Origin of the sequence: Pusillimonas sp. NJUB218 (genome assembly GCF_003788685.1) — a bacterium.
In the GTDB taxonomy this organism is placed as follows: domain Bacteria; phylum Pseudomonadota; class Gammaproteobacteria; order Burkholderiales; family Burkholderiaceae_B; genus Neopusillimonas.
Map to the genome: position 1 here is coordinate 115,344 of NZ_NQMK01000008.1, position 109,577 is coordinate 224,920.

Annotated in this window: 96 protein-coding genes and 2 tRNA genes (1 of these 98 only partly in view); 61 read left to right on the plus strand and 37 right to left on the minus strand. The window is 56.4% G+C overall.

Annotation, left to right across the window (positions count from 1 at the left end; translation table 11 throughout):
- On the plus strand, positions 1–651 hold the 3' portion of the coding sequence (gene trpA / locus CHR62_RS11390) for a tryptophan synthase subunit alpha (protein WP_093969081.1). 177 nt of this gene lie to the left of the window's left edge; only the last 651 of its 828 coding nucleotides appear in the window; its start codon lies beyond the left edge, outside the window; it ends in the stop codon at positions 649–651.
- 27 nt (positions 652–678) lie between these two features.
- Complete coding sequence (gene accD / locus CHR62_RS11395) at positions 679–1,560, plus strand: acetyl-CoA carboxylase, carboxyltransferase subunit beta (protein ID WP_093969080.1); 882 nt, start codon at positions 679–681, stop codon at positions 1,558–1,560.
- Positions 1,561–1,757: 197 nt separating this feature from the next.
- Here accD and CHR62_RS11400 read toward each other — a convergent pair whose 3' ends face one another.
- Positions 1,758–4,841, minus strand: coding sequence for an Rne/Rng family ribonuclease (locus tag CHR62_RS11400; RefSeq protein ID WP_123661017.1), 3,084 nt, complete (start codon positions 4,839–4,841; stop codon positions 1,758–1,760).
- A 498-nt stretch (positions 4,842–5,339) separates the two neighbouring features.
- Here CHR62_RS11400 and CHR62_RS11405 point away from each other — a divergent pair, with 498 nt between their 5' ends.
- From CHR62_RS11405 to CHR62_RS11420, 4 genes are all read left to right on the plus strand, one after another.
- Positions 5,340–6,308 (plus strand): RluA family pseudouridine synthase, encoded by a 969-nt coding sequence (locus tag CHR62_RS11405; RefSeq protein WP_199722932.1) that lies wholly within the window; start codon positions 5,340–5,342, stop codon positions 6,306–6,308.
- The gene (locus CHR62_RS11410; protein ID WP_093969078.1) at positions 6,305–6,979 is read left to right on the plus strand and encodes an HAD-IA family hydrolase; all 675 of its coding nucleotides are present in this window, start codon (positions 6,305–6,307) and stop codon (positions 6,977–6,979) included. Before CHR62_RS11405 ends, CHR62_RS11410 begins: the two co-directional genes overlap by 4 nt.
- Positions 6,980–7,015: 36 nt before the next feature.
- Entirely contained in the window at positions 7,016–7,966 is a 951-nt protein-coding gene (msrP, locus tag CHR62_RS11415) for a protein-methionine-sulfoxide reductase catalytic subunit MsrP (protein WP_123661018.1), read from the plus strand.
- 84 nt (positions 7,967–8,050) lie between these two features.
- Entirely contained in the window at positions 8,051–8,647 is a 597-nt protein-coding gene (locus tag CHR62_RS11420) for a sulfite oxidase heme-binding subunit YedZ (RefSeq protein ID WP_123661019.1), read from the plus strand.
- Between the two features lie 23 nt (positions 8,648–8,670).
- Here the strand turns inward: CHR62_RS11420 and CHR62_RS11425 are convergent, their stop codons facing one another.
- A complete protein-coding gene (locus CHR62_RS11425) occupies positions 8,671–9,384 on the minus strand; it encodes an SAM-dependent methyltransferase (protein WP_123661020.1) in 714 nt (237 codons plus the stop codon).
- Entirely contained in the window at positions 9,381–9,965 is a 585-nt protein-coding gene (locus CHR62_RS11430) for a Maf-like protein (RefSeq protein WP_093969074.1), read from the minus strand. Before CHR62_RS11430 ends, CHR62_RS11425 begins: the two co-directional genes overlap by 4 nt.
- A gap of 215 nt (positions 9,966–10,180) precedes the next feature.
- Between CHR62_RS11430 and CHR62_RS11435 the strand changes: the two genes are divergently transcribed.
- The 19 genes from CHR62_RS11435 (at position 10,181) to CHR62_RS11525 (ending at position 26,366) form a co-directional block, all read left to right on the plus strand.
- Positions 10,181–10,717: a DUF177 domain-containing protein gene (locus CHR62_RS11435; protein WP_123661021.1), complete on the plus strand. Its 537-nt coding sequence runs from the start codon at positions 10,181–10,183 to the stop codon at positions 10,715–10,717.
- A gap of 57 nt (positions 10,718–10,774) precedes the next feature.
- On the plus strand, positions 10,775–10,957 hold the full coding sequence (gene rpmF, locus CHR62_RS11440; RefSeq protein ID WP_093969072.1) for a 50S ribosomal protein L32: 183 nt from the start codon (positions 10,775–10,777) through the stop codon (positions 10,955–10,957).
- A gap of 41 nt (positions 10,958–10,998) precedes the next feature.
- Positions 10,999–12,081: a phosphate acyltransferase PlsX gene (gene plsX, locus CHR62_RS11445; RefSeq protein WP_093969071.1), complete on the plus strand. Its 1,083-nt coding sequence runs from the start codon at positions 10,999–11,001 to the stop codon at positions 12,079–12,081.
- Between the two features lie 9 nt (positions 12,082–12,090).
- Positions 12,091–13,077: a beta-ketoacyl-ACP synthase III gene (locus tag CHR62_RS11450; protein ID WP_093969070.1), complete on the plus strand. Its 987-nt coding sequence runs from the start codon at positions 12,091–12,093 to the stop codon at positions 13,075–13,077.
- Between the two features lie 40 nt (positions 13,078–13,117).
- A complete protein-coding gene (gene fabD / locus CHR62_RS11455) occupies positions 13,118–14,050 on the plus strand; it encodes an ACP S-malonyltransferase (RefSeq protein WP_123661022.1) in 933 nt (310 codons plus the stop codon).
- Positions 14,051–14,055: 5 nt separating this feature from the next.
- On the plus strand, positions 14,056–14,793 hold the full coding sequence (gene fabG / locus CHR62_RS11460) for a 3-oxoacyl-ACP reductase FabG (protein ID WP_370318059.1): 738 nt from the start codon (positions 14,056–14,058) through the stop codon (positions 14,791–14,793).
- 179 nt (positions 14,794–14,972) lie between these two features.
- A complete protein-coding gene (acpP, locus tag CHR62_RS11465; RefSeq protein ID WP_093969067.1) occupies positions 14,973–15,212 on the plus strand; it encodes an acyl carrier protein in 240 nt (79 codons plus the stop codon).
- A 146-nt stretch (positions 15,213–15,358) separates the two neighbouring features.
- Positions 15,359–16,588 (plus strand): beta-ketoacyl-ACP synthase II, encoded by a 1,230-nt coding sequence (gene fabF, locus CHR62_RS11470; RefSeq protein ID WP_093969066.1) that lies wholly within the window; start codon positions 15,359–15,361, stop codon positions 16,586–16,588.
- Positions 16,572–17,033 (plus strand): protein YgfX, encoded by a 462-nt coding sequence (locus tag CHR62_RS11475; protein ID WP_123661023.1) that lies wholly within the window; start codon positions 16,572–16,574, stop codon positions 17,031–17,033. The genes fabF and CHR62_RS11475 overlap by 17 nt, the downstream gene beginning before the upstream one ends.
- A complete protein-coding gene (gene rpoE / locus CHR62_RS11480) occupies positions 17,030–17,632 on the plus strand; it encodes an RNA polymerase sigma factor RpoE (RefSeq protein ID WP_123661024.1) in 603 nt (200 codons plus the stop codon). Before CHR62_RS11475 ends, rpoE begins: the two co-directional genes overlap by 4 nt.
- Before the next feature lie 10 nt (positions 17,633–17,642).
- On the plus strand, positions 17,643–18,134 hold the full coding sequence (locus CHR62_RS11485) for a sigma-E factor negative regulatory protein (protein WP_123661025.1): 492 nt from the start codon (positions 17,643–17,645) through the stop codon (positions 18,132–18,134).
- Positions 18,135–18,142: 8 nt separating this feature from the next.
- A complete protein-coding gene (locus CHR62_RS11490; RefSeq protein WP_158213989.1) occupies positions 18,143–19,153 on the plus strand; it encodes a MucB/RseB C-terminal domain-containing protein in 1,011 nt (336 codons plus the stop codon).
- A 25-nt stretch (positions 19,154–19,178) separates the two neighbouring features.
- Entirely contained in the window at positions 19,179–20,663 is a 1,485-nt protein-coding gene (locus CHR62_RS11495) for a Do family serine endopeptidase (RefSeq protein WP_370318061.1), read from the plus strand.
- A 118-nt stretch (positions 20,664–20,781) separates the two neighbouring features.
- Entirely contained in the window at positions 20,782–22,575 is a 1,794-nt protein-coding gene (lepA, locus tag CHR62_RS11500; protein ID WP_093969552.1) for a translation elongation factor 4, read from the plus strand.
- A 22-nt stretch (positions 22,576–22,597) separates the two neighbouring features.
- A complete protein-coding gene (lepB, locus tag CHR62_RS11505; protein ID WP_093969060.1) occupies positions 22,598–23,485 on the plus strand; it encodes a signal peptidase I in 888 nt (295 codons plus the stop codon).
- Positions 23,485–24,240, plus strand: coding sequence for a ribonuclease III (gene rnc / locus CHR62_RS11510; RefSeq protein ID WP_093969059.1), 756 nt, complete (start codon positions 23,485–23,487; stop codon positions 24,238–24,240). The genes lepB and rnc overlap by 1 nt, the downstream gene beginning before the upstream one ends.
- Entirely contained in the window at positions 24,237–25,124 is an 888-nt protein-coding gene (era, locus tag CHR62_RS11515; RefSeq protein WP_123661026.1) for a GTPase Era, read from the plus strand. Before rnc ends, era begins: the two co-directional genes overlap by 4 nt.
- A complete protein-coding gene (recO, locus tag CHR62_RS11520; RefSeq protein ID WP_093969057.1) occupies positions 25,117–25,704 on the plus strand; it encodes a DNA repair protein RecO in 588 nt (195 codons plus the stop codon). The genes era and recO overlap by 8 nt, the downstream gene beginning before the upstream one ends.
- The gene (locus CHR62_RS11525) at positions 25,701–26,366 is read left to right on the plus strand and encodes a PIN domain-containing protein (protein ID WP_233574974.1); all 666 of its coding nucleotides are present in this window, start codon (positions 25,701–25,703) and stop codon (positions 26,364–26,366) included. Before recO ends, CHR62_RS11525 begins: the two co-directional genes overlap by 4 nt.
- Here the strand turns inward: CHR62_RS11525 and CHR62_RS11530 are convergent.
- From CHR62_RS11530 to CHR62_RS11540, 3 genes are all read right to left on the minus strand, one after another.
- The gene (locus CHR62_RS11530; RefSeq protein ID WP_093969055.1) at positions 26,298–27,002 is read right to left on the minus strand and encodes a Bax inhibitor-1/YccA family protein; all 705 of its coding nucleotides are present in this window, start codon (positions 27,000–27,002) and stop codon (positions 26,298–26,300) included. The genes CHR62_RS11525 and CHR62_RS11530 overlap by 69 nt on opposite strands.
- A gap of 138 nt (positions 27,003–27,140) precedes the next feature.
- Entirely contained in the window at positions 27,141–27,596 is a 456-nt protein-coding gene (locus CHR62_RS11535; protein ID WP_093969551.1) for a DNA polymerase III subunit chi, read from the minus strand.
- An 8-nt stretch (positions 27,597–27,604) separates the two neighbouring features.
- Positions 27,605–29,113 carry a leucyl aminopeptidase gene (locus CHR62_RS11540; RefSeq protein WP_093969054.1) on the minus strand — a complete coding sequence of 503 codons (1,509 nt, stop codon included), beginning with the start codon at positions 29,111–29,113 and terminating at the stop codon, positions 27,605–27,607.
- 54 nt (positions 29,114–29,167) lie between these two features.
- On the opposite strand from CHR62_RS11540, the gene lptF reads away from it, so the two are divergent.
- The 3 genes from lptF to CHR62_RS11555 all read left to right on the plus strand — a co-directional run bounded on the left by lptF (position 29,168) and on the right by CHR62_RS11555 (position 31,719).
- On the plus strand, positions 29,168–30,268 hold the full coding sequence (lptF, locus tag CHR62_RS11545; protein WP_093969053.1) for an LPS export ABC transporter permease LptF: 1,101 nt from the start codon (positions 29,168–29,170) through the stop codon (positions 30,266–30,268).
- Between the two features lie 84 nt (positions 30,269–30,352).
- Positions 30,353–31,306, plus strand: coding sequence for a CysB family HTH-type transcriptional regulator (locus tag CHR62_RS11550; RefSeq protein WP_093969052.1), 954 nt, complete (start codon positions 30,353–30,355; stop codon positions 31,304–31,306).
- Between the two features lie 86 nt (positions 31,307–31,392).
- Positions 31,393–31,719: a DUF2325 domain-containing protein gene (locus CHR62_RS11555; protein WP_093969051.1), complete on the plus strand. Its 327-nt coding sequence runs from the start codon at positions 31,393–31,395 to the stop codon at positions 31,717–31,719.
- A 10-nt stretch (positions 31,720–31,729) separates the two neighbouring features.
- Here CHR62_RS11555 and CHR62_RS11560 read toward each other — a convergent pair whose 3' ends face one another.
- A complete protein-coding gene (locus CHR62_RS11560; RefSeq protein WP_093969050.1) occupies positions 31,730–32,404 on the minus strand; it encodes a C40 family peptidase in 675 nt (224 codons plus the stop codon).
- A 115-nt stretch (positions 32,405–32,519) separates the two neighbouring features.
- Here CHR62_RS11560 and CHR62_RS11565 point away from each other — a divergent pair, with 115 nt between their 5' ends.
- The 3 genes from CHR62_RS11565 to acs are packed head-to-tail and all read left to right on the plus strand — an operon-like array spanning position 32,520 to position 36,293.
- A complete protein-coding gene (locus CHR62_RS11565; protein ID WP_093969049.1) occupies positions 32,520–32,927 on the plus strand; it encodes a heme-binding protein in 408 nt (135 codons plus the stop codon).
- 14 nt (positions 32,928–32,941) lie between these two features.
- Positions 32,942–34,330, plus strand: coding sequence for an MFS transporter (locus CHR62_RS11570; RefSeq protein ID WP_123661027.1), 1,389 nt, complete (start codon positions 32,942–32,944; stop codon positions 34,328–34,330).
- The gene (gene acs, locus CHR62_RS11575; RefSeq protein WP_123661028.1) at positions 34,314–36,293 is read left to right on the plus strand and encodes an acetate--CoA ligase; all 1,980 of its coding nucleotides are present in this window, start codon (positions 34,314–34,316) and stop codon (positions 36,291–36,293) included. The genes CHR62_RS11570 and acs overlap by 17 nt, the downstream gene beginning before the upstream one ends.
- Before the next feature lie 200 nt (positions 36,294–36,493).
- Here the strand turns inward: acs and CHR62_RS11580 are convergent, their stop codons facing one another.
- Complete coding sequence (locus tag CHR62_RS11580) at positions 36,494–38,140, minus strand: electron transfer flavoprotein-ubiquinone oxidoreductase (RefSeq protein WP_173862491.1); 1,647 nt, start codon at positions 38,138–38,140, stop codon at positions 36,494–36,496.
- Between the two features lie 165 nt (positions 38,141–38,305).
- Here CHR62_RS11580 and CHR62_RS11585 point away from each other — a divergent pair, with 165 nt between their 5' ends.
- The 9 genes from CHR62_RS11585 to ftsB all read left to right on the plus strand — a co-directional run bounded on the left by CHR62_RS11585 (position 38,306) and on the right by ftsB (position 47,695).
- Positions 38,306–38,743 (plus strand): thioesterase family protein, encoded by a 438-nt coding sequence (locus tag CHR62_RS11585; protein WP_123661029.1) that lies wholly within the window; start codon positions 38,306–38,308, stop codon positions 38,741–38,743.
- A gap of 90 nt (positions 38,744–38,833) precedes the next feature.
- Positions 38,834–39,538, plus strand: coding sequence for a CoA transferase subunit A (locus CHR62_RS11590; protein WP_093969045.1), 705 nt, complete (start codon positions 38,834–38,836; stop codon positions 39,536–39,538).
- Between the two features lie 2 nt (positions 39,539–39,540).
- The gene (locus tag CHR62_RS11595; RefSeq protein ID WP_123661030.1) at positions 39,541–40,194 is read left to right on the plus strand and encodes a 3-oxoacid CoA-transferase subunit B; all 654 of its coding nucleotides are present in this window, start codon (positions 39,541–39,543) and stop codon (positions 40,192–40,194) included.
- Positions 40,195–40,272: 78 nt separating this feature from the next.
- Positions 40,273–42,078 carry an aminopeptidase P family protein gene (locus tag CHR62_RS11600; RefSeq protein WP_255416203.1) on the plus strand — a complete coding sequence of 602 codons (1,806 nt, stop codon included), beginning with the start codon at positions 40,273–40,275 and terminating at the stop codon, positions 42,076–42,078.
- A 64-nt stretch (positions 42,079–42,142) separates the two neighbouring features.
- Positions 42,143–43,801 (plus strand): CTP synthase, encoded by a 1,659-nt coding sequence (locus tag CHR62_RS11605; RefSeq protein ID WP_123661031.1) that lies wholly within the window; start codon positions 42,143–42,145, stop codon positions 43,799–43,801.
- Entirely contained in the window at positions 43,798–44,646 is an 849-nt protein-coding gene (gene kdsA / locus CHR62_RS11610; RefSeq protein WP_093969042.1) for a 3-deoxy-8-phosphooctulonate synthase, read from the plus strand. Before CHR62_RS11605 ends, kdsA begins: the two co-directional genes overlap by 4 nt.
- 21 nt (positions 44,647–44,667) lie before the next feature.
- Positions 44,668–46,029, plus strand: coding sequence for an MBL fold metallo-hydrolase RNA specificity domain-containing protein (locus CHR62_RS11615; protein WP_123661032.1), 1,362 nt, complete (start codon positions 44,668–44,670; stop codon positions 46,027–46,029).
- 73 nt (positions 46,030–46,102) lie between these two features.
- On the plus strand, positions 46,103–47,389 hold the full coding sequence (gene eno, locus CHR62_RS11620; RefSeq protein WP_093969040.1) for a phosphopyruvate hydratase: 1,287 nt from the start codon (positions 46,103–46,105) through the stop codon (positions 47,387–47,389).
- Positions 47,390–47,407: 18 nt separating this feature from the next.
- Positions 47,408–47,695 (plus strand): cell division protein FtsB, encoded by a 288-nt coding sequence (gene ftsB, locus CHR62_RS11625; RefSeq protein ID WP_093969039.1) that lies wholly within the window; start codon positions 47,408–47,410, stop codon positions 47,693–47,695.
- On the opposite strand, the gene CHR62_RS11630 is transcribed toward ftsB, so the two are convergent.
- The 15 genes from CHR62_RS11630 to CHR62_RS11700 form a co-directional block, all read right to left on the minus strand.
- Positions 47,578–48,771 (minus strand): TadE/TadG family type IV pilus assembly protein, encoded by a 1,194-nt coding sequence (locus tag CHR62_RS11630; protein WP_123661033.1) that lies wholly within the window; start codon positions 48,769–48,771, stop codon positions 47,578–47,580. The genes ftsB and CHR62_RS11630 overlap by 118 nt on opposite strands.
- An 85-nt stretch (positions 48,772–48,856) precedes the next feature.
- Positions 48,857–49,780 carry an Hsp33 family molecular chaperone HslO gene (locus CHR62_RS11635; RefSeq protein ID WP_123661034.1) on the minus strand — a complete coding sequence of 308 codons (924 nt, stop codon included), beginning with the start codon at positions 49,778–49,780 and terminating at the stop codon, positions 48,857–48,859.
- Between the two features lie 34 nt (positions 49,781–49,814).
- Complete coding sequence (locus CHR62_RS11640; RefSeq protein ID WP_123661035.1) at positions 49,815–50,336, minus strand: gamma carbonic anhydrase family protein; 522 nt, start codon at positions 50,334–50,336, stop codon at positions 49,815–49,817.
- Between the two features lie 21 nt (positions 50,337–50,357).
- Positions 50,358–51,743, minus strand: coding sequence for an AMP-binding protein (locus CHR62_RS11645; protein WP_093969037.1), 1,386 nt, complete (start codon positions 51,741–51,743; stop codon positions 50,358–50,360).
- A 120-nt stretch (positions 51,744–51,863) separates the two neighbouring features.
- Positions 51,864–52,388: an RDD family protein gene (locus tag CHR62_RS11650; RefSeq protein WP_123661036.1), complete on the minus strand. Its 525-nt coding sequence runs from the start codon at positions 52,386–52,388 to the stop codon at positions 51,864–51,866.
- Positions 52,389–52,562: 174 nt separating this feature from the next.
- Complete coding sequence (locus CHR62_RS11655; protein ID WP_093969036.1) at positions 52,563–52,757, minus strand: hypothetical protein; 195 nt, start codon at positions 52,755–52,757, stop codon at positions 52,563–52,565.
- Positions 52,758–52,903: 146 nt separating this feature from the next.
- The gene (locus CHR62_RS11660; protein ID WP_370318062.1) at positions 52,904–54,421 is read right to left on the minus strand and encodes a class I SAM-dependent RNA methyltransferase; all 1,518 of its coding nucleotides are present in this window, start codon (positions 54,419–54,421) and stop codon (positions 52,904–52,906) included.
- Between the two features lie 4 nt (positions 54,422–54,425).
- Positions 54,426–54,842: a CopD family protein gene (locus CHR62_RS11665; protein WP_123661038.1), complete on the minus strand. Its 417-nt coding sequence runs from the start codon at positions 54,840–54,842 to the stop codon at positions 54,426–54,428.
- 43 nt (positions 54,843–54,885) lie between these two features.
- Entirely contained in the window at positions 54,886–56,148 is a 1,263-nt protein-coding gene (locus tag CHR62_RS11670; RefSeq protein ID WP_123661039.1) for a glutamate-5-semialdehyde dehydrogenase, read from the minus strand.
- Positions 56,149–56,162: 14 nt separating this feature from the next.
- A complete protein-coding gene (gene holA / locus CHR62_RS11675; RefSeq protein ID WP_123661040.1) occupies positions 56,163–57,215 on the minus strand; it encodes a DNA polymerase III subunit delta in 1,053 nt (350 codons plus the stop codon).
- Positions 57,216–57,225: 10 nt separating this feature from the next.
- Complete coding sequence (lptE, locus tag CHR62_RS11680) at positions 57,226–57,900, minus strand: LPS assembly lipoprotein LptE (protein WP_093969546.1); 675 nt, start codon at positions 57,898–57,900, stop codon at positions 57,226–57,228.
- An 8-nt stretch (positions 57,901–57,908) separates the two neighbouring features.
- On the minus strand, positions 57,909–60,566 hold the full coding sequence (gene leuS / locus CHR62_RS11685; RefSeq protein WP_123661041.1) for a leucine--tRNA ligase: 2,658 nt from the start codon (positions 60,564–60,566) through the stop codon (positions 57,909–57,911).
- A 140-nt stretch (positions 60,567–60,706) separates the two neighbouring features.
- On the minus strand, positions 60,707–60,874 hold the full coding sequence (gene rpmG / locus CHR62_RS11690; protein ID WP_003810296.1) for a 50S ribosomal protein L33: 168 nt from the start codon (positions 60,872–60,874) through the stop codon (positions 60,707–60,709).
- 31 nt (positions 60,875–60,905) lie between these two features.
- The gene (gene rpmB, locus CHR62_RS11695) at positions 60,906–61,142 is read right to left on the minus strand and encodes a 50S ribosomal protein L28 (protein WP_093969031.1); all 237 of its coding nucleotides are present in this window, start codon (positions 61,140–61,142) and stop codon (positions 60,906–60,908) included.
- Positions 61,143–61,244: 102 nt separating this feature from the next.
- A complete protein-coding gene (locus CHR62_RS11700) occupies positions 61,245–62,435 on the minus strand; it encodes a multidrug effflux MFS transporter (RefSeq protein ID WP_233574976.1) in 1,191 nt (396 codons plus the stop codon).
- Between the two features lie 221 nt (positions 62,436–62,656).
- Between CHR62_RS11700 and CHR62_RS11705 the strand changes: the two genes are divergently transcribed.
- A complete protein-coding gene (locus tag CHR62_RS11705) occupies positions 62,657–63,913 on the plus strand; it encodes a class I SAM-dependent methyltransferase (protein WP_093969029.1) in 1,257 nt (418 codons plus the stop codon).
- Here the strand turns inward: CHR62_RS11705 and CHR62_RS11710 are convergent.
- From CHR62_RS11710 to radC, 4 genes are all read right to left on the minus strand, one after another.
- A complete protein-coding gene (locus tag CHR62_RS11710; RefSeq protein WP_123661042.1) occupies positions 63,904–65,322 on the minus strand; it encodes an MATE family efflux transporter in 1,419 nt (472 codons plus the stop codon). The two genes, CHR62_RS11705 and CHR62_RS11710, sit on opposite strands and share 10 nt — an antisense overlap.
- Positions 65,319–67,076, minus strand: coding sequence for a glycosyltransferase family 39 protein (locus tag CHR62_RS11715; RefSeq protein WP_123661043.1), 1,758 nt, complete (start codon positions 67,074–67,076; stop codon positions 65,319–65,321). The genes CHR62_RS11710 and CHR62_RS11715 overlap by 4 nt, the downstream gene beginning before the upstream one ends.
- A gap of 111 nt (positions 67,077–67,187) precedes the next feature.
- Entirely contained in the window at positions 67,188–67,454 is a 267-nt protein-coding gene (locus CHR62_RS11720) for a type B 50S ribosomal protein L31 (RefSeq protein WP_093969026.1), read from the minus strand.
- A 163-nt stretch (positions 67,455–67,617) separates the two neighbouring features.
- The gene (gene radC / locus CHR62_RS11725; RefSeq protein ID WP_093969025.1) at positions 67,618–68,295 is read right to left on the minus strand and encodes a DNA repair protein RadC; all 678 of its coding nucleotides are present in this window, start codon (positions 68,293–68,295) and stop codon (positions 67,618–67,620) included.
- A 48-nt stretch (positions 68,296–68,343) separates the two neighbouring features.
- Between radC and CHR62_RS11730 the strand changes: the two genes are divergently transcribed.
- The 8 genes from CHR62_RS11730 to CHR62_RS11760 all read left to right on the plus strand — a co-directional run bounded on the left by CHR62_RS11730 (position 68,344) and on the right by CHR62_RS11760 (position 80,639).
- Positions 68,344–68,820, plus strand: a complete 477-nt coding sequence (locus CHR62_RS11730) for a peptidylprolyl isomerase (protein WP_093969024.1) — start codon at positions 68,344–68,346, stop codon at positions 68,818–68,820.
- Positions 68,820–69,788, plus strand: a complete 969-nt coding sequence (ispH, locus tag CHR62_RS11735) for a 4-hydroxy-3-methylbut-2-enyl diphosphate reductase (RefSeq protein WP_093969023.1) — start codon at positions 68,820–68,822, stop codon at positions 69,786–69,788. Before CHR62_RS11730 ends, ispH begins: the two co-directional genes overlap by 1 nt.
- 2 nt (positions 69,789–69,790) lie before the next feature.
- Complete coding sequence (locus tag CHR62_RS11740; protein ID WP_123661044.1) at positions 69,791–71,242, plus strand: YdgA family protein; 1,452 nt, start codon at positions 69,791–69,793, stop codon at positions 71,240–71,242.
- Positions 71,243–71,366: 124 nt separating this feature from the next.
- Positions 71,367–71,537: a hypothetical protein gene (locus CHR62_RS15700; protein ID WP_093969021.1), complete on the plus strand. Its 171-nt coding sequence runs from the start codon at positions 71,367–71,369 to the stop codon at positions 71,535–71,537.
- Positions 71,538–71,575: 38 nt separating this feature from the next.
- On the plus strand, positions 71,576–74,287 hold the full coding sequence (locus CHR62_RS11745) for a cation-transporting P-type ATPase (RefSeq protein WP_123661045.1): 2,712 nt from the start codon (positions 71,576–71,578) through the stop codon (positions 74,285–74,287).
- 78 nt (positions 74,288–74,365) lie between these two features.
- Entirely contained in the window at positions 74,366–77,425 is a 3,060-nt protein-coding gene (locus CHR62_RS11750; protein WP_123661046.1) for a PAS domain-containing sensor histidine kinase, read from the plus strand.
- The gene (locus CHR62_RS11755) at positions 77,422–78,633 is read left to right on the plus strand and encodes an EAL domain-containing protein (protein ID WP_123661047.1); all 1,212 of its coding nucleotides are present in this window, start codon (positions 77,422–77,424) and stop codon (positions 78,631–78,633) included. The genes CHR62_RS11750 and CHR62_RS11755 overlap by 4 nt, the downstream gene beginning before the upstream one ends.
- A 146-nt stretch (positions 78,634–78,779) precedes the next feature.
- Positions 78,780–80,639, plus strand: a complete 1,860-nt coding sequence (locus CHR62_RS11760) for a diguanylate cyclase domain-containing protein (RefSeq protein WP_123661048.1) — start codon at positions 78,780–78,782, stop codon at positions 80,637–80,639.
- Between the two features lie 16 nt (positions 80,640–80,655).
- On the opposite strand, the gene CHR62_RS11765 is transcribed toward CHR62_RS11760, so the two are convergent.
- The 4 genes from CHR62_RS11765 to CHR62_RS11780 all read right to left on the minus strand — a co-directional run bounded on the left by CHR62_RS11765 (position 80,656) and on the right by CHR62_RS11780 (position 87,488).
- Entirely contained in the window at positions 80,656–83,661 is a 3,006-nt protein-coding gene (locus CHR62_RS11765; protein WP_123661049.1) for an autotransporter domain-containing protein, read from the minus strand.
- A 121-nt stretch (positions 83,662–83,782) separates the two neighbouring features.
- Positions 83,783–86,071, minus strand: coding sequence for a xanthine dehydrogenase family protein molybdopterin-binding subunit (locus CHR62_RS11770; protein WP_123661050.1), 2,289 nt, complete (start codon positions 86,069–86,071; stop codon positions 83,783–83,785).
- Positions 86,068–86,538, minus strand: a complete 471-nt coding sequence (locus tag CHR62_RS11775) for a (2Fe-2S)-binding protein (RefSeq protein ID WP_123661051.1) — start codon at positions 86,536–86,538, stop codon at positions 86,068–86,070. The genes CHR62_RS11770 and CHR62_RS11775 overlap by 4 nt, the downstream gene beginning before the upstream one ends.
- Before the next feature lie 41 nt (positions 86,539–86,579).
- The gene (locus tag CHR62_RS11780; RefSeq protein WP_093969013.1) at positions 86,580–87,488 is read right to left on the minus strand and encodes a LysR family transcriptional regulator; all 909 of its coding nucleotides are present in this window, start codon (positions 87,486–87,488) and stop codon (positions 86,580–86,582) included.
- A gap of 94 nt (positions 87,489–87,582) precedes the next feature.
- Here CHR62_RS11780 and CHR62_RS11785 point away from each other — a divergent pair, with 94 nt between their 5' ends.
- The 4 genes from CHR62_RS11785 (at position 87,583) to CHR62_RS11800 (ending at position 93,403) form a co-directional block, all read left to right on the plus strand.
- On the plus strand, positions 87,583–88,947 hold the full coding sequence (locus tag CHR62_RS11785; RefSeq protein ID WP_123661052.1) for an NADH-quinone oxidoreductase subunit L: 1,365 nt from the start codon (positions 87,583–87,585) through the stop codon (positions 88,945–88,947).
- Positions 88,944–91,328 (plus strand): YbcC family protein, encoded by a 2,385-nt coding sequence (locus CHR62_RS11790; RefSeq protein ID WP_123661053.1) that lies wholly within the window; start codon positions 88,944–88,946, stop codon positions 91,326–91,328. Before CHR62_RS11785 ends, CHR62_RS11790 begins: the two co-directional genes overlap by 4 nt.
- A gap of 66 nt (positions 91,329–91,394) precedes the next feature.
- Positions 91,395–91,724, plus strand: a complete 330-nt coding sequence (locus CHR62_RS11795) for a hypothetical protein (protein WP_123661054.1) — start codon at positions 91,395–91,397, stop codon at positions 91,722–91,724.
- Between the two features lie 101 nt (positions 91,725–91,825).
- On the plus strand, positions 91,826–93,403 hold the full coding sequence (locus tag CHR62_RS11800; protein WP_123661055.1) for a TerC family protein: 1,578 nt from the start codon (positions 91,826–91,828) through the stop codon (positions 93,401–93,403).
- Between the two features lie 136 nt (positions 93,404–93,539).
- Here the strand turns inward: CHR62_RS11800 and CHR62_RS11805 are convergent.
- The 3 genes from CHR62_RS11805 to CHR62_RS11815 form a co-directional block, all read right to left on the minus strand.
- A tRNA-Thr gene (locus CHR62_RS11805) sits at positions 93,540–93,615 on the minus strand.
- 76 nt (positions 93,616–93,691) lie between these two features.
- Positions 93,692–94,462, minus strand: a complete 771-nt coding sequence (locus tag CHR62_RS11810; RefSeq protein ID WP_093969008.1) for a flagellar brake protein — start codon at positions 94,460–94,462, stop codon at positions 93,692–93,694.
- 174 nt (positions 94,463–94,636) lie between these two features.
- Positions 94,637–95,695, minus strand: a complete 1,059-nt coding sequence (locus CHR62_RS11815) for an AI-2E family transporter (protein ID WP_123661056.1) — start codon at positions 95,693–95,695, stop codon at positions 94,637–94,639.
- A gap of 97 nt (positions 95,696–95,792) precedes the next feature.
- On the opposite strand from CHR62_RS11815, the gene CHR62_RS11820 reads away from it, so the two are divergent.
- The 3 genes from CHR62_RS11820 to CHR62_RS11830 all read left to right on the plus strand — a co-directional run bounded on the left by CHR62_RS11820 (position 95,793) and on the right by CHR62_RS11830 (position 98,738).
- A complete protein-coding gene (locus CHR62_RS11820; protein WP_123661057.1) occupies positions 95,793–97,358 on the plus strand; it encodes a glycosyltransferase family 39 protein in 1,566 nt (521 codons plus the stop codon).
- A gap of 136 nt (positions 97,359–97,494) precedes the next feature.
- A tRNA-Asn gene (locus CHR62_RS11825) sits at positions 97,495–97,570 on the plus strand.
- 145 nt (positions 97,571–97,715) lie between these two features.
- A complete protein-coding gene (locus CHR62_RS11830; protein ID WP_123661058.1) occupies positions 97,716–98,738 on the plus strand; it encodes a site-specific integrase in 1,023 nt (340 codons plus the stop codon).
- A 225-nt stretch (positions 98,739–98,963) separates the two neighbouring features.
- On the opposite strand, the gene CHR62_RS11835 is transcribed toward CHR62_RS11830, so the two are convergent.
- On the minus strand, positions 98,964–99,680 hold the full coding sequence (locus CHR62_RS11835; RefSeq protein WP_123661059.1) for a hypothetical protein: 717 nt from the start codon (positions 99,678–99,680) through the stop codon (positions 98,964–98,966).
- Positions 99,681–100,048: 368 nt separating this feature from the next.
- Between CHR62_RS11835 and CHR62_RS11840 the strand changes: the two genes are divergently transcribed.
- Positions 100,049–101,077: a TIR domain-containing protein gene (locus CHR62_RS11840; protein ID WP_123661060.1), complete on the plus strand. Its 1,029-nt coding sequence runs from the start codon at positions 100,049–100,051 to the stop codon at positions 101,075–101,077.
- Positions 101,078–101,839: 762 nt separating this feature from the next.
- A complete protein-coding gene (locus CHR62_RS11845) occupies positions 101,840–103,144 on the plus strand; it encodes a GTP pyrophosphokinase family protein (RefSeq protein ID WP_199722933.1) in 1,305 nt (434 codons plus the stop codon).
- A 210-nt stretch (positions 103,145–103,354) separates the two neighbouring features.
- Here the strand turns inward: CHR62_RS11845 and CHR62_RS11850 are convergent, their stop codons facing one another.
- On the minus strand, positions 103,355–104,386 hold the full coding sequence (locus CHR62_RS11850) for a DUF4238 domain-containing protein (RefSeq protein WP_123661062.1): 1,032 nt from the start codon (positions 104,384–104,386) through the stop codon (positions 103,355–103,357).
- Between the two features lie 577 nt (positions 104,387–104,963).
- On the opposite strand from CHR62_RS11850, the gene CHR62_RS11855 reads away from it, so the two are divergent.
- The 3 genes from CHR62_RS11855 to CHR62_RS11865 all read left to right on the plus strand — a co-directional run bounded on the left by CHR62_RS11855 (position 104,964) and on the right by CHR62_RS11865 (position 109,155).
- Complete coding sequence (locus CHR62_RS11855) at positions 104,964–105,608, plus strand: hypothetical protein (RefSeq protein ID WP_123661063.1); 645 nt, start codon at positions 104,964–104,966, stop codon at positions 105,606–105,608.
- Positions 105,609–107,100: 1,492 nt separating this feature from the next.
- Positions 107,101–108,117 carry a hypothetical protein gene (locus CHR62_RS11860; protein ID WP_093970513.1) on the plus strand — a complete coding sequence of 339 codons (1,017 nt, stop codon included), beginning with the start codon at positions 107,101–107,103 and terminating at the stop codon, positions 108,115–108,117.
- 156 nt (positions 108,118–108,273) lie between these two features.
- Complete coding sequence (locus CHR62_RS11865) at positions 108,274–109,155, plus strand: DNA/RNA non-specific endonuclease (protein WP_123661064.1); 882 nt, start codon at positions 108,274–108,276, stop codon at positions 109,153–109,155.
- A gap of 42 nt (positions 109,156–109,197) precedes the next feature.
- Here the strand turns inward: CHR62_RS11865 and CHR62_RS11870 are convergent, their stop codons facing one another.
- The gene (locus CHR62_RS11870; protein ID WP_233574983.1) at positions 109,198–109,500 is read right to left on the minus strand and encodes a DUF6693 family protein; all 303 of its coding nucleotides are present in this window, start codon (positions 109,498–109,500) and stop codon (positions 109,198–109,200) included.
- Between the last annotated feature and the right edge of the window lie 77 nt (positions 109,501–109,577).

Sequence of the window (109,577 nt, forward strand, 5' to 3'; positions counted from 1 at the left end):
GCCGACGGCCCGGTCGTGCAACGGGCGACCCAGCGTGCCATCGAAAAGGGGGTTGGGCTGGTGCATGTTCTGCATATGGTCCAAGAGTTCCGTCGCACCAATGCGGTTACGCCCGTAGTACTTATGGGTTACGCCAACCCCATCGAGCGTTTTGGCCAGGAAGTGTTCGCCCAGAAGGCCGCCGAAGCAGGTGTTGACGGTGTTTTGGTGGTTGACTACCCCCCCGAAGAAATGATCGATTTTGCGCGCTACCTCGAAGCCGCCGCTGTTGCCCCGATTTTTCTGCTGGCGCCTACGTCAACCGAAGATCGCGTCAAGAAGGTTGCCAAAATTGCACGCGGCTATGTGTACTATGTCTCGCTAAAGGGTGTTACCGGTTCCGGCAACCTGGACATTACCGACGTCGAGCAACGTCTGGCCGCTATTCGACAGCATCTCGATATCCCGCTGGGCGTTGGGTTTGGCATTCGCGATGCCGAAAGCGCTCGTCGGCTCGGGCAGGTCAGCGATGCGGTCATCATTGGCAGCAAACTCATCGAAACCATGGAAGAGGCTGTTGCTGGCGCATCAGCCAGTGGTCAGGATGCCGACATGGCTGCGGTACAAGCTGCAAAAGCGTGGCTCGGCGGTATTCGCCAGGCGCTTAACTAAAAACAAATATCACCAGGAAATACAACCATGAGCTGGATTGAGAAAATTCTGCCGCCGCGTATCAACAAAAACTCCGACGCCAACTCGCGGCGGGTACCCGAGGGGCTCTGGATCAAATGTCCGGGCTGCGAGTCAGTTTTGTATAAAGACGATTTGGCCGCCAGTCTTAACGTGTGTCCCAACTGCAGCCATCACATGCGGATCGGGGCTCGCGCCCGTATCAACGCATTGCTCGACACCGAGGGTCGTGTCGAAATCGGTGAAAATACCCGTCCGGTCGATCCCTTAAAGTTCAAAGACTCCCGCAAATACCCCGAGCGCGTCTCCGAGGCCACCAAATCAACGGGCGAGTCCGAGGCCATGGTGATCATGAGCGGTCGTATGCTTAACATGCCGGTGGTTTTGGCGTGTTTCGAGTTCGAGTTCATGGGCGGTTCGATGGGTTCGGTTGTTGGCGAGCGTTTTGTGCGCGGCGTTCAGGAAGCCATCAAAAATCGTTGCCCGTTTATTTGCGTTGCAGCTTCGGGCGGCGCACGTATGCAAGAAAGCTTGTTTTCGCTGATGCAGATGGCTAAAACCAACGCCATGCTTACGCGTCTTGCTGCCGAAGGTTTGCCGTTTATCAGCGTGCTTACCGACCCGACCATGGGTGGTGTTTCGGCTAGTTTTGCTTTCATGGGTGACGTCGTCGTCGCCGAGCCTAAGGCGCTTATTGGCTTTGCCGGGCCCCGGGTTATCGAGCAGACCGTTCGCGAAAAACTGCCCGAAGGTTTTCAGCGCGCCGAGTTTTTACTTGAAAAAGGCGCCATCGATTGCGTTATTGACCGCCGTGAAATGCGTAGTGAACTGGCACACATGCTGGCCTTGCTTACGCGTCAGCCTATCGACGTGGTGGGCGCCGCAGCCTAGACATAAACGCCAAGGTGTCGTGGCCTTCTTTTAAGGCCCGGCACTTTGGCCTTGTCACGCCCGTTTGCGTTCTTCGCGATGCGGTCGGCAACAGGCAGTACAGGTTTATTGTCGGCGCTTTGTCATCAATGCAAAAAAAACCCCGAAACAACGTTTCGGGGTTTTTTTACGGCTGTCGATCAGCGCTGGTGAGCAGATCAGCTGTTTTGCGTTTCCACCTGCTCGAGGGGCGCTTGTTCGACTTTAGGCGCGGGCTTGCGTGCACGACCTAGGCGTGGCGCGCTGGCGGGCACTTGAGTCGTTGGCACATCGGCGCGGGTTTCGACCAGCTGCAAGCCGGATGACGCAATGGCAGCTTGAACGCTGTCGCTGGACGAAGCTTGAGGGGCTTGCTGAGCTACTTGCGTTGCGGGTGCTGTCGCTGCCTGCTGGGTGGTAGCTACAGGCGCTGGTTCGACCGGGGTCGGCTCAGTGGATGAAGCTGGCGCAGGTACTGCATCATCGGCCTGGGTCGCTGTGGACGCTGCCGAGGCCGTTTCTGCGGCTTCGGTAGCTGCCATCGGCGCTGTTTCAATAGCATTGGAAAGCGATGGTGCAGCAACGGCGACGGCCGCTTCTGATGCAACCGCTTCTGTGGCGACAGGCGCTATGGTTGCCGGCGCTTCGGCAACCTGCGTGGTTTGAGCCGGTGTTGCCGAAGAAACGGCCTGTGCTGTGACAGCTTCGGCCGCCGCTTTGGCAGCTTCTGCCTGTTCGGCTTCGCGGGCGCTCAGGTCGACCAGTTCTTTGGCTTGGATAGTCTCAAGGTCAGCGCCGAATACGGGCTCGATGTAGGTTGCAGCGGCTACCGTTGCAGTTGCTCCGGCCTGGGGGCGTGAGGCGACCAGGGCGTTGGCTGCAATTTCGGCCGGTGCTTCGTCGTCGGCTGAATCGTCATCGGCGCTATTGTCGGCGTCTGTACCAGTTTCGTTGCGACCGGCTTCGTTGCCACGGCGACCACGGCGGCTGCGACGGCGACGGCGTTTGCGTTCGGTTTGCTCCCCTTCAGCCGCGTCGGCATCGGTATCCGATGAAATGGCTTGGTCTTCATCGGCATCGTGCATCTCGGGGGCTTCTGCGATTACCGTAGCAGCCGGAGCGGATGACGTGACAGGTGGCGTCGTCTCGGTCGTTTCGACATCGGTAGCCGTTTGGGCCGCGATATCGTCTGTTGCAACATTACCTTCGGTCGCACGATCGCGTCGGTTGCGCCCACGACCACGTCGGCCACGACGTGCGCCTGTACGCTCTTCTTGGCCTTCAACTGCAGTTGCGGGTGCCTCGGAGACGGCAACTACAGCAGCGGTTGTTTCTGCCACAGCCTTTTCACGAGGCTCTTGCGGTTGACGTGGCTTGCGCTGCTGGCCTTCGGCGACCACTTCGTCGGCGTCGCGGTTGCGTCCGCCGCGTCGGCGATTGCGATTGCGATCTTGGTTGCCTCGATTGCCGCGTTGACCGCCATTACGATTTGCCGAAGGTTTTTCTTCGGTTGCGGCTGGGGCGGTCGAGGCCTCGGTGGTTGCGCTGGCGCCTGTCAGCCAGTTCATGAAGCGCTTGAACAAGCCAGTAGCTGATGCTGCGCCTTGAGCTGCAGCGGGTGCTGCAACGGGTTCAGGTGCGGCAATAACCGGCGCAGGTTGTGCGTGCGTAATGCTTTTGACAATCGCTTCGGGGCGGGCCTTGGCTTCGGCGGCTTTGCTGGGCTGCCAGGTGACGTCGGTTTCGGGCGTCTGGACCAGGTCGAGGCTGCTGGCTGACGATTCGAGGCGTGGATCGTCGTGACGCAGGCGCTCGATGTGGTGGTGTGGCGTCTCGAGGTTTTTGTTGGGGATCAGGACCAGATTGACCTTGAGCCGGCTCTCGATCTTGGTGATGTCGTTGCGCTTTTCGTTGAGCAGGAACGTGGCCACCTCGACGGGCACCTGCGCATGCAGGGCGGCCGTGTTTTCTTTCATGGCCTCTTCTTGCAGCAGTCGCAAGACGTGCAATGCGCTGGATTCGGCGTCGCGGATGACGCCGGTGCCGTTGCAGCGCGGGCAAGTAACGTGCGAGCCTTCGTTCAGGGCAGGACGCAGCCGTTGGCGAGACAATTCCATTAAGCCGAAACGCGAAATTTTGCCCATTTGGACGCGGGCGCGATCGAAATGGAGCGCATCACGCAGGCGCTGTTCGACGGCGCGCTGGTTCTTGTTGTCTTCCATGTCGATGAAGTCGATGACGATCAAGCCGCCCAGGTCGCGCAAGCGCAACTGGCGGGCTACTTCGTCGGCCGCTTCAAGGTTGGTACGCAATGCAGTTTCTTCGATGTCGGCGCCGCGCGTTGAGCGTGCGGAGTTGACGTCGACGGCGACGAGCGCTTCGGTGTGGTCGATAACGACAGAGCCGCCCGAGGGCAACTGAACCGTGCGTGAATACGCAGTTTCGATTTGATGTTCGATTTGAAACCGCGAAAACAGGGGTATGTCGTCGCGGTACATTTTGACGCAACCGACGTTGTCGGGCATGACCACGCTCATGAAGGCGGTGGCTTGCTCGGCAATTTCTTCGGTGTCGATGAGGATTTCACCGATGTCCGGGGAGAAGTAATCGCGAATGGCCCGAATGACCAGGCTGGATTCGAGATAGATAAGAATGGGCGCAGCGTTTTCGCGTGCGGCGGTGTCGATGGCGCTCCAGAGCTGCAGCAGATAGGACAGGTCCCATTGCAGTTCTTCGACGGTTCGGCCGATGCCGGCGGTACGGGCGATGATGCTCATGCCCTGTGGGACATCGAGCTGGTCCATGGTGTCGCGCAGCTCTTGGCGGTCTTCACCCTCGACACGGCGCGACACGCCACCACCACGGGGGTTGTTAGGCATGAGCACCAGGTAACGGCCGGCCAGCGAAATAAACGTGGTCAAGGCAGCGCCTTTATTGCCGCGCTCTTCTTTCTCGACCTGAACGATCAGTTCCTGGCCTTCGGTCAGTGCGTCTTGAATACGCGCAGTGCGTACATCGACCCCTTCTTTGAAGTAACTGCGGGCAACCTCTTTGAAGGGCAGGAAGCCGTGGCGATCTTCGCCGTAGCTGACGAAGCAGGCTTCAAGGCCGGGTTCGATGCGGGTAATAACCCCTTTGTAGATGTTGCCTTTGCGCTGCTCGCGCCCGGCGGTTTCAATGTCGAGGTCAATGAGTTTTTGACCATCAACAATCGCAACGCGTAACTCTTCTTGGTGCGTTGCGTTAAATAACATGCGTTTCATGAGTGTGTTTCTCCGTAGTCATGACGCGTCTTGTCAGGACGCGCGACCTTGGACCACTCGGTGTGAGACGCTGGAATTTGCTTTAAGGGGGCCGGGCTGAACAAATGTCAGAGGGTACCCACCTTGGTCATCAGGCAGGCACAGCGTGCCATTGGGCACGAGGTTCAGTCAGCAGGGAGGTCAGGTTCACAATGGTGTGTGGTTGACGAATAGATTGCTGGGAACAGCAGGCGCAGATTTGTACTTGCGCCTGGTGCATTTAAACTTTATGACTAGACTTAGCAAAGACGACAGCGTCGCACGCGGTTGGCAAGCACCCCCGGGGTGGCAATGGGTTTTGTGCTGCACCATTGTTCCGGTGGGAGATTGCCCCGGCGACCAAATGGCCCAGAAGCTGAGTGTCAAGGCAGTACAATATGTTCTTCTATACCCACGGAGACGCATCCATTGCATCTCTACGCAGGTAGATACCCAGCTTCTACAGGCTGGCATGATTATATGCTGCTTTTCCATATGCGCAAACCCTCAGACACAAACGCTCCTGCCCCTGCTGTTCAAATGCTGCTGATCGACTCCGAACAGGTCGGCCAACGCGTTGATAATTTCCTTTTGCGTATATGTAAGGGCGTGCCCAAAAGCCACATATACAAAGCCATACGCGACGGTCAAGTACGCGTGAACAAAGGACGGATACAGTCCGACTACCGGCTTGTCGAGGGGGATACGGTTCGTGTTCCGCCTTTTCGGATGCCCGCGCCCAATGCGCCGCGGGCAGTACCGCCGTGTCAGTTTCCGGTGGTTTTCGAAGACGACGCCTTGCTGGTTATCGATAAGCCTTCAGGTGTGGCTGTGCACGGGGGCAGCGGGGTGTCGTTCGGGGTTATCGAGCAACTGCGGGCCGCGCGGCCCGATGCGCGCCTGCTTGAGTTGGCGCACCGTCTCGATCGCGAAACCTCCGGGCTGCTGATGATCGCCAAGAAGCGTTCGGCGTTGGTGGCCCTGCACGAGATGATGCGTGAGGGTAAAGGCCGTAAACGTTACTTGGCGCTGGTGTCAGGCGACTGGGTCAACGATCGGCAGCACATACGTCAGCCTCTGCTCAAGTGGTTGACCGCATCGGGCGAGCGGCGGGTGCGGGTCGACCCAGCCGGAAAACCGGCGCACACTATTATTTCGTTACAAAGGCGCTTGGGTCGTTATTCTCTGCTCGAAGCTGAACTTAGAACTGGCCGTACCCACCAAATTCGAGTGCACCTGGCATCAGCAGGCTTTCCTATTGTGGGCGACGATAAATACGGGCCCGACGAGGTTCGCGATAAGTTCACCCGTTTGGGGTTTGGTCGCATGTTTCTACATGCCTACAGGTTGGACATCCCCCACCCGCTAACCGGCGAGTTGCTGGCCCTGTCCTCGCCGTTACCCCCTGAGTGTCAGCGAATTTTGTCTTACCTGGAGCAACAGTCGTGAAGCAATATGATGCCGTGATCTTCGATTGGGACGGCACCCTGATGGATTCGACCCACGCCATTGTCAGTGCCATTCAATTGGCGTGCGCCGATATGCAACTGCCGGTGCCCGACCGCCGCCAGGCCAGCTGGGTGATCGGGTTATCTATTGAAAGTGCGCTCTATCATGTGGCGCCCGATCTCTCCGCCGATGACCTGCCGCACTTTGTCGAGCGTTACAAGCATCACTTTTTTCAGCACGACCGCGAAACGCCTTTGTTTGACGGGGTGCCTCAGCTGTTGAACGTTTTGCGTGAACAGCGGGTCAAACTGGCTGTGGCGACCGGAAAAGGTCGAACAGGGCTCGATCGGGTTCTTGCTGCTTCGCGTTTGGGCGAGTATTTTGATACTACGCGTTGTGCCGATGAATCGCATGGCAAACCCCATCCAGGCATGTTGCACGACATTATGGGATTTTTGTCGCTCGATCCCGAGCGTGTGCTGATGGTTGGCGATACAACGCACGACGTTCAAATGGCGCACAACGCCGGGGTCGACAGTATTGCTGTTAGTTACGGGGCGCACGATTTGCCCACGTTGCAATCGGCGAATCCCACGGTGCTCGTCCATAGTGTTACAGAAATGCACGACTGGCTCTCCGGCCGAGTCGTTCCAGCGATGCGGTGTGACTAGTGAAGCTCACTGCCGCGTCCTCACGAGGTAGTGATCATGTCCAAATTCAAGATTCCTGTTGTTCCTTCCAGCGAAATCACACCCGAGTCGGTATGGCGTGCTAGACGTGAATGGCTGAAAAAGGCCGGGGGCCTTGCTTTACCTGCGCTGGCGGGTTCGGCCTTGCCGGGCCTGGCTTTGGCAGCGCCGCAGTGGGGGAAGCGCAACCCCGACTATGCCGTCGACGCCGAGCTGACTTCCGAGACCGCCGTCACCACATACAATAATTTTTACGAATTCGGGACGGGTAAAGGCGACCCGGATGCGCGCGGCGGGGCCTTCAAGTCCGCGCCCTGGACACTGACTGTTGAGGGCGAAGTCTTGCGCCCCAAGACATTTGACCTCGATGCCTTGATGGCGCTGGCGCCTCTTGAAGAGCGGGTTTACCGCCTGCGTTGTGTCGAGGGGTGGTCTATGGTGATCCCCTGGAATGGTTATTCGTTGTCAGCATTGTTGAAACAGGTTGAGCCGACAGGGAATGCCAAGTATGTCGAGTTTGTGACGGTCGTTCAACCCGAGACTATGCCTGGTCTGGCCGATCGTATTATCGATTGGCCGTATGTTGAGGCTTTGCGCCTGGACGAGGCGATGAACCCGCTGTCTATGTTGGTGTTTGGGGTATACGGCAAAGCCTTGCCGACGTCGAACGGCGCGCCCGTCCGGCTGGCAGTTCCCTGGAAGTACGGATTTAAATCCGGGAAGTCTATTGTCAAGATTCGTTTGGTTGAAAAGCAGCCGGTGACCAGTTGGGTCAAGATCGCGCCTCACGAATACGGCTTTTATGCCAACGTGAACCCCGAAGTAGCCCATCCCCGCTGGAGTCAGGCGACTGAACGTCGAATTGGGGCGGGCTTCTTTGCGCCGCGCGTTCCCACGCTCATGTTTAATGGTTACGCCGACCAGGTGGCCAGCCTGTATGGCGGGATGGACCTTGCGCGCAACTACTAAACGGTTCCGCCGCGATCTTAAAAGCGCGCCGTTGTGCATAGGTGTTCCTCTGCAGTGTTCAACCTGGTACCTTGAGGGCTGAAGATGCCGCTGTCCCGTATCCTGGTGTTTTTGTTTTGCCTGTACCCGCTGGGGTTTTGGGTCGTCTTGGGCTTTGTCGATCGCCTGACGGCCAACCCGCCCGAATATCTGACCCGGTCTTCCGGAGAGTGGGCATTGGTCGGGTTGTGCCTGGTTCTGGCCGCGCCGCTGGCGCAGCGGTGGTTAGGGTGGTCCTGGCTATTGCGCCATCGTCGCATGCTGGGCCTGTTTGCCTACTTTTATGCAGTGCTGCATGTGCTGGCTTGGGCGCTGTGGGAGCAGGGGTGGTCGTTGTCGGCGATGTGGGCTGATATCGTCACCCGTCTGTTCATTACGGTCGGGGTCGTGGCTGTCGTGTTATTAACGCCTTTGGCGTTGACCTCGACCAATGCCTGGGTTCGGCGCCTGGGGCGCAACTGGCGACGGCTCCATTGGTTGGTGTACCCGGCCGTTGCGCTATCCCTCTGGCACTTCTGGTTGGTGCGTGCCGGCAAAAATGATTTTGCCGACGTATGGGTTTACATCGTCGTGTTTGTCGTGCTGCTGGCAACACGTTTTGTGGCGATAAAAACCACGGGAACCAGCCGTCGCCGGCCTTAACGTGGGTGCCGTTGCGGCTTGCCCTAGGCCAGATAAAGAAACAGTGTCGGTTGACGGTTCAGCTCGGGTTTGGGCGACGATTTCCAGTCGGCAATGGTTTTGGTCCTGATCCATTCATGGTCGGTGGATACCGAGCGCGCAACACACAGTCGTGTCGACCCCTTAAGTGTCTGGACCAGTGTTTCGAACATGGCGTCGTTACGATACGGGGTTTCGATCAGTAGTTGGGTCTGGTGTTGTTTTTGTGACTCTGATTCCCATTGCTTGAGCTGACGGGCGCGTTGCCCGGCGTCGACAGGGGCGTAACCATGAAACGCAAAGCGTTGGCCGTCGAGCCCGCTGGCCATTAACGCCAGCAAAATAGACGATGGCCCCGTCCAGGGCGCGACGCGCATGCCTATGGCATGGGCAACAGCCGCCACCTGCGCGCCGGGGTCGGCGACGGCAGGGCAGCCCGCTTCCGAGACCAGGCCAATTTCCCCATCTTCGGGCACGGCCTTGAGCCACTGGCGGATTTGATCCGCGCTGGTGTTCTTGGCCAGTGTGTGAATAGTGATGTCTTGCAGTGGGCGCTGTGTGCCCACCTGTTTCAGAAAAGCGCGTGCTGTTTTGGCGTTTTCTGCAATGTAGGTGTCGAGTCGCCCCGCCAGCGCTTGTACGTCGTTGGGTAACCAGCGTGAAGTTGGCGCTTCACCCAGGCTGACCGGGATTAGGTGCAGGGTGCGTGTTGTAGTCACAATGTGGCAGAAGTTAAAGGGTTGATGTCAAAAGAGCGTAACATGCGCGTCAGCGCAATAAGCGGCAGCCCGATAATTGCGGTGGGGTCGTCTGATTGCATGCTGTCCATCAGGGCAATGCCCAGGCCCTCGGCCTTGGCGCTACCGGCAGTGTCGTAAGGTTGTTCGTGATGCAGGTAAGTGTCGATTTCGGTGTCGGTCAGGGTTCGGAACTTACAATACGTGACGATATCTTCCAGTAAGACGCGATGGCCGTCGGTGACGCACAAGGCGCTGTGAAACTCGACAGTTTTGCCGCTAAGCAAGCGCAACTGTGCTTGGGCGTTATCGAATGAACCGGGCTTGCCGATAGGGTTGCCATCGAAGGTAGCGACCTGGTCGGCGCCAATAACAACCGACCCAGGCATCTGTTGAGCAACGGTTTGCGCTTTCACTTGAGCAAGGCGCAGGGCCAGCTCGGCGGGCGGCTCGCCTGGGTGTGGCGTTTCGTCGACGTCGGGAGAGCGCGTTTCGAAGGGTAGGGCCAGTCGGCCAAGCATTTCTTTGCGGTAGGGCGAGCTTGATGCCAGAATAAGACGCATAGTGAAGTCAGGCCTGCGAAGTGTTTGACGCTAATAGCGGTAAAGCGGTATTATCTAATGTTTTCTTGGCAGGCAAAAGTATTGGCAACAAAACTGCGGCAAAAACGGGTGCTACAAGCTGGCACCAAAGTTAATGCTGCGGCGATAAGGCCAAACGTAATTTTGTCGGCTGTTTAGGTACAGATTAATTGCCTGGTAGCCAGGGTGAACACAGCATGGTAAACACGTTAAACGCTGGCGAAGCTGGTCGGTATATCGACACCGCCGAGTTTACTCGCCTGGGTACCGAGCTTAGCGGGCGTACCAGCCTTGGGGCCTTTGGTCGGTTTGGCGAGGGTCTGCCGCAGCAGCCAGATGGCTGGGTGACGTGGTCTTTGCAAGGTGCGCGCGATTCTGGTGGCCAGTCGTTTTTATTGGTTACCCTTAAGGCGCAGCCTGTTTTGCAGTGCCAGCGCTGTCTCGAGCCCTTTGTGTTCGATGTCAATGTGAGTAACCGCGTGCAGGTTGTGTCGCGCGAATCTGACCTCGATGACGACGAAGGTGACGATGACGCTCCCGAGCGTGTGCTTGGAGGGCGTCGTTTCGATGTCTTGTCGTTTATCGAAGATGAGCTCATTCTGGCGGTGCCCTACGTGCCTCGGCACGAAATTTGTCCGTCGGCAGTGGCTGTTCCTGTAGCGCCCGAGCCTGTACCAGAAGATACCCGCCCATCACCGTTCGCGGTGCTTGAGCAGTTAAAACAGAAACACTAGTTTTGAAACCAACCCTCGAGGGTTCAATTTTGCGGTCCCTCGCTTTCAGGAGTCATCATGGCCGTTCAGCAAAACAAAAAGAGCCCGTCCAAGCGCGGTATGCATCGTTCGCACGATTTTCTTACCAACCCGCCTACCGCCATCGAGCCGACAACGGGCGAACTGCACTTGCGTCACCACATCAGCCCCAACGGCGTTTACCGTGGTCGTAAAGTGCTCAAAACCAAAAACGACGAATAAATTAAGTTGATATTTGCGATCTGTTCCAGATTGCGAGCTTAATGTCGATATCCAATATCCGAATCGCCATCGATTGCATGGGCGGTGATGTCGGTTTGCCGGTAACTGTCGCAGCCGCGTATCAGTTTGCCCAACGCTACCCCGACACCCGCTTTCTGCTCGCTGGCGATGCGTCGGCTATCCAGTCCCAGCTTGCGCACATGGGTTGTGCCCAAGCCGACTGGTACCAAATTTTGCCGGCCTCAGAAGTCGTTCTTATGGACGATCCCGTCGAGGTCGCGCTACGACGCAAGAAAGACTCCTCGATGCGGGTTGCGGTCCAGGCTGTTAAAGACGGCCTGGCTGATGCCTGTATTTCAGCGGGTAACACGGGCGCCTGGATGGCGATTTCCCGGTACGTGCTCAAAACGCTCGACGGTATCGATCGGCCTGCAATCGCCACCTCTATCCCCAATCAAAAGGGTGGGGCGACGACCATGCTCGATCTGGGTGCAAACGTCGATTGCACGGCCCAGCATTTGCTCCAGTTTGCCATTATGGGTTCTGCGCTGGTTAGTGCGCTTTACGGTCGGCCGCAGCCTACCGTCGGGTTGCTCAACATCGGCGAAGAGGTCATTAAGGGCAACGAAGTCGTCAAGCAGGCTGCCGAGCTGTTGCGTAACAGTGGGTTGAACTTCTACGGCAATGTCGAAGGCGACGATATCTGCAAAGGTACTGTCGACGTGATTGTCTGTGACGGTTTTGTGGGCAATGTCGTGCTCAAATCCATGGAGGGCCTGGCCCGCATGGTCAGTGCGATGATGCGAGCCGAATTCAAAAGCGGGCCGCTGTCTATGTTTGCCGGCTTGCTGGCGTCACCAGTGCTTAACCGCTTTCGTGGCAAAGTCGATAACCGCCGTTATAACGGTGCGGCGTTGCTCGGTTTGCGGGGCATCGTCATTAAAAGCCATGGCTCTGCCGACGTCTACGCGTTCGGGTGTGCGCTCCAGCGTGCGCGCGAGGCCGTGCACAATCGGTTGCTCGACGGTACTACAACGGCTATCCACGATTTGCGCCGTAGCCTTCAAGAAGCCGAAGCCCTTCAGCGCGCGACATCCAGCGATATTCCGGGTCGCGCTGCCTAGTATTTCCTCATGGAAGCCAATATGCCTTTTGCCAAGATTACGGGTTCGGGGGGCTATTTGCCGCCCCGCGTGGTTACCAACAACGATTTGGCCGCCGAGCTCGCGACCCGGGGGGTCGAAACCTCCGACGAGTGGATCATCGAGCGCACCGGGATTCGCCAGCGTTATTTAGCTGACGCCGACACGCGCACCAGCGCGCTGGCCACCCGTGCGGCACAAATGGCAATGGACGATGCAGGCATTTCGGCCGGCGATGTCGATCTCATTATTCTGGCAACCTCAACGCCCGATTTCATTTTTCCCAGCACCGCGTGCATTGTGCAAGCCAACCTCGGCATTCGCCGGGGCGCGGCGTTCGATGTGCAGGCCGTGTGCAGCGGGTTTGTGTATGCGTTGACTACAGCCGACGCCTTTATCAAGGCCGGGCGGGCCAAAACTGCCCTGGTTATTGGTGCCGAGGTCTTTTCAAATATTCTTGACTGGAATGACCGGAAAACTTGTGTGCTGTTTGGCGACGGCGCTGGGGCTGTTGTGCTGCAGGCCTCCGACTCCCCTGGGATCATCGGCGCCGAACTGCATGCCGACGGTAGTCAGGCCGGCATCCTCAATGCCAGCGGGAATGTCTGTGGTGGCAAAGTGGTGGGCGACCCGTTCTTGCGCATGGACGGTCAGGCGGTCTTTAAAATGGCTGTCAATGCGCTGTCGAAGTCTGCACAAGACGTATGCGTACAATCGGGTGTGCAATTGTCCGACATCGACTGGATGGTGCCCCATCAGGCCAACATCCGTATCATCAATTTTCTGGGCAAAAAACTTGGGATTGCGCCTGAAAAAGTGGTGGTTACCGTCGATCAGCACGCCAACACGTCGGCCGCCAGCGTGCCGTTGGCCCTTAATACAGCACGTCGCGACGGCCGCATCAAGTCGGGCGATCTCGTCCTGATGCAGGGCGTCGGGGGTGGGTTCACCTGGGGTTCCGTGCTGGCCCGCATGTAAAATTCCGCCCAAATATTTCAAGAACTCCGAGACAACTCACATGAAAGTCGCATTTGTATTTCCAGGCCAGGGGTCGCAGTCGGTTGGCATGATGGACGCCTGGGCGGGTAACGCCGCGGTCGAATCGGCGCTTGCCGAAGCATCCGATGCACTGGGTCAAGACCTGGCCGCGCTTATTGCGCAGGGCCCTGCCGATGCTCTTAATCTGACAACCAATACGCAGCCCGTCATGTTGGCTGCGGCTGTTGCCGTTTACCGGGCCTGGCAAGCGGCCGGCGGTATTCAACCTGCCGTTGTCGCTGGCCATAGTCTGGGCGAATATTCCGCCTTGACGGCAGCCCAGGCGTTGTCGCTGCCCGATGCCGTGCGTTTGGTGCGTGTTCGTGCCGACGCCATGCAGGCTGCAGTGCCGGTGGGTACCGGCGGCATGGCTGCCGTGCTGGGGCTTGACGACGACGTCGTTCGCGATATTTGCCAGCGCGCCGCGCAGGGCGAAGTCGTTGAAGCCGTCAACTTCAATGCCCCCGCGCAGGTCGTCATCGCCGGCCACAAGGCGGCTGTCGAACGTGCATGCGAATTGGCCCGTGAAGCGGGTGCAAAGCGCGCGCTGGTGTTGCCTGTGTCCGCACCGTTCCATTCCAGCCTGCTTCGGCCGGCGGCTCAGGTGTTGCAGTCGGCCCTTGATGGCGTCACAGTTAACGCCCCAGTCATTCCGCTTATTAATAATGTTGACGTAGCTATGCCTGCGCAGCCTGTTCAGATCAAAGACGCACTGGTTCGCCAGGCATGGCATCCCGTACGATGGGTTGAAACTGTCCAGGCGATGAAAGCTCAGGGCGTGACCCACGTTGTAGAATGCGGTCCGGGCAAAGTGCTTAACGGGCTGACCAAACGTATCGATCGCGATCTGATTGGGTTGGCCATTACTGACCCTGCTTCGCTCGAAACTGCGTTGCAGACACTACAAGGATAATCATCGTGACCCAATCACTCGAAGGCAAAGTCGCACTTGTTACCGGCGCCACACGCGGCATTGGCAAGGCCATTGCCCTTGAACTCGCAGCGCGCGGTGCCATTGTCGTTGGTACGGCAACGTCCGAATCCGGTGCTGCGTCCATTTCCGAGATGTTGTCGGCCTCGGGGGGGCGTGGTGTTGCGCTCGACGTGAACGATGTTGCGGCCTGCGACGCCTTGCTGGCCGATCTGGCCGCAGACGGCGGGCCTCATATTCTGGTCAATAACGCTGGCATTACGCGCGATACGCTGGCCATGCGCATGAAAGACGACGATTGGGCTGCCGTCATCGACACCAACCTGTCCTCTGTGTTTCGTTTGTGCCGCGGCGTCATCAAACCTATGATGAAAGCGCGTTGGGGACGCATCATTAATATTACGTCGGTCGTGGGCTCAAGTGGTAACCCGGGTCAGGCCAACTACGCGGCCGCGAAGGCGGGTGTGGCGGGTATGACTCGCGCCCTGGCACGCGAGCTGGGCAGTCGCGATATTACAGTTAACTGTGTTGCTCCCGGCTTTATCGAAACCGACATGACTCGTGCGCTCAGCGAGGCTCAAACGGCGGCTTTGCTCACGCAAATTCCGTTGGGACGGCTGGGTTCCGCGGCCGATATCGCTAATGCGGTTGGCTTTTTGGCGGCGCCCGAAGCGGGGTACATCACGGGTACCACGCTGCACGTCAACGGCGGCATGTACATGTAATTACCCGAACAGGGTAAAATCCTGTTCCTGTTAGAGGTGTTCCCTATATGACAACCCGCAGCATGCATTGCATAATGCGGCCTTAGTCCGGAAACACTGTTTTTTTTGTCATGGTCACAACGTATTTCCTAAACGTTTGGCTATAATTCGCGGGACTTTTTCCCCACTTGGAGATCTGCATGGAAAGCATCGAACAGCGCGTCAAGAAGATCGTCGCTGAACAACTTGGCGTCAACGAAGCCGAGATCAAAAACGAATCTTCCTTCCTTGACGACCTCGGTGCCGATTCACTCGACATGGTCGAGCTCGTGATGGCACTTGAAGACGAATTCGAAACTGAAATTCCAGACGAAGAAGCTGAAAAGATCACGACGGTTCAGCAAGCTGTTGACTACGTTACGTCACACAGCAAAGAATAATTTCAACGAGTCGGCAAGGTGTCGTTCAAGCGCGCATTGCCAGGGCGGTTTCTAGAAAACGTGTTGTACCGACATATCCCTACAGGGCATGTTCAGTGCTGCAATGCGTTGCCTTTAAACCGCTTTTTTATTTTTAGGAGTCATCCGTGAAGCGACGTGTCGTCATTACCGGCCTGGGCATTATTTCGCCTGTGGGTAACGATATCGATAGCGCATGGGACAACATTGTCAATGGGCGTTCCGGTATCGGCCGGGTAACGCGTTTTGATGCCTCGAACCTGAACGCGCAAATTGCTGGCGAAGTCAAAGACTTCGATATCACTCAATACATGACGGCCAAAGAAGCCAAGCAAATGGATACCTTCATCCATTATGGCGTGGCGGCCGGCGTGCAGGCCTGGCAAGATGCCGGACTCGAAGTCACCGAAGCCAATGCCGACCGCATTGGTGTCATTGTGGGTTCCGGTATCGGCGGGTTGCCCCGCATCGAAGAAACGCAAGCCGAATACCTGGCACGCGGCGCACGCCGTATCTCGCCATTTTTTGTCCCCGGCTCCCTTATCAATCTGGTGTCCGGCCAGTTGTCGATCATGCTTGGGCTCAAAGGTCCAAGTTATGCGGTCGTGTCGGCGTGCACCACAGGTTTGCATTCCATTGGCGATGCGGCCCGTCTTATCGAATACGGCGACGCCGACGTCATGGTCGCTGGCGGTGCCGAATCAACAGTATCTCCGTTGGGCATTGGTGGCTTTGCCGCCATGCGTGCGCTGTCCACTCGTAACGACGACCCCGAAACGGCTTCTCGCCCCTGGGATGTCGACCGTGACGGTTTCGTGCTGGGCGAAGGGGCGGGCGTTCTGGTCCTCGAAGAATACGAGCACGCACGCAAGCGCGGCGCGCGCATTTACGGCGAGTTCTCCGGTTACGGCATGAGCTCCGATGCGCACCACATTACATCGCCCGACAGCGACGGTCCTCGGCGTGGCATGGTCATGGCGCTGCGTAACGGCGGTATCAACCTCGACGAAATCAGCTACGTTAATGCACACGGCACCTCAACGCCGCTAGGCGACAAGAATGAAACGGTCGCACTGAAACTGGCTTTCGGTGATCACGCCAAGAAGCTGGTCGTCAACTCCACCAAGTCCATGACGGGTCATTTGCTCGGGGCCGCAGGTGGTATCGAGGCCGTGTTCACGACGCTGGCTGTGTATAACCAGGTTTCGCCACCCACAATCAACATCTTCAATCAAGATCCGGAATGTGATCTCGATTACTGCGCCAATCAGGCTCGCCCGATGCGTATCGATGTTGCGTTGTCCAATTCGTTCGGGTTTGGCGGCACTAACGGGTCCATGATTGTTCGCCGCGTCTAACGTCTTTATGGCCCAAGGCCCGCTGTCATGGCGGGTCCGGCCTTCGGCCGGGCTATTGTCGTTCGCTGCGCTCATGATCGGGACAGCCACAATGGCGTTGGGGCTTGTGCATTGGGCCTTGATGTCTCTTGTGGCTGTTTTTTTACTGGTCTGGCGGCGTACGCGGGCAGCACATGCCTTGCTAGCCCGAGGCCAGCTGGCTTACACGCCTGCTGGGTGGTCTTATCAGGCGGGCGCTGGCGCACCTTGCGCTTTGTCATTGTCCCGTGCTTGGCTTGGGCCCGCTTTTTTAACGCTGGGCTTTCACGGCCTGTCGCCTACTGGGCCGTCACAGGCCCTCGAAATCACCCTGTTCAAGGCTACTTTGGGGCCGCATTCGTGGCAACGCTTATGTCTGCTGGTCGCCCAAGATCTTCAGTTTTCTGAACCCAGGAGTTCTGTGTGAGCGAGCGAGATGTCGATGCCGATCTTGTCGCCCGTGTGCAACGGGGCGATAAACGTGCGTTTGATCTGCTGGTCCTGAAATATCAACGCAAAATCATGCGTTTGTTGTCGCGCATGGTTCGCGAACCCTCCGAAGTCGAAGACGTTACCCAAGAAGCATTTATCAAGGCTTATCGGGCCTTACCGCAGTTTCGTGGGGACAGCGCTTTCTATACTTGGTTGTATCGTATTGCTATTAATACGGCGCGTAACTGGCAGGCCGCCAATCACCGGCGTCCAATGGGGTCGAGCATAGTCGAAACCGAAGACAATGAAACTTTTGACCAAATCGACAACCTAACCGATATCAGTACGCCAGAATCTTTAATGGCTAGTCGTCAGGTGGTCGATACAGTTAACGCCGCCATCGACACGCTACCCGAAGATCTGCGTAAGGCAATTGTGCTTCGCGAGATTGAAGGCATGACGTACGAAGACATTGCCCAAACCATGAATTGTCCGATAGGTACGGTGCGTTCGCGTATTTTCCGCGCTCGCGAAGCAATCGCGGCGCAATTGCGCCCCGTTCTAGAGGCCGGCGGCGACCGGCAACGGTGGTAAGGAGTTGAATATGCAAGTTCAGACGCGCTCTGATAACGAAACAGTCTGGGAAGAGAGTATTTCGGCCTGGGTAGACGGCGAGGGCGAAATTCGTCCCGATGATATCGATACCCCTTATGGCCGTCAGGTTTGGGATACCTATCATCTCATCGGCGATGTCATGCGAAGCAAAGAGCTTGCCGTACAGCCGTCCGATCTCTTCTATGCGCGGCTGTCAAAGGCTATCGACGAAGAGCCGCCTATTGTCGCGTCGCGTCGTAAAGTCTCGGGCGCTCGTCTGGGTTTGTCGGGTTTTGCGGTGGCTGCAGCCGTTGCGACCGTCGTCTGGGTCACCATCCCTTATTTCGTTGGTCAGCAGCCGGCTACGTCGGTGCCTGCGGCGACTGTGCTGGCTTCTACCGACGACGGCAGTCTGGGCGACTACGTCGATGCACACAGGCAGTTCGCGGGTGTCAATCCTATTCGTCAGGTGTCGTTCGACGGGGGGGCTCACTCCCGATGACTGCGTGCATGATGCGACATCCCGTTCATTGGTTAAGGGCTTTTTCTGTAGTGTTGGCTAGCTTTTGCATGGTCGGGGTTGCTGCAGCTCAGTCGACACCAGCCAGCACAGACGAAGTCATCGCGTTGCTTAAGCAAGCCCAAGAGGCTGCCCGAACCACCGACTACGCGGGCGTATTTACCTATCAAGATAATGGTGCGATGCAGTCGTCACGTATCACGCATGTGGTCGACGGCACGGGTGAGCGCGAACGTCTTGAGGTGCTCGACGGCAAGCCGCGCGAGTTCATTCGTCATAACGATACCCTGTATTGTCTTATTCCCGAAAAGCAATTGGTACTCGTCGAAGAGGCGCGTACCGATCGTTTCCCCGGGATGTTCTTGGGCGACACCGGTCATCTTATGGGGCACTACGACTTCATGCGCGATGCCCTTCCCAGTCGGGTTGCTGGCCGCGATTGCACGGTTGTGCACGTTAATCCCAAAACGCCCGATCGCTATGGGTATAAATTTTGCGTCGATCGTGAAACTAATTTACTCGTCAAGGCTCAAACGGTAAACGGCTTGACGATTGTGGATGAAATTGCATTCACCATGCTGCAGGTGGGCGAAAAAGTATCTTCCGAACACTTGCATTCTTCCTGGAACACGGGCAACTGGAAACAGGTTGAAATCGCCACGCACAATATCGATGCGTCCCAGTTGGGGTGGCGGATCCACACCCCTCCGGGATTTCAGTTTGCCACCCAGATTTCCCGTCCAATGAAGTCCGGCGAAGCAGTAAAGCATTTGGTGTTGTCCGATGGCCTGGCTGCAATTTCGGTCTTCATCGAGCCGTTCGAAGCTGCACGTACAACACGCAGTCTGTCAAAAGGCGCACGTAAAAACGGGGCTATCAATGTTTTTGCTACCCGTATCGGCGATTACTGGCTGACCGCATTGGGTGCAGTACCCGTTGCCACTTTGCAAGCCGTCGCCGAGCAAACACAGTTTATTGCGCCGGCCGGCGGGCAACAATAAATCAAACTTCAAAGGAGTTTCCATGATCCGTTCAACTACTGCCGACAGTTCGTTGAAGCGATTCGTGTTTGCTGCAGCAACCGCTTGCGTTGTTGCATTTGCAGGTCATGCCGTTCAGGCGCAAGCGCAGGCGCAATCCAATGTGCCGGTGCTGTCCGTTCCAGATTTCACCGAGGTCGTCGCCAAGTCCGAGGGCTCGGTCGTTAATATCCGCACTACAGAAAACGTAGCGGTGCGTTCTTCGCCGATGGGGCCCGGTAACGACCCCTACGAAATGTTCCGCTGGTTTTTTGGCCCTGACGTCGCTCCTCCGGGTGGCGGCCGGCAGCGCAATGCGCCCGCACCTGCACCCGAAGGGCAGCAGCGCGAGGTGCCGCGTGGCGTAGGTTCCGGGTTCATTATTTCCCAAGATGGTTATATTCTGACCAATACGCACGTAGTTGAAGGCGCCAACGGTATTTTTGTAACCATGACCGATGGCAAAGAATACAAGGCCAAAGTCGTCGGTACCGATGCACGCACCGATGTGGCCCTGATCAAAATCGAAGCCACCGGCCTGAAGCCATTGCCTATCGGCGACTCTAAAACCCTGCGCAAAGGTCAGTGGGTGTTGGCCATTGGTTCGCCGTTTGGCCTCGAATCGACAGTAACATCGGGTATTGTCAGCGCGATTAACCGCGATACTGGCGATTACTTGCCCTTTATTCAAACCGACGTTGCCGTCAACCCCGGTAACTCAGGTGGGCCGTTGCTCGACCTGGCCGGTAATGTCGTTGGCATCAACTCTCAAATTGTTTCGCAAAGCGGCGGCTTTATGGGGATCTCCCTGGCCATTCCTATCGACGAGGCCATGCGCATTGTCGAGCAACTCAAAGCCGATGGCAAAGTCACGCGTGGCCGCATTGGTGTACAAATTGGCCCGGTCTCCGAAGAGGTTGCCAAAGCCATTGGCCTGCCTAAAGCCGAAGGCGCAATGGTCAGCAATGTTGAAGAGGGAGGCCCTGCCGCCGAGGCGGGTGTCCAGCCTGGCGACGTCATCACACGTTTCGAGTCTACGCCAATCACGCAGTGGTCTGACCTGCCGCGTGTCGTCGGTAGCATCAAACCGGGCACACGCGCCAACATGCAGGTATGGCGCAAAGGTAAAGAAGTCACATTGCGTGTGAAGGTTGGCGAATTCGAAGCCGAAGCGCCAGCACCCGATCAGGCGGCCGCCAAGTCCGATGCCGTTGCTGCTGACGCGCTAGGTCTGAAAGTCACTGCCGTCCCGGCCAATGTCAAAGAACGAGAGAAAGTACGTTCGGGTGTACTGGTTACCGACGCAAGTGGTCCTGCTGCTGCTTCCGGCATTGCCCCAGGAGACGTCATTCTTACCCTCAACGACGCCGACGTCAAAGATCCAGAGCAGTTTGCCAAACTGGTGTCTGGGCTCGATAAATCGCGTGCTGCGGCGTTGTTGGTCCAGCGTGGCGGGCAATCGCAGTGGGTGGTTGTGACCCCGGCAAAATAAAGCGCATAAAACAGCTAAAATGCGTTAGTGGTACCCAGAGGGGCGCAACATGCGCTCCTCTTTTACTTATTATTTCTTCAAACCTTTGCCTCAAGGCAACTTCACTTTCTGCTGGTTTATGGATCACATCCGCAACTTTTCAATTATCGCCCACATCGATCACGGCAAATCCACTCTGGCCGACCGCCTGATCCAGCGTTGCGGGGGGCTCCAAGACCGCGAAATGTCTCAGCAAGTGCTCGACTCAATGGATATCGAGCGCGAGCGTGGGATCACCATCAAGGCTCAGACGGCATCGTTGCAGTACAAGGCGCAAGACGGCAAGGTCTATGCCCTGAACCTCATCGACACCCCGGGCCACGTCGACTTTTCCTACGAGGTCAGCCGCTCCCTGTCGGCGTGCGAGGGTGCGCTGCTGGTCGTCGACGCGTCTCAGGGCGTCGAGGCGCAAACGGTGGCCAATTGCTACACGGCGATCGAGCTTGGCGTCGAGGTCTTGCCCGTTTTGAATAAAATGGATCTTCCTTCGGCCGACCCTGAATCGGCCCGTCAAGAGATCGAAGACGTCATTGGTATCGACGCGTCTGAAGCCGTATTGGCCAGCGCTAAAACCGGCGTGGGGATCGACGAAATTCTTGAAATGGTTGTGGCCAAGGTGCCGCCGCCAAAAGGTAGCGCGTCCGAACCTCTACAGGCACTGATTGTCGATTCTTGGTTCGACAATTACGTGGGCGTGGTCATGCTGGTGCGTATCATCAACGGGGTGCTGCGCCCGAAAGACAAAATTTTGCTCATGGCCAGCGGCGCCACCCATTTGTGTGAGCAGGTGGGTGTCTTTACGCCTAAATCGTTGCCCCGTACCGAGCTTTCGGCGGGCGAAGTGGGCTTTGTCATTGCTGGCATCAAGCAGCTCGAAGACGCCAAGGTGGGCGATACCGTCACGCTGGCTGGCCGTCCGGCTGCGTCACCGTTACCGGGTTTCAAAGAGGTCAAGCCTCAGGTTTTCGCGGGGCTTTACCCTGTCGAAAGCAGTGAATACGACCAATTGCGTGACTCCCTCGAAAAGCTCAAGCTGAACGATTCGGCCCTGATGTTCGAGCCTGAAGTGTCGCAAGCCTTGGGCTTTGGTTTCCGATGCGGCTTTTTGGGCATGTTGCACATGGAAATCGTGCAAGAGCGCCTCGAACGCGAGTTCGACATGGACATCATCACCACCGCGCCGTCGGTGGTTTACGAGGTCGAGCAGCGCGACGGTTCAGTCACCATGATCGAAAGTCCGTCGCGTATGCCCGAGGTCGGCAGCATTGCCGAAATCCGCGAGCCTATCGTCAAAGTCACTTTGTTCATGCCGCAAGACTATGTTGGTCCGGTCATGACGCTGTGCAACAACAAGCGGGGTATGCAGCTCGACATGACCTACCATGGTCGGCAGGTGCATCTGACATACGAAATTCCGTTGGCTGAAATCGTGCTCGATTTCTTCGATCGTCTTAAATCGGTATCACGCGGCTATGCCTCTATGGATTACGAGTTCAAAGAGTACCGGGCGTCCGATGTCGTGCGTGTCGATTTGCTGATCAACGGCGACCGGGTAGATGCCTTGTCCATGATGGTTCACCGCAGTAATGCGCGTTATCGCGGCCGTGAGGTCTGCAGCAAAATGCGCGGCCTGATCCCGCGGCAAATGTTCGACATCGCTATTCAGGCGGCCATTGGCTCCGAAATCATCGCCCGGGAAAGCGTCAAGGCGCTCCGTAAGAACGTGCTGGCCAAGTGTTACGGCGGCGATATCTCGCGTAAAAAGAAATTGCTCGAGAAGCAGAAGGCTGGCAAGAAACGAATGAAGCAGGTGGGCAACGTAGAAATCCCGCAAGAGGCCTTCCTGGCCATCCTTCAAGTCGAAGACAAATAATGAACGCAAGGGTAGCAGGTCAATGAACTGGGATTTCGCACTAATTTTATTTGTGTTGCTGGTGATTACCGGTGTGGTCTGGGCAACCGACTACTTTTATCTTCGTGCCCGTCGTCGGCGTCGTGCCGAAGCTGAAATGGCGGTATACGATGCGGCCCCCACAGGAGTGGGCTCGATCGAGGCGGCCCGTTTGCGTCAGGCGGCTTACGACAAGGCGCACCGGGTGCCCTGGTTTATAGAATATTGCGTCAGCTTTTTCCCGGTTATTCTGTTCGTGTTTGTACTGCGCTCCTTCATCGTCGAGCCGTTTCGCATCCCCTCCGGGTCGATGCTCCCGACGCTGCAAAACGGCGATCTCATTCTGGTCAACAAGTACGAATACGGCATTCGCCTGCCTGTCGTCGACAAAAAGGTCGTCGAGCTGGGATCTCCCCAGCGCGGTGACGTCGTTGTTTTCCGGTATCCGGTAGACCCGAACATCGATTACATTAAACGTGTGGTGGGCTTGCCCGGTGATGAGGTGGTCTACCAGAACAAAACCTTGTTCATCAACGGGCAAGAAGTACCGCTGGTCCGTGATGGCGACTACTACGAGCCTGATCGTTCGGCCTATATCAGCCAGTTCATCGAAAAACTGGGTGCCAAAGACCATAAAATCTTGTTAAATAAAAGGGCATACCAAGATTTGTCCGCCATTTCCGACTACCCCTATCGCGACCAGTGCGGGTATTTTCCGGGTGGCATGCGCTGTGTGGTTCCCGAAGGGCATTACTTCATGATGGGGGATAACCGTGACAACAGTCTCGACAGCCGCTACTGGGGGTTTGTACCCGACGAGAACATCGTGGGCCGAGCCTTCTTTATCTGGATGAATTTCGGCGATCTAGCTCGCATTGGCCGGTTTAACTGATGACATCTCTGGCTAACCTCGAATCGGCGCTGGGTTATCGTTTCAACGACCAGGCGTTTCTCGATCAGGCGCTGACGCATCGCAGCCATAATGCGCGCCACAACGAGCGCTTCGAATTCCTGGGTGATTCGGTGCTCAACTTTGTGGTGGCGGCCTTGCTTTTCGATCGCTTCCCCAAAGTCGACGAAGGCGACTTATCACGTTTACGCGCCAATTTGGTTAAGCAGTCGTCCCTGGCCGAAATCGCTCAATCACTGCATTTATCCAATTTCTTGCGCTTGGGCGAGGGCGAGTTAAAAAGTGGCGGGTTTCGCCGGCCGTCGATTCTGGCTGATGCACTCGAGGCGATTTTTGGCGCGGTGTTTCTGGATGGCGGGTTTGACGCCGCACAATCAGTGATATCGCGGCTTTACACCCCTTTGTTGGCCAAGGTTGACCCCAAAACACTGGGGAAAGACCCCAAAACTTTGCTACAAGAGCTGTTGCAAGGGCGCAAGCTCGACCTGCCGCAATATACCGTTGTGGCCACGCGCGGTGCGGCACACAGTCAAATGTTCGACGTCGAATGCGCCGTCCCCAAGCTCGACCTGAAGGTTTCAGCTTCGGGCACCAGCCGTCGAGCTGCTGAACAGTTGGCCGCTACCGAAATCATCGCGCTTATCCAAGCCATGGGGCCGGCCAAGGGCGGTAGTCGACGCGCTCGTAAAAATACACAATTGTCGTTGCCCGTTGCCGTACCACAGGAAAATAAATGAGCACTCCCTTTCGTTGCGGCTTCGTCGCTATTGTCGGTCGCCCGAATGTCGGTAAGTCGACGCTGGCCAATGCCCTGATCGGCAGCAAAATTTCCATTGTCTCGCGTAAGGCGCAAACTACGCGTCACCGCATTAACGGTGTGCTAACGCGCGAACAAGAGCAGTTCGTTTTCGTCGACACGCCCGGCTTTCAGACGCGTCATGGCGGCGCCATGAACCGGATGATGAATCGTGTGGTTACCCAGGCACTGGCCGACGTTGATGTCGTATTGCACGTCGTCGAAGCGGGCAAGTGGTCAGAAGGTGATGCACAACTTCTACCTTTGTTGCCCAAAGGCAATAAAACGATTTTGGTCATCAGCAAAGTAGACAGCCTCAAAGACAAAAACGCGATGTTTGCGTTCGTCAGTCGTCTGACTGCGTTGTTCCCTTATGCGGCGGTGGTGCCGGTCAGCGCAGTAAAGTCCGTTCAGCTCGACACCTTGCTCGATGAGATCGCTACGCGTTTGCCCGAGGGCGAACCCATGTTCGAAGCCGACGCCCTGACCGATCGGCCAGTGCGCTTCATTGCAGCCGAACTGATTCGCGAAAAGATATTCCGCTTGGTGGGTGACGAACTGCCTTACGGTTGTACTGTCGTCATCGAGCAATGGGAAGAAGAGGGCCGCGCGGTCAAGGTGGCGGCCTGTATCGTCATCGAGCGTGAAAGTCATCGTCCTATCTTGCTGGGTGCTGGCGGCATGCACATGAAGCGCATCGCAACCGAGGCCCGTCAAGACATCGAAAAGCTGCTCGATAAGCCCGTGTTCCTCGAAATCTACATCAAAGTGCGAAAGGGCTGGTCTGATCGCGAAGCCGCTCTGCGCGACCTGGGGTATGAGTAAGCGAAGTACGCGGGTCAACGAGACCGTTGCGTATTTATTGCACGCCGCACCGTGGCGTGAAACGTCTTTATTAATACAGGTTTTTTCGCGAGACCATGGTCAAGTTGCCCTGGTCGCAAAGGGTGCGAAACGACCTTATTCGACATTGCGTTCCGTATTGACGGGGTTTCAACCGCTGCTGCTCTCCTGGACGGGCGCTGGCGAGGTTAAAACACTGACGCGGGCCGAGACGCTGGGTATCAGGCCGTTGGCCGGTCGCGCCTTCATGTCGGCCTGGTACTTGAACGAATTGGTGCTTAGGTTGTTGCCACGCGAAGACCCTCATCCGATGCTTTACGATGCCTACGATGCTGCGCTGATTCAGTTGGCCGCCGGTGGCGGCGCAGCTGCCGCTTTGCGTCGGTTCGAATGGGTGCTGTTGCAAGAAACGGGTTATGGCCTGGATGAATCTCCTCCCGATTTCAACGACCCGGCGCTCGAGCCCGAGCTGCGCAAAAGTCTGCGAGAACGGCTGGATGAATTGTTGTCAGGCAGGCCATTGCGCACGCGAAAAGTACTGATGGAGCTGCAGCGACTGTGAGTCTTTCAGTTTCAAATGTGTCGCCCGCTTTGGCCAAGCCTTTGCCTGACATTATTGTCATTGATACCTGCGTACTCATTTCCAACGTCGTGCGTCGTATGCTGCTCCGTTTGGTTGACAGCGGATTGTTTCGACCCGCGTGGAGTCCGGTTATTGGGGACGAGTGGTGCCGTAATGCGGCGCGTTTGTGGGAAGCCAGCCTCGAAGATATTCAGGCGCAGTGGGGCGACTTGCAAGTGGCGTATCCCGATGCCGATCAGGGTGACGTCAGCGAGTTTAAAGAGGGGTTAAAGCGTAGTGACCCTAAAGACTGGCATGTTGTGGCGGCAGCCCGTAAAGTGCGTGAGCGTACCGGCCCTGTCAATATCGCCGTCGTGACGCGTAATATCAAAGACTTTAACCGGGCCGAACTGAGGGGGTTTGGGTTGGCATTGCTCGACCCAGATGAGCTGTTGACTCGATGCTGGCAGCAAAACGCCGACGCTGTGGCGTCGGCGTTGCTGAAAATAGAAGGTGACTTCGAGGCGGTGGGCCGGGTGTCCGGCCCGATTGACGAAGTGCTTAAGCGTGAACGCTTGTTTCGGCTAAGACGGTTACTCGCGATCGCCGCCGACAATGCCCAACAGCATGAGCAAGTTGGCGAAAATGTTATACAAGTCTAGGTAGACCGCCAGCGTGGCTGAAATGTAGTTGGTTTCGCCGCCACGAATGATGCGTTGCAGGTCGACCAGCAGCAAGACCGAGAACAGTCCGATTGCCATGACTGAAATGGTAAGAACCAGCGCTGGCAACTGCAAAAAGATGTTGGCCAGCGAGGCAACCAGCAGCACGACGACACCAATGAACAAGAACTTTTGCAGGTGGGAAAAGTCGCGTTTGGTAGTGCTGGCTACCGAGGCCATGGCGCCGAATACAACGGCAGTACCGCCAAACGCCAGCATAATGAGCTGTGCGCCATTGCCCATGCCTAATACAAAGCCGATAAGGCGCGACAGCATGATGCCCATGAAGAATGTAAAGGCCAGCAACAGGGCAACGCCCATGCTGTTGTTCTTGTTGCGTTCGATAAGGAACATGAGCCCGAATGCGCCTACCAGGAACAAGATGGCGCTCATGCCGGGGCTGGCCGCCATGACGCTGTTGATGCCGGTAGTCAGGCCAACGAATGCACCCAGTACGGTGGGGATTAATGACAGCGCGAGCAGCCAGTAGGTATTGCGCAACACGCGATTACGCACAACCTCTGCGGCTGCGCCGTATTGCTGCTCGGCGTATGAGGGTTGACGAAAGTCGCTCATGGTTGATCCTTTAAGGTAAACAGATAAAACAATTACAGCCCTTAGATTACTGACATACAGCTGAATAATCAAGCGGCAGGGCAGGGTCTTCAGGTCATTATGACTATGGGCGCGATGACTTTGCGCGGTGTGTGCAAATCAGGATGCCGGCACGGTGTTGGACACGTCGTGGGCAAAAAGTTCGTGCCCCTCTTGCTTGTAGGCGCGCCAGCGCTGGCGCGCTGCGGCGACCTCGGCGGGTTTGTTGTCGATGACTTCGAGAATGCGCGGGAAGTGGCTGGCCGTGGGTGGGATATCGGCGTCGAGATTGATTAGCCAGACGGGTGCTTGCGCATGCCGGGCGTGCATGTCGGGCATGGGAGCAGCTGTTGTAAAAATGACCGCTGTTTGCGGCGCGAGTGGGTCAGCCGCATCGACATGGGGTATGAAGGCATCGGGCTCGAATGACCATAGCAGGCGGTCGAATCGGCCCATAAGTTGGTTGTTTTGCGTATAAACCACCAACGGCCGACCGGCCGCATAGTGCTTGCGCACGACCTCGCAGGCCATGCGCAAGCGGTCGGGAGCGCCAAAGGCGAAGTCGACCCTGGACATCGTGGTCATCAAGCCTGGTTTAGCAGGAACTGGACCAGCAGAGGGACGGGGCGGCCTGAAGCGCCTTTGTCTTTACCACTGCGCCATGCTGTGCCGGCGATGTCGAGGTGAGCCCACTTGTAGGCCTTGGCAAAGCGCGACAAGAAGCAGGCAGCCGTTACAGAACCGGCCGGCATGCCGCCGATGTTGGCCATATCGGCGAAATTGGACCGCAGCTGCTCTTGGTAGGCGTCGTCGAGCGGCATGCGCCATGCGGGGTCGCCCGATTGCTTGCCGGCCGCAAGCAACTGGTCGGCCAAGGCGTCGTCGGCCGAAAACAAGCCGGTATTGACGTGACCCAAGGCGACGACGCACGCGCCGGTAAGGGTCGCGATATCAACGACGGCGGCGGGCTTGAAGCGCTCGGCGTAGGTCAGGGCATCGCACAAGATGAGACGGCCTTCGGCATCGGTGTTAAGAATTTCGATGGTTTGACCCGACATGCTGGTGACGACGTCGCCTGGCTTGTTGGCGCGCCCGCTGGGCAGGTTCTCGCATGCGGGAATAAGGCCGATAACTGGCTGGCTAATGCCCAGTTCGGCCACCGCCTGCATCGTGCCGACAACGCTTGCAGCACCGCACATGTCGTATTTCATTTCGTCCATGTTGGCGCCGGGCTTGATGGAAATACCACCGGAGTCAAAGGTGATACCCTTGCCAACCAGGACAACCGGCGCTTTGGCCTTGGCGCGCGCTGCTTTTGCGGCTGCCGCTGGGGTGTACTTGATCACAATAAATACCGGGGGCTCGTCAGAGCCTTTGGCGACCGACAGGAACGAGCCCATGCCCAGTTCTTGTAGCTGCTTCAGCCCGAGAACCTCGACCTTAAGCGTTTTATGGGTCTTGGCCAGTTTTTTGGCGGTGTTGCCCAGATAGGTTGGCGTGCAGATATTGCCGGGCAAGTCGCCCAGTGTGCGTGCCAGTTGCATGCCATTGGCCATAGCGCGGCCAGACTGCAGGCCGGCATTGGCCTCGTCGGCTTCGGCACGGGTGACCCAGGTACTGATTTTTTTAAGTTTGGGTGCGGTTTTTTTAGAGGCTTTGCCCAGCGTGGCGTCGTACTGATAAGTGGCCTGGCCAACAGCAACGGCCAATGCCTGCGTACGCTGTTGCAATGTGCTGTCTTTGCAATCGGTGCGGGCTAGTGTCGATACGCCCTCGGTAAGCTGCGCCTGAACGCAGTATTTGGCGAAGGATTGTTCGGCGGCGGCGTGAGTTTTGGCGTTGTAGGCCTCTTGTTTGCCTAACCCGATTAAAATAACGCGTTGAGCACTGATGCCTGCCAGGTTTCGCAGCACTAACTGCGTGCCAGCGGTGCCCGGGAACTCGGCCTTCACAGCGTCTCGGACAGCGCCGTTGCTGGCGTCGTCGATAATTTTGGCAGCGGCAGTAAGTTGTCCTTCGGCAAATACGCCAACGGCCAAGGCTGCAGTTTTCAGGGTATGAAGTGTTGTTGTGGTATTGGTACTGAATTCCATGGTGGTCTCGGTTAATGTCAGTAAAGTGCTACTGATTATCTCCCATTTTTCTTTATGTCTCTATTCAAACGCTCGGTAGTTTCCGAAATTCTCAGTCACGCAGGGGTAGTATTCTCTACATTGCTTGTTGTGTGGCTCAGCGTGCTGCTGGTGCGTTTGCTGGGCGAAGCGGCTAACGGCAGTATTGGGGCCGATGTCGTTTTCGGTCTTGCCACGTTTTCAAGCATTACGGCATTGCCAGTCATTTTATCGGTGTCGTTGTTCATCGCAGTCTTGACGACAGTCACCCGAAATTTTCGCGAATCTGAAATGGTGGTGTGGTTTGCCAGCGGGCTGTCGCTTAAAGACTGGGTGGGGCCGGTTATGCGCTGCGCCGTTCCGGCTGCGCTTATCATTGCGTTTCTTACCCTGTTTGCCTCGCCCTGGGCCTATCGGCAAATTGCCGAGTACCGTCAACGTTACGAGCAACGGTCCGACTTGTCCAAAGTCTCGGCCGGCCAGTTCATCGAAACGCAGGGCGGTGCACGGGTATTTTTTGCCGAAGACCCCGTCAACGAAGGCGACGAACTGGGCAAGGTGGTTGCCCGTGTGATCGACGATCAATGGCTTAGTGTCGTTACAGCCAATAGCGCGCGTGTCGAGACACAGGCTAATGGCGATCGCTTTCTGGTACTTACCGAAGGTCATCGCTACGATTTGAAGCCAGGGCAGCCCGAATTCCGTCTGCTCGACTTCGAGCGCTATGGCTTTCGCCTCGAACGAAGCGCCGATGCGACAACGCCGGCAGCCATGCGTGAAATCGCCGAGCGGCAAATCAAAGCGCGGCCTACCGAGCAGCTATTGCGTGACAACACCGAGCATGCCAATTCGCAAATTATGTGGCGCCTGGCACTGCCGCTGGCGGCCCTCAACCTGGCGCTGTTGGCCATACCTCTTGGCGCGGTCAACCCGCGGCTGGGGCGTTCGGGCGATATTCTTATCGCCGGCCTGGTTGGCCTGCTTTATATGAATCTAATCAACCTGTCGCGTGGTTGGATCGGAAATGGACAGCTCCCTTTTTCTGTGGGTGTCTGGCTGGTTCATGCCGTATTTTTAGGCTTGATGGTGTTCATGATGTGGCGTAAGTTGCGTGTCAAGGCGCCCCGCAAAAGCTAACTGTTAGGTTATTGCTTATATCCAAAAGCTATTTTGTGTAGGGTCTTTATTACATATAATTGTGTCTCTATATCGGGACACATCATGAACCTACAGCAATTTCGTTTCGTTCGCGAAACCATTCGTCGCAATTTCAACCTGACCGAAGCCGCTCGCGCGCTGTTCACGTCGCAACCGGGCGTGTCCAAGTCAATTATCGAATTCGAAGATGAGCTGGGGATCAAGATTTTCGAGCGTCACGGTAAGCGCATCAAGGGTTTGACCAAGCCCGGCACGGCGGTGGCCCAAGTGATCGAGCGCATCATGCGCGAAGTCGACAATCTTAAAAAAGTCAGCGACGAATTCGCCCAGCGTGATGAAGGCGGGCTGGTCATAGGTTGCACGCACGCACAGGCGCGATACCTACTGCCTAAGGTCATTCCGGGCTTTCGTGAGCGGTTTCCCAAAGTTCGTGTGTCGTTAGCCGAAGGTAACCCTCCGACATTGGCGCGTATGGTCCTGCACGAGCAAGCCGACCTGGCCATCGCGACCGAGTCTTTGGCACATACCCCCGGCTTGGCGGCGTTGCCTGTTTACGCCTGGGAACACGTCCTGGTACTGAAGCCCGAACATCCGTTGGCCGAGCTTACGTCCAGTCAGGCCCGTGAGCTGTCGTTAGCGCATTTGGCGCAGTATCCGCTGGTAACTTACGATCGCCAGTTTTCTGGCCGCCGTGCCATCGACGAGGCTTTCGCCAATGCCGGCATTACGCCCGATATCGTGCTCGAAGCGATTGATGCCGATGTGATCAAAACCTATGTCGACGTCGGGCTAGGTGTTGGCATTATTGCCGGTATGGCTTTTGATCCCCGCCGCGACAAGGGGCTGGTTGGTATTCCGGTGGGGCACTTGTTTGGCGAGCACGTCACGCGTGTTGCCATCAAGTCGGGTATTTTCCTGCGCGATTATGTTTACGTGTTTTTGCAGATGCTGTCCGAGAGCCTGACGCGAGACGTTGTCCAGGAAGCGATTGATCGGGAGTCGAACATTGACGCCTAAAAAATCAAATGGGAATTATTCTCATTGACATATTAAATGATAATGATTATCGTTAAGTGGTTCAACGTTATCCGCGAGAGGAAATCATGTCAGGATCTGTTAATGCTGTTGTTGTGGGGGCCGACCGGCTGGGAAATATCCCCGACCTGCTGAAAGGGCACAACATAGCCATCATGCAGCACATCAGCGGCCGTCACAGCGCGCATCAAAAGAAAACACCTCAGCTCCCTTCGGGCACCCAGTTATTAATACTTTTAACTGATTTTCTGGGTCATAACGTTATGAAAACGTTTCGTGCCGCAGCGCAACGCGCCGGCATCAGGGTGGTGGCTTGTCGTCGCTCGGTATGCTGCATGAAGCAGGCCCTGAGCCAGTGCGGGTACTGCGAGGCGTGCCCTGCGCGCAAATCCTGAAGCGGATTTGCTATTTATTCAGGGTGAGGGCGGTGGTTGCGTCGTCGAGTTGGCCTGGGTCGAGGCGACGCGCGCCGTTATAGCGCTTCTTCCAGTAAGCCATGTCCATGTTTTCGATGCGCACTACCGAACCGGCGCGAGGCGCATGAACAAACTGCCGGTTGCCCAGGTAAATACCTACATGTGAAAAACGGTGGCCGAGTGTATTGAAGAACACCAGGTCACCTTTTTTGAGTTCGGACTTGTTCACGGCCGTGCCCAAGCGCGCAATTTCGGCCGAGCGGCGAGGCAATTTAAGGCCTAATGATTTTTCGGCCGCATAAATAACCAGCCCGCTGCAGTCGAACCCTGTGCTTGGTGCGTCGCCGCCAAAAGAATACTTAACGCCTAGATGCTGCAGTGCAGTTGACGCCATGGCCCGTGGGCCTGTGGCAGGCTGGTCGTAGCCCAGGTTGCTGCCGCGGCTAAGGCCGTAGTCGTTTTGCGCCAGGTAGGCGCCAAGCGGGTCGGAGGTGGCTTGCGCCTGGTAAGCGTCGCGAAGCGATGTGCCGGCGCTTTGCTGGCCTGTGGTGGCGCAACCAGACAACAGCCCGACCACGAGGGCGGCGCATAAAGCCCCACCGAATCGGCGGGGCAAAATTGAATTAAAGATACGATGTGCGGGTGTAATCGATAGTGATGTCATGGGCTAGAACGGGCCGCGGATGCCCGGACATTTTTTCGCGTGCCCGAGTTTAACTAATCTGCTCGATCAGGTAAAGTCTGGGTTTTGTAACTTCCACGAGATTCAGAGTTAAATCATGAAAACAAAACCCGTTTTAAGCGCAGAAGACGTCAAAGCCATTTTGGCTGCAGCTGAAAAGCACGCCGCCGAAAACCAGTGGGCGGTGTCGATCGCCGTGGTGGACGATGGCGGGCACTTGCTGGGTTTGCTGCGACTTGATAACGCCGCCCCCATTACTGCTCATATGGCACCCGCCAAAGCCAACGCGGCTGCGTTGGGGCGTCGCGAGTCAAAAGTGTACGAGGACATCATCAATCAGGGGCGCATGTCGTTCCTGACCGCGCCAGTGCTCGAGGGCTTGCTTGAGGGTGGCGTGCCCATTATTGTTGACGGGCAAGTCGTCGGCGCCGTTGCAGCAGCCGGCGTCAAATCCAGCGACGATGCCGCTATCGCCCGTGCGGGTATTGCTGCCGTTACGGCATAAGCCGGCGCCGGTTTATGTCTGCACCAGACGCAGTCGGGTCCGCTCCGACACAGTCCCCTGCCCAGCGGGGGCTGTCTGGCGCGCTGGCCCCCGGGGTCAAGCGTCGCGAGTTCTGGAGCTGGGCTTTTTATGATTTTGCCAACTCCGGCTACACCACCGTTGTACTGACGACGGTATTCAATACTTATTTTGTCGGGGTGGTTGCCGCAGGTAAAGACTGGGGCACGCTGGCACTTACGTCGGCGTTGTCATTGTCTTACTTGCTGGTGATGTTCACGATGCCCGCACTGGGTACCTATGCCGATGCCCACCGCCGTAAGCGCAGGGTACTTTTTTTAAGTACGGCAGGTTGTGTGCTCGCGACGTGTTTGCTGGCCGGCATCGGGCCAGGCATGGTGCTGGTAGGGCTGCTGGTGCTGGCCGTTTCAAACTATTGTTATTGCGTGGGCGAATCGGTTATTGCCGCGTTTTTGCCCGAGATCGCACGCCCGGGCAGTCTGGGAAGGGTGTCGGGCTGGGGTTGGGGTTTTGGCTATTTTGGCGGCATGCTGGCGCTAGGGTTGTCATTGCTGCTGGTGTCAGTGCTGTCCGGCAAGGGTTACGACGCGCCTGTCTATGTGCCCTGGGTAATGCTCCTGACGGCCGTGTTGTTTGGCCTGTCTGCCATTCCCTCATTTGTCTTTTTACAAGAGCGTTCGGTGCCCAGTCGTCGGCGGCGCGTATCGCCGTTGCGTCATCTGGTGGGCGCGTGGCACGAAGTCAGTCATTTTTTCCCCGATTTTCGCCTGTTGCTGTTGTGTGGTGCGTTCTACCAGGCGGGTATTGCGGTGGTCATTACCTTGGCTGCGGTCTACGCCACCGAGGCTATGGGCTTTGGCATGGCACAGACCATGGCGCTGGTTTTTGTCGTCAATATTGCGGCGGCTGCCGGGGCCCTATTGTTTGGTCACTTTCAAGACCGGGTCGGCCATAAACCTGCGTTGGCCATTACGCTCGTGGGCTGGATGGTCATGGTTGTTGTGGCTTATCTGGCCGTCGATGTCCGGGTGTTCTGGGTAGCCGCAGTGCTTGCCGGCTTGTGCATGGGCACCAGTCAAAGCGCAGGCCGGGCCATGGTCGGGGCGCTTGCGCCTTCTGGTCGTCTGGCAGAGTTCTATGCATTATGGACGTTTGCCATTCAACTGGCGGCTGTTGTCGGTCCGTTCAGCTATGGACTGGTTACCTGGTTAACCAGTGGCAATCATCGTCAGGCTCTGCTGTTTACGGGTTTGTTTTTTATCGTCGGTTTTGTCATATTAATGCGCATCAATTTTGCGCGCGGCGTTCAGGTGAGCGATACTTATCGTGAATTGGGTTATCCAGACGAACAAGAAGGAGTCAACCATCGTGTCCACACAAATTAAGTCAGTGCTGGTAGAAAACCGGGTGTTTCCTGCCTTTCCCGAGCTTGTCAAAACGGCAAATATTGCCGGGATGGAGGCCTACAAAGCGCTTGTCGCCGAGGCGCAAGCTTCCCCCGAGGGTTTCTGGGGGCGGTTGGCCAAAGAAAACTTGAACTGGACAACGCCCTTTACGCAAGTGCTCGACGAATCGAACCCGCCGTTTTACAAATGGTTTGGCGACGGCGAGCTTAACGTCTCCGAGAACTGCCTCGACCGTCATTTGGGTACGCCGGTCGAGCACAAAACCGCCATTATTTTTGAAGCCGATAACGGCGATGTCACGCAAGTCACCTATCGCGAACTCTACGATCGAGTGTGCGCGTTCGCTAACGGCCTGAAGGCGCTGGGGTACAAAAAGGGCGATCGCGCCATTATTTATCTGCCCATGTCCGTCGAAGCCGTTGTCGCCATGCATGCCTGCGTGCGTCTGGGTATCACGCACTCGGTGGTGTTTGGCGGTTTTTCCTCCAAAAGCATCCACGAGCGTCTGGTCGATGTCGGCGCCTCGCTGGTCATTACCGCCGATGAACAAATGCGCGGTGGTAAGGCAATCACGCTTAAGCCTGCGGTCGACGAAGCTATTTCTATGGGGGGCTGCGAGGCGGTACGCCATGTGGTCGTGTACAAGCGTACAGGCGGCGCCGTTAACTGGGTAGAAGGGCGTGACCTCTGGATGCACGACGTTGCCAAAGGACAGTCGGCCGATTGCCCAGCCGTGCCGGTTAATGCCGAACATCCTTTGTTCATTCTTTATACCTCGGGCTCTACGGGCAAACCTAAAGGGGTGCAACACGCGTCGGCTGGTTATTTGCTATGGGCCATGCTCACGGTTAAGTGGGCATTCGATGCCAAGCCATCCGACGTCTACTGGTGTACGGCCGACGTGGGCTGGATTACGGGCCATACCTATATTGCCTATGGCCCGTTGGCCAATGGCCTGACACAGGTCATGTTCGAAGGCGTGCCTACCTATCCCAATGCCGGGCGTTTCTGGGAAATGATCCAGCGCCATAACGTGACGGTGTTCTATACCGCGCCTACTGCTATTCGTTCGCTGACTAAAGCGTCCGAATCCCAACCCGATGTTCACCCGCGCAAGTACGATCTCAGTTCATTGCGTCTTATTGGTTCGGTGGGCGAACCCATCAACCCCGAAGCCTGGATGTGGTATTTCAAAGAAGTGGGGGGTGAGCGCTGCCCGGTTCTGGATACCTGGTGGCAAACCGAAACGGGCGGCCATATGATCACGCCCTTGCCTGGCGTGACACCGCTTAAGCCCGGTTCGTGCACCTTGCCGCTGCCGGGTATCGAGGCTGCCATCGTCGATGAAGTTGGTGGCGATGTCGAAAATGGGACCGGCGGGTTTCTGGTGATCAAGCGCCCATGGCCGGCCATGATCCGTAATATCTGGGGCGACCCTGAACGCTTCAAGAAAAGCTATTTCCCGCCCGAGCTCAAAGGGTACTACCTGGCGGGTGACGGTGCGCAGCGCGATGCCGATGGTTATTTCTGGATCATGGGCCGTGTCGACGACGTTCTGAACGTCTCTGGCCACCGCCTGGGTACTATGGAAGTCGAGTCGGCCCTGGTGTCGCATCCCCTGGTGGCCGAGGCCGCTGTGGTTGGGCGCCCCGACGACACCACGGGCGAGGCCATTGTGGCGTTTGTCGTGCTTAAACGCGACTTGCCTGAAGGTGACGAAGCCGTGCAGGTGGCCAAACAACTGCGTGACTGGGTAGCCAAAGAGATCGGCCCGATAGCCAAACCCAAAGATATCCGTTTTGGTGAAAACCTGCCCAAAACACGTTCAGGCAAAATCATGCGCAGGTTGTTGCGTATTGTGGCCAAGGGCGAAGAGGTCACGCAAGACGTCTCGACGCTCGAAAACCCGGCAATTCTTTCCCAGTTGTCGAAGTCGGTGTAAAGGCGTTTGTGTCTTGTTATGCGGCCCTTGGCGGCATAACAAGACCACCGCACATTGCAAAAACAAAAGCCCGCAATTACTTAACCGACAAAAAATAAACCCCGCTGCAAAAAACAGCGGGGTTTATTTTTAGCCTGGGGGCAGCCTTTTATAAAGGCTGCTTTTTTATGGCGACATAAGGGCGCAGAAGGCCGGCGGTATTACATGCCGTTATAAACCGGCCCTTCGCCGCCTTGCGGGGTGACCCAAACAATATTTTGTGTGGGGTCTTTGATGTCGCAGGTTTTGCAATGAATACAGTTTTGCGCATTGATTTGCAGGCGATCGCTGCCCGCGTCGTCTTTAATGAACTCGTAGACGCCGGCAGGACAAAAGCGCGCCTCGGGGCCGCCGTATTTGGCCAGGTTGACTGACACCGGCACTGACGCGTCTTTCAATGTCAGGTGGACAGGTTCGTCTTCTTCGTGGTTGGTGTTTGAGATAAACACCGAGCTGAGACGATCGAATGTCAGCTTGCCATCGGGTTTGGGGTAGTCGATGCGAGCGCATTCGGCTGCAGGTTGCAGGAAGGCGTGATCCGGCTTGTTATTGCGCAGTGTCCAGGGCATTTTGCCTTTTAAAAGCAGCTGCTCTATGCCAGTCATGACGGTACCTACGGTACGGCCTTTTTTGAACCATTGTTTGAAGTTGCGGGCTTTGTTCAGTTCGTCGTGGAGCCAGGAGGCTTCGAATGCCGTCGTGTAGGCCGTGAGTTCGTCGTGGCTGCGGCCGGCCATAATGGCTTGTACTGCAGCTTCGGCCGCCAGTGCGCCGGTTTTGATGGCGGCGTGGCTGCCCTTGATGCGCGATGCATTAAGGAAGCCGGCCTCGCAGCCCACCATGGCACCGCCGGGGAACACGAACTTAGGCAGAGACAACAAGCCGCCCGCAGTCAGGGATCGCGCACCATAGGCGATACGCTTGCCGCCTTCAAAGATGGGGCGGATGGCCGGATGGGTTTTGTAGCGCTGGAATTCTTCGAAGGGCGACAGCCATGGGTTGGCGTAATCGAGCCCGACAACCAGACCCACGACAACAATGTTGTCTTTCAGGTGGTACAGGAATGAGCCGCCATAGGTGTCGGCGTCGAGGGGCCAGCCGGCCGTATGCATGACCAGACCGGGCCGGGATTGCGCCGGGTCGACTTCCCACATTTCTTTGATGCCGATGGCATAGCTTTGGCTGTTGCGGCCTTGATCGAGCTTGAAGCGTTCGATGAGCTGGCGACCCAGATGGCCGCGTGACCCTTCGGCAAACAGCGTGTAGCGAGCGTGAAGCTCCATGCCAGGCTGGTAATTCGGGGTGTGCGAGCCATCGCGCGCCACGCCCATGTCACCCGTGGCAACGCCTTTGATGGCACCGTCGTCGGTGTACAGGATCTCGGCGGCGGCAAACCCGGGGAAAATCTCGACGCCTAGAGCTTCGGCCTGTTCGCCCAGCCACTGGGTGACTTCGCCAAGACGCACAATGTAATTACCGTGGTTCTGGAAGCATTCGGGCAGCATCCATGCTGGCGTAGAGCGCGAACCGCTTTGGGTCAGGAACAAGAACTTGTCTTCGGTGACCGGGGTGTTCAGTGGCGCGCCTTTTTCTTTCCAGTCGGGGATCAGTTCAGTCAGGGCTTTGGGGTCCATGACGGCGCCGGACAGGATGTGGGCGCCGACTTCAGCGCCTTTTTCCAGTACACAGACACTGATCTCCTGGCCCTTTTCGGCGGCAAGCTGTTTGATACGTATTGCGGCAGACAGCCCGGCAGGGCCGGCGCCAACCACCACGACATCGTATTCCATCGATTCGCGTTCAGTCATGGATGTAATTCTCCGTGTTGAATTATTCTGTTGTATGTGGGGATTGTAGTGCAGCTCGAGTCAGCCGTTCCAGCCTTGTACTGTTATCCTTTCGTGGCGCGTGCGGTCGGTATGCCGGCCTGTGCGTTTTTTTAAATAAACAACAGCTTCGTCAATAAGCCAACTATGTCAGAAGAATCAAGCGTTTGTCCGTTGAAGGTAGGTGGGGTATTCCGGTGCGTCATGCCGGTGCGTTGGGGCGACATGGACGCCGTCGGGCACGTCAATAACACGCTGTATTTCAAATATGTCGAAGAGGCCCGTGCTCAGTGCTTCGAAGCCGAGCAGGTCTATTTCCCGCATGGCCGTGTGCCGTTGCTGGCGCACGCTTCATTCGATTTTTTGAAGTCGGTGGTTTACCCGGCGACGGTAGCCGTGCTCATGACCGTGACCCGAATTGGTCGATCCAGTCTGACTTTCGATGTCACCATCGAGGTCGAGGGCGAGCCGGGTGTGCCCTACGCCAAGGGTAAGAATGTGGTTGTGGTAGCCGATCGCGAAAGCGGGCAATCGTCGCCCTGGACAGCCGCCGAGCTTGAGCACCTGGCGCGTTTTTTTGTGTAGGCGAGTCGGCTAAAGTATAGTTTGCGGTGGTCCGGGGCCGGTCGATACCGGTAGTGGCCGCCACGTTTTTAAACTCAGGGTGGAGCATTAATGAACAAAGTGTATGCAAGTGCCGCAGAAGCACTAAAGGGCATTGTGGCCGATGGCCAAATGATCGGCGTCGGCGGTTTCGGTCTGTGCGGTATTCCAGAGGCCTTGATCGCTGCGTTGCGTGATTCGGGTGTTCAAAACCTGACGTGTGTCAGTAATAACGCAGGGGTCGATGGTTTTGGGCTAGGGCAGTTGCTCGAGACCCGTCAAATCAAGAAAATGATTTCGTCTTACGTAGGCGAAAACAAAGAGTTCGAGCGTCAGTATCTGGCCGGCGAGCTCGAGCTCGAGTTCACGCCGCAGGGTACGCTGGCCGAGAAGTTGCGCGCTGGCGGGGCCGGTATTCCGGCGTTTTATACGCGTACCGGGGTAGGCACGCTGGTGGCCGAAGGCAAAGAAGAGCGCGAGTTTGATGGCGAGCGCTATATTCTCGAGCGCGCGCTCAAGCCCGACGTGTGTTTGGTGAAAGCCTATATGGCCGATCGTAGCGGGAACCTGGTTTTCCGTAAGACCGCGCGTAATTTCAACCCTGATGTCGCCATGGCCGGGAAAATTACGGTTGTTGAAGTTGAAAAACTGGTTGATATCGGTGATATCAACCCCGATGACGTCCACTTGCCCGGTATTTACGTACACCGCATTGTGCTGAACACCAGCCCCGAAAAACGCATTGAAAAACGCACCGTACGTAACGCAGGAGAATAACCATGGCATGGAATCGTGACGAAATGGCCGCGCGTGCGGCAAAAGAGCTTCAAGACGGCTTCTACGTGAATTTGGGCATTGGCTTGCCCACCCTGGTAGCCAATTACGTACCGCCGGGCGTCGAGGTCTGGCTGCAGTCCGAAAACGGCTTGCTGGGTATTGGCCCTTTCCCTGAAGAAGACGAGGTCGACGCCGATATGATCAACGCCGGCAAACAAACCGTCACCACTTTGCCGGGGTCGTCAATTTTTTCTTCGTCTGAGTCGTTTGCCATGATCCGCGGTGGCAAAATCAATTTGGCTATTCTGGGGGCTATGCAGGTGTCCGGAAAGGGCGACCTGGCCAACTGGATGATTCCGGGAAAAATGATCAAAGGCATGGGCGGCGCGATGGATTTGGTCGCCGGCGTTAGTCGTGTGGTGGTCTTAATGGAGCACGTGGCGCGTAAAAAAGACGGCACCGAAGACCTGAAATTGTTGCCTGAGTGCACGCTGCCGCTTACCGGTGTTGGCGTGGTTAACGTCATCATTACCGATCTGGGCGTCATGGAAGTCACTGAAAACGGCCTTAAGCTTACCGAAATGGCGCCGGGTGTTACCGTTGACGAGATCCTGTCCAAAACGGCAGCCAAAATCGATGTGTCAGCGTTTGCCTGAACTTTTTTGTTTGCGTGCGGCTTGCTCCGGTTAACGGGGTAAGCCGTTATTTTTTTGCATTTTTGATTGAGTAAACTCGTGGCTGATTTGACCCCCGGTTCCACCCCCTCGTTTCGCCTGCAGGCCTTGCGGCAGGCCATGGATGCGCATGGCGTCGACGCTTGTGTTGTCTTGTCGGCAGACCCGCATTTGTCCGAATATCTGCCCGATCATTGGGCGGCTCGCGCCTGGCTGTCGGGGTTTGAAGGGTCGGCGGGTACCTTGGTGGTAACGGCTGGTTTTGCCGGCCTCTGGACAGACAGTCGCTACTGGGAGCAGGCGGTCAATGACCTGGAGGGCAGCGGAATCGAAACAATGCGGGCGGGTGCCGAAGGCGTACCGACGCCGGCCGAGTGGCTGGTGGCGCATTTGTCTAAAGGCGCCAAAGTGGCCGTCGATGGCAATACGCTGGCCGTTTCTGCACATCGTCAATGGCAAAGCACATTGTCGGGCGGCGGTTTACGCCTGCATACCGATCTTGACCTGGTAGGTGAAGTCTGGACTGAGCGCCCGTCTTTACCGTCGGCGCCTGTTTTTGCGCATAAGCCACCGCATGCTTGCCGGCCGCGCGCAGCCAATATTCAGGCCGTACGCGACCGCATGCTTGCGCAGGGCGCCGGCTGGCACTGGCTGTCGTCGCTTGACGACATTGCCTGGTTACTGAATTTGCGTGGCGCCGATGTGTCGTATAACCCGGTTTTTCTGGCGCATGTTCTGCTGGGGGCCGACACAGTCACATTGTTCGTCGAACCCTCGAAACTGTCGCCCGAACTGGTTGCAGAACTTGCTGCCGACGGGGTGGGTATCGAATCCTATGACGCCATCGGCGGGGCGTTGTCTTGCCTGCCCGAATCGGGTACCTTGCTGTTCGATCCGGCTCGCACCACGGTGGGCTTGCTGTCGGCTGCAGCGTTCGTTAAACACATCGAGGCCGACAACCCCAGCATCTTGCTTAAGGCGTGTAAAACGCCGGAAGAAATTGCCCATGTTCGGCAAGCGATGGCCGAGGACGGCGCAGCCTTATGTGAATTTTTTGCCTGGTTCGAGTCTGCACTGGGTAATGCGCCCATCACCGAACTGACTATCGACGAAAAAATTACCGAAGCGCGGGCGCGTCGGCCTGGTTTCGTATCCGCCAGCTTTTCGACCATCGCCGCTTATAACGCCAACGGCGCTATGCCGCACTATCACGCTACAACGCGCTCACATGCGCGCATCGAAGGCGATGGTCTGTTGCTTATCGATTCGGGTGGCCAGTATCTGGGCGGTACAACCGATATCACCCGGGTCGTGCCGGTGGGCACGCCAACGCCCGAGCAAAAACGCGACTTTACCTTAGTGTTGCGCGGCATGATTGCCCTGTCCCAGGCGCATTTTCCAAAGGGCATTGCCGCACCCATGCTCGATCCGATTGCCAGGCTGCCCTTGTGGCAGGCAGGTATTGAATTTGGTCACGGTACAGGTCATGGTGTGGGTTACTTTTTGAACGTTCACGAAGGGCCGCAATCCATCTCGTACCGCACGCCCATCAAGCCGGCCATGGCGATGGCAACCGGCATGATTACGTCCAACGAACCGGGGGTTTACCGGCCGGGCCAATGGGGGGTGCGCATCGAGAACCTGGTGGTGTGCCAGCCTGCAGAGCAAACTCAGTTCGGTGAATTCATGAAATTTGAAACCCTGACTTTGTGCCCGATAGACACGCGCTGTATCGACGCAAGCTTGCTGACGCCTACCGACTTAACGTGGTTGAACGACTATCACGCCTGCGTACGTCAAACATTGTTGCCTCTGGTCAACGGTGCGGCGCGCGACTGGTTGATTGCGCGTACCGAACCGCTGTGAAACCGGTTGCGTCGGCTATAATTTCAATTTCCCGCTACCGCCCGGCTACACCGGGCGCAGATTTATGACCAAATATGTATTTGTAACGGGTGGGGTAGTGTCCTCGCTGGGTAAGGGCATTGCCGCTGCTTCATTGGCCGCCATTCTCGAGTCGCGTGGTTTGCGTGTCACCATGCTCAAGCTCGACCCCTACATCAACGTCGACCCCGGCACCATGAGCCCGTTTCAGCACGGCGAGGTGTTTGTCACCGAAGACGGCGCCGAAACCGACCTTGACCTGGGCCACTACGAGCGCTTTATTTCGACGCGCATGCGTAAGGTCAATAACTTTACCACCGGTCAAATCTACGAATCGGTGTTGCGTAAAGAGCGTCGCGGCGACTACCTGGGTAAAACTGTTCAGGTTATCCCGCACATTACCAACGAGATCCAAGATTTCATTGCCCGTGGCGCTAAAGCGGCCTATCAGGGCGAGGCCGATGTCGCCATTGTCGAGATCGGCGGTACCGTCGGTGATATCGAATCGCTGCCTTTCCTCGAGGCCGCACGTCAAATGAGCCTGCGCCTGGGCCGTAATAACGCCGCGTTTGTGCACCTGACGCTGGTGCCGTTCATTGCCTCGGCCGGCGAGCTTAAAACCAAGCCTACTCAGCACTCGGTACAAAAACTGCGTGAAATCGGTATTTATCCGCACGCCTTGTTGTGCCGTGCCGACCGCCGTATCCCCGACGACGAGCGCGCGAAAATTTCGTTGTTCTCCAACGTGCCGCTCGATGCCGTCATTTCGGTCTGGGACGTCGATTCGATTTATAAAATCCCGGCCATGCTGCACGCACAAGGCCTCGACAACCTGGTCTGCGATGCGCTGGCATTGTCGCCGCCACCGGCCGACCTCACCGTCTGGGACCGCATGGTCGATGCCATCGAGCATCCCAAGAAAACCGTCACTATCGGCATGGTCGGCAAGTACGTCGACCTGACCGAATCGTACAAGTCGCTTACCGAAGCCTTGGTTCACGCCGGTATCCACACCAGCTCCCACGTCAACATCGAATACCTCGACTCTGAAGTCATCGAAGCCGAAGGTACGGCATGTCTTGAACACCTCGATGCCATCCTGGTGCCGGGCGGCTTTGGCAAACGGGGCACCGAGGGCAAGATTGCTGCTATTCGCTACGCCCGCGAAAACAGCGTGCCGTACTTGGGTATTTGCCTGGGCATGCAGTTGGGGGTTATTGAGTTCGCCCGCAACGTCGCCCAACTGGGCGGGGCCAACAGCACCGAATTCGATCCGGCTACGCCGCATCCTGTGGTGGCCCTCATCACCGAATGGCAAGACCGCGAAGGCAAAGTCGAGCGTCGCGATCAAACGTCTGATCTGGGTGGCACCATGCGCAAAGGGGCACAGCGTTGCCCAGTTCGCCCGGGTACCCTGGCTCATAAAATTTATGGCGACGAAGTCAACGAGCGCCATCGCCATCGTTACGAAGTCAACAATGTCTACGTGTCGCGTCTCGAAGAGTCCGGCCTGGTCATTAGCGCGCGTACCCCCACCGAGCAACTCCCCGAAATCATGGAGCTGCCTTCGCACCCTTGGTTTATGGGCGTGCAGTTTCACCCCGAGTTCACCTCAACACCGCGCGATGGCCATCCGTTGTTCACGGGCTATATCAAGGCCGCGCTCGAACACCAGGCCAATCGCCCGGTTAAGGGTTCGGCATGAAGCTATGCGGGTTCGAAGCCGGGCTGAACCGGCCGTTTTTTCTGATCGCGGGCCCCTGCGTTATCGAGTCACGCCAAATGGCTTTCGATACGGCAGGCCGCCTGCAAGAAATCACGCAGCAGCTGGGCATCCCGTTCATATACAAAAGCTCGTTCGACAAGGCTAATCGCAGCTCGGGCAAGTCTTTCCGGGGGCCGGGCATGCACGAAGGCCTGCAAATTCTGGCCGATGTGCGCGCCCAGTTGGGTGTGCCTGTGCTTACCGATATCCACGATCAATCGCAGGTCGACGATGTCGCTGCGGTGGTCGACGTGCTTCAAACGCCTGCGTTTTTGTGTCGCCAAACCGACTTTATCCAGGCTTGCGCCGCCACACTCAAGCCCGTCAACATAAAAAAAGGGCAGTTTCTGGCGCCCCACGATATGCTTCAGGTGGTGAACAAGGCGCGCGATGCTGCTATTGCCGCCGGGGGCGACGGCAGTAATATCATGGTGTGCGAACGCGGCGCATCGTTTGGCTATAACAATCTGGTGTCCGATATGCGTTCGCTGGCCATCATGCGCGAAACCGGTTGTCCGGTCGTGTTCGATGCCACCCATTCGGTACAGTTGCCGGGTGGGCAGGGCACATCGTCCGGCGGTCAGCGCGAGTTCGTGCCCATCTTGGCTCGTGCTGCGGTGGCGGTGGGTATAGCCGGGTTGTTCATGGAAACCCACCCCAATCCCGATCAAGCCCTGTCCGACGGCCCCAACGCCGTCCCGCTGGGTCAGATGCCGGGCTTGCTTAAATCACTGGTCAGCATCGATCGCTGCGTCAAAGAAAACGGCCTGTTCGAACTCGACTGATCATCACCTGGCGGAGGAGCCATGGAGTTATCGTTTCTGGGTGCGGCGGGCACGGTTACCGGGTCGCGTCATCTGCTCGAATCTAATGGGCAGCGTATTTTGGTCGACTGTGGCCTGTTTCAGGGGCTCAAGTTCTTGCGTCAACGCAATTGGGCGCCGTTCCCGGTCGATCCGGCCAGCATCAATGCGGTTGTGCTTACTCATGCCCACCTCGATCACTCGGGCTATTTGCCCCGACTAGGGCGAGACGGCTTCAAGGGCCCCGTTTTTGCGTCAGAGCCCACTATCGATCTGGCCGAAATCCTGCTGCTCGACAGCGCACACATTCAAGAGTCTGACGCCGAGTTCGCGAATCGCCACAAGCTTAGTTCGCACGAACCCGCCCTGCCGCTCTACACCACCAAAGAGGCTCAAAAAGTCCTGCGTCAGTTTCAGCCACTGGCGCGCGACGCCTTTCACGCCATTGACCACGACCTGAAAATCAAGCTGCATCGCGCCGGGCACATTTTGGGTGCTTCTATTGTTGAAGTGCAATGGGATGGCCGAAAGCTTGTGTTCTCGGGCGATTTGGGCCGCTACAACGATCCTGTCATGCCCGATCCTGACACCATCGAAGATGCCGATTACCTGGTGCTCGAGTCAACCTATGGCGACCGCAGTCACGATAACAGCCCTCCCGAGGCGGTGCTTGAGGACATCATTCGGCGCACGGCCGAACGCGGCGGCACAGTGGTTATACCGGCGTTTGCCGTGGGGCGTGTACAACTGCTGCTGTACTACCTGCACAAGCTGCGAATCGAGCGCCGACTGCCCGAGAACATGCCGGTTTACCTTGACAGCCCCATGTCATTAAGTGCCGTCAAAGTGCATCGTGACCATCCGGGCGAGCAAAAGCTCACGCGGGCGCAAGTCTACGAGGTCAATCAAGTGGCCGAGTACATCGAAAGCGTTGAGGAATCCAAGGCGCTGGACGCCTCGGTCATGCCTAAGATCATTATTTCGGCCAGCGGCATGGCCACAGGCGGCCGGGTTGTGCACCACCTTAAGCGGTTTGCACCCGATCCGCGCTCATCGATTTTGTTCGCTGGTTACCAGGCGGCCGGCACCCGCGGGGCAAAAATGCTTGCCGGTGCCCAGACGATTAAAATACACGGCGAATATATTCCCGTTAAAGCCGAGCTCAACAACCTGTCGATGTTGTCGGCACATGCTGATGCCGACGAAATCATCCGCTGGCTTGGTGGTTTTCGGCGCCCGCCGCGCGAAACCTTTCTGGTGCACGGCGAGCCCGAAGCGGCCGACGCTTTGCGTTGCCGCATCAAAGACGAGCTGGGCTGGCGTGTGCGCGCCGTCGAACACCTTGAAAAGGTGTCGCTCAGGTAGGGGCGTGCGTCTGCTCGAAGTACAATCCATTATTGTTATTTAACGCTATTCCATTTTTTTCACAGGACATTCAATGAGTGCAATCGTAGATATCATCGGGCGCGAAATTCTAGATTCGCGTGGCAACCCTACCGTCGAGTGCGACGTGTTGCTCGAGTCGGGTGCCATGGGGCGTGCCGCCGTACCGTCGGGGGCCTCGACAGGCGCTCGCGAAGCCATCGAACTGCGCGACGGCGATAAAAGCCGCTACCTGGGCAAGGGCGTACTCAAGGCTGTCGAAAACCTCAACACCGAAATTTCCGAAGCGCTCATGGGGCTCGACGCACAAGAGCAAACCTTTGTTGACCGTACCCTTATCGAGCTTGATGGTACCGAGTCAAAAAGCCGCCTTGGCGCCAACGCCATCCTGGCTGCCAGTATGGCTGTAGCGCGCGCTGCTGCCGACGATTCAGGCCTATCGTTGTACCGTTACTTTGGTGGCAGCGGTCCTATGCAAATGCCTGTGCCCATGATGAACGTGATCAACGGCGGGGCACACGCCAACAATACGCTCGACATGCAAGAATTCATGATCTTGCCTGTGGGCGCCACCAGCTTCCGCGAATCGTTGCAGATGGGCGCCGAAGTATTCCACGCCCTTAAAAAACTGATTCACGACCAGGGTATGTCGACTGCGGTGGGTGACGAGGGCGGCTTTGCCCCTAACGTTGCCAATCACGAAGCGGCCATCCAGCTTATTTTGCAAGCCATCGAAGCCGCAGGCTACGAAGCAGGTTCGCAAATCGCTCTGGGTCTCGATTGCGCCAGCTCCGAGTTCTACCGCGACGGTAAATATCACTTGGCCGGCGAGGGCGGTGTGTCGCTCGCAGCCGCCGATTTCGCCAATTTGCTGGCAACTTGGTGCGACAAGTACCCCATTATCACCATCGAAGATGGTATGGCCGAAGACGACTGGGAAGGCTGGAAGATCCTGACTCAGCAACTGGGTAAAAAGGTTCAGTTGGTGGGCGACGATCTGTTCGTGACCAACACCAAAATCCTCAAGCAGGGTATCGACCAGAATATTGCCAACTCCATTCTGATCAAAATCAATCAGATCGGCACCCTGACCGAAACCTTTGCTGCCATCGAAATGGCCAAGCGTGCTGGTTATACGGCTGTTATTTCGCATCGTTCGGGCGAAACCGAAGATTCGACGATTGCCGATATTGCAGTGGCCACCAACGCCATGCAAATCAAGACCGGTTCGCTGTCGCGCTCCGATCGTATGGCCAAGTACAACCAGTTGCTGCGCATCGAAGAAGAGCTGGCCGAAGTGGCCTCGTATCCCGGTCGCGACGCGTTCTACAACCTGCGTTAATTTTTGTAGGGCAGGCTGATGCGCCTTGTTCTGTTGATTCTGGTGATATTGGCTGCTGCCATACAGTATCCCTTGTGGTGGGGTAAGGGCAGCTGGGCTCGAGTCAGCGAACTAGAACAGCAGCTTGCCCGTCAAGAAGAGAAAAACGAAGCCTTGGCCGCGCGTAACAACGCATTGGCGGCCGAGGTTCAAGATCTTAAATCGGGTACGGCCGCTGTCGAAGAGCGCGCCAGATTCGAATTAGGTATGGTCAAAGAGGGCGATGTGTTCGTGCATATATTGCCCTCCGACGAGCCTTCCCCCTGATTGTCCCCGGGCGTGGTTCCCGCGTCTTCTGCTGCGCTGTGAGCGCCGCCTCCATTTTCGGTACTGCTTTCCGGTACCAGGCTGCCGCCTGATTCGTTACCCGGGTTGCTGCCTGTGTCTGCGTTATTTCCTAGCCCTTCGTTCTCGTTCAGGCCTGGCGACCCGGCATACTCGTTTGCGGGTGGGCTTGTGGCGTCGTGTATTGCCGGCGGCTGAGGTAGCGTGGTGTCGTGGTCGTTCCAGTGACGGTGTGCCGCGGTATCGCGTGTGCGCGTTACCCTGCCAGACGGGTCGTCGGGCCAGAGTACCGGATGTGATTGCATCTCGACTACGGCCTCTTGTGTAAGCGCCAGCGTGTTGCCTGCCATGGTCTCTAGGCCGGGCAGCAGGGGCTTGTAGCGGTAAGTCAATCTTAAGATGAGCGCATTGGCCTGGTAGATGGTCTGGGCCGATCGTGGGCCTGTGCCGTTGGGCTGGCCTTGTTGCCGGTACGCGGTATCTTGTTCAAATTGGTAGCTATTGTTGATGGTGGGTAACCCACTGTGGTGGCGTACGTCTGGTGCCAATGTCTTGAAGTCTTCGAAGACAGTTGCCGAGGGCGATACGATTTGAATGTGCCAGGGCAGTGTTGCGTGATGCAGATGGTGCCGTTCAAGCGCATGTTGTACGCGTTGGCTTGATGGTTGGCTGGCCGTGCCGGGGTACAGCGGCCCCAGCGCCGCCTCGAACGCGCGCGCAATAGCTAATGGGTTGGCGTGTTCTGTGCTCCCCGCGCGCCCTGCCTCGACGAGGGCCATGCTAATGGCTTGCCGGGTGAACATCCAGTGCGAAATTTCGATGCCGCCCAACGCGGTTACCAGCAAAGGTATGGCCACCAGCAAGAATTCAACCAGTCCGGTACCGCGTTGCCGTGTCGGGGCTTCAGGCAGCGAATGTCGCCGCCTGAGCAGTGCTCTGAAACCAGCAAGCGCTTTTTGCGACACGTAGCTAATACGCGCCCGTGTCGTGCGGGCAGCGACCGCTTTGGGCAGCAACGTATTTTGCCAAAGAACCGGAAGGTAAAAAAAACGGGCCATCAGGCATTGTGTGCCAGGGCCCGGATACTGTCGACGGCGGCTTATACGCCTGGGTTGATTAGTCTATGGTGTTGATTGAGCTAAATCAATGGACTGATTTAGGGTTGGCATGCCCGCTGTCCAGGTTTTCGGTGAAGAGCCCGGCGCAATCGACGGCATCGAACGCATAGGGTTTGCCGCAAAAATTGCACGATACGTCGATATTTTCGCGCTCGCCCAAAATGCTTTCGATTTCTTCGCGGCCCAGCATGCGCAGCATGTTGCCGACCCGCTCGCGGGTGCAGGGGCAAAACCAGTGAACCGTCTTGGGTTCGAAGGTCAGCAGCGCTTCTTCCCAGAACAGGCGCTTTACGATTTGATCGGATTCGAGGTTCAGGAGTTCGTCGGTTTGCAGCGTTTCGGACAAAATGACGGCGCGTTGCCAGGTGTCGTCGGCGCTTTGTGCGTCGGCCAGTCGATTGCCGCCATGGCCCGGTAGCCGCTGTAGCAGCATGCCTGTAGCGCAGCGCCCGTTGGCCGCCAGCCATAGTCGGGTATCGAGTTGTTCGGAATTGCGCATGTACAGTTCGAGCACTTGTGCGACAGTATCGCCTTCAAGCGGGACGATGCCTTGATAAGGTTGCATGTCGGTGGTGTCGCGGTTGGGGTCGAGCACCACAATAAAGCGGCCTTGCCCGTTGGCGTTCAGCAGCGATTGCAAGGTACCGTCTTCTGGTATTTCGTGCCCCTCGCGCAGGGTGGCGGTAGCCCGGATGTTCAGATTGACGTTGCACTCGACCACTATCAGGGCGACTGGGCCATCGCCCTGCAGCTGTAGCACCAGAGAACCGTCAAGCTTGATATTGGACGCCAGCAGCACGGCGGCGGCAGCCAGCTCGCCAAGTAGGCGCTCGACGCATGCAGGGTAGTGCTGATGCACGAGCCCGGTTTGCCAGGCCTCGGTCAGGCGCACGGCCTGCACCCGGACGGATTGGTCTTGAAATAGGTATTTTTTAAGTTCGTTGCTCATGCCGCTATTTTAGCCTAGCGCCGCTTTGACGCCTCTACTTCAGACGCTTCAGGTGCTGGGCGTATTCGCGACCGCGGTCGGCATAGTGCTGGCTGTTATGCGACAGGTTGTGCAGCTCTTCTTCCGATAGCTGGCGAACAATTTTACCGATGCCAATGACGAGTGAGCCATCGGGAATGTGACGGCCTTCGGGCACAATGGCGCCGGCGCCGATCAGGCAGTTTTTACCGATATGGGCATTGTTCAGGATAATGGCTTGCATGCCGATGAGGGTACCGTCTTCGATGGTGCACCCATGCAACATGGCCTGGTGCCCGACCGTGACGTTGTCGCCAATGGTCATGGGGATGCCTTCGTCGACGTGAAGCACACTGTTTTCCTGGATGTTGCTGTTAGACCCAATGACGATAGGGGCGTTGTCGCCACGGATGCTGACATTGGACCAGATGCTGACGCCAGCCTTGAGGGTAACGTCGCCAATAATGTCGGCACTGTCAAAAATGAAAGTATCGGGGTCGATGCTGGGGATGAGGTTTTTAAGCGCGTAAACAGGCATGGCAAACAATCGGCAATGGTTTTAAAGGCTTAATGATACCGGCCCTGCCTGGTTTTCGTGGGCTTGTGAATTGGCCGTAAGTGAATGTTGTCTGTGGCCGGCGAACCAAAAATAGCCGTCACGGTCTATTGAGGCCAAATCGCCGGTAAGAAACCAGTTGTGTCGGAAGCGCCTGGCGGTTTCCTCGTCTTGCTGCCAGTAACCCAAGAAGATGGCCGGGTCGCGAAAACCGTTAAGGTCAAAACGGTTGACGGCGATTTCGCCGACTGTGCCGGCAGGACAAACGCGTCCGGCCTCGTCTAGCACGCTGACGAGGTGCCCTGGGTAGGCGCGGCCCATGCTGCCAGGACGAGCTGGCCAGCGCAGGTGGCTGTGCCCAATAAGGTAAGCGGCCTCGGTGACACCATAAACATGGTTGGGGCTCAAGCCCAGAATAGCTTCGCACCACTCGTGAATGGCGGGGGTGGGGTGTGTGCCGGTGGCCATAATGGCCCGTAGTGAAAATTGTGCTGGGTTCAGGTCGGGCGACTCGACCATGACAGCCCGCAAGGACGACCAGGGCACGCTGATATTGGTGACTTTGTAATCAATAAGCGCACTGAGTGTGCGTTGTACCGAGTGGTTGCCTTGGAGGCCCACAATGGGCCGACCAAAATACAAGCAGGGCAATAGACCGTTAAGTAGGCCGTCGGGCGTGGTCCAGTCAGACTGGGTCCAGAAGACGTCGTCGGGCAGCGGAAACCAGTTTTGCGAGGCGACAAAGCCGGGCAACTGCCCAATCAGGGCGCTGTGTGACAGCATAATGCCTTGCAAGGGCGCGTCGGTGGCCATGGGGTAGATAAGGAATGCCGGGCTTTGCGCACTGGTAGGGGCCAGACGAAAGCTGCTGTTTTGGCGCGCCAGCAGGCTGGACCAAGATAGCGTGGCTTCGTGCTGGAACCCGAAACCGATGATTTGCCCTAAAGCCGGGTAGCGCGACTGCGCTTGTAGCAAACTGGGGATATTGGCTGAATCGACTATGGCGATCCGGGCCTGCGCATTGACCACCCGGGCAGTAACTTGCTGCGCCGTTAATATGGATGAGAGCGGTACAACAACGCCACCTACTCCGAGAATGGCCATGCAGGCGGCGACAAATTCGGGGCCTTGCGCCATGGCGACAACAACCCGGTCGCCTTGGGCAACCCCCATGCGCAGCAGGCCATTGGCCAGTTTGCAGGTGGTTTCGGCCAACTGGCCGTAACTGCACCGAATGCTATCGCCGAACTCGTCTTCGCCAAGTATCGCGGGCCGACGCCCTTCGAGGGGGTTGGTGGCCCACCGATGGATGCAAACCTCTGAGATATTGAACTGCGAGGGCACATACCACTTATAGGAAGCGTACAGCGCCGAGTACTGGTCGTTCATTGTCGTTGAAACACCTAACAGGTCATCGGAGACGATCCGGCAGTCTTTACCGATGCAAGCATGAACGACTCGGGCGTTATGTGCAATGTTTTGCGCGCACAATCGACGCGCTATAAGGGTTTATACGGATACTAGTCGCGTGCCAAGCAAGCGGTCGTGCAAAAACTGTTTGTCTTTATCAAACCAGGTCCAGATAAACAGTGCAAAAGGGGTGAAGATAATCAGCAAGTCGGTGGCGCCATAGCCCGTGAGCAGTCCCAGGCCCTTGACCAGCAATGCAGCCACCATCAGTACAGGCCAGATGAGCAAGTATCGCAAGACAAGCCGAGACAGGCGAGGCGGCTTGCCATCACGGTCAATAAGACGGACATTCCAAGTTTTCATGGGCAGGGTTTGCCCGCCGTAACGCCAGCAGGCCACGAAATACAACCCGATCGCCAGGAAAAGTACGAACTGCCGTCCATGTCTAAAGGTCAGCCCGCTGCGGCTTTGTGTCAGGGTGTCGAACAGGTAGCCGGCCAGAAAAACGACGGCAAAAAGCAAAACGCCTTCGTACATCATGCAGGCGAAGCGTTTAAGGCGGCTGGGTGTATTGAGAACTGGTGTGGCCGGCGTTGCGGGAGTGGTAGGCGTCTTTTTTGACATTGCTGGGCAGAAAAAATAAATCGGTGCCCGCATTATCGCCCATTACGTCAGGCATCGCGGTATGACGGACACAAAAGCAAAAAGCCGCAATATGCGGCTTTTTCTTCGACTGATCGCGTCGGCGGGCAGATTCTACCCGATAAGGGCGCGAATCAGCGGTTACTGCGGTTGACCTTAGGCAGCTGATTCGGCAGTGCGTACGGTAACAACTTTTGCAGGTGCGCTTTTTGCTGCCTTGCCGCTAAGTTTCACGAACAGATTTTTCAGCGCTTTACCGGGTTTGATACGCATTTGCTCTTCGATAGCCGCTTGCATAAGTTGGCGCTCGAGTTCATCGGTAAGACGGATGTCGCTGTGCAGTTGGTTCATGATTTAGCCTCTTTAAGTAAATTGAACGTTTCGTTCAGGGTTAACCCTATTATAGGGAAAACCCTAGGCCAATTGCAAGCTGTTTTGCTGCACTGCGTAAGAATGTTGTTTTTATGCGGGTTCAGTGCCAAAAAACTACAGCGTGTTCACTTCTTTTCTCGTCGGTAGCTTTCTTTGACCATGTCGAATACAAAAAGGCGGCAATCGAGGGCGCCATTGTGTAAAGGGATGCGACGGCGGGGCTTTAGACGTAATTTTTGGGGCAGCTCAAGGTCGCTGGAAATAATGTTTACATGCCAATTGCTGTAGTTTTGCTTCAAATTTTGCGACCACTGCCACCATAGGTCGTCGTCGCTATCTTCAAGGCGTTCGCCATAGGGCGGGTTGGTGACCAGCCAGCCGTGATCGGCCGGGGGCAGCACATTACGGGCATCGGCAACCTCAAGGCGGATGGTGTCGGGTGTGAGCCAGGCACGGTCAAGGTTTTGACGGGCGGCTTCAATGGCGGCAGGGTTCAGGTCGCAGCCCACCAGGGGGGTATCCAGCCGCGTTGCAATACGAGAGCGTGCTTCGGCCTTGATGTCTTTCCAGTGGCGATCGTCGTGATTGCGCAGGCGCTCGAAGGCAAATGGGCGCCAGATGCCTGCCGGCACGCCCAGGGCTATCCAGGCGGCCTCGATAAGAATGGTCCCGCTGCCGCAAAAGGGGTCGAGCAAGGGGGCGTTTGGGTCCCAACCGGAAAGCGCAAGCAGGCCAGCTGCAAGGTTCTCGCGGATCGGGGCTTCGCCCTTGTCGAGACGCCAGCCGCGCTTGAAGAGCGATTCGCCAGATGTGTCCAGATACAGGGTAGCGCTGGTTTCGTCCAGAAAGAGATGCACGCGGGCGTCTGGGCGTACTGTGTCGATGTCGGGGCGCTGGCCTTCTCTGTCGCGTAAGCGGTCGCAAATGCCATCTTTGGCGCGCAGGTTGCAGTACTGCAGACTTTGCATGGGGCTGCGGATCGCCGAGGTATCGACCCGCAGCGTTTGTTCAGCACCAAACCAGCGTTCCCAGGGCGTGTTGTACGCAAGATCGAGAATATCGTTTTCGGTGTTGACGGGCCGGTGGGCCACCTGAACGAGAACGCGCGTGGCCAGACGCGAATACAGGTTGATGCGCAAGATACCTGACCAGTCGGTGCTCAGACGGCATCCGGCTCGATCGGCAACGGCGTCGTCAAAGCCCAAGGCGTTCAGTTCGGCAGCAAGCGCCTCTTCGAGTCCGTGCGGGCAAGGGGTGAACACGCGAAATGTTTCGGCAACCCTGATGCGGCTCGGGCTGTTGCGTGCGTCTGATCTGGGCCGACGTACAACAGGGGCGGTGGCCGCTTGCGAGTGTGGGTCTTGGTCTGGGCGGCGTGCGCCCTTGGGACGCTCGGCCGTGCGGGACCGTTCAGGTCTTGCTGGCTTGGCCGTATCGAGCGATGTTTCGGCAACTGGGGCATCGGCCAGCTCGGCGTCGAAGGTGTCGGTTCTGCGTCGTGTTAGTTCGCGTTGTGCCACCAAACGTGCACGTGCGCCCGAGCGCTTGCGTGGCCCATCCGACGTGCTGGTTACGTCTGAGTCTGATGGTTTCTTTTTAAGAGTGAGCGTCTTTTTAGGTTGCGAGGTCGTCATGGTCGTTATTGTTTTAGAAGGGTCGAGTCACGACCAGGATGAGGATGATCAGCAACAGAATGACCGGTAGCTCGTTATACCAACGGTAAAAGCGGTGGCTGCGGGTATTGGCGTTTGCTTCGAAGTGACGCAAAATGCGGGCGCAACTGACGTGGTAAACCAGCAAAACAACAACAAGCAGCAATTTGGCGTGCATCCAGCCCTGGCCGCGGCCAAGACCATAGCCCAGGTACAGCCACAAGCCCAGCGCAATGGCCGGCACTGCCAGAATGGTCATGAAGCGGTACAGGCGGCGTGCCATTCCCACCAGTGTTTGATACGTTTCGCCGGCGGGGGTTTGCGCCAGGTTGACGTAGATGCGCGGTAAGTAAAACAGACCGGCAAACCACGAGATAACAAAGAGCAGGTGGAAGGTTTTTACCCAGAGCATGAAAGTGACGCCAAAACCAGAATAATGTATTTGAAACGCACGCTTAGCCGCGCAATTGGCCGTTACCCGTCAGTACCCATTTCAGGGTCGTCAGGCCTTCTAGCCCTACAGGCCCGCGTGCGTGCAGACGATTGGTCGAGATACCGATTTCAGCCCCCAGGCCGTACTCGAATCCATCGGCAAAGCAGGTGGGCAAGTTGATGTACACCGAGCTTGAGTCAACATGGCGCTGAAAGCGCGTTGCTGCATCGATGTTTTCGGTGACGATGGACTCGGTGTGGCCAGAGCTGTACTGCGCGATATGAGCCATGGCATCGTCTTGTGAGTCGACAATGCGTACGGCCAGGATGGCAGCGAGGTATTCGGTGGCCCAATCGTCTTCGGTGGCGGCGACGGCTTCGGGTACCAGAGCACGGGTACGGTCGCACCCGCGCAGCTCAACGCCTTTATCGAGCAGGGTGCGTGCAATGCGTGGCAGGGCGACAGGGGCGATGTCGGCGTGAACCAGCAGTGTCTCCATGGCGCCGCATACGCCGTATCGGTAGGTTTTTGCATTCACGGCGATATCGTGTGCCTTGTCGAGATCAGCCGCACGGTCGATATAGACATGGCAGTTGCCGTCGAGGTGCTTGATGAGCGGGACCTTGGCTTCTTCTGAAAGTCGTTTAATCAGCCCCTTGCCGCCACGCGGGATGATGACATCGATATAGTCGGTCAGGGTAATAAGGTGTCCGACGGCGGCACGGTCGGTGGTGTCGACGACTTGTACGGCATGTTCGGGCAAACCGGCATCGGCCAGCCCGGCCTGAATGATGCGGCCCAGTGCCCTGTTGCTATTGAAGGCCTCGCTGCCGCCGCGCAAAATGGTGGCGTTGCCCGACTTAAGGCATAACGCTGCGGCGTCGATGGTGACGTTGGGGCGGGACTCGTAGATGATGCCAATCACGCCCAAAGGCACGCGCATTTGTCCGACACGCATGCCATTGGGCCGCAGTGTGGATGCTGTCATGCTGCCGACTGGGTCGGGCATGGCTGCAATTTGCCGTAAACCGGTAGCCATGATGTTCAAGGCCTTGTCAGACAAGGTCAGGCGATCGAGCAGGGCGGGCTCAAGGTTGTTTTGGCGAGCCGCCTCTAGGTCGCGTTCATTTTCGGCTTGCAGCTCGGCGCGTTGCGACTCAAGGCGGCTGGCCATGGCCAGCAGGGCGGCCGATTTAGCCTGGTCGGAAGCGACCATCAGGTCGCGGGAAGCGGCGCGCGCGCGGCGCCCCAGTTCGGTGATGGCGTATGCGATGTCTTGTGTCATGGCTATGTTTGAAACTAATGTGTTCTTGGGGGGCGCGCCACGCGTAATGCCAGGCGTGCCAGTTCTTCCCAGGGGGCGTCGAGGCGGCCGGGCACCGGCAAGCCCTTGATCAGGCGGTCGATGTCGTGCGCGTGTTGCACCGCGGCGGGCCATGCCGTTGCAGGTAAACGGCCCAGGGTTTGGCGGATCAGGTTTTCGCGTGGGCCGAAAATACGGTAGTCGCGCATGAGCCCCTGCAAATTATGCCCTTGCGTTTGCGCTTGTGCCAGTCGAGCCAGCACGCGGACCTCTTCGCCAATGGCCCATAATACCAGCGGAAGGGCTTCGCCTTCGGCCTTCAGGCCGGCCAGTATGGTTAATGTACGAGCCGGATCACCGGCCAGCATCGCGTCGCGCAAACCGAATAGGTCGTAGCGCGCCACGTTAAGCACGGCTTGCTCCACGTCGTGAGCTTGTAGTGGGCCCTCGGGGTACAGCAAGCCCAGCTTCATGATTTCTTGGTGGGCGGCCAGCAGGTTGCCTTCGACGCGATCTGCAATCCAGGCCAAGGTGTTGGGGTCGGCGCTTTGTTTTTGGGCGGCCAGGCGCTGGCCGATCCAGTTTGGCAAGGCTTGGCGCGATACATTAGGCAGTTCAACCACGGTGGCGGCCTGCCATAGGGCCCCTGCCCATTTGCTGTTGCGGGTTGTTTTGTCGAGCCTGGGCAAGGTAACGACGGTGACGGTGTCGTCGCTGCCGTTTGCGGCATCGGTGGCCAGTGCTTGCAGCGCGTCTGCACCCGGTTTGCCCGGTTTGCCTGACGGAATCCTTACCTCGATAAGACGTCGGTCGCCAAAGAGCGAAATATTTCGTGCCGCGCCAGAGAGCTCCGTCCAGTCGCTGCGGGCATCCATAACCAGGCTGGTACGTTCGGTGTAACCCGCCTGGCGTGCCGCTGCACGAACGCCGTCACCGGCCTCGGTTAGCAGCAGCGGCTCGTCTCCGGTAATAACGTACAGCGGGTCGAAGCGCGCACCTGGTCGCGACAACTGATCAAGCAGGCGTGCGGCATCGATGGTTTTGCCCATGATTCTGCGCTTAGTAAAACGCCCCGGATGGACTCAGGTTGGGCATCCGCAAGATAGACGGTGTGGCACCGTCAGACCCCATTTGTGGTCGTTCGGGCACTTTGGTGGCGCTTTCGTCGACCGGCAGGTCTTCGGGGTTTTCGAAGGCCGCGCGAACTTCGGGCGCAGTCATGCGCCGCACAATACGGTCGACCAGACTTTGCTGCATTTCGATATACAGTGAGCCGATTTCGCCCTGTTTAGCTTGCAAGGCCCCCGAGTCGTAAGGAATTTCGCGGGTGGCGATCAGCGTGGTCGGTGGCAAAATCACGTGCCCTTTGTTGTCGGTCAGCTGAAAGACAAATTCAATGCGCAGTTCGTACTCTTCAACCTGCCCCTGCACGCTGATAGACACTTCTTCGAGCGTTTGGGTGTTGGAGAGTTCGGTCAGGCGCGCCTGCGCCTGGGTGACGTCGTTGGTGAAGCGGGTTTCAGGTGACGAGGCGATGATGGAGCGCCGTAACTGCGCGCCAAACGCCGAGTTTTCGGCAATATTGGTGTAAAGCGTATTGAAGGGCAACGGTGTTTGCCCTTTAAGACGAAAACCGCAGGCTGTGAGCAATGCCACCAGCCCCACGCAGGCCAGCAGGCGCAAACCGGTTGAAAAGCGGCCTGACAGGCCTGATTGAGTATGGTGGCTTTGCATGAGCAGGGTCATCCAACAATATTGACGAGTTTACCGGGTACCACAATGATGCGTTTTACCGGTCGGCCTTCGAGGAACTTGCCAACGGCCTCGTGTGAGCCGGCCTGGGCTTCGATGTCGGCTTTTGAAGCACCGTTGGGTACCTTCAGGCTGCCGCGCAGCTTGCCATTGACCTGCAGCATCAGTTCGATTTCGTCGGCTACCAGTGCAGCCTCATCGACTTCGGGCCAAGGGGCGTCGAGCAAGTCGCCGTACGTTTTGCTGTAGCCCAGGTCTTCCCAGAGCTTCCAGGTAATGTGCGGCACAACGGGGTAGAGCACGCGCAACAAGACGCCGAGCGTGTCTGCAATGGCCTGTTGGGCCACCAACGTATCGGGCAGCTGGGCTGACTCGAGCGTGTTGAGCATTTTCATGCATGCCGACACTACCGTGTTGTACTGGATGCGCTGGTAGTCGTAGTCGGCTTGCTTGAGCAGCCCGTATATCTCGCGGCGCAGGGTTTTGCTGGCCTCGTCGGCGTCTTTCCATACAGGGGTGGTGCCCAGGGCCGCGCTAACGGCTGTTTGATGAGCGTTGGCGTAGTTCCATAGGCGGCGCAAGAAACGATGGGCGCCGTCGACACCGGTGTCAGACCATTCGAGGGTTTGCTCGGGCGGACTGGCAAACATGACGAACAGACGGGCCGTATCGGCGCCCATGGTGTCAATAAGAGACTGCGGGTCGACACCGTTATTTTTGGACTTGGACATGGTGCCGATTCCGCCGTACTCTACCGGCGAACCATCGGATTTCAGGGTGGCGCCAGTGATGACGCCTTTGGCGTCGTACTGGTTCTCGACCTCTTCGGGCCAGAAGTACTCGATGCCGCCTTGGGCGTTTTTACGCGAATAGATATGGTTCAGCACCATGCCCTGGCACAACAGCCGGGTGAAGGGCTCGTCGAACTTGACCAGACCCAGGTCGCGCATGACGCGTGTCCAGAAGCGGGCATACAGCAAGTGCAGCACGGCGTGCTCGATGCCACCAATGTATTGATCCATTGGCATCCAGTAGTCGTTGCGCTGGTCGACCATGGCCAGGTCGTTGCCGGGCGAGGTATAGCGCATGAAATACCAGGATGAGTCGACGAAGGTGTCCATGGTGTCGGTTTCGCGACGAGCGTCGGCCCCGCATTTGGGGCATTTGCAGGCCAGGAAGGCTTCGTTTTTTGCCAAGGGGTTGCCTGTGCCATCGGGAATGAGGTCTTCGGGCAATACGACGGGCAGGTCTTTTTCAGGAACAGGTACCGGGCCGCAGCTGGCGCAGTGGATGATAGGGATGGGCGTACCCCAATAGCGCTGGCGTGAAATACCCCAGTCGCGCAGGCGCCAGGTGGTTTGTTTCTCGCCCAGGCCTTTGGCGGCCAAGTCGGCGGCCACGGCGTCAACGGCAGCCGTATAGGGCAGGCCGTTATATTTGCCGGAGTTGGTGGTGGCACCTTGTTGCTTGTCGCCATACCATTCTTGCCAGGCATCGGTCGAATAGCTTTTACCGTCGACCGCGATGACGTCGAGAATGGGCAGGTTGTATTTTTTAGCGAAAGCAAAGTCGCGTTCGTCGTGGGCGGGAACCCCCATGACTGCGCCGTCACCGTAGCTCATGAGCACATAATTGCCTACCCAAACCTCAATAGGCTCGCCTGTCAGCGGATGAGTGACGGTCAGCCCGGTAGGCATCCCTTCTTTTTCGCGGGTGGCCAGTTCGGCTTCGGTGGTGCCGCCCAGTTTGCAGGCCTCGATGAAATCGGCCAGCGCCGGGTTGCCCCGGGCCGCGTGAGTGGCCAGCGGGTGCTCGGGTGCAACAGCACAGAAAGTGACGCCCATGATGGTGTCGGCGCGTGTGGTAAAGACGTACATGCGGCCGTCTTGAATGAGGCTGCCGTTGGCGTCTTTGATGTCGTGCGTGAAAGCGAAGCGTACGCCTTCGCTTTTGCCGATCCAGTTTTCCTGCATCAGGCGTACGCGTTCGGGCCATCCGGGCAGGCCGTTCTTGACCTGGTCGAGTAGTTCGTCGGCGTAGTCGGTAATGCGCAGGTAGTATCCGGGGATCTCGCGTTTTTCGATGGGGGCGCCTGAGCGCCAGCCGCGGCCGTCAATGACTTGCTCGTTGGCCAGTACGGTTTGGTCGACCGGGTCCCAGTTGACGACTTGGGTCTTGCGATACGCAATACCTTTTTCGAGCATTTTCAGGAAGAGCCACTGGTTCCATTTGTAGTAGCTCGGGTCGCAGGCACACATTTCGCGCGACCAGTCGATCGCCAGCCCCATCGCCTTCATTTGCTTTTTCATGTAGGCGATGTTGTCGTATGTCCATTTTGCAGGCGGCACTTTGGACTTCATGGCGGCGTTCTCGGCCGGCATGCCAAAGGCGTCCCAGCCCATTGGCATCAGGACGTTATAGCCCCGCATGCGCAACTGACGCGCCATCATGTCGTTGATGGTGTAGTTGCGAACGTGACCCATGTGCAGCTTTCCGCTGGGGTAAGGCAGCATCGAGCAGGCGTAAAACTTGGGTTTGGCCGAGCCGTCGGGCAAGGTGGCGTCTTCGGTCACCAAATAGGCGTCGCGTGACTGCCAGTTGTGTTGGGCGGCGGTTTCGACTTCGTTGGGGCTGTAGCGTTCCTGCATGATGTCGTGTTCTTTTAGAAGGTAAATGCAAACCATACATTATAGGACGCCCGAGCAGGGCGTGCCGTGCATGCGTCGGCCAGGGGGCGGACATAAAAAAACCCCGCCGTAGCAGGGTTTTTTTATTTCAAAGCAACCAATTACTTCAGTTTGGTTTCTTTGTAGTCAACGTGCTTGCGAGCGACGGGATCAAATTTCTTGATCAGCATCTTTTCGGGCATGTTGCGCTTGTTTTTGGTGGTCGTGTAGAAATGACCCGTGCCAGCGGTGGACTCGAGTTTGATTTTCTCGCGGATACCTTTTGCCATGATGAGCTCCTTGTAGCGCTAGCGTTATTGATTAAGCGACTTCGCCGCGAGCACGCAGATCGGCCAGAACGGATTCGATGCCGTTTTTGTCAATTGTGCGCAGGGCGTTGGTGCTGACACGCAGGCGAACCCAACGGTTTTCGCTTTCGACCCAGAAACGGCGCGATTGCAGGTTGGGTAAGAAGCGACGCTTGGTTTTATTGTTTGCGTGCGAAACATTGTTGCCCACCATTGGGCCTTTGCCGGTAACTTGGCATACGCGTGCCATAATGTGTGCCCCTTAAGACTGTATTCTGCGGTATTCGGTTATGGTAATCAGCAATAAATTACCCGGTAAGCCAGCTATTCTAATACGAAAAGCATAATTGAATCAAGCTTTCGTCAATGCAATGCGTCCGAAAAGCCACGATAACACGGCGCACACTGCTAACAAGCCTGTCATGGGCAGGGCAGTTTCAGACTGCCAGGCGCTGACGGCAAGGCCGGCCAGTGTACCGCAAAGCATTTGCAGTGTCCCCATCAGAGCCGAGGCGACCCCAAGGCGACGGCCTTGCTTGTTAAGGGCCATGGCGGCCGAATTGGGCAAAATAAACCCTTGTCCGGCCATGAAGCCGACCAGGCAGATCATGAACAGTGTCAGGTTCAGGATGCCTGTCAGGGTTAGGGCGACGCCGATTAACGAGATAACCACGATGGCCCTTTGGGCAAACCGCAACAGTTTGTCGGGCGAGTGTCGATTAAGCAGGCGCGCACTGAGCTGCGACATTGTGATCAATGCCGCAGCGTTGATGCCGAACAAAACGCCGAAAGAGTCGGGGCCGACTTTGTAAACGTCCATGAGGACGCGAGGGGCGCCGGAGATATACGTGAACAGGCCTGCGGTACCAAAGCTGCCGGCCAGTGCGTAGAAAATAAAGTGGCGATCGCCTAGCAACCCCCAGTAATTTCGCCCGATGGTTTTGACATTGAGCGGAATTCTTTTTTCGGGAACCAGTGACTCGCGCATGTGGCGCCAAGAGGCGAACAGCAATACCAGGCCGCTGATGGCCATAAGGCCGAAGATGCCTCGCCAGCCTACAAAAGGAAGGATTTGCCCGCCAATAAGAGGGCCGAGAATAGGCGTAACGCCCATGATCAAGATGAGCAGCGATAGGGCTTTTGAGGCTTCGCGCGTGTCCATCTGGTCGCGGATGACTGCGCGGGGAATGACCATCCCGGCGGCGCCGCCAAAGGCTTGAACCACACGCCAGGCTGTCAGGTGCTCGATGTCGCTGGTAAGCGCACAGGTAATCGACGCTATGGTAAACAGCACCAGCCCGAAAATCAGCGGGGGGCGTCGACCGAAGCGGTCGGCCAATGGGCCATAAGCCAGTTGCGCCAGCGACAGCCCGAACAAATAACTGGCCAGAGTGCGCTCAACGTTGCCTTGCGACGTAGCCAAACCTTCGGCAATAAACGGAAATGACGGCAGGTAGAGATCGATGGCCAATGGGCCAAGCGCCGACAGCGCGCCCATGAGCAACAGCCAGCCGGGTATAGAAGAAGTTTTGGGAGTGGACATGCAACTGCGTAGAAATGGCCCGACGGGTCGGAAGCGACAGTGTATCGGATTATTGCTATGGTAATGCAAATAGCATTTAATTAGCATGGCCGCCTGTAAAAGGTCGATTCGCTTCAATTTGCATCTTTTGATGATAAATTGGCGGACAAATAAAAATGTGTCATCGGCATCACGACACCACGAGAGATGTTCAAGAAGTTTTTAAACATAGGGAGTGAAGTGTGAGTTCGGTATTGTCCACAGTAGAAAAAAAACTGGCGGCGCTGCCAGTGTCGGTGCAAATGCAGTTGCCCGACGGGGGGAAGATTGGTGACGCCAACGCCCGGTTACGGATGAAAGTCAATGACCGCGCCACGCTGGTCAACTTTGCAACCGGGCAGGCGGGCAATCTGGGCGAAGACTATGTCGAGGGGCGTTTTGAGGTCGAGGGCTCGATGCGCGACCTGATGAACGTTGCCGCTGCCATCTTGAACGAATCACCGATTGATGCTGCACGGGGTAACTGGCTCACTGGCCTGGCCCGGCATCTCGTGTCTATTTACCGGCACTCCACCGCGCGGGATGCCCGTCAAATTCAGTTTCACTACGATTTATCCGACGAGTTCTACGGGCTTTGGCTAGACCCGCGCCGGGTTTATTCTTGTGCTTACTACCGCACACCCGACATGACGCTTGCTCAGGCGCAAGAGGCCAAGCTCGATCACATTTGCCGGAAACTGCGCTTGAAGAGTGGCGAGCGTTTTATAGACATTGGCGCGGGGTGGGGCGGGCTCCTGCTCTGGGCTGCCGAAAACTACGGTGTCGACGCTACCGGCATTACGCTGTCTAAAAACCAGCATGCCCACGTTAATCGTTTGATCGACGAAAAGGGGTTGCGCGGGCGCGTGCGTATGGAGCTGCTCGATTACCGTCATCTTGACGAATCGGTAGCCTACGACAAAATCGCGTCTGTGGGTATGTTCGAACACGTGGGGCGGGCCCAGCTTGAAGGGTATTTTTCGAAGTTGCGCCGCTTGCTTAAACCCGGTGGCCTGATCATGAATCATGCCATTACTGCCGGCGGTGTTTACAACGCCGAGGTGGGGGCCGGCATGGGGCAGTTCATCGAAAAGTATATTTTCCCGGGGGGGGAGCTCACGCATATCAGTAACGAACTGGCCAAGGCGGCTATGGCCGGTCTTGAAGATGCCGACGTCGAAAACTTGCGTCCTCATTATGCGCGCACCTTATGGGCCTGGAGCGATTCGCTTGAGTCTCAGCTTGAAGCGGCCCGCGCCACACTGAAACCCGGTTTGCAGGGCGACAAATCGTTGCGTGCCTATCGTATCTATCTGGCAGGTTGTGCGCTGGGGTTCGAGCAAGGTTGGATCGCGCTGCATCAGGTGTTGTTTCAGCACAAGGCGACTGGCCGGCAAGACGAGCTCGACAACCCGGCCGACCTTACCTTTCCGTGGCGTCGCGACTACATTTATAAATAGGCTGATTTTTCGCGCTGGTACTGGGCCTGGGTGCGCCAGTACCAGAAGCGAAGCAGCAAGGCCGACATACCCAGGCCGAGCCCGGCCATGAGCCACAGCGTGGCCGCACCGGTCGGTGCGCCAGGCATTAGCGTGTTAATGACCGGCTGCAATGTGCCGGCCGCAGGTCCAAAGCCCAACACCCAGCCCCCCACCAGGCCAACCCCGATTAAGGCAAATATCTGCATAATCAAAGGGATAACCGCTACCTTGTATGCCCGCAGCAGGTACGTGTTGATGCATTGCATGGCGTCGCACAAATGGAAAAAAGGCAAAATTTGCAGCAGCAGTGCGGCCAGCGCGCCTACCTGGGCATCGCTGGTGTACAGGGCAATGATTTGCGGCTTGAATACAAGCAGCAGTGTCGCTGTCAGGGCTGCGCCGGCTAGCGCCAACAAAAAGCCCGCCTGCCCAGTGAGTTTGGCCCGCGCCGGGTCCTCGGCGCCAATGGCCTGCGCCGTCAACGATGCCGAGGCGATGCCGATGGCCATGGGCATCATGTAGCAAAGCGCTGCCAGGTTGGCCATGATCTGGTGGCTGCCGGTAACGAACATGCCTTCGCGGGCCACCATAAGGGCCATAAAGGTAAAGGCGCACACTTCAATCAGGTACGAGCCACCCATGGGCAGGCCCAGTCGAAGCAGTTCTTTTTGGGTGGGCCAGTCGATTCTCCCGAGCCGCAACTGGAACTGTTTGAAAAATGAGTCGTGTTTGAGCACCCATAAACCCATACCCAGCATCAACCAGCTAACCACTGCGGTAGCTAGCCCCGCGCCGGCCGCGCCCATGGCGGGAACGCCGAACTGCCCGAAAATAAAAATCCAGTTGAAGAGCACTTTGAATGGGATGCTGACCAGATTGATGGCCATGACGACCTTCGGGCGCGATACTGCGGTGCCCAGGCAGTAAATAGTGCGGAAAACCAGCGCGGCCGGCATGGCCACAATAAGTGCCAGCAGGTAGTTGCTGATTTTGCTCATGACCACCGGGTCAATGTCCCCCGAGAACATAAGCCATACATTGGGAAATAACAATGTCACGGCGCCGGCAGCCGACAGCCCCAGTGCCAGCCATACGCCTTGACCCCAGGCCTTGCCGGCGCTTTCAAGGCGCCGGGCGCCATAATGCTGACCAATAATGGGGATAAGCGCATGCACAACGCCCATCAGGCCAACAAACACTGTCAGGTATATCGACACCGACAGCGCCATGGCTTGCAGGTCGGCGGCGCTGCTATGGCCGGCCATGGTGGTGTCTGCCACGGCAAAAGCCATGCTGGCCCAGGCGCTGACCAGCACTGGCCAGGCTTGGCGCACGGTTTCTTTAAAATAGTGTCCCAGCGTTCGGGGTGGGACGGCGCGGGTGTTCATTGCGGCAAAATACGCAAGAGCAGGAAGTTTTCTTTACGCTCGGCTGGGCGTTTTCCTTGCCAGATCAGTTGTGTAGACTGACCGGGCAGGGGGGTGTAACCCTCTTCGAGTGCTTGAGGGCTGGTTTGTACTAGGACTACTCGGCACTCGCCAGACGGACTGAATTTGAGCCCATTGAACGCGTAAAACGCGGCGCGCTGGCCCAAGCCCAGGGCGAGCGGGCGTACGCATTCGTTGGGGCCCACTTGCAAATTGATGGCTTGCGCCAGTTCGGCCGATACGCTTCTGTAGCTGCGAACGAAGTCGAGGGCTGGCATCCAGAGGGTGACTAGCAGCAGCCAGGTGGTGACAATACCGCCGGCTGAAAGTACTGTGCCTCGCCACAGCGCGGCCGGTCGGTGTTTCAGGCGCCAGCGTACCAGTGCCACCCAGGCCAGTGTGCCCGCCACTGCAACGAATAGTGCCGGAATAGAAATGTGGGCTTCGTAACCTTGGGTTTGCCGTGCAATATTATTGGAAATTTGCTCGGGCCAGCCAGCGTGCAGCGCCACCCAGCCTAGCCAGACGGTTGCTGCGGACAGCGAAAAGCACATGACCGCAAACCAGTCGAGCGAGTTGACTGCCCCCCGGCGCAGGGTGGGCAGGGCAAACGCCGCCAAAACGGCAAACGGTACGGCCATCAGGCTGTATTCGGGCTCGAAGGGGTCGGCCAGAAACATAAGCGTCAGCAGTGGCCAGAGGGCGAACATCAGTGGAAACCAGATGTGCGGGGACTTAAGCCAGGATCGCCATTGCCAGACGGCCATGATTGCAAAGGGCCAAGTCGGCCAGAGAAACCAGGGTAGGTCGCGGAAAATATCTAGCAGCTGCGTGGGCCTGGGCAGGCTGAGCGACTCGGTATGCCAAAGCCACCAGTGCTCGACCCAGTAGGGGCCAAAATGACGGGCTGGCATCCACCAGAGCAGGGCAATACCAATAGCTAGCGCAAATGAAATGACCAGCCAGCGCAGTTGGCTGCGCAGCGCTGATTGCGGCGCGAAAGCGCACAAAACAGCCAGCGCAATGGGCAGTGCGCCAATAAACCCACGCGTAAGAAACGCGCCGGCCAGCGCCAGACCCAAGGTAACAGCGCCCGACATGGGGCGGTCTAGCATGCGCACGACCGAATAAAAGGCCAGCGCTTGAAACGCAACGATGGCCGGCACTTCGGAGGTTTCGTGCATGCGCCACATAATGCCTGCCGTAGCCAGAATAAGCAGTAGCGCGGCATCGGCAATCATGCGCCCGTAGGCTTTGACGGTAGGTTCGCCGCCAAAAGGCAGCGGTAGCGGCTGGGGCTCGGGTCGCCGCCCCAGCAAGTAGGTGGCATACCACACAGAGCCCGTCATGAGCCCGAACCACAGTAAATTGGGTAGGCGCGAACTGGCAAAGACTGCGTCGAGCGGCGTGGTGAATAGGGCAAATAGCGGGCTGAATACCCAGATAAAAAAGGCGCCTGTCCACATTGTTAACGGCCCGTCTTGTGCGTGGGCCAGGTTGCCCACTTGGGGCAGCCAAGCAGCCAGGCCGGGCTCGTTAAGGGCCGACATCATGGTGGCCAGGCCGACGACGTCATCGGTTTTCCAGGGGTCGCGGAAATACAGCCCCGCAAAAATGTAGACGAGGCACAAGACCAGCAGATACAGGCGGGGTAGCTTCGCAGTTGCCGGCGCGGTCAGGCGCGCGGGCGTGGAGCGATTTTCAGGGGCGGCCACGAGTTGGAAAAGGGTACGGGTAAAGGTGCAATCTTAAATTAAAAAGGCAGCCTTGAGGCTGCCTTCAGGGGCTGCGCAAAAAACGCAGCCTGACCAGTGCAAATAAGGGGCTTATGCGCCTTTTTTGACGGTGCCGGCGGTGCGGGCAAAACGGGCACGGAACTTCTCAACGCGACCTGTTTCGACGATGCGGGTTTGAGCGCCGGTGTAGAAGGGGTGCGATTCGGAAGTGACTTCACACTTGAACAGCGGGTAGGTTTTGCCGTCGAGTTCGATGGTTTCGCGGGTGTGCAGTGTAGAGCGCGAAACGAACTTGTTGCCGGTTTGCTGGTCGAGGAAAACGACTTCGCGGTATTCGGGGTGAATGCCTTCTTTCATGATAAGTTCCTGTAGGTAAAATTTTGGGTCGCCGGCTTGGCGCGCACCGCACCGGGTAATGTGTGTGGTGCAAAAGCGCAGGCTACGTATCCTGGGTAACCCCTAATATTAACACGCCGATAATTTTTCTAAAAGCTTGTTGTGTAGTTGCCATTGTGCGGTGCTACAGTTGCCCGCGCTCTGCCAATGAGACGGCCCCCGACCCGGTCACGACCAGGTGGTCAAGTAGCCTGATGTCTACCATAGCCAGCGCCTGTTTCAGGTGACGGGTCAGGTTCAGGTCGGACTGACTCGGCTCGGCCACTCCGGACGGATGGTTGTGCGCCAAAATAACCGCGGCTGCATGATGTTGTAATGCCGCCTTGACCAGTTCACGCGGGTATACAGACGCCTGGCTAAGCGTACCCTTGGACACTTCTTCACTGGTGATCAGGCGAAACTGGCTGTCCAGGTAAAGGGCAATGCAATGCTCTACCTTGTGGTGGCCAATGGTGGCGATGCAATAGGTGCGCACCCGTTGGGGTTGATCAAGCGCAACGCCGTGCGTCAACTCTTCGGTTAGCGCCCGTCGCGCAAGCTCGCTAACGGCAAGCAGCTCGCATGTTTTGGCTTGCCCAAGTCCGGGCGCACGCATCAGGTCAGCTGCATCTGCCGAAAGCAGGTTGCGCAAGCCCTTGAAGGCTTGCAGCAAATCGTGCCCCAGCATGACCGCGTTACGGCCTTTGGTACCGGTTCTTAATATGATGGCCAGCAGCTCTGCCGAGGTAAGCGTATGAGCCCCGTGCGTCAATAATCGTTCGCGGGGGCGTTCGTCGTTTTGCGGGTTGCTGTGAAGCGTCATGAGAAGCTCTAAAATAGGGGTCGGTAATGACCTCTACGGTGACAGATTTTGACTTCCTCTACAGATCCAGTGAATGCTTTTGTCCGTCCGGACTCCTACCTGACTTTGCACTATCGCATTACTTTGGTAACGGGCCCTGCGGCCGGTTCAGTCTTTGTCGATACGTTTTCTCAAAAACCTGCCACGCTGCAGCTGGGCATGGGGCAATGGGCGCCCACCATGGAGGCTGCGCTTGTCGGTCGCGAAGAAGGCACCGAGTTCGTGCTCGAGCTGCCAGCCGCACAAGCTTATGGTGACCGTAACCCCGAACTGATCCAGCGCGTCAGCCGCAATATGCTCGAGGCGCACTCCGAGCCGGGCGTGCAATACGAACCCGGCGATATCGTTGAGTTTGCAGCCCCTAATGGCGGCCGGTATTCGGGTATCTGTAAACAATGGGACGGCGATTCAGCCATTTTCGATTTCAACCACCCGCTGGCTGGGGCCGATTTGCGCATCGACGTCAAGCTTTTGGGGGTGTTGTAATGCAAGCCGAATATCCGGATTTATCCGCTACCGAAGTCGTTTTGGCGCAACCCAGGGGGTTTTGCGCTGGGGTTGATCGCGCCATCGAAATCGTCGAGCGTGCCCTTGAAATTTACGGCGCGCCTATTTATGTGCGCCACGAAATCGTGCACAACCGCTATGTGGTTAACGATTTGCGTGAAAAGGGCGCTGTTTTTATTGACGAACTCGACGATGCGCCAGCTGGCGCAATCGTGGTGTTTTCTGCGCACGGGGTTTCTAAAGCCGTACGTCGGCAAGCCGACGATCTTGGTCTGAAGATATTCGACGCGACGTGCCCGCTGGTTACCAAGGTGCACGTAGAAGTGTCCAAAATGCGTGGGGCGGGCCGTGAAATCATCATGATCGGTCATAAGGGCCACCCAGAAGTCGAGGGCACGTTGGGCCAGGTGCCCGACGGCATGTACCTGGTTGAAACCCCTGAAGACGTTGAGTCATTGCAGGTTAAAAACCCCGATAACCTCGCATTTGTTACGCAAACAACGTTGTCAGTCGACGATGCTGAAAAGGTCGCCAACGCTTTGCGAGTCCGCTTCCCCTCTATTGTCGAGCCTAAAAAAAGCGATATTTGCTATGCCACGCAAAATCGCCAAGATGCGGTCAAGTTCATGGCACCGCAGTGCGACGTGGTCCTGGTAGTGGGCAGTGTCAACAGCTCGAACTCCAACCGTTTGCGCGAAGTGGCCGAGCGTAAGGGCGCCAAGGCCTATCTTATCGACGATCCCGGTATGATTCAGCCCGAGTGGGTCGCTGGTGCGCGTCGCGTAGGGCTGACTGCCGGCGCGTCGGCACCCGAGGTGCTCGTAGAAAACGTTATTCAGCGGCTCAAGTCGCTGGGCGTTGTCTCGGTGCGTACCTTACCCGGGGCCGAAGAAAACATTGCATTTCCCTTGCCTAAAGGCTTGTCCGGAAAATCTGATCAGGAATAAAAATGAAAAAAAGCGTGAAGTTGGTGGGGTTGGTGGTGGTGTTGGCGGTTGCCTATGGTGCCTCCAGTTGGTATGTGGGCCAGCGTGCCCAAGACGTCATCGAAAATGCCGTGCAAACCGGTAATCAAAACCTTGGGCGTATTTTCGGTGCCGAAGCCAGTACGCAGCCCATACAACTGTCCGTCAGTCGTTACGACCGCGGCTTGTTCTCGTCCAATATTATTTACTCGTTGAAAATCGTCGGGCCAGGTGGCGTAGTCACCGAGTATTTGCTTGGCGATCGTCTCGATCATGGCCCATTCCCGCTGTCGGCCTTGCGTCAGGGCCAATTTGCCCCGATGCTGGCGCTAAGCCATGCCAGTCTGGTGCCCAATACGGCGACTCAAGCCTGGTTCGATAGCCTGAAGGGGGCGAATCCGGTCGACATCACGACTCGGGTGGGGTTCTCGGGTGCGGGGTCCACACAGGTCTCGTTTGCACCGGTCGAACACACGACGCCTGAAGACTTGAAGGTGTCGTTTGCCGGCGGCGACATGACCATCGAATTCAGCAGTGGGCTCGATTCGGCCACAACCCGGGGCGTGTTTCCAAAGCTGCAAATTACCAACACAACAAGCGACGAATCCGTGCTTGTCGACAATATGGTTTTCGACAAAACATACCAGTTTGCGGCAGCCGATCGTAATCATGTCACCCAGTTCAAACTCAACGTGCAGCGCTTTGGCCTGCTTGCCGAAAAGCAAGAGGTGCTTGGCCTGTCCGACGTGTCGGTATCGGGTAACAGCAGCGATCAAAACAATAGTTTCGATGGCGCTGCCCGTTACGACATCGGCAGTGTGGCGTTTTCGGGCAAGAACCTGGGTAAGTTTGCAGCCGGGTTTCAGGTTAACCGGCTCGACCTTCAGGCATTGGGTGCTTTAACCCGGCAATACGATGAGCTCCTGGCCGAGCAGGGGTTGTCAGAAGACGACATTCCGCAACTCGATCACGACGACTTGCTGCGTTTGCGTGAGCACCTCTTCGAGGCGTTAAAGTCCAAGCCTTCGCTGGGTATCGACCCTATTGTTCTGGATAACGGTGATGGTCAAAGTCAAATTTCGGTCAAGGCCGATTTCGTCCGGCCCGACATCGTCTATCTCGACGCGCCCACCGAAGACGTCCTTCTGCAAGCCATCGGCGCGCTCGATCTTTCGTTCTCGCTTAATAAATCAATGATGGCCAAGACCTACAGTCAGTTGGCCGAAGACGAACCCTCTGAGGCTCAGGCCAACGCGCGTGCACGCATGCTCTTTGATGCGTACGCCGGGCGTCTGCAGCGTGCCGGCCTGGCCGCTTACACCGACGGTGTATTGTCTTCAAATATCCGCTACCAAGATCAGCAGGTTGTGGTCAATGGCCAGACCTTGTCGGTGGCCGAATTCTTGCAGCGTGGTTCGTTGTTGCTGCTGCAGTAATGTGTTGCGATGGGCCGGCGCTGTCCGGCCCTTGATTTGTATCAATCCGGGCGCCGTTTTTTGCAGGCGCCCGTCGCATTTTGCATGTACGATCTCAAACAGAAATTCTAGTCTGGGGATCCTCATGTTTTTTCATAACAATACCGTCCTGATTATTTTTATTGTGGGCGTGCTCTTGCTGATCATCGGCGTAGGTTTTCGTGATCGCAACCCCGGCATGGTGCTGTTGGGCATTGGCTTAATGGCCACGCTATATGCGGTTGTCCAAAAGGCTATCGAACTCTTTTCATCCTGAACCGCGACCCAGGCAACGTCGTTGCCACCGGAGGGAGAATGCCTGTTTTACCCCCCGAAAGTCAAACCCCGCTGTGGCATACCTTAAGTGCCGACGAAGCTCGCGAGCGGGTTCAAACCAGCCCCGAAGGCCTCTCTGAAGACGAGGCGGCCAAAAGACTTGCCCAGTACGGGCCCAACCGGCTGGCGCCCCCGCGCAAGCGCGGGCCCATCAAACGGTTTTTGGCGCAGTTCCACAACATATTGCTTTACATCATGTTGGCGGCAGCCGTGGTTACCGCTTTGTTCGACCACTTCATTGACACCGGCGTGTTGTTGGCTGCGGTGCTTATCAACGTGGTTATTGGCTTCATCCAGGAAGGTAAAGCCGAATCCGCACTCGACGCCATCCGAAACATGTTGTCGCCGCACGCCACCGTGGTGCGCGCGGGGCGGCGTTACGAAATAGACGCAGGCCTGCTGGTACCCGGCGACATCATTGTGCTGAATCCGGGTGACAAGGTGCCCGCCGACGTCAGGCTCATGTCCGTCAAAACGCTGCGCATCGAAGAGGCCGCACTGACGGGCGAATCGTTACCTGTCGAGAAAGACATACACCCGGTTGGCCCGGACGAAGCCCTGGGCGACCGCACCGGGATGGCCTTTGCGGGAACGCTGGCGGTCAACGGGCAGGCCACGGGTGTTGTTGTGGCGACGGGGGCGCATACCGAGCTGGGCAAAATCAATCAGATGCTGGCGTCGATACGGCAGGTCAGTACGCCAATGATGCGCCAGATCAATCATTTTTCTTATGTGCTGGCGCTGGTCATTATGATCATTGCCGCCCTGACGTTTGCTTACGGCGTGTGGGTGCGCGGCGAGCCTGTTATCGACATGTTCATGATGGTGGTTGCGCTGGTCGCATCGGCCATTCCCGAAGGGTTGCCCGCCATCATGACGGTTACATTAGCGCTTGGTGTTCAGCGTATGGCGCGTCAAAAGGCAATTGTTCGTCGTTTGCCAGCGGTCGAAACTCTGGGGTCGGTTACTGTGATTTGCAGTGATAAAACAGGCACGCTGACGCGCAACGAAATGACGGTTCAGCGGGTGGTGTGTTCCGACGAGGCCGTTGACGTCAGTGGCGTCGGTTATGAGCCCGACGGCAAATTCAGTATCGATGGGCAAGGGGTCGATCCCGAACTGCATCCCGTGCTCGCGGCGGCCTTGCGGGTCGGTACGCTGTGCAACGACGGCGGCTTGTTCTTCGAGGGTGACCGTTGGCAGGTTGAAGGTGACCCGACCGAGGGCGCGTTACTGGTTCTCGGGCGCAAGGCGGGTCGGACCGAGACCGAGCGGCATGCCGATTGGCCACGGGTCGATTCTATTCCTTTCGAGTCCGAAAACCGGTACATGGCGACACAGCATCGCGACGCGCAGGGCCTGTCGTGGGTGTTTGTCAAAGGGGCGCCCGAACGCATTATTGATATGTGCAGCTTCGAGCTGACGCTGGATGGGCCGCGTCGTATTCAGGTCGATTACTGGCGTCGCATGGCCAACGATACGGCTGCCAGGGGCTTGCGTTTGCTTGCATTGGCGCAAAAGCAGACCGAGCCTGCAGGCGCTTGCCTTGCCCCCGAGGACGTCGTCGAAGGCTATGTAATGCTGGCTTTGGTCGGCATTATCGATTTGCCCCGAGACGAGGCGATTCGTGCCGTGGCCGACTGTCATGGGGCGGGTATTCGCGTCAAGATGATTACTGGTGACCACGCTGACACGGCCAAGGCGATTGGCGCGCAGCTGAATATCGGCCCGGGTAAGCCGGCGCTGACAGGGGCAGAAATTGCGCTGCTCGACGATGCCGCATTGGCGCGGGTGGTTGCCGATATCGACGTGTTCGCCCGGGCAAGCCCTGAGCATAAATTGCGTCTGGTTCATGCGTTGCAGCAGCAAGGTCATGTGGTCGCCATGACCGGCGATGGCGTTAACGACGCGCCCGCGCTTAAACGGGCCGATGTCGGTGTGGCCATGGGGCTTAAGGGCACAGAGGCCGCCAAAGATGCGTCTGATATGGTGCTGGCCGACGACAACTTCGCTACCATTGCGGCGGCGGTGCGCGAAGGCCGTGCGGTGTACGACAACGTCAAAAAATTCATTTTGTTCATGTTGCCCACCAACGGTGGTGAGGCTTTGATCGTGATTGCGGCATTGCTTTTAGGTTTGGCCTTGCCGCTGACGCCTGCGCAAGTGCTCTGGATCAACATGGCGACCGTTAGCACGCTGGGCTTGGCGCTTGCCTTCGAGAAACCCGAGTCGGGCATCATGCAGCGCGATCCACGTCCGCCAACCGAGCGCATTTTGTCTGGCTTTTTCGCTTGGCGGGTTGTGTTTGTATCGGTACTTATGGGCGGCGGTGCCTTGGGTTTGTTCGTTTGGGAAATTGCGCAAGGCACCGACCTGGCGGTTGCCCGGACCTTGGCGGTGAATGCTGTGGTGTTCAGCGAAATGTTCTACTTATTGAACAGCCGCCATATTTACGATTCGGTGCTGAATCGCGAGGGTATCCTCGGAAGTCGGCATTGTCTTGTGGCTATTTTGGTTTGTATTGGCTTGCAGTTGGCGTTCACGTATGTGCCGCTCATGCAGACTATTTTTGTCTCGGCGGGTTTGTCTTTCACCGACTGGCTGAAAGTTGTGGGTATCGGTCTGAGTGTCTTTTTTGTCGCCGAAGCCGAAAAGATGATTTCAAGAATTATTTTTTCCAGGGCGCGATAACCGCAGGGTTAGCAAGGGTACACTCGGGGCTGTGTCGCGCTGCGTCCGAACCTGACGTTTTGTTACAAGAACGAACTCATGCCCGAGAACAACTCATTGCCTTTGGCAAGCCCAGGTGTCAGCCCCGAAAAAATACACATTTTTGTGGTGTGCCTGGCCTTGATGGCCGTATTTTTGCTAGATCTGATCACCCCGTTGGGCCTGGCCATTGGCGCTTTGTATGCGCCAGTGGTGCTCTACACCATTCTTGTACGTCGGCCTCAATTTACATTGTGTGTTGCCGTCGTCGCGGTAGTCGCCATTGGTATAGGTTTTGTTGCATCTCCGCCCGCGCCGCTGACCTTTCCAATTTTGCATGTTTGGCTCAATCGCATTATTTCAGTCATTGCTGTAGGGGTTACCGGGTGGCTGGTTATTTACCGGGTAAATGCTTATGCGCAGCTAGAGGCCGTCAATAACCGTTTGCGCGCGGTTAGCCGCGAGCTCACCGAGCAGCAACAGCTACTCAAGGCCGCTTCTGCGGTGGGCGGTCTGGGCGGGTGGGCTATCGATCTAATTTCCGGTCGGGTCACATGGTCTGAAGACGTTGCGCGTATTCACGGGGCCGAGCCCGGGTACACTCCCAGCTCCATCGATGCCAGTTTCGGCTTTTATGTCGAAGAAGATCGGGCTTACGTTCAGGCTGTGTTTCATCGAGCGCGGGTCGACGGCAAACCCGTCGAGATCGACGCCCAGATCAACACGCTTGACGGGCGGCGGGTGTGGGTGCGCGCGGTGGGTAAACCCATAGTCGATGAAACGGGTAGGGTTGTACGGATTGAAGGCGCCATGCAAGATGTCACCGCCCGAAAGTTGGCCGATCAGGCCGTGCTTGTTAGCTTGCAGCGGTTCCAGCAGTTGGCCGAATCCATGCCTATTACGGTTTGGACAGCGACTGTCGATGGCGAGATCGACTATGTCACGCCCTTATTTTTCGAGTATGCCGGCATCCCTGGGCGTACTTTGAATGTTGAACAGTGGATGAACTGTATACATTCGGCCGACAAGGCCAAAGTGCTCGAAGCCTGGTCCCACGCAGTAAATACCGGCGAAAAATATGAAATCGAGATGCGTCTACGGCGCAATGACGGCGTTTATCGTTGGCATTTGGTGCGTGCCTTGCGGGTCAACGAGTCGGCTGAATCGCGTAGCAAGTGGTATGGGTCAATTACCGATGTACACGACCAAAAAGAGACGCTCGATCAAGCCTCACAACTGGCTGGACGTCTGACCGCTACGCTTGAAAGCATCACCGATGCATTCTTTACCCTAGATGCCCAATGGAATTTCACGTATTTGAATTCTCAGGCAGAGCGTTTGCTGAAACGTTCTCGCGAAGACCTGATAGGCAAATGCGTATGGGCGGAATTCCCTGCCGCAGTTGGTACAACCTTTGAAATTGAATATCGTCGCGCCATGGTCGAGCAATGTCCTGTGGTGTTTGAACAGTTTTATGCGCCGCTCGATTTATGGTTTGACGTGCATGCGTATCCCTCGCCCGAAGGGCTTGCTGTTTACTTCCAGGACCTGACTGAGCGTCGTGCCGCCCAAGCGCAAGTCAGGCTGCTCGAACTGGCGATCTCCCGCTTGAACGATGTTGTGATCATTACCGAAGCAGAGCCCATTGAGGCGCCGGGCCCTCGAGTAGTCTTCGTCAACGATGCATTTATCAGGCGTACGGGTTATAGCCGCGAAGAGATCATTGGCCAGAGCCCGCGTTTGCTGCAAGGGCCGGGCACATCGCGGGCCGAGCTCGACCGTATTAAAAAAGCAATCAAGCAATGGCAGCCTGTCAGGGCCGAGCTACTCAATTACACCAAGGCCGGCGACGAGTTCTGGATCGAAATCGATATTGTGCCGCTGGCCGACGATACGGGTTGGTATACCCATTGGGTAGCGGTCGAACGCGATATCACCTCGCGCAAGGTGCTTGAAGACCGCTTACGTCATCTGCAGCGTATGGATGCTGTGGGGCAACTTACCGGCGGCGTAGCGCACGACTTCAACAATTTGCTTACGGTGATGCTGGGCAATGCCGAGCTTTTAAGCGAACAACTTGAAGATCAGCCCGATTTGCTCGAACCCGCTAAATTGATTGTTCAGGCGGGTCTGCAGGGCGCGCAGCTGACCCAGCGTTTATTGGCTTTCGCTCGGCAACAGCCCCTCGAGCCCAAGTCTCTTGACGTGAATCATATTATCGGTGGGCTTAAGCCCATGCTGGCGCGCACCTTAGGCGAACACATCGGCCTTGAGTTTGTCTCGGGTGCTGGTTTATGGCCGGCACTGGTCGACCCGTCGCAGCTCGAAGACACTTTGCTGAACCTGGCCCTTAACGCCCGAGACGCCATGCCCGATGGCGGACGGCTGACGATCGAGACCGGTAATATATGGTTTAGCGACGAGTATGTGCGCAACTATGCCGACCTGAAGCCTGGTCAGTATGTCATGATTGCTGTGTCTGACACTGGGGTAGGTATTGCCGAGCACCACCGCGACCGCATCTTCGAGCCTTTCTTTACCACCAAGCCCAAGGGCAAAGGTACAGGACTGGGGCTGCCCATGATCTATGGTTTTCTAAAGCAGTCGGGGGGACATATATCGGTTTATTCTGAACCGGGGCAAGGCACGACTGTCAAGGTATACCTGCCCAAGGCTGGGGCTGCTGTTGTCGAAAACATCCCCGCAGACGACGCCGTCGACGTGTTGGGCGGTGACGAAACCATTTTGCTCGTCGAAGACGAGCCTTTGGTTCGTGAGTACGCGGGTAGTCAGCTTGCGGCGTTAGGCTATAAGGTCTTGCCTGCCGCCAATGGCAGCGAGGCCCTGCGTATCATTCGGTCGGGGCAGTCGATCGATTTGCTGTTTACCGACGTGGTCATGCCAGGTGGCATCAGCGGCAAGCAACTGGCCGACCAGGTAGCCTCGGTTAATCCGGGGATTAAGGTATTGTTTACGTCCGGCTACACTGAAAACGCTATTTTGCATCATGGCCGTCTCGACCCAGGGGTAGTACTTTTGAACAAGCCTTACCGTCGCTCGCAACTGGCCATCAAAGTTCGTCAGGCACTGCAACAACATAGTTCGGAGGCCCATTCATGAGCTCGTCCCCCAGTCGTTTACTGATTCTCGATGACGACCCTTCGGTTGGGCAAACTATAGAACTCATTGCGAAGGCCGCGGGTCTCGAGACCCGCTTTACGTCGTCGCCCGATACTTTTTTTCGGCTGGTCGACGAATGGCAACCTGACCATCTGGCGATTGATCTGGTGATGCCCGATATGGACGGTGTCGAGGTGTTGGCGAGACTGGCCAAACGTTCGTGTCCGGCCCGCATTATTGTGACCAGCGGTGTCGATCATCGCGTGCTCGATGCTGCCGGCCGTTCGGCCACCGAACGGGGGTTGAATATTGTGGGCGTCTTGCCTAAGCCCTTCATGCCGTCGGCGCTTCGGCGAATGTTTGCCACACCTTCGGTCAGTAGCGTTTTGCCCGAAACGTCCTCATCACGGCAACCCGGGCAGGCCATGGCAGCGGTGGGCAACTATCTGATCCAGCCGCATGATATTCAAGCCGGGCTCGACGGCAACCAGTTCTTTCCGGTTTATCAGCCGAAAATTTCGTGTTTCAGTGGCCAGTTAGTCGGTTTCGAAGCCCTGATGCGTTGGCGGCACCCGCAACTGGGTATGGTGCCGCCCGACAAATTCATCGGGTGCGCCGAAAACTCCGGCCTCGTCGACGCCCTGACCCAGCGCATGTTCGATCTCTCGCTTGAGTGGTTCGCCCAGCACTACGGCAGCACGTCGGTGCGTTTGGCGATTAATATTTCTGCCCGGTCACGCCTCGATGACGTTTTCGTCGAAGACATTATTGGTCGTTGCCGAAAATGCGGGTTGGCGCCCGGCCAACTTATTTTCGAGCTGACTGAAACCAGCGCCATGGAAGATCCAGTGGCTTCACTTGACCTGCTCACGCGTATGCGCATGAAAGGTATCCATTTGTCGATCGACGACCTGGGAACCGGGTTTTCTTCGTTGCTTCAGTTGGTCAGGCTGCCGTTTTCTGAGCTTAAAGTCGACAAGTCGTTTGTGATTACCGCCTCGCAGTCTTCTGAATCCAGACAGGTCGTTCAGGCCATTGTGGGTTTGGGGCAGAGCCTGGGTATTCAATCTACCGCCGAGGGCGTCGAAGACCGCGAAACCTTACAGTTCTTGCGTGACATTGGCTGTAATTTTGCGCAGGGCTTTCATATTGCCCGCCCCATGCCGGCCGACGAGGCCGCGCGCTGGTCGCATTTCAGTTTCGATTAGCCGTCACGCCATAAATTTGTTGTAAGGCGCAAGCCAAATATTTGCCTGCCCCTTGTTTGTTTGGCAGGTGCTTTTTGTTGGGGCTGCCCAGAGTAAAATTTCGCTCGTTAATCTCATGCTTGTTGTTAACGTCTAGGCAGCTTATCTTGGTTCAACCCTCTGCACCGACTTCCACCGAAGACCTCGAGGCGCGGCTCGCGCACGCCTCTGCACTGGTTAAACGTTTGCATTTGCAGTACGAGGTTGCGGGCATTTTGGCTGAGGCGCAGTCTGTCGACGACGCAATGCATGATGTGTTGACCACGCTGGGGCGCACCAAAGGTTGGGACCTCACCCAGGCCTGGTTGTTCGATGATGACCACGTCCAGCATTTTTATTGGTTCGACCCCGATGTCGATGTGGCGGCTTATCTTGAGGCCAGTCGGCGGCTTGACTTTGCCCAAGGGGGACATGCGCCTGCCCAGGCGCTCGAAGCTGGCGATGTCGTGTGGATTCCCGAGCTTAAACAGTTGCCCAATGCTACGCGGCAAGCGTCCGCAGCGGTAAACAATATCTGCAACGTGCTGGTTTTTGTACTTCGGCACGGTCAGTGCGTGTATGGTGTTATCGAACTGGCCAGTACGCAGTGCGACCCCCCGGAAGAGGGGATGCGCCAGTTGTTTCGCTTGTTGGGACGAGATATCGGGCGCTTCCTTGAGGCCATGAAATACGAGGCTGAGCTTGAGAAGAAAAATGCACGTCTGGCGCAAGCGCAGCGCATCGCCCGCATGGGTCACTGGGAGTGGCGTCCCCTGACCGGCCAATTGCATATTAATAATGGCACGTTGCGCGCGCTGGGTTTTGATCCAGAGCAGCATAATGCGCTCCCGACGCTTGACGCCTATTTTGCGCGGCTCTCTGACGCCGATCGCGACCGGCTCAGCGCTCAGCTTGTCGAGGTGCAAGACTTTCAGCGCACCGAGGTCGAGGCCGAACACGTGTTCAATGGTCCCGACGGTAATCCCCGAATGGTGGTCTTAAGGGCCGAAGCGCAAACTGATCGTCACGGTCGCTTGAATCGTGTGGTTGGCATGGTGCAAGACGTCACCGAGCGTAGGCGCGCCGAGGCACAATTGCGGTTGATTGCCAAAGCGGTCGAGCAGGCTGCTGAAGCGATGGTCATTCTGGATGCGTCGGGTACGATCATATCGGTTAACCCGGCGTTTACGCGTATTACCGGCTATGCTGGCGCCGAAGCTGCCGGCCGACTTATGGACGAACTCTTGCACCGCCCGACGGGCCGCCACGACGATGCTTTTTTCCGTCGCGTCGTCGGGTTTTTGCTGGCTGATGGCCATTGGGAGGGCGAAGTCTGGGCACTTCGCAAAAACGGAGAGGTCTTTCCCGAGCTGCTCAGCATCAGCGTTATCCGCGACGACAACGACAGCGTGGTCAACTACGTGGGCGTGTTCAATGATATTACTGACCAAAAAGAGCAAGAAGACCGGCTTAAACAGCTGGCGCTTTACGACAGTTTGACCGGCTTGCCCAACCGCACATTGTTGCGCGAACACCTTGAACAGGCGATGATGCGTTCGGCGCGCCAGCAACGGAAAATCGCGGTTTTGTTCTGCGACCTTGATCGTTTCAAACCCGTTAATGATACTTTCGGCCACGAGGTAGGCGACCAGTTGCTGAAGCAGGTGGCCGACCGACTGCGTTCCGCCGTGCGGGCGTCCGACCTCGTGTCGCGCCTGGGGGGCGATGAATTTGTCGTCGTGCTTGAAAGCATTGCGTCAGAGGCTGACGCCGGGCAAGTGGCCCATAAAATAGTCGATGCGATCGGAGCCCCGTTTGTTGTCGGCAAACGCGATATTGATATTGGCACTAGCGTTGGCATTGCGTTTTACCCCGATCATGGCGACAAGGCGCGTACCTTGTTGCGCCGAGCCGACCAGGCGCTGTACCAGGCTAAAGAAGCGGGCCGTAACGGTTATCAGGTTTGGGCGCCCTCAACTGCGGGTTAAAGGCGTTTGCCGCTGCTTAAAACCGCCATTGGGCGCGCGCTGCAAACCCATGTTGTTGGTTGCCACTGCCAAACTGGCCCGAATACCCCAGACTGAGAACACTGCCATGGGCTCCTGTAAAGGTCAGCCCCAGTTCTGACACCATGACGTTGCGGCCCAGGCTTGCACCAGACACTGTAAACGCTGGCCCGGTGGCGAAGCGCTGTATTGAAGCAGGCTCGGTGTCGCCCCACGCGCGCCGCCAGGCCATGTTGAGGGTGCCGGCTACATTAAATTTTGGCGTGTCATGCAGGGCCCACTGCGTTCGTATGCCAAGGTTGGACAGCGTGACATGCTGGCTTGAACGTGCCACGTTCAGCGCGGCTCGGCTGTCGTCTTCGTTAAACGCACTGCGCGATAGCCAGACATGCTGCAGACCCAGATAAGGTTCGAGCTGCAGTGCGGCATCACCCAGGGCATAGCCGGCTTCGACAAAAAGTTGTGTAGATTGCGCGCGCGATGCTGCACGGGCCCGACCCAGGTCGCCAAAAGCAATGTTGCGATTCGTCGATGTGCTGTACCAGGTGTGACCGACCCCACTGCGTAAATTCAAGTTGCCGAAAGACCAGCCTGAATAGCCCATCAGGTGATAGCCATCGGTGCGTGCACGGGCGCTGCCCGTGGTACGCAACGTTTCGTTGGTCAGCCCTATGGCTACGCCGGCATAGTGGTGATTGCCCAGGTGGGTATCGGCGCCAAACATCAGGCCGCCGAGCGATTGCTGGGCCGACGCTGCATTGGCAGTGCCACCCAAATGGCCCCAGCGCCCAATACCTTGAATCCAGCTTTGGCGCTGGCCCGGCGCGCTGTTTGCGCCGATGTGGCCTGAGGCCTGCGCACGTGGTGAACCCGATGCTTTCGTGGCTTGGACGGGCCATGCGGTACGTTGCCACAGGCGATCGGCGGCGGCACGGTAAAAGATGCTGCTGTTATTCAACAGTGCGCTTTGCATCGAGGCATGGATTTCGCCGGATAGTTCGTCGAGCACACCCTGGCCATTGGCGGCGGTATCGAGCAGTACAAAAGCATCGTGAACGGTGCCGCCCAAGCCTTGTGTCTCGATGGCGTTGGCTGTTGCACGCTGGTTACCTGTGTCGGCCACCTGTGCGAACCGGCTAGCATTACGACGGACTTGCAGCGTAAATGCAGTGCCTGCCAGCGTCGTGTTCAGGTCGATAAACGCGCGGCCAAGCGAGGTCGTGTCGAAGGCACTGCCAGCCGTTATAGTCCCTGCAGAGAAGAAGTTGTAATCTTTACCCAGGGCGCCTGCCGTCAACCCGTCGATTTGCAGAGCGCCGCCCTGAATGTCCGCGTTACCCATCACCACAACCCGGTCAGACTGGCCCTGATCATTGATTTCGATACGCAGAACCGAGCCGGCGAACTGTTGGTAATTGCCGCTAACGGTCAGGGTACCAATTGAATTGCCTGGCTCTAGGCGCCCATACAGGTCGAGGTCGCTTAATGTGCCGGTACCGCCCAAAATACCAGGGGCATCCACCGTTACCTTGCCGGCAGCGCTGCTATTGCCATTAATGACCAGTTTCCCGCCTGCAACCCGGGTCGTGCCGTAGGTGTTGTCGCCCCAAAGCGTCAGCGTTCCGGCTCCTCTTTTGATCAGGCCGCCGGTGCCGCTAATATTGTTGCTCCAGTGAGAGTCATAGCCGCGTGTGTTGACGTCGAAGGTGTCGGGGAAGCCAGGTTCGCCGAAGACTTTGGGCCCTTTGGTGGCGGTGTCCAGGTCTAGCATGCCGTGGCCATAGATAGCGGTGTTGCCCCAGACGCCAGTGCTATTTGCCGTGGTTAAAATTACTTCGATGATCTGCCGGGCCGTCATATAGGGAAAGGCCGAGCGTAATATGGTTGTGGCGCCGGCCGCTACGGGCGAGGCCATAGACGTGCCGGCCATGTTGGCATAACCGCCATACGGGTAGGTCGACCACAATTGCGAGACATCGCTGGTGTAGTTTGCGGTGTTGTAAAAATCGCCACCGGGGGCAGCCAGGCACCAGTCGGCGGCTGCTCCGCAGCGGTTACTGTAGCTGGCAATTTTGCCTTCCCGGTCGACCGACACAACGGCAATGACCGCACCCTTTAGTGCCGAGAAATCCAGGTCTTTTATGCGCGAATCGGTCGGGTCGATATACGTCCAGGTACTAGGGTCTTGCTCGTTGGCGTTTGGGTCGTTTTCAATGAATTTATATAGGCCAGATGCTGTATTGGCGGGAGTAATGAGTGGGTAAAGGCCAACTCCTGAGGGCAATAGAGAGGCGATGGGTTGGTCTGTATATTCGTTGCCAGCGGCGTAAACCAGCACAATGTCGGCGTCTGCCGCGCGTTTCAGGGCGTTGTATTCGGGTATGGCTACATCGGCAAGCAAAAAAGGTTCTTTCAGTTCAGCCCAGTCCGGGTTCGCGATGCGGTTGCCATAGTCGTCGGTAATAAATTTTTCGACCGTACCTGGGCCGTAGCTGCCGTTCAGTACCTGTGCCCCCGATTCAATCGCATGCAAGATAGCCCGGTTTTCGGCCTGGTTTTCAAAGCCAACTGCGCGCAGTGCCAGCAGTGTTGCGTCAAATGCAACCCCATGTATACCTGAGCCGTCTCGTGCCGCCCCGGCCAGGCCAGTAACGTGCGTGCCGTGGCCGTCGATCGACCCGTCTTTTTCAACGTCGCTCAGGTCGTTGGGGGCCGACGCGTTCGCAAAGCTGCGCGATAGCGCAGAGATGCGCCCTAGAAACTCGGGGTGGTTGATATCGAGGCCGCTGTCGACGATGGCCAGGATGACCCCTTTGCCGGTGAAGCCGCGTGCATAGGCATACTGGGCCTTGATATCAAGAAGGGCCCGGCTGGCCAGAAACTCGGTATTGATGAAGGAGGAGGGGTCGGCAACAAATGCCGGTGCGGCCAGGCACTGCCCCGACAGCAGCGCCGATGACAGCAGCCATTTTGTCTTGCGAATGAGTCGGTTTGCCTGGGCCATGTTTCCTCTTGGTGAAAAAAGTACCGGCCTGTATAAGGCCGGTACTTAATTTGCATCAAAGTAATACCTGATTATTCAGTAAGTTACTTTTCGGGTCAACCTGCCTCGGGATTTTGTCAACTCAGGTTAAGGCCCGTATGGGCAAGCTGCGAATGCGCTTGCCTGTGGCGGCAAAAATGGCGTTGCACAAGGCGGGTGCCACGGGAGGTACCGGCGGCTCACCAACGCCGCCCGGGGGGACATCAATATTGTCGTTAACCAGATGCGTGCGAATGACGCGGGGCGACTTGGGGTGGCGCAGTACCGTGTAATCGTGGAAATTGCCTTGCTCGACACGTCCGTTCTTGAAGCTGATCTCGCCGCTTAATGCCAGGCTGAGCCCCATAATCGCGCCGCCTTCCATTTGTGCCCGTATACGTTCCGGGTTAATTTGCGGGCCGCAGTCGATGGCCATGTCGACGGCCACAACTTGAAGCTCGCCTTGGTCGTTGACGGCCACTTCTACCACCGTGGCGGTGTAGCTGACAAAACTGTAGCAAAACGCCAGGCCTAACCCGTGCCCCTTAGGTAACTCGCGTCCCCAACCGGCACCGCGTGTTGCCGCTTCGATAACATCGCGCAGCCGCCCGGTGTCGTACGGGTAAGTCTCGGGTGATTCCGAGTAATTCCATGTGTCGGCCAGCGTCGTTGGGTTGATGCGTCTGGGCGGGCCGATCAAGTCGAGTGCAAAGGCTTTGTGGTCTTTGCCTGCGCGATGGGCCAGTTCGGCGATGAAGCTTTGCGCCGCAAAAGCGTGGGGGATGTTCGATACCGACCGGAACCAGCCAATGCGTGCGTGTGCCGGAACCTTCCCGGTTTCGATGCGAACATTGGGGATGCGGTAAGGCATGTTGATCGCTGACATGGCAGACTCGAATAGCTGCTCGCCCTCGGCGCCTTCAGTAAACAGCGAACCGATGGTTGGTGCCGCACTGCGGTGCAGCCATGACGCTACCTGGCCGTCTTTGCGCATGACGGCCTCCAGGCGTTCGACCGATACGGTATGCAGGTAGTCGTGCCTGATGTCATCTTCTCGTGTCCAGACCAGTTTTACCGGGGTGCCCGTGGGCATAGCTTTGGCCACGATTGCTGCTTCGTCGACGAAATCGGGCTTTGACTTGCGTCCGAATCCGCCGCCCAGCAGCAGGACATTGACTTTGACCTGTTCCGGCTTGATGCCCAGCCTGGATGCGACGGCGCTTTGCGCCGCTGGCGGGTTTTGCACTGACGTCCAGACTTCGGCGCCGCTATCGCTTATTTTTACCGTGGCGGCCGGGGGCTCCATAGAAGCATGCGCCAGATGCGGGATGTAATACTCGGCACTGACGCGTTCTTCGGCGGTGGCGGCTTGCCATGCCTGTGCTGCGTTGCCTTCGTTGCGCATCGTCTGGCCCGGTGCACGCGCTGCCGTTTCAAGGGTGTGGCGGTAGGCGGCAGAATCGTAAGACGCATTGGGGCCGTCATCCCATTCAATATCAAGCGCCGCGCGGCCTTGCATGGCGGCCCAGGTGTTGCGTGCAACCACGGCCACGCCACCCAGGGGCTGGAAAGCCGGCGCCCCTGAAAACGTCGGGATCTCGACTACTTTAAGAACACCCGCTACCGCCAGAGCTTTGTTCGCATCAAATTTTCTGACTTTGCCGCCCACGACAGGTGGGCGGGCCACGACGGCATACACCATGCCTGGCAAATGAAAATCAATGCCGTAGGTCGCGCGGCCGGCGCCGATGTCTTCCAGGTCGACCAGTTTGACGGCTTCTTTTCCGATATAACGGAACTCGGCTGGCGTCTTTAGTACGAGGGCTGTGCCGCTGGGGACGGGCAGCTTTGCTGCATCGGCGGCCAAGTCGCCATAACTCAGTTTTTTGCCCGATGGGACATGAACAATGCTGTGGTTGTCGGCGCGTACCTGGTCGAGCGGTACGCCCCAACGTTGTGCCGCAGCCGTAGCAAGCATCTGGCGCATTGCCGCGCCGGCGCGTCGCATGGGCATCAAGAAGTGACGCACGCTGCGTGAGCCATCGACATTCTGGTTGCCGTAACGGGCCTCTTCGGCGCCTGCTTGAACAATAGTGACCTGGTTCCAGTCGGCGTCGAGCTCGTCGGCCACAATCATGGGCAGACTGGTGCGCACGCCAGTACCCATTTCAGCCCGGTGGGCAACAATCGTGACCAGGCCGCTGGCCGCAATTGAAATAAACGTCAGCGGGTCGTCGACGGTTCCGCCAGGCATCGAGTCGGCCCCGTACTTCTGGGCTTCGGCCGCATGTACGCGAGAGATAATGCCTGTGCTGGTGACCGCCAGGGTCAGGGCGCCAAGGCTGCCTTGCAGAAAGCGGCGGCGTGAAATGTGGGGTGTGCTGTTGTTCATTTGGCCTCCCCCGCGAGGGTTTGCGCGGCTTGCTTGACGGCGTTGCGAATGCGGGGATACGTGCCGCAACGGCAAATATTGCCGTTCATGGCGTCATCGATCTGGTCTTCTGTGGGTTGCGGTGTGGTTTTCAGCAAGCTGGCGGCGGTCATGATCTGGCCTGCCTGGCAGTAGCCGCATTGGGCGACGTTGTTGTCGACCCAGGCGCGTTGCACTACTTGCCCGACGGGGTCGGATTCCAGGCCTTCGATAGTCGTGACGGCTTTGCCGGCTACGGCTGAAATCGGCGTGACACAGGCGCGCGCCGGCTGCCCGTTGATGTGCACGGTACAGGCGCCGCACAGAGCCATGCCGCAGCCGTACTTGGTGCCGGTCATGCCCAGTTCGTCGCGTAAGACCCATAACAGTGGGGTGTCTTGTGCAACGTCGATGGTTTTGACGTTGCCATTAATGGTGATTGTGGCCATTTGGTTACCTCGTGAGTGAACGCTTTTAGTGTAAATGCTTTCTATTGCAGGACTTGCTGCAATGGGCGGGAAAGCAGTTCGCCGACGATGGCAGGAACGAACTGCCGCTTTACCGTAATGGCATAGAAATGTTCGTAAAGGTTGGGAATCGTCATGTATTCGACCAGTACGCCGTTCTGGATTTCGTCGCGCACCACCACCGCAGGCAGGACAGCCAATGACCCGCTATCTCGCGCCAGCAGGCGCAGCATGGCCATGTCATCGGTTTCTGCCTGTACCTTGGGTTCAAATTGGACGAGGGCGCAAAAGCCTTCGAAGGCCGTGCGTATATCGCTGTTGCGACCGGGCAGAATCCAGCTTTTGTCTGTGTAACCGATCGGGAAGCGGGTCTCGGGCTTGAGGTGCGCCGGGCCCACGATAGATACCGGTTGGCGCGCCAGCAACTGGCTTTGCCAAAGGTGTTCGCCATCGATGCCTGCCCCCGTGCCTAATGTGGCACTAATGTTGGACAGCACCAGATCAAATTGGTGTTTGCCCAGCCCGTTCAGCAGGTTGTCGAAATGCGTGGCGTTCAGGGTAAACCGGACGTTGGGGTTGCCCATGAGCGGCGAGACAAAGGCTTCGACGAAGTTACGCGACATGGTCGACAGCACGCCGATACGCAACGTCTGTACGGTGGGCTCTTCACCGCGTCTTAACAAAGACTCAAGTTCCTGGCCTTTCGAAAAAATGTCTTGTGCGTAGACGAGCACCCGTCGCCCCGTTTCGGTTAATACCAATGCGCGGCCGACGCGGTCGAACAGTTTGACGTCCAGCGTGTCTTCGAGCTGGCGAATTTGGGCCGACAGTGCCGACTGCGACACATGCAGGTTTTTTGCCGCCTGCGTCAGGTTGCCAATAACCGCGACGCGCCAAAAGTAGTACAGATGATGGTAGTTCAGACGGCTCATATTAATAAAAGCGAACGATTAATTAATAATTATATATTTTACAGAATGGTTGGGCGTATTCATACTGGCGCCATCCAACAACCAGGAAGTTTTCATGGGTCCATCACTTAATGTCGTGTCTGTGGTCATGTTGATATTGATCACATTCATCGGGCTGGTCATCGTTAAATACTCACAAAATTATTTGCAAGGCGAACCGCGTCGATATCGATACTACGCGGCATTGACGGGTGTTTTGCTGTCGGTGGCGGTTACCGTAACGGCTGACCATTTGCTGGTGTTTCTGGCCGGCTGGGTTGCCATCAGCTTTTCGTTGCATGCGCTGTTGCGCTTCTATCCCGACCGGCCCCGCGCTGCACTGGCCGCACACAAAAAGTTCTTGTTTGCCCGTTTGGCAGAATTGTTCTTGCTGGCTGCATTTTTGTTGCTGCACCACGAGCATGGCACTTGGCAAATCAGCGTCATTGCACAGCACTATCTTGACAATGACGCGTCTACCGCAGGACAGTGGGCCGCCGTGCTGATTGCCATGGCCGCCCTGATTAAATGCGCGCAGTTGCCGTTTCATGGCTGGTTGATGCAGGTGGTCGAGGCACCTACGCCTGTGTCGGCGTTGCTGCATGCGGGTGTCGTCAATATGGGTGGGTACTTGCTGATCGTGTTTGGGCCGTTGTTGCTGCAATCCACATCGGCGCAGGCGCTGGTCATTGCCGTTGCCGGTGCCAGCGTTGTGCTGGCGGCGTTGTCCATGGCCACGCGCATCAGCGTCAAGGTCAGGCTGGCATGGTCTACATGCGCCCAAATGGGCTTCATGCTTATTGAATGCGCCATGGGTTTGTTCGAGCTGGCGCTGTTGCATCTCGTGGCGCACTCTTGCTACAAGGCCTTTGCATTTTTAAATTCAGGCTCTGCTGTGCAAGCCTATCGCCTCACACAAATGTCGCCTGCGGCGGCGGTGCGCGCCTGGGTCTGGTTTCCCGCATTGCTTGTCGGTGCCGGTCTGGCCGGGGCGGGGGCCCTGGCATCGGGTGGCCAGGGCCCGGCAGGCCCCTGGGTGTTGTTGGGGCTGGCGTTGGCGGTGCTGGTAGCCCAGCGCTCCAGTGTTGCCGTTAAGGGCGGTATGCTTTATGCGACGTTTGTCGCCGCTCTGATTGCCGCCTTGTATGTCGGGCAAAAGGTGTTGTTTGGCCACTGGGTTCATGGTGTGCCGGTTGCTGTGGGCCTTTGGGCCGATATCGCTTTAATCGCGCTGACTGCGTTGCTGTTTGCCGGACACCTGCTTCTGGTGCACGGGCCAGACACGCCCTTAGGCCGAAATTTTCAACGCTGGCTGTTTGCCGGCTTGTACCTGGATGAGTGGGCCACCCGCATTACCTTGCGTGTCTGGCCGGTACAACTGCCGGTGCCGTCGCGGTCACGTGGCACGCATTTTGCCCGGGTCGAGGGGGTAACACCATGAAGCCCAACGATTTGAACGAACCCCTGGCAGCGCAAGCGGCCTGGCGGCTCGCTGCAGAGCACGCGTGCGCACGCATTGCACCGTCGTGGCCGCTGGATGCCTTGATTGCCGTCAACCCATGGTGGGAAATGCGCGATGAACCGTTCCATTGCGTGTCGGCAAGGCTTGCCGCGCTGGGTGATGTGCATTGTTTGATGTCGGCCAGTTGGTTTGAAAAGCAGCGGCCTGATGGCGCGCCCGACGTTGGCAAAGCGAATAGGCCTGTAGCAGCGCCGCATTGGAAAAATATTCCGGCCTGGCTCGATAATTTGCAAGATCGCCGTCACAAGATGACATGGTCTGATGAAGTGACGCATCAGATCAGTCAGTTTTGCGCCATGTTCTTGCAGCGGGAGCAGGGCGCCTTGCAGCGCAGCGCTGCGTCCGGTCGCGTGTTGGGCGGGTCTCTTTATGCCGAGTGGCTTGCCTTCGTGCAGGCAGATCGTGGCATAGAAATTTTGATGGGCGAACCGGGGTTGCATAATGCGTTTGAACGGCTGGCGCCCACGCACGAACAATTATTTGCCGAAGCCATCGAGGTCTTGGTCCCCCATGGGGACAGCGCCGAAGATTACCTCCATGCCTTACTGCTTGATGTGAAAGGTTGGGCGGCGCTTTGCGCCTACTTCGATCGTTACGCCGACGCTGCGCCCGGGGCAGGTAGCTATATGATGCTGCAGTTGCTGGCAGTGCGTCTGGCCTGGGAACTGGCGTTGTGGCGGCATTGCCAATCAGCACACCCGTCTGTCTGGCGGTCATTGCAAGCGGCCTGGCAAAAACAGTGGCAGGCGCTAGACGACATGGTGCAGTGGCATGCGCAAGCCCAGACGCTACTGTGGGAAAAGCAGGCGGATATAGAGCGCGCTTATCGTTCGCCCTTGCACGCGCGTTTGCGCATGCCTGTACCTGCGCCATTGGCAGTTCGTCCCAATCTGCAGGCCGTGTTCTGTATCGATGTCCGTTCCGAGCCCTACCGGCGTGCGCTCGAAGCCCAAGACCCAACGATACAAACGCTGGGCTTCGCGGGCTTTTTCGGATTGCCAATACGCTATCGAGCCTTGGGCGCCGTGAGCAGCGAGGCGCGTTTGCCGGGTTTGCTCAAGGGGCAGATCGATGCGCTCGAGCAGCCTGTAAAGTCTGACGACAAAGCCGAGCGTTATGCACAGCGTCTGAATCGGCGGGCTCGCATGCTCGATTGCAACGGCCTTGCGCCGACGACATTCAGTCTTGTCGAAAGCCTGGGCCTGGGCTATGCGTTCAAACTGTTCAAAGCGGGCTTTTTCCCGTCTTCAGGGCAGGCCTCTGATTCGGTCAGGTCGGCGAACGTGACCTGGCAATTGCAGAAGGGTGGCGTCCCATTGACTCCGGATGAGCGTGTTGCGCTGGTGGCCGGTGTTCTGCGAAATATGAGTCTGACTGGGCCTTTTGCGCCCGAAGTATTGCTAGTGGGTCATGGGAGCACCAGTCAGAACAATCCGCATGCAGCTGGACTCGATTGCGGTGCATGTGGCGGGCATGATGGCGCGCTGAATGCGCGTTTGCTGGCCATGCTGCTGAACGACGCACAAGTCCGTTCGGGTTTGCGCGGGCTGTCGATTGATATCCCTGATGACACCCAGTTCGTCGCCGCGCTGCACGATACGACGACAGATGAAGTCATCTGCTTCGACGACGCGCTGTCGGCGCGGGGGCGGGCATGGCTTGAGGCGGCCTCGTGTATGGCGCGTCGTCGCCGGGCGCCGCAACTGGGTATCAAGCCTGACAACGATGTTCTTTTGAAGAAGCGCTTTGAGCAGCGCGCGCGCGACTGGTCGCAGCCTCGGCCCGAATGGGGGCTGGCCAACAATGCCGCGTTTATTGCCGCACCCCGTGCGCGTACCCGTCATATCGACCTAGCCGGCCGTGCCTTTTTGCATGACTATGATTGGCGCCGGGACACCGATGGCGCTGTGCTCGAGCTGATCATGACGGCGCCAATGGTGGTGGCGCACTGGATCAACATGCAGTATTACGCGTCGGTTACCGATCATCGGCATTACGGCAGCGGCAACAAGATTCTGCACAATGTCGTGGGCGGTCATTTGGGCGTGTTCGAGGGCAATGGTGGAGACCTGCGCATTGGCTTGCCCTTGCAGTCGGTGCACGACGGCAAGCGCTGGCGTCACGAACCTTTAAGGCTGGCGGCGTATCTGGCGGCCCCTGCGGCTCCGATTGAAGATATTTACAACCGCCATGCTGTGGTAAAGGCGCTTGTCGATAACGAATGGTTGCATCTGTTCAGGCTTGATGATGACCCGGCCCAGCTGCAACAACTGACCCGCAGCGGCTGGCGTGCCGCGTAGTGGGCGAAACGGCGAGCGACGGAAGTTCCGCTATACTCGAAACTTCCGAAACTCTCCTTTCGCTGTATGAGACGATTTTTCGTCCTGTTCATCGCCTTCCTTACTGCTTTCCAGTTGCTTGACGAATCGCTCGACGACGTCGGGTTAACGCCGGTGGCGCCAGCTGCCATCATTGCCTTTCTGGTCGACGCTTCGTCGCACGCCACCCCCGAAGTCGCGGCATCGCACGCCGACCCGGCGTCCCAGTCTCCTCACGCCGATCTTTCTGACTCTGTTGTGCGTTGGGCGCTTGGTACTGTAACGACCGAGCCGCCGGTACAGCGCGTCGCCGCCCCTGTCTATCTGTTCCCTGTCCTGACTTTTCCGATGCTCGACCCGCCCAGACTGCGGGCCTGAAAACGCATTGTGCTGTTGGCATCAAATACGTTGGCCCTGCGCCTTGCAGCCCGACGTTTATTTAAAGTCATTGATATTTTCTTTTCAGGAAATTGTCCGTCATGGAATTACTGCTAGACCCCAATATATGGGTAGGCTTTCTAACTTTGGTTGTCCTCGAAATCGTACTGGGTATCGACAACCTGATCTTTATTGCTATTTTGGCCGACAAGCTGCCGCCGCATCAGCGCGACCGGGCCCGCGTCATTGGTCTGTCGCTTGCGCTGGTGATGCGCCTGGGTTTGCTGACCATTGTGTCGTGGCTGGTCACGCTGACAACGCCGTTATTCACGATCGGCACCCTGGCATTTTCCGGGCGTGACCTGATCTTGCTTCTGGGCGGTCTATTCTTGCTGTTCAAAGCCACGTCCGAACTGCATGAGCGCCTGGAGGGGCGTACACATCAGCACGCTCAGTCTAAGGTGTACGCGGGGTTTGGTGTTGTGGTGGCCCAAATCGTCGTCCTTGATGCCGTGTTCTCGCTTGATGCCGTTATCACGGCTGTGGGTATGGTCGACGAGCTGCCCGTCATGATGGCTGCAGTGATTGTGTCCATCGGGATCATGCTGTGGGCTTCCAAGCCGCTAACCCGTTTTGTCAGCGCGCACCCCACGGTGGTTGTGTTGTGCCTTAGCTTCTTGCTGATGATTGGTTTGAGCCTGACGGCCGAAGGTCTTGGGTTCAAAATTCCCAAAGGCTATCTCTACGCAGCGATTGGCTTTTCGATTCTTATCGAGTTTTTCAACCAGTTGGCCCGGCGCAGCGTTTTGCGCAATCGCGCAGCCATACCGTTTCGCGATCGTACGGCCGAAGCCGTATTGCGTATTTTGGGCGGTCGTAAAGCAGCATCAGAGACGTCGAGCGATTTGCCCGCCGAAGAGACCGATGAAGCGGCCAAAGTATTTGCCGCCGAAGAGCGCACGATGGTCAGCGGGGTATTGACGCTGGGCGAGCGTTCATTGCGTTCCATCATGACGCCTCGCTCTGATATGTCTTGGGTTGACGTCAATGACGAGCCGGCCAGAATTATTGAAATGCTGCGCGCCACACCCCATAGCTTCTTTCCGGTTTGCCGCGGCGACCTTGACACCCTGTTGGGTGTTGCTCGCGCCAAAGACCTGATGGCCGACATTATGGAGGGCCGTTCGTTGGCCAAGCTGTCGTGTTTGCGCGAGCCCATCATTATCAACGAGATTACGGGTGTCTTAAGCGCGATGGAAACCTTGCGACGCTCGCGTGGCCAATTGGTGCTGGTGGCCGACGAGTACGGCACCATTCAAGGCCTGATTACACCCATTGATATCCTGGAGGCCATTGCCGGCGACTTCCCCGACGAAGACGAGCAACCCGATATTCAGGTGCTGGATGAAGGCAAGTGGCGTGTTGCCGGCGCCACCGACTTGCGCTATCTGGAACTGACCCTAGACGTCGACCCGTTGCCTGTTGACCATGTTGAGATCACATCGGTAGCGGGCCTGTTGCTCGACTATTTCGGCAGTTTGCCCGAGCCCGGCGCGCGTGCCTTTGTACATGGGCTCGAGTTCGAGGTCGTCGAGGTGACCGAGCGCCGCATTGCCTGGGTGCAGGTCAACCGCGTCATCGAGGACAACGGCACCCCGATTGAGTCCAATCCTGGTTAATTGCGGTTGTGCGCTAATCGTTGCCGGCTACCCCGCCGGCGATGGTTGGTAGCGGCGAGGTTTACAGGCTATTCATCGGCCAATACCGCCCAAGAAAAAGCCCTTTCTGGTTGTTGCCAGAAAGGGCTTTGTATTTTGGTGCCGATAATAGGAGTCGAACCTACGACCTTCTCATTACGAATGAGCTGCTCTACCAACTGAGCTATATCGGCCAAAGCTGTAAAAGCTAAGCCCAAAATTATACCGAATTTTGTTTTTCGGGTGCAATGCCAGGAAGCCGTGTGGCCATTAACCGAAGCCGCGCCGCTTGGCGATCAGTTCGCGCTCGAGCTTGCCCACGTAACGCTGGATGAGGTTAAGGGTGGGGCCGGAAGGCCGCACGAAGGCACAGCCCACGCGAAAACGCGTTTTCCCGCTGGGTAGCTCTTGTGCGACAACGTGTTGAATACGAAGGGTGACGGTAATAACACCGACATCAGGCAGCGTGATTTCGCAGTTGTCGTAGATGGTGCCCATGGAGCGCTCGGGCAGATGATGATCGTCGAACACGCCGATGCCGCCGCCGCTGATGTCGCCCAAGGGTAGCGACACCACTTTGAGCTTTTGGTGTTCGCGCACCGGGATGCGGCACATGATCGGATGAGTAATGGGTGTATTAATACGGTAGAAGTCGCGCCGCTGAAGGTAGCTGAGGGCCTGGGGCAGGGGAGCGCACAAAGCGGGCTTGCCTTCGAAATCGCAGGGTTTTACACCGCTGCATACAAACTTGATATGAATTTTTTCTAGCGACGTTTCGACAATGATTTTGTTGGCCGACTGTACCCGTTGATTGGTGCTGGCGTCGGCCGAAATGTCGAATATCCATTGATTGCTGTTGCGATCGACGTCGAGGACGGTGCTGATCATGGCCGTGATGCTGTTGGACACATGCACATGCAATAGCGAACGTTGACGCTGGATATTGCGCAGCACCGACTGAATTTCGAGCTCCGCCGTAATCGTATGCGGGTCGTTGACGTCGATGTTTGGGTTTGGCAGTGTGTCGGGGGTGTTGTCCATGGCAATGTTTTTATAGGTGCAGCAATATGGCAAGCCCTGTGCAAATTGTTACATTTTTTAGGGAAAATGACCTAGGCTCGCCGGATGTAATAGGCAAATTGTACCGATTGTGTGGTTGCTTTGGGGCGTCTGCAACGCACAACAAGTGCTATTCGGTACATTACCCTTAATTTGTTACGTTTTTTGAGCGTTGATGGCGGCCGGGAACAGCGACCACACCGACATGAACAGGGCGGCCAGCAGTGGCCCAATGACAAAGCCGTTAAGGCCGAAGGTTGCCAAACCGCCCAACGTAGAAATCAGTACGACGTAGTCGGGCATTTTAGTGTCTTTGCCCACCAGCAGCGGGCGCAGAATGTTGTCGACCAGGCCAATGACCAGCACCCCGAACAGAATCAGAATGGCGCCGTCCCAATATGCCCCGGTGACCAGGAAGTAGACAGCCACTGGCGCCCAGATGATGGCGGCGCCTACAGCGGGCAGCAACGACAAAAACGCCATAATCACACCCCACAGCAGTGCGCCGTCGATACCCAGTACCCAGAAAATGAACCCACCCAGTGCGCCTTGCGTGGCCGCCACGACAATGTTTCCTTTGACGGTGGCGCGCACGACGGTGATGAATTTCTGGATGAGCATATGTTTGTGCTCGTCGCTTAAAGGTATAACCAGGTTGATGGTTCGTGCCAATGAGGGGCCGTCACGCAGCAAAAAAAACAGCAAATACAGCATGATGGCCATGCTGACTAAAAAGCCGGCCGTGTTCTGCCCGATATTGACGGCCTGGCTGGCCAGGAACTTGCTACCCTCAAGGGCGCCGGCCGATAGCTTTTCTTGAATACTGAACACGTCGGCGACGCCGAGCTCTTCGAGCCAGTGGTGTAGCGACTCGGGCAGGGCATTGATGATGCGTTCGTAGTAAAGCCCCAGATTAAGCTGCCCGCTTTCGATGCGCCGGTAAATGGTGGCGCCTTCGCGAATGAGCGCGCTGGTCAAGATGATCAGCGGAAAAATAACGGCAACCAAGCACAGCAGCAATGTGCCCAGCGCCGCTGTATTGGGGTGCGCCGGTATCTTGGCCAGCAGCTTGCGATGCAGGGGCGTAAAACTGATGGCAAACACGCAACCCCAGAACAGCGCGCTGTAATAAGGCAGCAGCAGCCAGCCGAAGGCCACCGATACAATAATCAGCAGGGTTACAAAGCTTCGAAAGTAAATGCCACTATTGCGCATATGGGCTCCGTGATTCACATAAAATCCCGTAAAAATCAGATCAGCATCATACCGTTAATTATTTGCGCTTAACCCATTTTTACTCTCGGGCGTCTTCATGACTTCACATTCTGGTTCCGTCCCTTCGTCGTTTCAACGTCAGTCTGGTTCCACTACACACTGGTTATTGCTGGCCTACTTGGCCGTGGTGGTGGTGCTCTGGACGGCACTTTGTGCCTTCAGCCATAAAGCGCCTGATCTTGACGGCATGGAAGAGCTGGTGTGGGCGTCCAGCCTTGAGTGGGGGTACTCAAAGCACCCGCCGTTGCCGTCGTGGTTAATGTACGTACTGGTAGAGCTGTTTGGTCGACCTATTTGGCTGACATTTTTTGCCGGGCAACTGGTGTCGGCACTGGCCTTATGGTTTGTGTACTTGCTGGGGTGCGAGTTCACCACGCCACGCCGCGCCCTGATTGCCACCATCATGGTGTCGGTCACCATGTATTTTTCGTTGCGGGCAACCATATATAACCACAATACGGCGCAGCTGTGGTCTATTGCCGCGTGCATCTGGCTGTTGTTCAGGGCGCTACGAGACGACGGGTTGTCTAACTGGTTATGGCTGGGTCTGGTGGCCGGTTTGGCCATGCTGACCAAGTACAGTGCCCTCATCCAGTTTGCGGTGTTTTTTGTCTTCATGTTGGTGCATGGGCATTTGCGCCGCCCGGCCGTATGGAAGGGTATTGGCGCGGCAACCGTGGTGTTTTTAGTGGTGGTGTTGCCGCATGTGTTCTGGTTGGTTGCCAACGACTTTGCGCCGCTGCGTTACGCCGATAACTCCATGGACGTAGATGGCGGCTATATCGACGTCCTGAAAAGCATGGTTGATTTTTCGGTAGACCAGGTGGCCCGGATGGCGCCGCTTTTTGTACTGTGGTTGGCCTTGTGGTGGTGGCAGCGACGCGACGCTGCGCCCACTTTGCACTCGGCGCAAACATACACCTATGCTCAGTCGATAACGCCCGAGGCACGAGCCTTTTTGTTGTGGGTGGGGTTAGGGCCCTTTGTCATGACCTTGCTAGTGTCGGCTATTTTGGGCACCAAGCTGGTGGCCTCATGGGGCACAACGTTTTTTATTCTGTTTGGCTTTTACGCCTTCTGGCGCCTTAAGGGCAGCGACCAGGTATGGCTGCGCCGCACCGCTGTCGTTGCTATTGCCTTGCATGTGCTCATGGCCATCGGCTACGCGGTCGCGCGCGGCCCTGTGGCTTATGAAGCAGGGCGTATGACACGCTCAACATTCCCGGGTCCCGAAATCGCCGCGCAATTGCAGCAGGTATGGGCGCAGCATGTGCCCAACGCCCCATTGAGACTGGTCGCGTCCGATACCTGGTTTGGGGGTAATGTAGCCACGAATGTTTCTGACGACACGCAAGTATTTATCAGCGCCGATTACTTCCAGTCGCCATGGTTGACCCCTGAAACCGCCCTTGATTGTGGGGTGCTGGTCGTTTACACGCCCGACGGTCGAGGGTACTGGTCGACCGAGCTCTTGGCCCTGTTCGACAAGTCGCCAATGCAGGGTGAATTTAAACAGCAATGGTCGTCTGACAAGAGCCCCATTTTTACGGTAAAATGGGCGATTACACCGCCTACACCCAATTGCAGGCTTGCCGCCGGCTAAAAGGGTGTTTAAAGGTAGGTGTGTAGCGTTTGTTCATTGCGGGTGCTGCGGTTCGGCAAGCAAAGTTAAACGCAAAAAAAGTTAGGGCTGGCTTGCACACCAAAAAATAAATGTGCTATAGTTATGTTCTTTCAATTCCCCGATAGCTCAGTCGGTAGAGCGACGGACTGTTAATCCGCAGGTCACTGGTTCGAACCCAGTTCGGGGAGCCAAGAATTCAACAGGAAATCAAGCCCTTACGTGAAAGCGTCGGGGCTTTTTTCTTGCCTGACACTGCAAAAACTGACCTTTGCCGGAAAACTGCCGGAGTAACAGAATCAATCCAAGCATCTTATTGTTTACTTGGAGAATCTGGGAATGGCATACATTAGTCAACGAGGCGCTTATTGGCGCGCCGAAGTACGTCGCAAGGGCTACAAACCCACTTATCGAACTTTTGATACTCGGCAACAGGCGCAAAAGTGGGCACGCAGTATTGAGGCCGAGATGGATGTGGGCTCATACATTGATAGGTCTCAGGCAGAACGCACAACGCTTAGCGAGGCATTAAACCGTTACCTACAAGAGGTTGTTCCTACGAAGCGCCACCCCTACCAGGAGAGTCGCCGTATCAGCCGATGGCTGGATAATGACCTTGCATACCGATCACTGGCCAGTCTACGCGGAGTTGATTTTGCTCGCTATAGAGACTTACGACGTGAGGCAGGCCGTGCAGAGAACACTATCAGGCTAGAACTCCAGCTCATCAGCCATTTATATGAAACTGCTCGCAAGGAATGGGGCATGGAGAGTCTTGGTAACCCATTACAAAACATCCGAAAGCCGAGTGGTAGCCGTGCACGTAGTCGTCGACTTGAGTCTGGGGAGTATGACCGTATTCATGCACGCCTGGACGCAAGCACGAATCGCTACGCTGCACCCGTTTTTGATCTCGCGATAGAAACCAGCCTGCGGCAAGGCGTCTTGTTTCAGTTGCGTTGGGAATGGGTGGACTTGGGCAAGCGAATGATTATGTTCCCAGGTAATATGCTGACAGTCGAAAACAAAAGTGTGCCACCGATATTGCCACTATCAATTAAAGCGACTGCTGTTTTGAAGGAAATGCCCGCTCAGACGCTAGAAAGCCAAAACGCCGATTCTACTGGCCTAGTACTTAAAACTACAGCTAATGCAGTGGTGTGTCTATGGAAACGTACATTGGCCGACCTGGGCATTGAAGACCTTCGGTGGCATGACCTGCGCCATGAAGCAGCTTCAAGACTGTTTGAAAAGGGACTGCACCCTATGGAAGTTACTAGTATTACGGGGCATCGAAGTATGCAAATGCTAAAGCGCTATACGCATTTAAAGCCCGAAAGTTTGTTGGAAAAACTGGGGTGATGTTAAGTGTTGTGTTTCAGTCGTAGCCAGTAGATTCTATCCAATCTATTTGACTGATAGCGCCCCAAGCGGAAACCTGCAATCACTACTTCGATGACCGTTTCGTAGCCAAAGCCAGATGGCCGAATTCGACCCTCGACGGTCATTCGTTGAACGTCCTTGCAGATGACCGCTGTCGACTCAAAGCTGCCTCTCATGCCTTTGGACGCCGCACGCCTTACTCTCCTATTTAGGGTTCGTCCACGCGCAGTAGATCTCGCTGTTGCTGAAAATGAAAACGCGAGAGAAGTTTTGAAGCGATAGCTCAAATTCGTGAAGTACCGCTTCGTAATCTGCTTTTTTATTGATCTCTGGCGCCGACATTCCAAAATGAAAATATCGAAATCTGTTCTCGTCGGTGTAAACCAGCAGTGCGGTTTTATCTGGGTAGACGATGGCTGCTTTTTTGTTGAGTATATTTCTCAGCTGATCGATCTTTCGATCATGCTTTTCCTGGGCTGTATTGCTGCTCACCGTCGTGGAGATAGGGTCTTTCGATAGTTTTTCCAGTTCGTCGGCATCTTCCTTACCCTGAAGTGTTGTCACTTCGAGATAACGTATATCCGACTGATTTGAGCCTCCTGCCCTGTATTCGACTATAGCATCGTGCTGCTGATTACCGTCGATCCATTGCACGACAACATTCTTCGGACATGTGAAATAGAGTTTCGCGAAATGAGCGATTGGATAAAGCTCATCGTGGACTTTTCGCAGCAGACCTTTTCTCTGGGGATGATTTGGCTGCGCTGGCGTGTCATAGGTGCGATAGTCGAATAGACCCTTAATCGCGGTCGCGTGGGTAAAGTACTCATCAGCAGGCGTAGGCTGTCCAGCGGCTCTTACGATAATGGCTTTATCCTCTTCCCAATTACCCGACAAAGGAACGTTGAGCGTAATCACCAAAATAGGCACCTCGTTAGGTTGTGTCGTATAGATTGTAACTCCCTGTCTGGTCTGCCAGTTAATGCTCGATTGTAGCCAAGGGCCGACGACCGGGTCCGACCCTGAGCAGCCATCCGGAAGAGAGTTGAGCTGCTATTCAACGGATGGCACGGTTGGTCGGCACTCAGGCTATACTATTTGTAACAAAAACGCTCATAAGCCCGCCGGCCTTATCGTGTGCCATACCCGAGAGTCTGGGGCGTTTGTGGCTAATTGCACTCGAAAGCAAGGTAGCAAGCCATTTTCGCGCACCTTGCTCACCATTTTCGACCGTCGTCGCTAAATAGCGGCTCATTACGGCATCCATTGATTAAGAAGGGAAAGCGAGGATGAAGGTATTTTTGAGTTGGTCTGGTCAAAAAAGTCACAAAGTAGCTTTAGTATTTCGAGACTGGCTACCCTCGGTGATCCAGGAAATTACGCCCTATGTATCCTCAGAAGACATTGACAAGGGAGCTCGATGGAGCACCGATATAGCCAAAGAACTTGAAGATTCGACATTTGGCATTCTTTGCGTAACTGAAGAGAACATCAATGCCCCTTGGCTGACCTTCGAAGCCGGCGCCTTGTCAAAGACAATGGATAAGGCTTTCGTAAGTCCCTTCCTCTTTGACATAAAGCGATCCGAAGTTAATGGCCCCATACTGCAATTTCAGTCGACAATTTTTGAAGAAGAAGACATTCAGAAACTTGTTAAAACACTAAATAAAGCATGTGGCGAAAATGGTCTGAATGACGATAGGCTAGTCAAAGCGTTTAATGTTTGGTACCCGACTCTTGAAAGCGAATTAAAAGAAATATCAGCGAATAATGGAACAAGTCACGAGCAGGATGATCAGGCTAACGGTGGCCTACCGAATCACCACGATATTCTCGAAGAAATTCTAGAACTATCTCGAAGCAATCAGAAGTTGATCAGAAATCCAGATGGGGCTTTCGGTGCCCAACTTGAGGAGACCCGACAGACTACAAAAGAAATACTTTCCAGGATTGATAGGGCTGATTTTGCGGCGTCCAAAAGGGGACGCAGATTCCATCCAATGATGGTCGAAGAGTTGATGCATTCGTCTGCTAGAAGCAGCGATACTCTCATCGGCCTTCAGATGACCTTGGCGCTCATTCGCGCAGATTTTCCTTGGATATATGAGTCGGGAATGGAGGTTATAAAAATTTTTAAATCGAGGGCACCCAAGGAAGATAAAAGGATTGCAATGATGGAGTTTTATAAAGTTTTGGAGCTATCGTTTGAACATCCCTTAATGCGTGAACAGTTTTCTAGTTCTAAAGAGCTTTACATGCTAGCCAAGGATTTGCCACATGTCCTTATGCGGTCCTTTGAACGAGCGCTTAATGGTTGACAGAGCATTTCACAGTTGTATTGTCCATTAGTTCGCCGAGACAAAAAGCAGCTAAAAGCGTCGTTGAATGTCAGCTTTTTATCTCCAATGGCCCCTCTGGGCGGACTCATGAGTTAGGCTGAGACTTAACAATTCATTCAGTACAACACTATTTCGCGGCACAGCTCAACCTAAGCGAGTGTCGGATTGAGACAAGGAATACCCGTGGAAGGATTGAAACAACTATGGGACGTGTTTGTGGGGCTGTTTCTTCAAAGCCCAGTCGCGTTTATATGCGCCATATTAATGCTGTTCTACATGCTGCGAGGCATGGGATGGCATGCCATGTACGCTTACGTATTAGTCATGGGAGCGTATATGGTGAACCAAACGGTAGGTTTTACTGAGTTCATGGGTGGTGTCATTGTTGGAGTTATCGCCAACGAGGTGTTTCGTTTGACAAGGGAACGGCTAGATCATGAATGCAAGCCAAAGTCCCAACCTCGTGCTCAACCCGGACGGCCTCCATGCCGCTGCGAAGTATGCCAGTCGCCAGCTGGCTCGATGTCGCGTGACTGTTCTTGATTTCCCTCACGGGCCGCTCCTGGCCGGCTAGGGTCTATCAGCAGTGCCTGAATCGACCTAGCGCAGTCATGGAGATAAATTCCATGAAGCGGTCATTCAGTACGACGCGTGCGTAGGTTATAGTACTTGTAACTAATTGGTTCGCGGATCTGAACCGGTAAACTGTAGCGCGTAATACAGGAGGCTACCACTTTGGATATGATCGCGGAATTCATCAGTCGTTACCGGAAGGAGTTCGACTTCTACGAGCAGTCGTGCCGAATGGTTGCTCAGATCCTTGAGGCTAACCTCAGGTCTGCCGGGGTGCGCGCAATCGTCACCTCACGGGCGAAGAATCCAACTCGCCTTGAAGAGAAAGTGCGCCAGCGGTCTATAAAGACCAACTACAAAAACGTAGAGGAGATTTATAAAGACATCGTTGACCTTGCTGGAGTGCGAGTCGCGTTGTACTTTCCGGGGGAACGTGACGAGGTTGGAAAAATCGTTCGTTCCTTGTTTTTGCTAGTGGAAGAACCCAAAGAGTTCCCAACGACTGCGCAGCCCACATACAAGAAGCGATTTTCTGGATACTGGGCAACGCACTACAGAGTCCGCATTTCGGAAGCCAGCCTAAACGAATCTCAAAAGCGATACTCAGAAGCAAAGGTCGAAGTACAGGTCGCATCGGTTCTTATGCACGCGTGGTCTGAGGTGGAACACGACCTTGTCTACAAGCCCCTTCAGGGCACACTCTCTGAGGAGGAGTACGCGATCTTGGATGAGCTAAATGGGCTCGTGCTCTCCGGGGAGATCGCGCTAGAACGACTGCAAAGAGCAGGAGAGCTCAGAGCATCGACTCTTGGTCGGGAGTATGCGAACCACTATGACCTAGCCGCGTCCCTACTTGACCTCGCTCGCACCAACCTTAGTGGCGCCGATGTAAATGAAGCAGCCATGGGCAGGGTAGACGTGTTGTATGCACTGCTGAAGGCGGTTGATCTCAACACCCCTGACCAATTGGCCAAGTACGTGCAAGTTCTCCACAGCGACTTTGAGAAGAGGCCATTGTCCGAGCAGATCATTGATCAGATCCTCGCAGAGGATCCAACCCGGTACACGACCTATGAGAAAATTCGGCTCATTGAAGCACCGCTCGCTGCACTGACGAGCGATGTGTCCCGAAACTCTCAAACTCAATCCATCGGCGAGTTTATGGGGCTCTGGATCCAATATGAGAAGCGCCTTCGATCGCAAGCTACGGAGGCGGGTATTACTATGGTCGCGATGCCCACATCTCGTCTTCTGCACCGCCTGGAGGTTCCGAAGGAAATATTTGCCTCTGCAGAGCGCCTTCGCCGGTTCAGGAATCAACTTGTGCACGGAATCGAGGTCCCTGATAGTGAGACCATTCAGGCAGCCACTAACGAGCTACACATGCTCCTGAACTACCTTGCGCCACCACCGCCGGCGCCACGGAAGTCGCCTCGAAAGGGAGCGAAGACGAGCAAGTCTGCTGACGCATAGACGATCTGCCTATCGCACAAAACAGACCCCACAACTTTTTCGTATCGAGGCGTCCAACACTGCTATCAGGACGGCCGTCCTCTAAAATATCGAGTGTCCGTTTCTTCAGGCTGCAAGCGTCCGTTCCTGGCCGTTAGTGACCAGCCGACGGGCTAAGAGTCACGGCCCGCAAGCCCTCTAGACGTGGCGCGTCACTCGAGCGCTAGGTACCTAGCCGAATAACTCAGCTTCAGCTTGGCTTTGTTCGTTGCCCCAGTTCTGCCAAGTAGCCCGTTCTTGATTGTAGGCTGCCAAGCTAACGGCTCTGGGGCGTATGTTCTGAACGTCACTCTTTCCTTTGTCGAAGATGTAGCGGTCGGCATGTTCAACTATGACCTTTCGTAGGAACTGTGCCGTCTGGCTGTCAAGCACAGTTCCTCTAGGCCAGCTTCTCCGGCCTATGCAATTGTGGAGAAGGTGTTTCGGGCTGAGAGGCATAATGATGTCGACTTTAGGAACACCCCAACCACCGCCAAAGTCATAGTTCTTGTTGTTGTGGTAGTTGAGCTTGATAAGAGGGCTGTCCGATGTTGGCCATGACATTCCGGCCGGGGCATGCACGACAGTCCAATGGTTATTGGTAATTTTCGTAATGGTGTCGGTTAGCAAGTGCCGCGTACTCCATAGCCATAGGTGCCTCCCTACGACAGTCCTGGTCTCTATGCCCCCGTCTCCCTCCGGATACCTCGTAATTGAAACCTTGAGCGGGAAGGGATTGTTAAGGTCTGGTTCTGATTTTGGTATCGTGACCCCAGCCTTGACGGCAGCTTCAAGGTGCCTGACAGAAGTTTCAAGCGTCTCGTTCATCAACTTTTGCATCGTGTCGCGGTGTCGAGCAAGGAAGGTGCGCAAGTTAGCAGGGGTGCGGACATCCTGGGCAACGGCGAATCGAACTAATTTTCTCCAGTGCTCTTGGGACATTCTCTCGTCATTGATTGCGAGACGAATAGCTTCCTCGGCAGGCGCTTCGAATTCCTGGCTAAGCCAACGCTCGAACTCGTCAGTTTCCTCTTGACCTGCTCGATAGGTGTACAGATGTTGATGGAAGGCAATGCCCCGAAGGGAGTGATCCTTCCATAGAGGCGCCTCACTGTTCGGGACGAGAAGCCGATAGGTGGGGATCTTCCCATTCGTCACCCATTGCTTCAGATAGAGCTGCGGTACGTAGTGGTTGTCTTTGCGAAGCTGAATAGTTTTTGCCATCGTCCGCTCTAACGGTTAGTTTGGTTGGAAGCTCTGTAATTTGGGGAATCGGGCTCAGAAGTCTCTGGCGGGACTCTTCTATGTACCCAGCTGTATCGTTACAGCCTTTAGGCGAAACTATCCTTTGCCATAGCTGCCGAATAACTGGTTTCAGTAATAGGCCGCTTCTGGCCGATTGTAGCCAAAGCCTGATGGCCGAACTCGAGCAGTCATCCGATGAAAGCCCCGAAGCCGTAATACACATCGAGCTCTTCTGCTCATGTCTCGTCGATGCCACAAAACGTGCCATTTCACAAACACAAACTCCCATTGAACATGAGCCTGCTCGGCGCGCAGGCTATAGTGTCTGAACGAATTCGCTCACGGACCCGATCCAGCAACTGTGTGGCGTGCAGCCCCGGGGGGCAGCGGGTTTCATGGCTGAATTTAGGACTGTATTTTCACACAGAACATATGCTAGCAAAGCTAGGCTGCTATAAGCTCCTTGCAGTGCTTTTCCCTTGCCATTTAGACCGCAAGAGCCAGATATAGCCTGCGGCTTGGCGCGGTCTGCATTACGTTATATATAGGAGTCGCCGTGTCTTTTAAGCCGTTACGAAAAGACCTGACAGAGACCTCCAGACGCTGCGATTTCTGTCCAAAGTTTCTTACCTCATTAAAGGTTTATGTCCTTGAAGATGAGGGATCAGGAAGAATTGCGTATGCTGGCCCAACATGCGCAAAAAACAATATTGGGGCTAACTACACCCTTGTCGGCATTCCTGACCTTACGAAATTCACTCTGCCCAACGGAGAAGGTGAAGGAGGTGTCGGTGGCGCAGGCGGTTCCAGTGGTAGTAACTCCGCCGATCCAAATCGGCAGGCTCTTGAGTATCTGGTTCTCCGCGAAGAAAAACTGGCGGATGAAATGCACACCTCATACTTGGTACTAAAGAACTGCTACAACAAGTCCAAAACGGCCTCACTTACCGAGGCTGAAGTTCGCCACATAAACAGCATCGAAGCTAAGGCTCCGGAAAAGTTTAGGTTGGTCAATCTTCAAAAGTGCTACAACTACCTTTTTTGGATAGATGTAGGCATAGAAAAACTGCCAGAGGCGAAGACCGAATTTCTTCGCAACGTTAGGCGATCCCTAGTAAAGGATGGTGAAATTTCACATGCACAGAAGGTTGCCGTAAATAAATGGCTCGTGAATATTCCGGGTGTTCCCCAGATCAAGTAGCTATGCATAACTTGGCGCTCAACCTTCTCCCTTTTGTCGCTGGCATTCCTACCCTTATGGGCACCCCGGAGGTAAGTAATGACCCCACCAAGCTCAGAGCCTCAGTCGCAAAGAACTTCAAGCTGTCCCTAGTTCTAGATTTTTTCGTTAATCTCTACAAAATGCCGCTTTTAGCAGAGCTTGTCTTTGTGCCTTTTACTGCTCTAGTCGGCGGACTTCTTGCTGTGGCGTAAAGCAACGAAAAATATGCACCCGTACAGAAGCTACTCAACGGAACTTTCACTGCCGTAGGTCTAGGGATTTTTATTTTTGTAACCTACCAAGTAACTACAAACTTTGGCGCGATTGCAAACGCAAACACATTGCGGGATTTGGCACTTCCAATCATCTACAACATTGCGTTCATCCCTCTTATTTGGGCAATGAGCATCTATGCAGCATACGAATCTGTATTCCGCCTCCTACCATTCATGATTAAAGATCGCGCATTGCATCCCTATGCAAGGCGCAGACTAATTCTCAGTTTTCGCACAGACGTCTCCGCGCTCAATTCTTGGTTCAAAACAGCTCGGTCTGGCACGTTCAACACCCGCAGCGACGTCCTTCAGTCAATCGCAGCGATTACTAGGTCACGAGATGTGGCCTAACAGTTCGTTCAAGCCGACGCTGCTTTTTTGCGATGCAGCTTAATGCAGACGTTCGCTAACGACTGAATTAAGACATGCCGAGAAGCGCTGCAGGTTTTGAACTAATTGTTATGCCCTCATGCCATTCACTCTTGTCCGCCACTCAAGCAGCTTGCCAAGGTGATGCTTCAGATCGCCTTGAAGATGTGCTGGATCTCCGGCGCTTAGGCTGAAACTGGTTGAGACGCACATGGTCGCGAATGGTGAGGTAATCCCAGGCGTTCGGGCGTCTAGCAGATGGGAGCTCACAACTTGTTGGACTGATTCTGGGAGTTGCTCGCGAAGTGCACAGCATACTTGTGCGCCGCACATTGAGAACAGTGTCTCCGAAAGATAAGACTAGGTTTTGGGGACATGCTGCAGGCATTTGTGGTTGGCTTAACACTCTACTCTATGAGCTTGCATTTCGTTATGCAAAGTAACTGTTGCCGTATATATAAAAGCCTAGTAGAGGTGATTTTGATCTGCGAAACAGACAGAAAGTCATTAATCACGTCGCCGCTCATGGCCGAGTGCCGCCACAGATAGGTGACCACATCTTACTACTCACTCGTTGAGCACGATCAGCGCGGTCGCCTCGGCCTGGGTGATCCAGCGAACCCGAACGGTGAGTTATTACTTCCTCCTTAGTGCAGCTAAGTTTTCGAAGTCTGACCAAGTCAGTTAGCACAGTTGTGTGACATACAGCCTGCTCAGCATGATCTGCTGAAGGTTCGATATGGCTGATATATATGGTTCACCTCTGGCATTTCATTTGATGATTTTTGTTCTAAATTTCGTCTTCCTTAATTTGTGCTTAGAAGAAAATGGAAGTTTTTAGAAACATTCAATTTGGCGTTGACATCGCGACCAGCCTTACCATTATCGGAGCTCTTTTATCGTGGCTCTTAAACCAACGCAAGGTCAGAAAAGATGAGGCGCTGCGGCGCGAACAGGAAAGGCAAAGGGGGATCAATGACGCTGCTCGTGCCGTCGTGGCGCAGAGCATTAATAGCGTAATTTCTAACTTGGCTGGCAGCTTCAACCAGATTGTGACCGACGGGACTTATATCGAGAATCGCATAGATCGGGCATATGCGGTAGGTGGCAGAGATGCGCTGATTCGTTATTTGGACTCTGGTCTAATTAGTTTGGACGATATCCAAGAAAGGTTAGTGACATTCCGCGAACGGATTTCCAATTTCTACGAATCTGCGGCGTCGTCTCGCTACTTGTTGATCCCATCGCTTTATTCCTTGCCTGAAGGTGGGGATGCCATTCAGAGTCTCAAGCGTGACTTCCAAGACATTATGGCTGCTCACAATCGGATTGCCGGTGGTTATGTAGCCCTATTATCTGAGCTGCGGCCATTGGCTATTAAAGTGCTGGAGCTCAAGAAGAACGGCGGTAATCCCGAGGAAAATGGCGCAGCCTTTTACGAACAGAATGAGTCTGCTGTTGATTCTATAGTCTTTGATGGAGACTATTTCGCGTTTATTGAAACCTGCGTTCCCTCTGGTCGAGAAGAGGATTTTAGGCGACTGATTGAATCAGGCGTGACGCGATTTTCTGAGCTCGATGACTCAACTAAGGCCCTTGTTGGTTCTGTTTTATCGAACTTCATAGGCACGCTTTTGAAATCTCCAAACCAGCTGATCGCGACGGTTTTGATGCTGGTCAGCAAAGAGCTGCAGTTGACGCGATGCGAGTGCAAGGAAGCCTTGGTAAACCTTGCGGCTATCTCTGCCCGCGTGCATTCCAAAGAAAACACTTTGCCGATCGCTGAGCTTGCGCAAGAGCTAAGGTCAGACAAATATTTTAATGTGGGCTCTGAGATTCGTTGAGACCCAACCGGTTGTGCGGCCCTGTCTTGCAACCGGGCGGATGGCTTTCACACCTAAGAAAGCCATCCGCTTATGACTGCAGTGCATCAAGACTAAGATCACGAGTTGTGTTGCGCCATCAAGATATTTCTTTGGGGGCATCTATAATCTCGCCCCATGGCAACACGTAGAAGCAGCAAACGCAAGACCTCCAGAAAGCCGTCCAATCGTAAATCCCTCCGTTTACTTCTGACCTCGACGGCAGCGTCATTCGCATTTTTCACCACGCTTTTCAATCCGCAGCTGGCCCATCTGGTCGGGCTCGAGCATTTTGACATTGGCCGAGTGGCCACGACCGTAGCCAGCCAGCCGCCAGTCGCGACAAAATCCGGGCTTATTCAAACCTCGTTCAAAGACTGCCCGCAGTTCTTTCCGGGCAAGCCGCCGGCAGTACCCGCTGCTACAGGGCTGCGTGAGCTGTGTTTTTCGTCGTTCGCGATCTTACACAGCGGCCAGACTAAGACGCCTGTGTTTGTCGCCCAGCGTCTGAATCGTAAGATGCTGGAACAGGCGAAAAGCGTTGAGCGACAGGATCGGTTCTATGAGGAAGGGCGCTTGCCGGCGACGGAGCGGGCCAAGCTGGATGATTACAGGGGCTCCGGCTACGCCCGTGGCCACATGGCACCGGCGGCTGATATGCACACGCCCGACGCCATGACGCAAAGTTTCAGCCTGGCCAATATAGTGCCGCAAGACCAGCGTCAAAACAGCGGGCCGTGGAACAAGATCGAGGAAGACACCCGTAAATACATCATGCGGGCCAAGGGTGACGTTTATGTATTTACCGGGCCGGTGTATGCCAACAATTCACAGCGGATCGGGGCAGGGCGGGTTGCCGTGCCAACGCACCTGTTCAAGGTCGTCTATGACGCGACGACGAAGCGGTCATGGGTGCATTGGCAGGAGAATGGGCCGGATGCCATAGCAGGTCGGCCGATCAGTTATGACGAGTTTATATTGCGCACTGAGCTACGGCTCTTCCATGTGACTTCGGGGTAAGGTGCAGTAGTGCGGCCAAAATGGCTGCTTCAGCGTACGCAGTTAAAGAGTATTCACGCTGACTACCTTAGTGTGCGTCATGCAATGCGCCGTGATTTTGTACAAAAACACCAGGTAGCCAATGCCCAGCGTCAGGATGCTGATAATGGCCCAAAGGATGATGTTGCCGATGATGCTGGCCAGATCAATCGTGCAGACGAGCCGACCAACCTTTCTGCCTTCTCCGTCAAATGCATAGGTCTTGCTGATAATGAAACGCTGCATGTAGTACGGGAATACGAACTGAAGCGCCCCGGGATTTGTGGAGGCTCCAACATCTGAGAAAATGGAGCCATGAAGAAGCAAAGCAAATTTTCCCCCGAAGTGCGTGAACGCGCTGTACGTATGGTGCTCGAGCACCGTGGAGAGTACCCATCGTTGTG

Coding starts and splice junctions, on each gene's coding strand:
- accD (WP_093969080.1), top strand. CDS start 679: ATGAGCTGGATTGAGAAAATTCTGCCGCCGCGTATCAACAAAAACTCC.
- CHR62_RS11400 (WP_123661017.1), bottom strand. CDS start 4,841: ATGAAACGCATGTTATTTAACGCAACGCACCAAGAAGAGTTACGCGTT.
- CHR62_RS11405 (WP_199722932.1), top strand. CDS start 5,340: ATGCTGCTTTTCCATATGCGCAAACCCTCAGACACAAACGCTCCTGCC.
- msrP (WP_123661018.1), top strand. CDS start 7,016: ATGTCCAAATTCAAGATTCCTGTTGTTCCTTCCAGCGAAATCACACCC.
- CHR62_RS11420 (WP_123661019.1), top strand. CDS start 8,051: ATGCCGCTGTCCCGTATCCTGGTGTTTTTGTTTTGCCTGTACCCGCTG.
- CHR62_RS11430 (WP_093969074.1), bottom strand. CDS start 9,965: ATGCGTCTTATTCTGGCATCAAGCTCGCCCTACCGCAAAGAAATGCTT.
- CHR62_RS11435 (WP_123661021.1), top strand. CDS start 10,181: ATGGTAAACACGTTAAACGCTGGCGAAGCTGGTCGGTATATCGACACC.
- rpmF (WP_093969072.1), top strand. CDS start 10,775: ATGGCCGTTCAGCAAAACAAAAAGAGCCCGTCCAAGCGCGGTATGCAT.
- plsX (WP_093969071.1), top strand. CDS start 10,999: ATGTCGATATCCAATATCCGAATCGCCATCGATTGCATGGGCGGTGAT.
- CHR62_RS11450 (WP_093969070.1), top strand. CDS start 12,091: ATGGAAGCCAATATGCCTTTTGCCAAGATTACGGGTTCGGGGGGCTAT.
- fabD (WP_123661022.1), top strand. CDS start 13,118: ATGAAAGTCGCATTTGTATTTCCAGGCCAGGGGTCGCAGTCGGTTGGC.
- acpP (WP_093969067.1), top strand. CDS start 14,973: ATGGAAAGCATCGAACAGCGCGTCAAGAAGATCGTCGCTGAACAACTT.
- CHR62_RS11485 (WP_123661025.1), top strand. CDS start 17,643: ATGCAAGTTCAGACGCGCTCTGATAACGAAACAGTCTGGGAAGAGAGT.
- CHR62_RS11490 (WP_158213989.1), top strand. CDS start 18,143: ATGATGCGACATCCCGTTCATTGGTTAAGGGCTTTTTCTGTAGTGTTG.
- lepA (WP_093969552.1), top strand. CDS start 20,782: ATGGATCACATCCGCAACTTTTCAATTATCGCCCACATCGATCACGGC.
- lepB (WP_093969060.1), top strand. CDS start 22,598: ATGAACTGGGATTTCGCACTAATTTTATTTGTGTTGCTGGTGATTACC.
- rnc (WP_093969059.1), top strand. CDS start 23,485: ATGACATCTCTGGCTAACCTCGAATCGGCGCTGGGTTATCGTTTCAAC.
- era (WP_123661026.1), top strand. CDS start 24,237: ATGAGCACTCCCTTTCGTTGCGGCTTCGTCGCTATTGTCGGTCGCCCG.
- recO (WP_093969057.1), top strand. CDS start 25,117: ATGAGTAAGCGAAGTACGCGGGTCAACGAGACCGTTGCGTATTTATTG.
- CHR62_RS11530 (WP_093969055.1), bottom strand. CDS start 27,002: ATGAGCGACTTTCGTCAACCCTCATACGCCGAGCAGCAATACGGCGCA.
- CHR62_RS11535 (WP_093969551.1), bottom strand. CDS start 27,596: ATGTCCAGGGTCGACTTCGCCTTTGGCGCTCCCGACCGCTTGCGCATG.
- CHR62_RS11540 (WP_093969054.1), bottom strand. CDS start 29,113: ATGGAATTCAGTACCAATACCACAACAACACTTCATACCCTGAAAACT.
- lptF (WP_093969053.1), top strand. CDS start 29,168: ATGTCTCTATTCAAACGCTCGGTAGTTTCCGAAATTCTCAGTCACGCA.
- CHR62_RS11550 (WP_093969052.1), top strand. CDS start 30,353: ATGAACCTACAGCAATTTCGTTTCGTTCGCGAAACCATTCGTCGCAAT.
- CHR62_RS11555 (WP_093969051.1), top strand. CDS start 31,393: ATGTCAGGATCTGTTAATGCTGTTGTTGTGGGGGCCGACCGGCTGGGA.
- CHR62_RS11560 (WP_093969050.1), bottom strand. CDS start 32,404: ATGACATCACTATCGATTACACCCGCACATCGTATCTTTAATTCAATT.
- CHR62_RS11565 (WP_093969049.1), top strand. CDS start 32,520: ATGAAAACAAAACCCGTTTTAAGCGCAGAAGACGTCAAAGCCATTTTG.
- CHR62_RS11570 (WP_123661027.1), top strand. CDS start 32,942: ATGTCTGCACCAGACGCAGTCGGGTCCGCTCCGACACAGTCCCCTGCC.
- CHR62_RS11580 (WP_173862491.1), bottom strand. CDS start 38,140: ATGACTGAACGCGAATCGATGGAATACGATGTCGTGGTGGTTGGCGCC.
- CHR62_RS11585 (WP_123661029.1), top strand. CDS start 38,306: ATGTCAGAAGAATCAAGCGTTTGTCCGTTGAAGGTAGGTGGGGTATTC.
- CHR62_RS11590 (WP_093969045.1), top strand. CDS start 38,834: ATGAACAAAGTGTATGCAAGTGCCGCAGAAGCACTAAAGGGCATTGTG.
- CHR62_RS11595 (WP_123661030.1), top strand. CDS start 39,541: ATGGCATGGAATCGTGACGAAATGGCCGCGCGTGCGGCAAAAGAGCTT.
- CHR62_RS11605 (WP_123661031.1), top strand. CDS start 42,143: ATGACCAAATATGTATTTGTAACGGGTGGGGTAGTGTCCTCGCTGGGT.
- kdsA (WP_093969042.1), top strand. CDS start 43,798: ATGAAGCTATGCGGGTTCGAAGCCGGGCTGAACCGGCCGTTTTTTCTG.
- CHR62_RS11615 (WP_123661032.1), top strand. CDS start 44,668: ATGGAGTTATCGTTTCTGGGTGCGGCGGGCACGGTTACCGGGTCGCGT.
- eno (WP_093969040.1), top strand. CDS start 46,103: ATGAGTGCAATCGTAGATATCATCGGGCGCGAAATTCTAGATTCGCGT.
- ftsB (WP_093969039.1), top strand. CDS start 47,408: ATGCGCCTTGTTCTGTTGATTCTGGTGATATTGGCTGCTGCCATACAG.
- CHR62_RS11630 (WP_123661033.1), bottom strand. CDS start 48,771: ATGGCCCGTTTTTTTTACCTTCCGGTTCTTTGGCAAAATACGTTGCTG.
- CHR62_RS11635 (WP_123661034.1), bottom strand. CDS start 49,780: ATGAGCAACGAACTTAAAAAATACCTATTTCAAGACCAATCCGTCCGG.
- CHR62_RS11640 (WP_123661035.1), bottom strand. CDS start 50,336: ATGCCTGTTTACGCGCTTAAAAACCTCATCCCCAGCATCGACCCCGAT.
- CHR62_RS11645 (WP_093969037.1), bottom strand. CDS start 51,743: ATGAACGACCAGTACTCGGCGCTGTACGCTTCCTATAAGTGGTATGTG.
- CHR62_RS11650 (WP_123661036.1), bottom strand. CDS start 52,388: ATGTCAAAAAAGACGCCTACCACTCCCGCAACGCCGGCCACACCAGTT.
- CHR62_RS11655 (WP_093969036.1), bottom strand. CDS start 52,757: ATGAACCAACTGCACAGCGACATCCGTCTTACCGATGAACTCGAGCGC.
- CHR62_RS11665 (WP_123661038.1), bottom strand. CDS start 54,842: ATGCTCTGGGTAAAAACCTTCCACCTGCTCTTTGTTATCTCGTGGTTT.
- CHR62_RS11670 (WP_123661039.1), bottom strand. CDS start 56,148: ATGACACAAGACATCGCATACGCCATCACCGAACTGGGGCGCCGCGCG.
- holA (WP_123661040.1), bottom strand. CDS start 57,215: ATGGGCAAAACCATCGATGCCGCACGCCTGCTTGATCAGTTGTCGCGA.
- lptE (WP_093969546.1), bottom strand. CDS start 57,900: ATGCAAAGCCACCATACTCAATCAGGCCTGTCAGGCCGCTTTTCAACC.
- leuS (WP_123661041.1), bottom strand. CDS start 60,566: ATGCAGGAACGCTACAGCCCCAACGAAGTCGAAACCGCCGCCCAACAC.
- rpmG (WP_003810296.1), bottom strand. CDS start 60,874: ATGGCAAAAGGTATCCGCGAGAAAATCAAACTCGAGTCCACCGCTGGC.
- rpmB (WP_093969031.1), bottom strand. CDS start 61,142: ATGGCACGCGTATGCCAAGTTACCGGCAAAGGCCCAATGGTGGGCAAC.
- CHR62_RS11700 (WP_233574976.1), bottom strand. CDS start 62,435: ATGTCCACTCCCAAAACTTCTTCTATACCCGGCTGGCTGTTGCTCATG.
- CHR62_RS11710 (WP_123661042.1), bottom strand. CDS start 65,322: ATGAACACCCGCGCCGTCCCACCCCGAACGCTGGGACACTATTTTAAA.
- CHR62_RS11720 (WP_093969026.1), bottom strand. CDS start 67,454: ATGAAAGAAGGCATTCACCCCGAATACCGCGAAGTCGTTTTCCTCGAC.
- radC (WP_093969025.1), bottom strand. CDS start 68,295: ATGACGCTTCACAGCAACCCGCAAAACGACGAACGCCCCCGCGAACGA.
- ispH (WP_093969023.1), top strand. CDS start 68,820: ATGCAAGCCGAATATCCGGATTTATCCGCTACCGAAGTCGTTTTGGCG.
- CHR62_RS11740 (WP_123661044.1), top strand. CDS start 69,791: ATGAAAAAAAGCGTGAAGTTGGTGGGGTTGGTGGTGGTGTTGGCGGTT.
- CHR62_RS15700 (WP_093969021.1), top strand. CDS start 71,367: ATGTTTTTTCATAACAATACCGTCCTGATTATTTTTATTGTGGGCGTG.
- CHR62_RS11745 (WP_123661045.1), top strand. CDS start 71,576: ATGCCTGTTTTACCCCCCGAAAGTCAAACCCCGCTGTGGCATACCTTA.
- CHR62_RS11750 (WP_123661046.1), top strand. CDS start 74,366: ATGCCCGAGAACAACTCATTGCCTTTGGCAAGCCCAGGTGTCAGCCCC.
- CHR62_RS11755 (WP_123661047.1), top strand. CDS start 77,422: ATGAGCTCGTCCCCCAGTCGTTTACTGATTCTCGATGACGACCCTTCG.
- CHR62_RS11765 (WP_123661049.1), bottom strand. CDS start 83,661: ATGGCCCAGGCAAACCGACTCATTCGCAAGACAAAATGGCTGCTGTCA.
- CHR62_RS11770 (WP_123661050.1), bottom strand. CDS start 86,071: ATGAACAACAGCACACCCCACATTTCACGCCGCCGCTTTCTGCAAGGC.
- CHR62_RS11775 (WP_123661051.1), bottom strand. CDS start 86,538: ATGGCCACAATCACCATTAATGGCAACGTCAAAACCATCGACGTTGCA.
- CHR62_RS11780 (WP_093969013.1), bottom strand. CDS start 87,488: ATGAGCCGTCTGAACTACCATCATCTGTACTACTTTTGGCGCGTCGCG.
- CHR62_RS11785 (WP_123661052.1), top strand. CDS start 87,583: ATGGGTCCATCACTTAATGTCGTGTCTGTGGTCATGTTGATATTGATC.
- CHR62_RS11790 (WP_123661053.1), top strand. CDS start 88,944: ATGAAGCCCAACGATTTGAACGAACCCCTGGCAGCGCAAGCGGCCTGG.
- CHR62_RS11795 (WP_123661054.1), top strand. CDS start 91,395: ATGAGACGATTTTTCGTCCTGTTCATCGCCTTCCTTACTGCTTTCCAG.
- CHR62_RS11800 (WP_123661055.1), top strand. CDS start 91,826: ATGGAATTACTGCTAGACCCCAATATATGGGTAGGCTTTCTAACTTTG.
- CHR62_RS11810 (WP_093969008.1), bottom strand. CDS start 94,462: ATGGACAACACCCCCGACACACTGCCAAACCCAAACATCGACGTCAAC.
- CHR62_RS11815 (WP_123661056.1), bottom strand. CDS start 95,695: ATGCGCAATAGTGGCATTTACTTTCGAAGCTTTGTAACCCTGCTGATT.
- CHR62_RS11820 (WP_123661057.1), top strand. CDS start 95,793: ATGACTTCACATTCTGGTTCCGTCCCTTCGTCGTTTCAACGTCAGTCT.
- CHR62_RS11830 (WP_123661058.1), top strand. CDS start 97,716: ATGGCATACATTAGTCAACGAGGCGCTTATTGGCGCGCCGAAGTACGT.
- CHR62_RS11840 (WP_123661060.1), top strand. CDS start 100,049: ATGAAGGTATTTTTGAGTTGGTCTGGTCAAAAAAGTCACAAAGTAGCT.
- CHR62_RS11845 (WP_199722933.1), top strand. CDS start 101,840: ATGATCGCGGAATTCATCAGTCGTTACCGGAAGGAGTTCGACTTCTAC.
- CHR62_RS11850 (WP_123661062.1), bottom strand. CDS start 104,386: ATGGCAAAAACTATTCAGCTTCGCAAAGACAACCACTACGTACCGCAG.
- CHR62_RS11860 (WP_093970513.1), top strand. CDS start 107,101: ATGGAAGTTTTTAGAAACATTCAATTTGGCGTTGACATCGCGACCAGC.
- CHR62_RS11865 (WP_123661064.1), top strand. CDS start 108,274: ATGGCAACACGTAGAAGCAGCAAACGCAAGACCTCCAGAAAGCCGTCC.